The 115343-nt window shown below is 39.8% G+C and carries 117 protein-coding genes, 2 tRNA genes and 5 other annotated features (1 of these 124 running past the window's edge); of the genes, 14 read left to right on the top strand and 105 right to left on the bottom strand.

Annotated elements, in window-relative coordinates:
- Window positions 1–178 precede the first annotated feature (178 nt).
- The 6 genes from rpmA to JOC54_RS08945 form a co-directional block, all read right to left on the bottom strand.
- Entirely contained in the window at window positions 179–457 is a 279-nt protein-coding gene (gene rpmA, locus JOC54_RS08970; protein ID WP_204465800.1) for a 50S ribosomal protein L27, read from the bottom strand.
- Window positions 458–462: 5 nt separating this feature from the next.
- Complete coding sequence (locus tag JOC54_RS08965) at window positions 463–801, bottom strand: ribosomal-processing cysteine protease Prp (protein ID WP_035419687.1); 339 nt, start codon at window positions 799–801, stop codon at window positions 463–465.
- 4 nt (window positions 802–805) lie between these two features.
- Window positions 806–1114 (bottom strand): 50S ribosomal protein L21, encoded by a 309-nt coding sequence (rplU, locus tag JOC54_RS08960; protein WP_035419689.1) that lies wholly within the window; start codon window positions 1112–1114, stop codon window positions 806–808.
- Between the two features lie 12 nt (window positions 1115–1126).
- Window positions 1127–1198 (bottom strand) — a sequence feature (ribosomal protein L21 leader region).
- 55 nt (window positions 1199–1253) lie between these two features.
- Complete coding sequence (locus JOC54_RS08955) at window positions 1254–2741, bottom strand: Rne/Rng family ribonuclease (protein WP_204465798.1); 1488 nt, start codon at window positions 2739–2741, stop codon at window positions 1254–1256.
- A 66-nt stretch (window positions 2742–2807) separates the two neighbouring features.
- Window positions 2808–3641, bottom strand: a complete 834-nt coding sequence (locus tag JOC54_RS08950) for a M50 family metallopeptidase (RefSeq protein WP_204465796.1) — start codon at window positions 3639–3641, stop codon at window positions 2808–2810.
- Window positions 3634–4371, bottom strand: coding sequence for a M23 family metallopeptidase (locus JOC54_RS08945; RefSeq protein ID WP_054793181.1), 738 nt, complete (start codon window positions 4369–4371; stop codon window positions 3634–3636). Before JOC54_RS08945 ends, JOC54_RS08950 begins: the two co-directional genes overlap by 8 nt.
- Before the next feature lie 122 nt (window positions 4372–4493).
- On the opposite strand from JOC54_RS08945, the gene JOC54_RS08940 reads away from it, so the two are divergent.
- Window positions 4494–5411 carry an aldo/keto reductase gene (locus JOC54_RS08940; protein ID WP_204465794.1) on the top strand — a complete coding sequence of 306 codons (918 nt, stop codon included), beginning with the start codon at window positions 4494–4496 and terminating at the stop codon, window positions 5409–5411.
- Between the two features lie 52 nt (window positions 5412–5463).
- Here the strand turns inward: JOC54_RS08940 and JOC54_RS08935 are convergent, their stop codons facing one another.
- Window positions 5464–6003 (bottom strand): biotin transporter BioY, encoded by a 540-nt coding sequence (locus JOC54_RS08935; protein ID WP_204465791.1) that lies wholly within the window; start codon window positions 6001–6003, stop codon window positions 5464–5466.
- Window positions 6004–6159: 156 nt separating this feature from the next.
- Here JOC54_RS08935 and JOC54_RS08930 point away from each other — a divergent pair, with 156 nt between their 5' ends.
- Window positions 6160–6606 (top strand): cyclic pyranopterin monophosphate synthase MoaC, encoded by a 447-nt coding sequence (locus tag JOC54_RS08930; RefSeq protein ID WP_204465789.1) that lies wholly within the window; start codon window positions 6160–6162, stop codon window positions 6604–6606.
- Window positions 6607–6650: 44 nt separating this feature from the next.
- On the opposite strand, the gene JOC54_RS08925 is transcribed toward JOC54_RS08930, so the two are convergent.
- From JOC54_RS08925 to JOC54_RS08865, 13 genes are all read right to left on the bottom strand, one after another.
- Window positions 6651–7169: a type 1 glutamine amidotransferase domain-containing protein gene (locus JOC54_RS08925; protein ID WP_035441969.1), complete on the bottom strand. Its 519-nt coding sequence runs from the start codon at window positions 7167–7169 to the stop codon at window positions 6651–6653.
- 98 nt (window positions 7170–7267) lie between these two features.
- A complete protein-coding gene (minD, locus tag JOC54_RS08920) occupies window positions 7268–8062 on the bottom strand; it encodes a septum site-determining protein MinD (protein ID WP_035419696.1) in 795 nt (264 codons plus the stop codon).
- Between the two features lie 30 nt (window positions 8063–8092).
- Window positions 8093–8773 carry a septum site-determining protein MinC gene (minC, locus tag JOC54_RS08915; protein ID WP_035419698.1) on the bottom strand — a complete coding sequence of 227 codons (681 nt, stop codon included), beginning with the start codon at window positions 8771–8773 and terminating at the stop codon, window positions 8093–8095.
- A 67-nt stretch (window positions 8774–8840) separates the two neighbouring features.
- Entirely contained in the window at window positions 8841–9365 is a 525-nt protein-coding gene (mreD, locus tag JOC54_RS08910; protein ID WP_035419700.1) for a rod shape-determining protein MreD, read from the bottom strand.
- The gene (gene mreC, locus JOC54_RS08905) at window positions 9362–10252 is read right to left on the bottom strand and encodes a rod shape-determining protein MreC (protein WP_204465787.1); all 891 of its coding nucleotides are present in this window, start codon (window positions 10250–10252) and stop codon (window positions 9362–9364) included. Before mreC ends, mreD begins: the two co-directional genes overlap by 4 nt.
- A 10-nt stretch (window positions 10253–10262) precedes the next feature.
- Entirely contained in the window at window positions 10263–11294 is a 1032-nt protein-coding gene (locus JOC54_RS08900; RefSeq protein ID WP_035419705.1) for a rod shape-determining protein, read from the bottom strand.
- 252 nt (window positions 11295–11546) lie between these two features.
- Window positions 11547–12233, bottom strand: coding sequence for a RadC family protein (radC, locus tag JOC54_RS08895; protein WP_204465785.1), 687 nt, complete (start codon window positions 12231–12233; stop codon window positions 11547–11549).
- Window positions 12234–12247: 14 nt separating this feature from the next.
- A complete protein-coding gene (locus JOC54_RS08890) occupies window positions 12248–12829 on the bottom strand; it encodes a Maf family protein (protein ID WP_204465782.1) in 582 nt (193 codons plus the stop codon).
- A gap of 125 nt (window positions 12830–12954) precedes the next feature.
- Complete coding sequence (locus JOC54_RS08885) at window positions 12955–14892, bottom strand: S9 family peptidase (protein ID WP_204465780.1); 1938 nt, start codon at window positions 14890–14892, stop codon at window positions 12955–12957.
- Window positions 14893–14993: 101 nt separating this feature from the next.
- The gene (locus JOC54_RS08880; protein WP_204465778.1) at window positions 14994–16079 is read right to left on the bottom strand and encodes a hypothetical protein; all 1086 of its coding nucleotides are present in this window, start codon (window positions 16077–16079) and stop codon (window positions 14994–14996) included.
- A gap of 45 nt (window positions 16080–16124) precedes the next feature.
- Complete coding sequence (locus JOC54_RS08875; protein WP_204465776.1) at window positions 16125–16856, bottom strand: prepilin peptidase; 732 nt, start codon at window positions 16854–16856, stop codon at window positions 16125–16127.
- Between the two features lie 76 nt (window positions 16857–16932).
- On the bottom strand, window positions 16933–18201 hold the full coding sequence (locus tag JOC54_RS08870) for a bifunctional folylpolyglutamate synthase/dihydrofolate synthase (protein ID WP_239586636.1): 1269 nt from the start codon (window positions 18199–18201) through the stop codon (window positions 16933–16935).
- Between the two features lie 59 nt (window positions 18202–18260).
- Window positions 18261–20903 carry a valine--tRNA ligase gene (locus JOC54_RS08865; RefSeq protein ID WP_204465775.1) on the bottom strand — a complete coding sequence of 881 codons (2643 nt, stop codon included), beginning with the start codon at window positions 20901–20903 and terminating at the stop codon, window positions 18261–18263.
- 50 nt (window positions 20904–20953) lie between these two features.
- Window positions 20954–21174 (bottom strand) — a binding site (T-box leader).
- A gap of 156 nt (window positions 21175–21330) precedes the next feature.
- Between JOC54_RS08865 and JOC54_RS08860 the strand changes: the two genes are divergently transcribed.
- Window positions 21331–21543, top strand: coding sequence for a YszA family small membrane protein (locus tag JOC54_RS08860; protein WP_035419711.1), 213 nt, complete (start codon window positions 21331–21333; stop codon window positions 21541–21543).
- Here the strand turns inward: JOC54_RS08860 and JOC54_RS08855 are convergent.
- From JOC54_RS08855 to ilvD, 23 genes are all read right to left on the bottom strand, one after another.
- Complete coding sequence (locus JOC54_RS08855; RefSeq protein WP_204465774.1) at window positions 21540–22247, bottom strand: DUF1129 domain-containing protein; 708 nt, start codon at window positions 22245–22247, stop codon at window positions 21540–21542. The genes JOC54_RS08860 and JOC54_RS08855 overlap by 4 nt on opposite strands.
- A gap of 144 nt (window positions 22248–22391) precedes the next feature.
- Window positions 22392–23387 carry a spore coat protein YsxE gene (ysxE, locus tag JOC54_RS08850; RefSeq protein WP_204465773.1) on the bottom strand — a complete coding sequence of 332 codons (996 nt, stop codon included), beginning with the start codon at window positions 23385–23387 and terminating at the stop codon, window positions 22392–22394.
- Complete coding sequence (locus JOC54_RS08845; protein WP_204465772.1) at window positions 23384–24262, bottom strand: hypothetical protein; 879 nt, start codon at window positions 24260–24262, stop codon at window positions 23384–23386. Before JOC54_RS08845 ends, ysxE begins: the two co-directional genes overlap by 4 nt.
- A 7-nt stretch (window positions 24263–24269) precedes the next feature.
- Window positions 24270–25367: a stage VI sporulation protein D gene (gene spoVID / locus JOC54_RS08840; protein WP_204465771.1), complete on the bottom strand. Its 1098-nt coding sequence runs from the start codon at window positions 25365–25367 to the stop codon at window positions 24270–24272.
- 121 nt (window positions 25368–25488) lie between these two features.
- Window positions 25489–26772: a glutamate-1-semialdehyde 2,1-aminomutase gene (gene hemL, locus JOC54_RS08835; RefSeq protein ID WP_204465768.1), complete on the bottom strand. Its 1284-nt coding sequence runs from the start codon at window positions 26770–26772 to the stop codon at window positions 25489–25491.
- Window positions 26773–26787: 15 nt separating this feature from the next.
- Complete coding sequence (hemB, locus tag JOC54_RS08830; protein WP_204465766.1) at window positions 26788–27771, bottom strand: porphobilinogen synthase; 984 nt, start codon at window positions 27769–27771, stop codon at window positions 26788–26790.
- Window positions 27762–28541, bottom strand: a complete 780-nt coding sequence (locus JOC54_RS08825; RefSeq protein ID WP_204465764.1) for a uroporphyrinogen-III synthase — start codon at window positions 28539–28541, stop codon at window positions 27762–27764. Before JOC54_RS08825 ends, hemB begins: the two co-directional genes overlap by 10 nt.
- Window positions 28513–29445, bottom strand: a complete 933-nt coding sequence (gene hemC, locus JOC54_RS08820) for a hydroxymethylbilane synthase (RefSeq protein WP_204465762.1) — start codon at window positions 29443–29445, stop codon at window positions 28513–28515. The genes JOC54_RS08825 and hemC overlap by 29 nt, the downstream gene beginning before the upstream one ends.
- A 164-nt stretch (window positions 29446–29609) precedes the next feature.
- Window positions 29610–30977, bottom strand: coding sequence for a glutamyl-tRNA reductase (hemA, locus tag JOC54_RS08815; RefSeq protein WP_035419729.1), 1368 nt, complete (start codon window positions 30975–30977; stop codon window positions 29610–29612).
- A gap of 182 nt (window positions 30978–31159) precedes the next feature.
- Window positions 31160–31747 (bottom strand): ribosome biogenesis GTP-binding protein YihA/YsxC, encoded by a 588-nt coding sequence (yihA, locus tag JOC54_RS08810; RefSeq protein ID WP_035419731.1) that lies wholly within the window; start codon window positions 31745–31747, stop codon window positions 31160–31162.
- On the bottom strand, window positions 31744–34077 hold the full coding sequence (gene lon / locus JOC54_RS08805; RefSeq protein ID WP_204465759.1) for an endopeptidase La: 2334 nt from the start codon (window positions 34075–34077) through the stop codon (window positions 31744–31746). The genes yihA and lon overlap by 4 nt, the downstream gene beginning before the upstream one ends.
- A 218-nt stretch (window positions 34078–34295) precedes the next feature.
- Window positions 34296–35966 (bottom strand): ATP-dependent protease LonB, encoded by a 1671-nt coding sequence (lonB, locus tag JOC54_RS08800; RefSeq protein WP_035419733.1) that lies wholly within the window; start codon window positions 35964–35966, stop codon window positions 34296–34298.
- 151 nt (window positions 35967–36117) lie between these two features.
- Window positions 36118–37389: an ATP-dependent protease ATP-binding subunit ClpX gene (clpX, locus tag JOC54_RS08795; protein ID WP_204465757.1), complete on the bottom strand. Its 1272-nt coding sequence runs from the start codon at window positions 37387–37389 to the stop codon at window positions 36118–36120.
- Between the two features lie 348 nt (window positions 37390–37737).
- Window positions 37738–39039, bottom strand: coding sequence for a trigger factor (gene tig, locus JOC54_RS08790; protein ID WP_035419734.1), 1302 nt, complete (start codon window positions 39037–39039; stop codon window positions 37738–37740).
- Between the two features lie 109 nt (window positions 39040–39148).
- Complete coding sequence (locus tag JOC54_RS08785; RefSeq protein WP_204465755.1) at window positions 39149–40204, bottom strand: hypothetical protein; 1056 nt, start codon at window positions 40202–40204, stop codon at window positions 39149–39151.
- 134 nt (window positions 40205–40338) lie between these two features.
- On the bottom strand, window positions 40339–40932 hold the full coding sequence (gene leuD / locus JOC54_RS08780; protein WP_204465753.1) for a 3-isopropylmalate dehydratase small subunit: 594 nt from the start codon (window positions 40930–40932) through the stop codon (window positions 40339–40341).
- The gene (gene leuC / locus JOC54_RS08775; RefSeq protein ID WP_204465750.1) at window positions 40910–42340 is read right to left on the bottom strand and encodes a 3-isopropylmalate dehydratase large subunit; all 1431 of its coding nucleotides are present in this window, start codon (window positions 42338–42340) and stop codon (window positions 40910–40912) included. The genes leuD and leuC overlap by 23 nt, the downstream gene beginning before the upstream one ends.
- A 15-nt stretch (window positions 42341–42355) precedes the next feature.
- On the bottom strand, window positions 42356–43444 hold the full coding sequence (gene leuB / locus JOC54_RS08770; RefSeq protein ID WP_204465748.1) for a 3-isopropylmalate dehydrogenase: 1089 nt from the start codon (window positions 43442–43444) through the stop codon (window positions 42356–42358).
- Window positions 43445–43455: 11 nt separating this feature from the next.
- On the bottom strand, window positions 43456–44997 hold the full coding sequence (locus JOC54_RS08765) for a 2-isopropylmalate synthase (protein WP_204465746.1): 1542 nt from the start codon (window positions 44995–44997) through the stop codon (window positions 43456–43458).
- A complete protein-coding gene (gene ilvC, locus JOC54_RS08760) occupies window positions 44984–46009 on the bottom strand; it encodes a ketol-acid reductoisomerase (RefSeq protein WP_035419742.1) in 1026 nt (341 codons plus the stop codon). Before ilvC ends, JOC54_RS08765 begins: the two co-directional genes overlap by 14 nt.
- A 23-nt stretch (window positions 46010–46032) precedes the next feature.
- Complete coding sequence (gene ilvN / locus JOC54_RS08755) at window positions 46033–46548, bottom strand: acetolactate synthase small subunit (RefSeq protein ID WP_035419744.1); 516 nt, start codon at window positions 46546–46548, stop codon at window positions 46033–46035.
- A complete protein-coding gene (gene ilvB / locus JOC54_RS08750; protein ID WP_204465744.1) occupies window positions 46545–48275 on the bottom strand; it encodes a biosynthetic-type acetolactate synthase large subunit in 1731 nt (576 codons plus the stop codon). Before ilvB ends, ilvN begins: the two co-directional genes overlap by 4 nt.
- A gap of 69 nt (window positions 48276–48344) precedes the next feature.
- Window positions 48345–48583 (bottom strand) — a binding site (T-box leader).
- A gap of 2 nt (window positions 48584–48585) precedes the next feature.
- A complete protein-coding gene (gene ilvD, locus JOC54_RS08745) occupies window positions 48586–50250 on the bottom strand; it encodes a dihydroxy-acid dehydratase (RefSeq protein WP_035419746.1) in 1665 nt (554 codons plus the stop codon).
- Window positions 50251–50535: 285 nt separating this feature from the next.
- On the opposite strand from ilvD, the gene JOC54_RS08740 reads away from it, so the two are divergent.
- The 3 genes from JOC54_RS08740 (at window position 50536) to JOC54_RS08730 (ending at window position 52251) form a co-directional block, all read left to right on the top strand.
- On the top strand, window positions 50536–50949 hold the full coding sequence (locus tag JOC54_RS08740) for a hypothetical protein (protein WP_204465743.1): 414 nt from the start codon (window positions 50536–50538) through the stop codon (window positions 50947–50949).
- Window positions 50950–51037: 88 nt separating this feature from the next.
- Window positions 51038–51592, top strand: coding sequence for a CatB-related O-acetyltransferase (locus JOC54_RS23165; protein ID WP_367617779.1), 555 nt, complete (start codon window positions 51038–51040; stop codon window positions 51590–51592).
- On the top strand, window positions 51592–52251 hold the full coding sequence (locus JOC54_RS08730; RefSeq protein WP_204465741.1) for a glycosyltransferase family protein: 660 nt from the start codon (window positions 51592–51594) through the stop codon (window positions 52249–52251). The genes JOC54_RS23165 and JOC54_RS08730 overlap by 1 nt, the downstream gene beginning before the upstream one ends.
- Before the next feature lie 39 nt (window positions 52252–52290).
- On the opposite strand, the gene JOC54_RS08725 is transcribed toward JOC54_RS08730, so the two are convergent.
- From JOC54_RS08725 to JOC54_RS08670, 12 genes are all read right to left on the bottom strand, one after another.
- Window positions 52291–52364, bottom strand: a tRNA-Arg gene (locus JOC54_RS08725).
- 6 nt (window positions 52365–52370) lie between these two features.
- A tRNA-Gly gene (locus JOC54_RS08720) sits at window positions 52371–52444 on the bottom strand.
- A gap of 279 nt (window positions 52445–52723) precedes the next feature.
- Complete coding sequence (locus JOC54_RS08715) at window positions 52724–53233, bottom strand: metallophosphoesterase family protein (RefSeq protein ID WP_054793203.1); 510 nt, start codon at window positions 53231–53233, stop codon at window positions 52724–52726.
- Window position 53234: 1 nt separating this feature from the next.
- Window positions 53235–53825 (bottom strand): XTP/dITP diphosphatase, encoded by a 591-nt coding sequence (locus JOC54_RS08710; RefSeq protein WP_035419755.1) that lies wholly within the window; start codon window positions 53823–53825, stop codon window positions 53235–53237.
- On the bottom strand, window positions 53825–54565 hold the full coding sequence (gene rph, locus JOC54_RS08705) for a ribonuclease PH (protein WP_204465740.1): 741 nt from the start codon (window positions 54563–54565) through the stop codon (window positions 53825–53827). The genes JOC54_RS08710 and rph overlap by 1 nt, the downstream gene beginning before the upstream one ends.
- A 101-nt stretch (window positions 54566–54666) precedes the next feature.
- On the bottom strand, window positions 54667–55770 hold the full coding sequence (locus JOC54_RS08700) for a GerMN domain-containing protein (protein ID WP_204465739.1): 1104 nt from the start codon (window positions 55768–55770) through the stop codon (window positions 54667–54669).
- Between the two features lie 113 nt (window positions 55771–55883).
- Window positions 55884–56852 (bottom strand): oxygen-dependent tRNA uridine(34) hydroxylase TrhO, encoded by a 969-nt coding sequence (gene trhO, locus JOC54_RS08695; protein ID WP_204465732.1) that lies wholly within the window; start codon window positions 56850–56852, stop codon window positions 55884–55886.
- 169 nt (window positions 56853–57021) lie between these two features.
- Window positions 57022–57261, bottom strand: a complete 240-nt coding sequence (gene fdxA, locus JOC54_RS08690) for a 4Fe-4S ferredoxin (RefSeq protein WP_035419759.1) — start codon at window positions 57259–57261, stop codon at window positions 57022–57024.
- A 121-nt stretch (window positions 57262–57382) separates the two neighbouring features.
- Window positions 57383–58213: a glutamate racemase gene (racE, locus tag JOC54_RS08685; protein ID WP_204465728.1), complete on the bottom strand. Its 831-nt coding sequence runs from the start codon at window positions 58211–58213 to the stop codon at window positions 57383–57385.
- Between the two features lie 54 nt (window positions 58214–58267).
- Window positions 58268–58717: a MarR family winged helix-turn-helix transcriptional regulator gene (locus tag JOC54_RS08680; RefSeq protein WP_204465864.1), complete on the bottom strand. Its 450-nt coding sequence runs from the start codon at window positions 58715–58717 to the stop codon at window positions 58268–58270.
- Between the two features lie 163 nt (window positions 58718–58880).
- On the bottom strand, window positions 58881–60602 hold the full coding sequence (ptsP, locus tag JOC54_RS08675; protein ID WP_204465725.1) for a phosphoenolpyruvate--protein phosphotransferase: 1722 nt from the start codon (window positions 60600–60602) through the stop codon (window positions 58881–58883).
- Window positions 60602–60865, bottom strand: a complete 264-nt coding sequence (locus JOC54_RS08670; protein ID WP_035419762.1) for a phosphocarrier protein HPr — start codon at window positions 60863–60865, stop codon at window positions 60602–60604. The genes ptsP and JOC54_RS08670 overlap by 1 nt, the downstream gene beginning before the upstream one ends.
- A gap of 415 nt (window positions 60866–61280) precedes the next feature.
- On the opposite strand from JOC54_RS08670, the gene JOC54_RS08665 reads away from it, so the two are divergent.
- Window positions 61281–61505 (top strand): helix-turn-helix domain-containing protein, encoded by a 225-nt coding sequence (locus JOC54_RS08665; protein WP_035398135.1) that lies wholly within the window; start codon window positions 61281–61283, stop codon window positions 61503–61505.
- A gap of 113 nt (window positions 61506–61618) precedes the next feature.
- On the opposite strand, the gene JOC54_RS08660 is transcribed toward JOC54_RS08665, so the two are convergent.
- Genes JOC54_RS08660 through JOC54_RS08645 form a run of 4 tightly spaced genes read right to left on the bottom strand, consistent with a single transcriptional unit; the run spans window position 61619 to window position 65282 of the window.
- Window positions 61619–62068, bottom strand: coding sequence for an acyl-CoA thioesterase (locus JOC54_RS08660; protein WP_204465721.1), 450 nt, complete (start codon window positions 62066–62068; stop codon window positions 61619–61621).
- Window positions 62069–62124: 56 nt separating this feature from the next.
- Window positions 62125–62877: a succinate dehydrogenase iron-sulfur subunit gene (gene sdhB, locus JOC54_RS08655; protein WP_035419767.1), complete on the bottom strand. Its 753-nt coding sequence runs from the start codon at window positions 62875–62877 to the stop codon at window positions 62125–62127.
- The gene (gene sdhA / locus JOC54_RS08650; protein WP_204465719.1) at window positions 62878–64641 is read right to left on the bottom strand and encodes a succinate dehydrogenase flavoprotein subunit; all 1764 of its coding nucleotides are present in this window, start codon (window positions 64639–64641) and stop codon (window positions 62878–62880) included.
- 32 nt (window positions 64642–64673) lie between these two features.
- Entirely contained in the window at window positions 64674–65282 is a 609-nt protein-coding gene (locus JOC54_RS08645) for a succinate dehydrogenase cytochrome b558 subunit (RefSeq protein ID WP_035419769.1), read from the bottom strand.
- Window positions 65283–65626: 344 nt separating this feature from the next.
- Here JOC54_RS08645 and JOC54_RS08640 point away from each other — a divergent pair, with 344 nt between their 5' ends.
- Entirely contained in the window at window positions 65627–66046 is a 420-nt protein-coding gene (locus JOC54_RS08640) for a YslB family protein (protein ID WP_035419770.1), read from the top strand.
- Between the two features lie 33 nt (window positions 66047–66079).
- On the opposite strand, the gene uvrC is transcribed toward JOC54_RS08640, so the two are convergent.
- The 15 genes from uvrC to JOC54_RS08565 form a co-directional block, all read right to left on the bottom strand.
- Complete coding sequence (gene uvrC / locus JOC54_RS08635) at window positions 66080–67852, bottom strand: excinuclease ABC subunit UvrC (RefSeq protein WP_204465717.1); 1773 nt, start codon at window positions 67850–67852, stop codon at window positions 66080–66082.
- A 56-nt stretch (window positions 67853–67908) separates the two neighbouring features.
- Window positions 67909–68223: a thioredoxin gene (trxA, locus tag JOC54_RS08630; RefSeq protein ID WP_035419772.1), complete on the bottom strand. Its 315-nt coding sequence runs from the start codon at window positions 68221–68223 to the stop codon at window positions 67909–67911.
- A gap of 163 nt (window positions 68224–68386) precedes the next feature.
- A complete protein-coding gene (locus JOC54_RS08625) occupies window positions 68387–69364 on the bottom strand; it encodes an electron transfer flavoprotein subunit alpha/FixB family protein (RefSeq protein ID WP_204465714.1) in 978 nt (325 codons plus the stop codon).
- Window positions 69365–69377: 13 nt separating this feature from the next.
- Window positions 69378–70148, bottom strand: coding sequence for an electron transfer flavoprotein subunit beta/FixA family protein (locus JOC54_RS08620; RefSeq protein WP_204465712.1), 771 nt, complete (start codon window positions 70146–70148; stop codon window positions 69378–69380).
- Window positions 70149–70167: 19 nt separating this feature from the next.
- Entirely contained in the window at window positions 70168–70938 is a 771-nt protein-coding gene (locus JOC54_RS08615) for an enoyl-CoA hydratase (protein WP_204465710.1), read from the bottom strand.
- Window positions 70939–70944: 6 nt separating this feature from the next.
- Complete coding sequence (gene fadR, locus JOC54_RS08610; RefSeq protein ID WP_204465709.1) at window positions 70945–71547, bottom strand: fatty acid metabolism transcriptional regulator FadR; 603 nt, start codon at window positions 71545–71547, stop codon at window positions 70945–70947.
- Between the two features lie 135 nt (window positions 71548–71682).
- On the bottom strand, window positions 71683–73383 hold the full coding sequence (locus JOC54_RS08605; RefSeq protein ID WP_204465708.1) for a long-chain-fatty-acid--CoA ligase: 1701 nt from the start codon (window positions 73381–73383) through the stop codon (window positions 71683–71685).
- A 257-nt stretch (window positions 73384–73640) separates the two neighbouring features.
- Window positions 73641–74051 carry a DUF350 domain-containing protein gene (locus JOC54_RS08600; RefSeq protein ID WP_035419785.1) on the bottom strand — a complete coding sequence of 137 codons (411 nt, stop codon included), beginning with the start codon at window positions 74049–74051 and terminating at the stop codon, window positions 73641–73643.
- A 14-nt stretch (window positions 74052–74065) separates the two neighbouring features.
- Entirely contained in the window at window positions 74066–76426 is a 2361-nt protein-coding gene (locus JOC54_RS08595) for an endonuclease MutS2 (protein ID WP_204465707.1), read from the bottom strand.
- A gap of 13 nt (window positions 76427–76439) precedes the next feature.
- Window positions 76440–78152, bottom strand: coding sequence for a DNA polymerase/3'-5' exonuclease PolX (gene polX, locus JOC54_RS08590; protein WP_204465706.1), 1713 nt, complete (start codon window positions 78150–78152; stop codon window positions 76440–76442).
- 98 nt (window positions 78153–78250) lie between these two features.
- Entirely contained in the window at window positions 78251–78790 is a 540-nt protein-coding gene (locus JOC54_RS08585) for a CvpA family protein (protein WP_054793211.1), read from the bottom strand.
- 1 nt (window position 78791) lies between these two features.
- A complete protein-coding gene (gene zapA, locus JOC54_RS08580) occupies window positions 78792–79028 on the bottom strand; it encodes a cell division protein ZapA (protein ID WP_035440302.1) in 237 nt (78 codons plus the stop codon).
- A 128-nt stretch (window positions 79029–79156) separates the two neighbouring features.
- On the bottom strand, window positions 79157–81583 hold the full coding sequence (gene pheT / locus JOC54_RS08575) for a phenylalanine--tRNA ligase subunit beta (RefSeq protein WP_204465704.1): 2427 nt from the start codon (window positions 81581–81583) through the stop codon (window positions 79157–79159).
- Window positions 81584–81597: 14 nt separating this feature from the next.
- The gene (pheS, locus tag JOC54_RS08570) at window positions 81598–82632 is read right to left on the bottom strand and encodes a phenylalanine--tRNA ligase subunit alpha (protein WP_204465702.1); all 1035 of its coding nucleotides are present in this window, start codon (window positions 82630–82632) and stop codon (window positions 81598–81600) included.
- A 324-nt stretch (window positions 82633–82956) separates the two neighbouring features.
- Complete coding sequence (locus tag JOC54_RS08565; protein WP_204465700.1) at window positions 82957–83697, bottom strand: TrmH family RNA methyltransferase; 741 nt, start codon at window positions 83695–83697, stop codon at window positions 82957–82959.
- Between the two features lie 120 nt (window positions 83698–83817).
- Here JOC54_RS08565 and sspI point away from each other — a divergent pair, with 120 nt between their 5' ends.
- Entirely contained in the window at window positions 83818–84024 is a 207-nt protein-coding gene (gene sspI / locus JOC54_RS08560) for a small acid-soluble spore protein SspI (protein ID WP_035419794.1), read from the top strand.
- Between the two features lie 36 nt (window positions 84025–84060).
- Here sspI and JOC54_RS08555 read toward each other — a convergent pair whose 3' ends face one another.
- Complete coding sequence (locus tag JOC54_RS08555) at window positions 84061–84801, bottom strand: Imm26 family immunity protein (RefSeq protein ID WP_204465698.1); 741 nt, start codon at window positions 84799–84801, stop codon at window positions 84061–84063.
- 88 nt (window positions 84802–84889) lie between these two features.
- Here JOC54_RS08555 and JOC54_RS08550 point away from each other — a divergent pair, with 88 nt between their 5' ends.
- The gene (locus JOC54_RS08550) at window positions 84890–85075 is read left to right on the top strand and encodes a hypothetical protein (protein ID WP_204465696.1); all 186 of its coding nucleotides are present in this window, start codon (window positions 84890–84892) and stop codon (window positions 85073–85075) included.
- Between the two features lie 78 nt (window positions 85076–85153).
- Here the strand turns inward: JOC54_RS08550 and JOC54_RS08545 are convergent, their stop codons facing one another.
- Both JOC54_RS08545 and JOC54_RS08540 read right to left on the bottom strand, forming a co-directional pair.
- Window positions 85154–85435, bottom strand: a complete 282-nt coding sequence (locus JOC54_RS08545; protein ID WP_204465694.1) for a hypothetical protein — start codon at window positions 85433–85435, stop codon at window positions 85154–85156.
- Between the two features lie 20 nt (window positions 85436–85455).
- Window positions 85456–86523, bottom strand: coding sequence for a M42 family metallopeptidase (locus tag JOC54_RS08540; protein WP_496197760.1), 1068 nt, complete (start codon window positions 86521–86523; stop codon window positions 85456–85458).
- A gap of 169 nt (window positions 86524–86692) precedes the next feature.
- Here JOC54_RS08540 and JOC54_RS08535 point away from each other — a divergent pair, with 169 nt between their 5' ends.
- Entirely contained in the window at window positions 86693–87073 is a 381-nt protein-coding gene (locus JOC54_RS08535) for a hypothetical protein (protein WP_035419798.1), read from the top strand.
- A gap of 62 nt (window positions 87074–87135) precedes the next feature.
- On the opposite strand, the gene JOC54_RS08530 is transcribed toward JOC54_RS08535, so the two are convergent.
- The 12 genes from JOC54_RS08530 to JOC54_RS08475 all read right to left on the bottom strand — a co-directional run bounded on the left by JOC54_RS08530 (window position 87136) and on the right by JOC54_RS08475 (window position 96118).
- Window positions 87136–88662, bottom strand: coding sequence for a solute symporter family protein (locus tag JOC54_RS08530; RefSeq protein ID WP_204465692.1), 1527 nt, complete (start codon window positions 88660–88662; stop codon window positions 87136–87138).
- Window positions 88659–88997: a DUF485 domain-containing protein gene (locus JOC54_RS08525; protein WP_035419800.1), complete on the bottom strand. Its 339-nt coding sequence runs from the start codon at window positions 88995–88997 to the stop codon at window positions 88659–88661. The genes JOC54_RS08530 and JOC54_RS08525 overlap by 4 nt, the downstream gene beginning before the upstream one ends.
- A 203-nt stretch (window positions 88998–89200) precedes the next feature.
- Window positions 89201–89773 (bottom strand): TVP38/TMEM64 family protein, encoded by a 573-nt coding sequence (locus JOC54_RS08520; RefSeq protein WP_035440290.1) that lies wholly within the window; start codon window positions 89771–89773, stop codon window positions 89201–89203.
- Between the two features lie 29 nt (window positions 89774–89802).
- Complete coding sequence (locus tag JOC54_RS08515; protein ID WP_204465690.1) at window positions 89803–90060, bottom strand: DUF1294 domain-containing protein; 258 nt, start codon at window positions 90058–90060, stop codon at window positions 89803–89805.
- 65 nt (window positions 90061–90125) lie between these two features.
- Window positions 90126–90485: a 50S ribosomal protein L20 gene (rplT, locus tag JOC54_RS08510; RefSeq protein ID WP_035419805.1), complete on the bottom strand. Its 360-nt coding sequence runs from the start codon at window positions 90483–90485 to the stop codon at window positions 90126–90128.
- A 32-nt stretch (window positions 90486–90517) separates the two neighbouring features.
- Window positions 90518–90721 carry a 50S ribosomal protein L35 gene (rpmI, locus tag JOC54_RS08505; RefSeq protein WP_035419806.1) on the bottom strand — a complete coding sequence of 68 codons (204 nt, stop codon included), beginning with the start codon at window positions 90719–90721 and terminating at the stop codon, window positions 90518–90520.
- A gap of 31 nt (window positions 90722–90752) precedes the next feature.
- Entirely contained in the window at window positions 90753–91256 is a 504-nt protein-coding gene (gene infC / locus JOC54_RS08500) for a translation initiation factor IF-3 (RefSeq protein WP_035419808.1), read from the bottom strand.
- A gap of 65 nt (window positions 91257–91321) precedes the next feature.
- Window positions 91322–91443 (bottom strand) — a sequence feature (ribosomal protein L20 leader region).
- A gap of 57 nt (window positions 91444–91500) precedes the next feature.
- Window positions 91501–92694 (bottom strand): ABC transporter permease, encoded by a 1194-nt coding sequence (locus JOC54_RS08495; RefSeq protein ID WP_204465688.1) that lies wholly within the window; start codon window positions 92692–92694, stop codon window positions 91501–91503.
- A 24-nt stretch (window positions 92695–92718) separates the two neighbouring features.
- Window positions 92719–93393: an ABC transporter ATP-binding protein gene (locus JOC54_RS08490; RefSeq protein WP_204465686.1), complete on the bottom strand. Its 675-nt coding sequence runs from the start codon at window positions 93391–93393 to the stop codon at window positions 92719–92721.
- Window positions 93390–94724 carry an efflux RND transporter periplasmic adaptor subunit gene (locus tag JOC54_RS08485; RefSeq protein WP_204465684.1) on the bottom strand — a complete coding sequence of 445 codons (1335 nt, stop codon included), beginning with the start codon at window positions 94722–94724 and terminating at the stop codon, window positions 93390–93392. Before JOC54_RS08485 ends, JOC54_RS08490 begins: the two co-directional genes overlap by 4 nt.
- Window positions 94721–95455, bottom strand: a complete 735-nt coding sequence (locus JOC54_RS08480; protein ID WP_204465682.1) for a YIP1 family protein — start codon at window positions 95453–95455, stop codon at window positions 94721–94723. Before JOC54_RS08480 ends, JOC54_RS08485 begins: the two co-directional genes overlap by 4 nt.
- Window positions 95456–95749: 294 nt before the next feature.
- Window positions 95750–96118, bottom strand: a complete 369-nt coding sequence (locus JOC54_RS08475; protein ID WP_204465860.1) for an OsmC family protein — start codon at window positions 96116–96118, stop codon at window positions 95750–95752.
- A gap of 132 nt (window positions 96119–96250) precedes the next feature.
- Here JOC54_RS08475 and JOC54_RS08470 point away from each other — a divergent pair, with 132 nt between their 5' ends.
- Both JOC54_RS08470 and JOC54_RS08465 read left to right on the top strand, forming a co-directional pair.
- A complete protein-coding gene (locus JOC54_RS08470; protein ID WP_204465681.1) occupies window positions 96251–96775 on the top strand; it encodes a GrpB family protein in 525 nt (174 codons plus the stop codon).
- A 5-nt stretch (window positions 96776–96780) separates the two neighbouring features.
- Window positions 96781–97098: a hypothetical protein gene (locus JOC54_RS08465; protein WP_204465680.1), complete on the top strand. Its 318-nt coding sequence runs from the start codon at window positions 96781–96783 to the stop codon at window positions 97096–97098.
- A gap of 3 nt (window positions 97099–97101) precedes the next feature.
- Here JOC54_RS08465 and thrS read toward each other — a convergent pair whose 3' ends face one another.
- The 16 genes from thrS to JOC54_RS08385 all read right to left on the bottom strand — a co-directional run bounded on the left by thrS (window position 97102) and on the right by JOC54_RS08385 (window position 114764).
- A complete protein-coding gene (gene thrS / locus JOC54_RS08460) occupies window positions 97102–99033 on the bottom strand; it encodes a threonine--tRNA ligase (RefSeq protein WP_204465679.1) in 1932 nt (643 codons plus the stop codon).
- A 47-nt stretch (window positions 99034–99080) separates the two neighbouring features.
- Window positions 99081–99288, bottom strand: a binding site (T-box leader).
- A gap of 42 nt (window positions 99289–99330) precedes the next feature.
- Window positions 99331–100185: a putative sporulation protein YtxC gene (gene ytxC, locus JOC54_RS08455; RefSeq protein ID WP_054794906.1), complete on the bottom strand. Its 855-nt coding sequence runs from the start codon at window positions 100183–100185 to the stop codon at window positions 99331–99333.
- Between the two features lie 140 nt (window positions 100186–100325).
- Window positions 100326–101438: a cyclic dehypoxanthinyl futalosine synthase gene (gene mqnC / locus JOC54_RS08450; RefSeq protein ID WP_035421572.1), complete on the bottom strand. Its 1113-nt coding sequence runs from the start codon at window positions 101436–101438 to the stop codon at window positions 100326–100328.
- A 149-nt stretch (window positions 101439–101587) separates the two neighbouring features.
- Window positions 101588–102514: a primosomal protein DnaI gene (dnaI, locus tag JOC54_RS08445; RefSeq protein WP_035421570.1), complete on the bottom strand. Its 927-nt coding sequence runs from the start codon at window positions 102512–102514 to the stop codon at window positions 101588–101590.
- Entirely contained in the window at window positions 102514–103923 is a 1410-nt protein-coding gene (locus JOC54_RS08440; protein ID WP_204465678.1) for a replication initiation and membrane attachment family protein, read from the bottom strand. The genes dnaI and JOC54_RS08440 overlap by 1 nt, the downstream gene beginning before the upstream one ends.
- A gap of 55 nt (window positions 103924–103978) precedes the next feature.
- Entirely contained in the window at window positions 103979–104434 is a 456-nt protein-coding gene (gene nrdR / locus JOC54_RS08435) for a transcriptional regulator NrdR (protein ID WP_035421560.1), read from the bottom strand.
- Between the two features lie 84 nt (window positions 104435–104518).
- Entirely contained in the window at window positions 104519–104920 is a 402-nt protein-coding gene (locus JOC54_RS08430) for a hypothetical protein (RefSeq protein ID WP_035421558.1), read from the bottom strand.
- Between the two features lie 109 nt (window positions 104921–105029).
- Complete coding sequence (gene speD, locus JOC54_RS08425; RefSeq protein ID WP_035421557.1) at window positions 105030–105422, bottom strand: adenosylmethionine decarboxylase; 393 nt, start codon at window positions 105420–105422, stop codon at window positions 105030–105032.
- Window positions 105423–105610: 188 nt separating this feature from the next.
- Window positions 105611–106642, bottom strand: coding sequence for a glyceraldehyde-3-phosphate dehydrogenase (locus JOC54_RS08420; protein ID WP_204465677.1), 1032 nt, complete (start codon window positions 106640–106642; stop codon window positions 105611–105613).
- A gap of 121 nt (window positions 106643–106763) precedes the next feature.
- The gene (gene coaE, locus JOC54_RS08415; RefSeq protein WP_204465676.1) at window positions 106764–107354 is read right to left on the bottom strand and encodes a dephospho-CoA kinase; all 591 of its coding nucleotides are present in this window, start codon (window positions 107352–107354) and stop codon (window positions 106764–106766) included.
- Window positions 107355–107374: 20 nt separating this feature from the next.
- The gene (ytaF, locus tag JOC54_RS08410; RefSeq protein WP_204465674.1) at window positions 107375–107998 is read right to left on the bottom strand and encodes a sporulation membrane protein YtaF; all 624 of its coding nucleotides are present in this window, start codon (window positions 107996–107998) and stop codon (window positions 107375–107377) included.
- 61 nt (window positions 107999–108059) lie between these two features.
- Window positions 108060–108884 carry a DNA-formamidopyrimidine glycosylase gene (mutM, locus tag JOC54_RS08405; protein ID WP_204465673.1) on the bottom strand — a complete coding sequence of 275 codons (825 nt, stop codon included), beginning with the start codon at window positions 108882–108884 and terminating at the stop codon, window positions 108060–108062.
- 15 nt (window positions 108885–108899) lie between these two features.
- Window positions 108900–111575 (bottom strand): DNA polymerase I, encoded by a 2676-nt coding sequence (gene polA / locus JOC54_RS08400; protein ID WP_204465672.1) that lies wholly within the window; start codon window positions 111573–111575, stop codon window positions 108900–108902.
- A gap of 192 nt (window positions 111576–111767) precedes the next feature.
- Window positions 111768–113531, bottom strand: a complete 1764-nt coding sequence (gene pnpS / locus JOC54_RS08395; RefSeq protein WP_204465670.1) for a two-component system histidine kinase PnpS — start codon at window positions 113529–113531, stop codon at window positions 111768–111770.
- Window positions 113524–114243 (bottom strand): response regulator transcription factor, encoded by a 720-nt coding sequence (locus JOC54_RS08390; RefSeq protein ID WP_035421545.1) that lies wholly within the window; start codon window positions 114241–114243, stop codon window positions 113524–113526. The genes pnpS and JOC54_RS08390 overlap by 8 nt, the downstream gene beginning before the upstream one ends.
- Before the next feature lie 71 nt (window positions 114244–114314).
- Window positions 114315–114764: an Lrp/AsnC family transcriptional regulator gene (locus tag JOC54_RS08385; RefSeq protein ID WP_054794902.1), complete on the bottom strand. Its 450-nt coding sequence runs from the start codon at window positions 114762–114764 to the stop codon at window positions 114315–114317.
- A 152-nt stretch (window positions 114765–114916) separates the two neighbouring features.
- Between JOC54_RS08385 and JOC54_RS08380 the strand changes: the two genes are divergently transcribed.
- A protein-coding gene (locus JOC54_RS08380; RefSeq protein ID WP_204465669.1) for a YitT family protein crosses the window boundary here: on the top strand, window positions 114917–115343 show its 5' portion. It continues 188 nt past the right edge of the window; 427 of the gene's 615 nt are visible here — the first part of the coding sequence; the start codon lies at window positions 114917–114919; its stop codon lies off the right edge, out of view.

Below are 115343 nucleotides of genomic sequence, written 5' to 3'. Positions count from 1 at the left end.
CATGTATACGTCTAGTTTACTTCATCTTCCAATCTTTTAAAAGTCTATTTCGACAAAAATAGTGTTAAGTAGTACCACAATTCCAAAAGCTGCTAGTCAACCTAGTGCTTTATGATCATTTTTCAGACAGCTTTTTTCGACAAAAAAAAGAACCTTTGCTTAGGCAAAGGTTCTTTTTTTATGCTGGATACACGCTCACTTGTTTGCGATCGCGTCCGACACGCTCATACTTTACAACTCCGTCAACTTTGGCGAATAATGTATCATCGCCACCTTTTCCAACGTTGTTCCCAGGATATACACGAGTGCCGCGTTGACGCACAAGGATTGATCCACCAGTTACAGTTTGACCGTCAGAACGTTTAGCACCAAGACGTTTTGAACGTGAGTCACGTCCGTTCTTTGTGCTACCTACCCCTTTTTTCGATGCGAAAAATTGAAGGTCCATTCTCAACATGAAAGTCACCTCCTGTCTATTTCTACAGTGATAAATGAAGGATATGTCTCCATCATTGCTTCTAAGGATAATTTTAGCCCTTGCAACAACAACTGAACATCTTCAAAAATACGAGTAGTTAACCCGCTCGGGACAGCACACTTAAGGTAACCGCCCTCTCCAGCTGAATCCACGACAATGTCGACATCACAAAGTGCATGAATCGCATTTACTGCTCCAATCGAAACAGCAGATGCCCCAGCACATACAATGTCTTGACCGTGAGGACCAGCTTCCGCATGTCCACTCATTACAAATGCAACGATATCTTCATGCTGATTTTGCTGTATACGAACATGTATCATCGGATTAACCGTTGATTTTTCCGATTACAACTTTAGTGTAAGGTTGGCGATGACCTTGCTTACGACGGTAGTTTTTCTTCGCTTTCATTTTGTAGACGATAATTTTCTTATTACGGCCATGTTTTTCAACAGTTCCTGTAACAGAGGCACCTTCTACAAATGGAACTCCAACTTTCGCTGAATCTCCACCTACGAATAAAACTTTGTCAAAGCTAACTTCAGCTCCAGCCTCTGCGTCTAATTTTTCAACGTAGATTTCTTGACCTTCTACTACTTTGATTTGTTTTCCACCAGTTTCAATAATTGCGTACATCTCTGCACCTCCTCATAACATCAGACTCGCCATTATAGGCAGGGATTATCCTTTAAAACCTAATCTGCGCGGTTGTAAGTTCATTGGGTGCGACCAATTCACTAACACTCCACATCTTAGCATAAGCAAGAGAGAGCTGTCAATCTTGTTCTGACGCACGTTTAGTATAAATGATTGCCTCTTCATTAGACCCGGCATAAACGATTTGATAGGGTTGATGACTGCATAGTCTCTGCTTCAAATCCAGTTGAAGATAAAGCGTTGTTCCTGTCCATGCTTCTAGTCGTTCTTTTTGTACATTATCTGCGTCAAACATCAAATGATTGAGCTCAGGCGTTACCTTCACAACCACTGACTGATCTCTATAGGTTAGAAGCAATCGCTCTAATTCAAACGCATGGGCATGTATTGACAGGGCTCCTCCACTGCCTTTACAGACGCTGCATTCCGTTGACAGACTTTGCTTTATAGAGTGTCTTGTTTTTTTTCTAGTCATCTCAAGCAGACCTAACTGTGTAAATCCTTTAATGCTCGTCTTAATTCGATCTTTCGTTAATTCCTTTTCCATAAGGGACAGAATTCGGTTCCTAGCAGTATCATCCGCCATATCAATAAAATCAATAATGATAATTCCGCTATAATTGCGCAAGCGAATCTGTTTACAAATGTCGACTACAGCTTGTTTATTAACGGTAAATGCGGTTTCAGCTTGATTATGTTTCCCCGTATATTTACCTGAATTCACATCGATCACCGTCATCGCTTCGGCCTCATCAAAGACAAGAAACGAGCCGTTTTTTAGCCAATAGCGTCTTTTCTGTGCTTTCTCCAACTGATTATTAATCTCTTCAAATGAAGAGCCCTGATGAGGATAGAGACGAATGCGATCAATCCACTTCCCCCCCACTAACCGTCTAAGCAATTGAAAATCATTGTAATCATCAACGACCCATTCTTGAAGCGGCTCCATTAAATAGCTTTTAATCAATGTCTCCATTAGTGAGGAAGCTTGGTAGAGTAAAAATGGGGGTTTCGATTGCTCTTCTTGCTTGGTATGGAACCAAAGGGAACGTAAAAATGCTAATTCCTCGCTAATAGCCGCAGTATCTTGTTCAGCTGCTTGCGTACGTACAATGACACCTTCTTGACCTTGTAAAAAAGGCTCAATTGCTTTTGCTAGCTCCGTTCTTTTTTCGTCACTTGCGATTCTCCTTGAAATAGCAACATAATTTCCTTCAGGCATATAAACCAAATGACTTCCTGGAATCGAAACAACCCCAGAAAGTCGAGGTCCTTTGTCGCCAACGCCTTCTTTCGTTACTTGAACGGTTAACTCCATTCCTTTTGAAAGGTAAGATGTAATGCTTTTCTTTTCTTTTGTTTCATCACGATCTAAATGATAAGAAAGCAATTCATCTCGATGAATAAATCCATTTTTATCCATACCAATATTAATAAATGCAGCTTGCATTCCAGGTAACACTTTATCCACTTTCCCTTTAAATACACTTCCAACTAGCTTAGGGATATGGTCACTTTCAATAAACCATTCAACGGCATCACCATTCTCCATGACGACTGCTTCGCGTTTAAGTGGGCTTTTTGTCATTCGAATTGTTTGTTTCATTACACTTCACCTTCACTTCTGTTCATATTGTACTTGAAGTAAAGGTGAGACACAATTAAGACCTCGCTAAATCAACGTCTTCACAGGAACATAAATACCTTTAGTAAAATAGACTGATAAAAGTTTTTTTTCATCTACTTCAACGACATTCTCTTGATCACGAATGAAGATACGGTGAATAGTATGTCGTTTAAATTTTGCGACTACATCGTTCAGCTGTTGGTGGGCTTCAACCGAGATCGTGACCGTTTTCTTTGAAGTAACATCTTCTTTTTTTGTCATTAAAAATCGGATAAACCGGTAATTGCGCTGTTTAAATTCAAGAAACTGGGCGACGCATAAAAAGAGAAATATAATGACTAAATTTAAGTGAAGTGGAAAGAAGCTTATAAAGCACAAACTTAACAGCAGACATGTACATGACAGATAAAGTGACCATGCACTTGCTCGTTTAAATGATGTAATTTGAAATAAGAACAGCTGTACAAGTCTTCCTCCATCTAATGGATAAATTGGCAACAAGTTAAAGAGCAGAATAGCGAGGTTATGACCGATAAAAAGCTGGTGATCAGCGATCGACCAAAAAGACGTTTCCACAAGCATAAATGATAGCCCCAATAGCCAAAAATGCTGGAGAGGACCAAATAAGACGATGAGCAATTCTTCCTTGAGCGGACGAATTCCTCCAGGTTCAACCTCTGCTGCACCACCAAATGGCATAAGTTCAATTTTTATGACTTTCCAACCGAAGAAATGGGCCATCCACGCATGACCCATTTCATGGATAAAGACAATCGTTAAGATCATTAGTACTTCCTTAAAGCGACCCGTTAAGACACCTAACCCGATAATAAGCCAGAAGAGAGGGTGAATACGAATCTTCGTTACGATCTTAATCAAAATCGATCACTTTGCTTGGATCAATATATTCGCCTTCTTGTTTGATTGCAAAATAAAACAAAGCTGATTGCTCATCGTCTGGTTGAGAGACCGTTCCAATAACTGAACCACTTGTTAAAATGTCATAGGGACGAACAGCTATATCATCGAGCATGCCATAGACGGACGTTGAGCCATCTGGATGCTGCAGTTCAATTGTCTTGCCAAGCTCTGATTCACCATCGGCATTGACTTCAATGACATGCCCACCCTTTACAGCTTTCACTTCCTCACCACTACCTGTTTCCAATAAGATTCCCTGACCATGTTCTGAGAAGCTTTCACGAATCACGCCTGATGCAGGTACAGCATAATCAAGCATGTTTTCACTTTCATTTACTTGTTCCCTTTGATCTGGTAAAAGTTGCAATGGGGATCCAAATGTTTGTTCAAAAAAAGCAGAGACAGCAGCGAATTGAAAATGATCTTCAAAAGAACTTTCAACGAATGCTTGCACAGGTTCCAATTGCGCTTGTGATGATTGTGACGCTATCCCAATTGCGAAAAACAAACAACCTGCTATTACAATTTGTAATAAGAATCGGTTCAGCCCGTTCGGCTTTTTCCTGCTCGTGACCTGATCACTATATTTGTCCTCAGTATCACTAGCTTTAGCATACTTTACGGGTACAGACTTTTGTTGTTGTCGTCGTGCTGCAATTTGTTTTTCGATTCGTTTCCGGGCATCCATTGTATTAACCCCTTTCGCTAATAAAACCGTTCTAGGCTTAATTAATCGTATGACTTGTCCTTGACATGTATTCAGATTAATCCTAAATTAAAATGGGAATAGGTAGGAAGAGGAGTGATTCAATGAATAAGCGAAGATTAGGCAAGTCCGACTTATACGTGAGTGAACTAGGCTTAGGAGCCATGTCATTAGGAACAGACAAAGCAAAAGCGACTGAGATTATCGAAGCAGCCTTGTCACTCGGCGTTAATTATGTTGATACTGCCGACTTATATGATTATGGCGAAAACGAGGAAATTATTGGCGCTGCCATAAAAGGAAAAAGAGATCAGTTGGTCATTGCTTCTAAAGCAGGAAATCGCTTTACGAAAGGCAAAGAAGGATGGGAATGGGACCCTTCAAAAAAACATATAAAACAAGCATTAAAGGACAGTCTTAAGCGTTTGCAACTGGACTATATTGATCTCTATCAGCTTCACGGTGGAACGATTGATGATCCTATCGATGAGACGATTGAAGCGTTTGATGAGCTCAAGCAAGATGGACTAATTCGGGAATACGGCATTTCTTCCATTAGGCCAAATGTAATTAAGGCATTTGCAGAGCGTTCAAATATTGTATCGGTTATGATGCAGTACAGCATTCTTGATCGCCGCCCAGAAGAATATTTCCCTTTCTTAAAAGAACAGAACATCAGCGTTGTTGCGCGAGGTCCCGTTGCTAAAGGTATTCTAAGTGACAAACCAATAAGCGCTACAAAAGCAGATAAAGAGGGTTACCTTAGCTATTCCGCAAAAGAGCTGAAGCAAATTCGTGACCTCTTTATGCAAAATTACGGCAGTGACCACACGAATGTGGAGCTTGCTCTTCAATATTGTTTAGCTCATCAACCCGTTGCAGCTGTTGTAACAGGAGCGAGCTCAATCGATCAGCTCAAACAAAACATTCAAGCCGTTGAAAAAGGGACATTATCTGATCAAGAAGTTGAAAATATCGCTCGAATCTCAAAACAAGAAACGTACGAGCAACACAGGTTTTAAAATGTGAAAGCGCCACGGTTCTATTTAACCACGGCGCTTTTCCTTTTTATCTTTATGTAATTGAACCGTTTAATGCTCGTACAACTCGTATTCCTACTAATGCCGCGATTATTGCTTTAATCAGATCTCCAGGGATAAAAAATACGTTTAACATCATTGCATCTTGGAATGAAAAAGCAGTTGTTAATGCCATGTATGTAGCACCACACACATACAAAAGTACGATTCCGATTAAACAGTTCATCGTCATTAACTTCCAACTTACAAGGTTTTTCTTTTTTGAAACATACAGCCCAATAAAAAAAGCAACCAGAACCCAGCCGAATATAAACCCACCTGAAGGACCAAGCAGTACTCCAACACCCCCTCTTCCTCCAGAAAACACAGGTAATGAACACGCTCCTAGTAGGATTAATAACATCATAGACAATGCACCTCGCCGAGCACCTAAAATCGTTCCAGCTAACATCGGTGCGATGGACTGCAGTGTAATTGGGATCGGCGATATCGGAATGGGGATAGGAGGGATTGCTCCCATAACAGCTGTTAAAGCGGTCATCATAGCAATGAGGCTCAAATCTTTTAATTTCATACCAATTGTTCCTCTCTTTTTTTACACTATAAAAGAGATTCGCTTAATATGTCAACCATAATTTTAATCGGGTTTACAATATGATATACAGACTTGACTTTCATAATTTGAGTCGCTTATGATAAAAGAGATATGTTTGTAGGAGAGAGGGATAGCATGAGGCGAAAACAAGAGCATCTAGGGCTAGGCATGAGTGATATATCTGGTGTAAACGCAGTATGGCAGCACGCCATTGCCAAATCTAGCGTACAGATTACAACCGAACTCTATGAAAGCCTGCAAACTGGACCGTTACGTGAACAGAGTGTTTTTGAAAATGCTCGCTTTGCAGCGACCATGGCAGCAAAAAACACGTCATCTATTTTGCCATACAGCTATCCAAAAGAATTAACCTGCGTCCTTATTACATTTGACTGGAAGATCAGTGCGAGCGTTTGGGAATTACTTATACAAGTGGAAGTAAAAGCGAAACATGCAACACCCGTTGACACGGAAGCAATGACGTCGGCTTCTATTGCAGCATTATCCATTTATGACTCATGTAATAAATTATCTAAATCAATTGTATTAGGTCCAACTTATTTATCAAGAAAAGGTACATAGAAAAAGCGGATCGCTCTACTGAGGGCGATCCGCTTTTTTATCTATTAGCCTTCTAAAACACGGAGCGATTCCCGATTAAACGCGGGCAAATCATCTGGTGTTCGACTCGTAACAAGATTATTTTGGCAAACTATGACTTCTTCATCTTTGAAATTTGCTCCCGCATTAATTAAATCAGGCACGATTGGCTTTACTCCAGTAACCGTTCGACCTTTTAAAACATCAGCATTAATTAGTAACTGTGGACCGTGGCATATTGCCATAATTGGCTTCCCTTGATCAGCAAATACTTTGGTAAAATCAACGAAGCGATCATCTCCTCTTAGCTGATCTGGTGAGAAACCACCTGGAAGAAGCAAGGCATCAAAATCATCGGGAGCAACCTCATCAATCCCTTTATCAATAGTCACAGTTGAATCTCCTTGTTTTCCCTTAACGATATTTCCAGCTTCTTTTTCAATTGTAATCAATGTATGACCAGCAGCTTCTAATTTTTCTTTCGGGTCTGTGTATTCAATGTCCTCAAACAAATCGGTAATTAAAACAGCAATTTTCTTAGCCATGTTTACTCAATCATCCCTTCAAAATAGACTCTACTGTTATTAGTTCCCGCTAATAGTTTGCCTAAACATAAAAAAAGAGACTTGAAAAATCAAGTCTCTTAACGAACGCCGAATAGCTTTTTTATCTTTGAAAAAACAGAAGTTGGCTCTTCAATTGCCATTAATGGAATGGTTTCTCCAAGAATTCGTCTCGCTATGTTTCGATAGGCAATAGACGCTTTACTTGTACTATGTAAAGCAATTGGTTCACCTTTATTTGAATGCTTAATTACTTGGTCATCATCTAAGACCATTCCAATTAAATCAATAGCAAGTATTGAAGTAATCTCATCTACATCAAGCATTTCTCCATTTTTTACAAGATGAGTACGAATTCGATTAACTACAAGACGAGGTCGTTCAACTTCTTCTTGTTCAAGCAATCCAATAATCCTATCTGCGTCACGAACCGCCGAAACTTCGGGTGTTGTAACGACAATCGCTTTGTCGGCCCCTGCGACAGCGTTTCTAAATCCATGTTCAATTCCAGCGGGACAGTCGATAATAACAAAATCATATTCTTCTTTGAGCTCATCAACCAAACTCTTCATTTGCTCCGGCATGATATCTGTTTTATCTTTTGTTTGCGCTGCTGGCAACAAATATAGATAATCAAACCGCTTATCTTTTATAAGTGCTTGATTTAATTTGCAGCGTCCTTCTACAACGTCAACAAGATCGTATATGATCCGATTTTCTAATCCCATAACTACATCGAGATTCCGCAGGCCAATGTCTGCGTCGATTAAGCATACCTTCTTACCTTCCAGTGCAAGCGCAGTCCCAATGTTTGCTGATGTAGTTGTTTTTCCTACACCACCCTTGCCACTTGTAATAACGATTGCTTCGCCCACGCTCATTTCCCCTTTCTATCATCCATGAATCTACGAAACGGCTTCTTTTTCACGTAAGAATTCTACATCTAACAGACCTTGTACTTTTTCAATTACTATTTCGTTTTCTACCTTATTTAGGAAAGCAGCGCGCATCTGCGTTTCTTCCAGTGTTTGATCTGCAAAGTTCCGCCACGTTGAAGCAATTTGCAAATGTGTCGGGGTCATTACCGCTGCACAGATCATCGCTTGCTCATTCCCCTCAGATCCTGCATGAACCTTGCCTTTCAATGCGCCCATTACGTAAATGTTTCCTGTCGCAACAAGTAACCCACCTGGATTTACGTCTCCAATTAACAAGACATTTCCTTTAATTGTAACAACCTGACCAGAACGAATCATTCGCACCATCGTGACGGTTTGGGCTTGTTCTTCCATTGCTTTCGCTTCTTTTAATGTAACGACTGCCGATTCATATTGATCGATGCGCAAATGGCTTTCGCTCGTAATAAGTTGTTCAAGCTTTTCTCGATCTGAATCAGTAATATAGCGGTTGCCCACATTAACTTTCACATAAACGTGAGGATCATCTTTTTCACTTTTATAGTAATTCGATGATAATTTTTCTTTTAATTCATGCTCCAGTTGTTCAAATGAGCAACGATCATCTAACAGAAACGTTAACCCGTCTTTTGTGCCCTTTATTGTTACGAGTGACTTTCCTTGCGACATCTGTGTTCACCTCTACTAACTCCCATTGTAAAATTAACTTTCCACATCCAGCAAAAAAAATCCTGCTTTAGCGGTCACGAAAGCTTGCTTGTTCATTTACATGTTGAGCCAATTTCCGAAAAGGTAGTACAAGTATAATAGCAAAGGCACTATTAAATATAAGAGTTGGTACCAGTCTATTTGTAAAAAATACACTACCAGACATATCGGTAACGCCAAGAACATAAAACAATCCATATTGATAATACTCAAACAGAAAAACGCTTGATATACAAATTAAAACAGCCCACAGCACTGACTCTTTAACTACTTTTAAAGGTATTGAAAAAAGATAGCCTAAAAACGCGAAGCCGAATAAATAGATACCTAAATAATTCGTATAGACAACATCGTAAATAAGCCCAAAAGCAAGTCCATAAATTAGCGCTACTTGCTTACCAGAATAAAGTCCAATTAATACAATAACCATTAAAGAGAATCGGGGAATGATGAACTGTGTAGCATCGGTATAGTTCTGCATAATGTATGGCAAAAGAGAACCTTCAGCAACTAAGAGTAGGGAGAGAACGAGAGAGAAATAGACTCTGCTCATTCGTTCTCACCTTCTTCAGTAACATCACTATCCATTGATGGCAAGTGACGTTGAACAACAAAGACATAATCTAAAGCCGAAAAATCAGCTGTTGGTTCAATAAAGATATTTTGCGAGAGTCCATATTCATCGACTTCCACATGACTTACTTCCCCAATCAAAAGTCCAGAAGGATAGACGTCTCCTAGTCCAGAAGTCGTTACCGTTTCACCCTCATTAATCTCTAGTTCAATATCGACTTTCCGCATGATTAATAAATCATCAGATACATCGTAACCCTCAATAAAACCAATTGCCGGATCTTGTTCTTCGTCTTCTGTCATAACTTGTGCGGACACTCGATTTGTCGGGTCATTGTCACTTAATAGCTGAACGTACGAAGTGAATTTACTAGAATCACTAACTTTCCCGATTAACCCACCCTGAGAATCAATGACGGCCATGTCATTAGTAACATCATCGGTTTGTCCACGGTTTATCCCAACATACTGTTCCCAAGCATCTGGCGAACGATTAATAATCACAGCGGATAAACGAGAATAATCGCTCAGCGTCTCATCAATCTCAAGCATCCCTCTTAATCGTTCATTCTCTTCTTCGAGTAAATCTTTCTGCACGGATAACTGAGTATATTCTTCTAAACGTGTTCGTAACAATTGATTTTCTTCATATACATGGATGATTTCTTGGACGTTTTCATAAATACCACCAAAGAAATGAGCTGGCGCTGACACTAGGTTCTGAACCCAACCAACCGCATCTCTCATAATTTGCTCAGGCTCTGACAAGTTTCGCTCATCCCTCATTGTAAAGCCAATGAGTGCCATTAAGATAATAATGCTAACCAATAGGACGATGAGCTTTTTATTGGAGAAAAATGACCTCATCCTTTACTCCTTACTTCCAGTCCGATCTAGCTGAACCCGCTTTAGTACGGAACAAGTGAATATTCTCAAGCGCTTTTCCTGTTCCAATTGCCACACAGTCAAGCGGATCTTCTGCAACAATAACTGGCATATTCGTCTCTTCGCTTAACACTTTATCAAGGTTTTTAAGAAGCGCTCCTCCACCAGTTAACACAATACCACGATCCATAATGTCAGCAGCAAGCTCAGGTGGGGATTGCTCAAGTGTGTCTTTCACAGCTTCAATGATCGTCTCAACCGTGTCCGAAAGCGCATTGGATATTTCTTCAGCCGTTACAGTAATCGTCTTTGGAAGACCTGTTAATAAGTCTCTTCCGCGAATATCCATTTCAACTTTTTCTTCAAGATCAGGACTGGCATCACCGATTTCTAGTTTTAACGTTTCTGATGTACGCTCACCAATCATTAGGTTGTACGTTTTTTTCACGTACTGGATAATTGCATCATCCATTTCATCACCAGCAACTCGAATGGACTGACTTGTCACAATTCCACCTAGCGAAATAATCGCAACTTCTGTCGTTCCTCCACCAATATCAACAACCATACTACCAGTTGGTTCCCAAACCGGTAAATTCGCACCGATTGCTGCCGCAAACGGTTCTTCAAGCGTATATGCTTCTTTTGCTCCAGCTTGTTTTGTTGCGTCTTCAACAGCACGCTTTTCAACAGCTGTTATGCCAGAGGGCACACAAACCATAACAGCAGGTTTTCTGCTAAACATAGAGCTGTTCTTCATCGCTTGTTGAATAAAATACTTTAGCATCGTTGCCGTTGTATCAAAATCAGCAATAACGCCATCTTTCATTGGGCGAACAGCCACGATATTTCCTGGAGTACGACCAATCATATTTTTAGCATCGTTTCCTACCGCTTGAATGGAATTGGTATCGGTTCTTAAGGCAACAACAGAAGGCTCCCGCAAAACAATCCCTTTCCCTTTTGTATAAACAAGCGTGTTTGCTGTTCCTAAATCTATTCCAATATCTCTGCTACCAAACATATTTATGTAATCTGCAAAGCGAGTGCTTTGTGACGCACATCCTATTAGCTTTGCAAATATCCTCCCTTAGTTACACGTAGGTTCGTGTCTATTCAAATGTCAAACAATTTTAATTTAGTCATTCATTAGTAAAGCATATCAATTCATGTCGTAATATAAACTCATACCCTCTATTATATCGAATAATTGCCAAAAAAAATAGCCTTAAAGTTCCCTAGGCAAAAAAATCTCTTCACATTGTTATTCACTATTTTACATGGTTAAGAACCCTCGTTCTTTTAAACTAATAAAGCAGTTTTCACCGACGACAATATGATCGAGCAATGTAATTCCAAGGATTTTACCAGCTTCATCTAAACGCTTTGTCACACTAATGTCTTCAGTGCTTGGTGATGGATCGCCACTTGGATGGTTATGGAGACAAATTACAGCTGCGGAGGACGTACGAAGCGCTTCTTTAAAGACTTCTCGAGGATGAACAATACTGGCATTTAAGCTGCCAATAAAGACGGTTTTCTGTTTTATTACATGATTTTTTGTATTTAAGTAAAGTGCGACGAAATGTTCTTGCTGCAATCCTTTTAAATCATCGGCAACCACTTCTACAGCATCCTCGGGAGACGTAATAATCGTTTTATCTCCACGCTGCTCGCGCTGAAGGCGTCGGCCAAATTCTATTGCTGCCATTAGCTCAATTGCTTTCGCCACCCCAATACCAGGAATATGCTGCACTTCCTCTAAAGAAGCTTCGCTTAAATGCGTCAACGTTGTATATCCCGCTAACAGCTCAGAAGCTACATGTAATGCAGAATATTGTTTGGTTCCAGTTCGAAGCAACAGAGCGAGCAATTCTTGATTCGAAAGCGCTTTTGGCCCCTCGCGTAAAAAGCGTTCGCGCGGGCGCTCTCTCTGAGGCACATCTCGAATAAATAAAGTCAATGCATCAAGTCCTCTCAATTCGGTTTTATTTGCGGATAAATATGGAACGAAGCTAATTCTTTTACAGTTCTTGCAAGTGGTAGACCTGCAACTGTATAAAAATCGCCATTAATATGAGAAACAAACATCGCACCTAAACTCTGAATACCATAGCCACCAGCTTTATCGAAAGGTTCATCCGTTTGCAAATACGCATCTAATTGTTCTTCAGTAATCTCCGCCATCGTCACACGCGTTGTTTCGGAAAAAACAACTTTTTTTTCCTTGTGTACAATCGCAACCCCAGTTGAAACGAAATGTGTATTTCCAGAAAGCGCTGTTAACATTGCTCTCGCATCTTCTTTCGTTTGAGGCTTACCAAGATGAATACCGTCATAAGAAACAATTGTATCTGCACCTAATACCACATGATCAGCATAAAGATCTGCGGCATAGGTTGCCTTGCGCAAAGCTAGCTGGCATACTGCTTCTTCTAAAGTTTGATTGGTTTCAATCGTTTCATCAACATCGCTTGAAAAAGTAGAAAAATTGAAGTGGCATTGCTTAAGAAAATCACTGCGCCTCGGGGAACTTGAAGCTAAAAGAAGAGAATTCATTTATGTGGACACCTCTACAGTCTTTTTTTCTATTGTACAGGCTTCTTATTAGTTTACCAATATATACACGCCAAAAACAACAAAAAAATCGTTTATCCAAAAAGACAAACGATTTTTTCATTATTTTATAAATAGCGATCAAACCAATTGCTGATGGCATTTAATCGTTCAATACGTAAATTTGGTTTGCCACTTCTGGATAATTCATGGTTCGCTTCTGGAAAGCGAATAAATTCCGTTGTTTTATTTCGTTTTTTCAATTCAATATACAGTTGCTCTGCTTGCTCGATAGGGCAGCGCAAATCATTTTCGCCATGAAGAATTAATAAGGGCGTTTCCACAGCATTAACATAGCGGAGCGGTGAGTGCTTCCAAAGCGTATCTAGATCGTTTAAATCCGCTTTAATTTGCCAATCCGTAAAATAATAGCCAATGTCACTCACGCCATGAAAACTAATCCAGTTTGAAATTGAACGTTGCGTAACAGCAGCTTTAAATCGATTTGTATGACCAACTGCCCAGTTTGTCATGAACCCGCCATAACTACCACCAGTTAGCCCGATTCGATCAGGGTCGATCCATGTGTTCGTCTCAATCGCATAATCAAGCACATCCATTAAATCGTCAAAATCTCCTCCACCATAGTCTCCTCTGACTGCATCGACAAATGCTTGACCATAACCGTGACTTCCTCGAGGATTTGTATATAAGACACCGTACCCTTTCGCTGTAAGCATCTGAAATTCATGGAAATACGTGTGAGCATACATGGCGTGGGGGCCACCATGAACTTCTAAAATTAAAGGAAAGGTCGCACCATCCTTATATGTATTAGGCTTCATCAGCCATCCTTCAACCTTTGTACCATCAGCTCTTTCAAGCTTAATTTTTTCAGGTTTATTTAATTGAAACGTCTCTTCAATGCCTTTATTTAAAACCGTTACTCGCTTTAATTCTCCATTTTCTAATTGAAACAATTCACTTGGATTGACACTATCACTGTATGTAACGTATAGGTTTTTTTGATTCAATGTAAAACCATTTATATGACCTGTCGTTTCTGAATGCTGTTCTACCTTACCGTCTAAGTGAAATGACCAAACGTTAACCGCCCCTTCACTTGAAACAAGTGCGTAAATAGCATTACTCTCTTCATTAAAAATTACTTGATTTGCACCGGTATTCTGTAAAAAATCACCAATTGCTAAATCACCAATAAGGATATCGCGTCCATCGTTTAAAAGTCTCTTCTGATTTGTCTCTAAATCAAAGAGGTACAATGAAGGCAAGGTTGCGTTTTCGAATTCACGATAATGTCCTAAGAGAACAACTAACTTTCCGTTTGGCGATACGGCGGCACCACTAACTGCCATTGGCTCGTCCGTAATCTTTGTTTCTTCTTTAGATACTAAGTCAATCAAACAAACATCTGCAGTGAATGAAAAATCTCGATCCTCACTTTTATCTCTGGCGACCAAAACAGCCGTTGAATCTGCTGAGAATCCGAGCAGTTGCGTGTCAAAATCTGCTTCTGTTAGCCAAGTCTTCTTACCTGTAATCACGTCTACCGCTACAACTCGGAGAATGCTCTCGTCATGAAGCCCTCGTGCATCTGATTTGTATTTCATTTTTTCGATATGTACCGGTTTTGGAAAAGCCTTATCTACTTTGGCTTCTTCCTTATAATACGTCGTATAAGCTAGTTTCTTTCCATCTGGAGACCAAAAGAATGAGGTAATTCCGTTATTTTCATCCGTCACTTTCCTAGCCTCGGCTAACCCTTCTTTAACATAGAGCTGCATTTTTCCAGCACGGTTTGATAAAAAGGCTAGTTTATCATCAACTGGTGACCATTTTGGCATACTGTTTTTTGTTTCACCAAACGTTATTTGAACAGCCGGCTCGTTTGAATTTACTTTATTCACATGCAAATGCGCGTGGTACTCGTTTGTTTCTTTGTCTATACTCGTTACAACGCTCACAACCATTTCCCCGTCTGCAGAAAAGTTCGGGCTTGTAACGGTTTTGAATTCATATAATGAATCTGCTTGAAGTTGTTTCATTGTTTCTCCTCCTTTTTTTTAAAAGTATATCGAATTATTTCGTGTTTAGAAAGAATTAAATCTGTTAATCAGAAAAAAAAGATACTTCTCTCTCGAAGTATCTACTTTCTTATGGCATAAACGGTTTGTTCATACATAACTAAAGCTTGCAATAACGCCTGCTGTGATTCCCATAAATACGTTGCATCTTTATTCTGATTGTACTCAACAAGCTTTTGACCAGCTAGATGAAGCTCATCACTCATTGATAGTGCAAATGGCATGGCAGTATCTCCAATTTGTGAAAACGCGCGGTCTCTTGCCTCTTTTAACTGATCTAGACTAGTGGTTACCGTCTCCATCTGTTCTTGATTTAACGTCGTTGTCCCCTCATTTATTAATTGAGCTGATGTTATTTCACTTAAATGAACGAGCGTTGCATGGGCACTAGAAAACCAATTCGCAGCGGATTCTCCCTCAATACTTGTTTCCCCACCATCAACGGTATATGTTTTAACATATACCTCTTGACCTCTATCGTTAATTAATTGTCCAAGCGCTTGAGCCTTTGACTGATCATTGGCAATCCCCATGAACATATACTGTGTTTCTTCCCCAGTCGTTAGCACCGCTGGTAATCCCTGTTGTTGTGTCTCTAATACAACTTGCTCCCCTTTTTCTTTTTCGGAAAAAGCTGCCCCTTGTATCACATCCATATGAATCGTTGGAAAGGCAACCGTGTCTTGCATCGCAGCTGTTGCTGGTATTGCAGGTTCAGCTGACAATCCTTGAGTTGCATGATCTTGAATAATCATTTGATACATCACCACACCTAATCCAAGTCCAACAACAATGGCGGAGAAAACAGCAGCAACAACCGCCCAAGGCAAGGCTTGTATTCTAAATTTATTCTTACGTCCATGTGGGGGTAATTTAGGTGATAAGGAACGATTGCCATCATCCCAAAACGGTTCTCGTCCACTTTTCTTCTGACCAAATTTTTTTGTGAAATCTATTACTTTATCGGGTTTTGGAATAAATTGATCGGCACTGTTATCGTTTATTCTTTCCTCTTTACCTGCATGAAATGGTTCCTTATCCCATGTTTGAATTTCAATTTTTTCTTCTTGTTTGGGCTTGGGTGCTGGTTTAGGTTTGTTATCGGTTTTTGGAAACGTAAAGGACATCGTATGCTTGGATTCTTTCATTGACTTACACCCCTCTCTATTCTATTTTATGAGGCTTGTCTCTTTTTAGAACTGAATCGAATAAAAATAGACTAAAAGAGTGGCTAGGCTAATAAACGGCGCAAAAGGGATTTTACTTTCAACTGCTAAACGTCGCTTCTTTATAAAAATAAATGCGAACACCAGTGTAAATAGTGAGGAAAACAGTAAAATAAACAAAAGCAGCTCAATACCAAATAAAATCATCAACAAGAGGAACAGTTTTACATCCCCACCACCTAATTTATTTAACCAAGAAGAAAGGATTAAAACGATAAGCACGCTAAGAGAAATCACCAGAAAATAAGAAGTTATTTCATAAGATGGGAGATAAATAAGTCGGAGAATGAGTAATGGAATTGCCAAACCAAGCAACATACTCGAAGGGATAAGCATCCGATGGAGATCTGTAATCGAAATAAGTACAAGTAGCGAAATTAATAATAGAGCTACAAGTAGTTCAAGCTGGAAACCAATGATTGTCCAGGATAATAAGAATAACGCTCCACATAACACTTCAACAATGAAATAGTAGATCGGCAAACGGCATTTACAATACTGGCATCTTCCACATAATAGTAAGTAGGATAAAATTGGAATTAAATCAATTACCCTAAGTGTCTCGCCGCAATTTGTGCACGCCGACCGACCAAATAAGCTGTCTAGATAAGATTCACGCGTGCCCAATACCAATAAAAATGAACCGACAGTAGCACCCGTAAAGGCCATATAAACGCCAACGATTAATGAGGCATTCAAGAAAATGTCAATCCTCCTCTACTTATACGATTGTATAAATAAAATTCAACATCTTCTTATCATTACCTGCAAAAAATTAAAACATTTTTTGCAGGTAATGGCGTACGTCTGAGATAAAATACAAGGATCCCGTAATGACAAGTAAATCTTGTTCCGTCTCGATTTTGTCCGACAGGAATTTCTGCCAATTTAATACGATTGATTTTTCATTCACATCTGCTTGATTATATAATTGCTCAGCAGATGCAGCTCGGTGAAAGAGAAACGTCGTGAAATAATAGTGAACGTCGAGATTCTCCATTGCATTCACAAGCAGGGTCATATCCTTTTCAACTGTTGAGGCAATAAGTAAGTGAATCGTTTTGTCTCCAGCTAAGTCTTTCAAAGCAGCCGCTAATGCTGCATACCCTTCCTGATTATGTGCGCCATCAATTAAAACATTTTCTTGCATCGCTTCTAACCTACCTGGCCAAAGAGCCTTATGTATTCCACTCTTTTTTGAGCTCAAACTGATGTTTTTGCCCAATAAGGTCCTCAACAAATCAACTGCTTTTAAAGCCAATGAAGCGTTATGATGCTGGTGCTCACCAAGCATCTTCATCTGGTATGTGACTGAGTCATGATCATGATAGACAAAGGAATTAAGCGTACTATTTGAATAGGAAAATGTTTCCCCTAACGAGTAAAGTGGGGCTTGTTTAGAGACTGCTACATCATTGATTACTTTTCTCGCTTCAGGTTCGATTGCACCGATAATAACCGGAACCTGTTCTTTAATAATTCCCGCTTTTTCATAAGCAATTTCTTTAAGCGTGGAACCGAGGATATGCATATGATCATGTCCAATCATCGTTATGATTGATAGGATTGGCGACAGTACATTGGTTGAATCAAGACGCCCTCCTAATCCGACTTCAATTAAGCAGATATCTGGTTTAACTCGCGTCCCAAAATAAACGAACATCATTGTTGTAATTACTTCAAATTCGGTTGGCGATCCAAGCGCCGTTTGCGCTAATTCTTCAACGAGAGGGCGAACTTCAGTTGCTATTGATACGAGATCCTCTTCTGATATGGGTTCTCCATTAAAAGATATTCGTTCTTCAAATCGCTCTAGATAAGGAGACGTAAATGTTCCAATTTTTAACCCTTCTTCTTGCAGGATATGGCGGACAAAGCTTAAAGTAGAGCCCTTACCATTTGTCCCGCCAATATGAATGGCCGTTAGTTTGTTTTCTGGATGATCTAATCGCTCAAGCATCCACTCCATCCGTTTTAAACCCGGCTTTACCCCGAATGGTAAAAGGGAATGAATCCATGAAATCACTTCTTCTGCTTTTTGCAATTCACTCTACTCCTTTCTTAAAAGTAGCCCAGCGAACAATCGAACGCTGAGCTTCATTCTTATGCTTTTAATTCCGCAATTCGATCAATCACTGATTGTCTCTTTGCTTCATAGTCTTGCTTCTTGCTCTTCTCTTCTTCAACTACATTCGCTGGCGCCTTTGCAATGAAACCTTGGTTTGCTAGTTTCTTTTCGATTCGCTCTACTTCTTTTGATAATTTTTCTTTTTCTTTGTCGAGGCGTTTCACTTCAGCATCAATATCAAGTAACCCTGCTAAAGGTAGAAAAAGTTCCATACCTGTTAAAGCGTGCGACATTGCTTTCTCAGGCGTTTTTAATGACGTAGCTATTTGCAGATCACTTGGATTTGCAAACTTCTCAATGTATGATCTTCCACGATTTAAGCGTTCTGCAAATGCCTCATTCGAAGGGCGGATCATTAGTTCAATTTGCTTACTCATCGGTACATTAAGCTCTGAGCGCGTGTTGCGAATCGACTTAATGAGTGCCTTTAATGTTTCCATGTCCTCCAGCGCTTCCGGGAAATGGTGGGAAGCGTTATGTGTCGGCCACTCGGCAACCGTAATTGATTCACCTTGATGAGGAAGATGTTGCCAAATCTCCTCCGTAATAAATGGCATGAACGGGTGTAGCATACGCATCGTTTGATCAAGAACATGAGCCAACACAGAGCGTGTTGTTGCTTTCGCTTGCTCTTCTTCGCCATAGAGCGTTAATTTCGCCATTTCAATATACCAATCACACACATCATCCCAAATAAAGGAATAAAGTAAGCGCCCTGCTTCTCCAAATTCATATTTATCGATGGCGTGCGTAACGGCTTCAGCTGTTTCACCAAGCTTTGTTAGTATCCATTTGTCTGCAATCGTTTTTTCTGTTGTTAAATCAATTTGGTCAAACGTCAGCCCATCCAGATTCATTAAAGCAAAACGGGAGGCATTCCAAATCTTATTTCCGAAATTCCATGTCGATTCAACTTTTTCCCAGTAAAAACGCAAATCATTACCAGGTGTACTTCCTGTAGCTAAGAAGAATCTCAGGGAGTCGGCACCGTATTTTTTAATAACGTCTTGTGGGTCAACACCATTCCCAAGAGATTTACTCATTTTTCTTCCATCCGCATCACGAATGAGCCCGTGAATTAATACGTCTTTAAATGGTCGTTCACCTGTAAATTCTTTCCCTTGGAAGATCATGCGAGAAACCCAGAAAGGAAGAATATCATAACCTGTAACTAACACATTCGTCGGATAGTAGCGCTTAAAATCAGCCGAATCTGTATCTGGCCAACCCATCGTTGTAAATGGCCATAGAGCCGAACTAAACCAAGTATCTAGCACATCTTCATCTTGTTCCCAATTTTCTAGGTCTGAAGGTGCTTCCATTCCAACGTAGATCTCACCGGTTTCTTTATGATGCCAAGCTGGAATTCTGTGGCCCCACCATAATTGTCTAGAAATACACCAATCGCGAATGTTTTCCATCCAGCGTGAATACGTGTTTTCAAATCGTTCTGGTACAAACGTTACTTTCGTTTCTTCTGTCTCCTGCAATCCAAGCGCTTGATCTGCAAGTGGCTTCATTTTTACAAACCACTGAGTTGATAAATAAGGCTCGACAACGGCACCACTGCGCTCAGAATGACCAACAGAATGCTGATGTTCTTCAATCTTAAAGAGCACCCCTAAATCTTCAAGGTCTTTAACAATTTGCTTGCGGCAGTCAAAACGATCCATTCCTTCGTAATTAGCCGCATTCTCGTTCATCGTCCCGTCCTCGTTCATTACAAGTACGCGTGGAAGGTCATGACGATTACCAATTTCAAAATCATTCGGATCATGAGCAGGCGTTATCTTTACGGCACCTGAACCAAACTCACGATCAACATAGTCATCAGCTACAATTGGTATTTCCCGTCCAATAATAGGTAGCTTCACTTTTTTACCGATCAAATGGCTATAGCGGTCATCTTTAGGATGAACTGCAACTGCCGTATCACCAAGCATCGTTTCAGGTCTTGTTGTAGCAACTTCAATGACGCCAGATCCATCTGCGAGTGGATAATTCATGTGATAAAACGCACCGTGAACATCCTGATGGATAACCTCAATATCCGATAACGCTGTTTTCGTTTGCGGGTCCCAGTTAATGATGTATTCACCACGGTAAATAAGACCTTTTTCATAGAGTGTGACGAATACTTCATTTACAGCGTCTGATAATCCTTTATCAAGCGTAAACCGTTCACGCGAATAATCAACTGAGATACCGACTTTTGCCCATTGCTCACGAATAAATGTCGCATATTCTTCTTTCCATTCCCATGACTTATCTAAGAATCCCTGTCTTCCTAAGTCATACTTTGATACGTTGTTCTCACGCAGCCTTGCTTCAACTTTCGCTTGGGTTGCAATCCCTGCATGGTCCATACCTGGTAGCCATAGCGCGTCATACCCTTGCATACGCTTTGTTCGAATCAAAATATCTTGCAGCGTAACGTCCCAAGCATGACCTAAATGGAGTTTTCCGGTTACATTGGGTGGTGGGATTACAATGGAATAGGGCGTCTTATTCGGATCGTCGGCTGGTTTAAAATAGCCTCCTTTAACCCAGTAGTCGTACCATTTTTCCTCCGTTTGTTTCGGATCATACTTAGTGGGCATATCATGTTGATTTTCCATGGAATAACCTCCTTAAAGTTTCTTTCTAAACACAAAAAAGCCCATTCATCTCAAAGGACGAAGGGTTTGTTCGCGGTGCCACCTTTGTTCACAGCGACATTCGTGCTGTGCAACTCGAATAAAATAACGGTTTAAACCGGTTTTGCCTACTTTTTTCAGCAAAACAGCTCCCAGGCGACATTCAAGTTCTGTTATTCTAGAAGGTCTTCCAGCCATGGACCCTCCTCTCTACAGATACAGCAACTTTACTCTTCCTGATCAACGCTCCTATAAGTAATGTATGTACGTATTTTATCGCTTGTTCGCACATTCGTCAATAACAGCTTGATCATCTTTCGACTTTCTTATACGTTATCTCACTTCGAGACGTGCAACAGGGTTAAATAGCGTGCATAGACTATTAAAACAACTGACTAGGAGGTGCACGATGGGCAAACGATTTAGAGGGTATCCCCCTCCATGTCCTCCACCAGGTCCGCCAAGGCCATTTGGTCGAGTAAAAATCATCGTTATTCAATTTCTGCCGCCAATCCTTGTATTCCAATTAATAAGAACGCTCTTACTTCCAACTGCTTTTGATTTATTTTTACTCGCTTTTTTTATTGTATTCTTTATTTGTTTGTTTCTGGGGATATTTTAACGCGACTGATTATGCAGCGAGAAAAGAATAACATCGTCTCTGTTGCGGTCCATTTGTTGCTGCTCGAGTTCAATTTTCCAACGTATAACAAGCAAATAGACAAATGCCGTGCTGATAAAAAGCAAGACCGATAACGGAAACGTTAAGCGAATCGTTAATACATTATCCCATAAACGCATGCTCGCAAAAAAAAGAATAATTGCAGCCACATAACTTGTAACACTTAATGCTTTACGAAGAAATGGCCGCTTTCGTTCTCTTGTTGAATAAGCCAAATACATGCCTAATAAACTGAAACTACCTAGAAAGATCAATGGTAAAAATGAAAATGCTGTCGCTTGAACTGTTGAATCAAAAAAAGCGATAAACTGGACAATCATTTGAATGGCAAACACAATCCCGAGAATGAATAGGCCATTCCCTAACGTTCTTGCCACCCGAAGCTTAAGCGATGCTTCAGGTAAAGCAGCTAACCGTTTATCACAGTATTCATGAAGGGTTTTTTTAGTCACAGGAAGGTCAAGTTGATTTTTCTCGGCATACATCCATTCATCTAACACATTCATAATGACTTGATCAGCTTGTCGTTTTGAAATGGAACTAGAGCGTATATAATTTATTGCTTCTTGAACCAATCGTTGTTTTTCTTGACTCAATCGCTCAAGACGTTTATTTATTTCAAAATCAATTGAATTCTTCATCATAGATCGTACACGCCCTTTGTGTAATCGTTTGTATGTAGTAAATTTACCCGAAAAAGAATGATTATAAGCATTTTATACTAATTAAACGTCAGTATGGCGCAACCTGCAAGTGTAAAATCATCAAAAACAGCAAGCATCAGCTTTTTACTGATTGCTTGCTGTTTCTTCTTGAGGAGCAATCTTCGCAATTAGTCGTTGCACTTTCCTCATAGCAATAATGCGCTTTTCAAGTTTTTGTACATGCTCAAACTCTGAACCACCATTTCTGTAATCCATTACAGCATAATAGATCGGCTCCGGAAACACTAAGTAGGCACTAATTAAATATCTTTCTGTTTTTAAGAGAGGAAGATGCTGCTCATAGCGTGCAAACCAGCGAAGGACCTCATCTTCATTCCATAACGTATAAGGAAAGCTTCTTCTACAGAAGCTGGCGATGTCTCTTGCAGGTGTATCCAAGCTTGCTTGTTCAAAATTCGTTATGAACACTTCTTTCTCTGTTGTCAAAGCATGTTTTCTAGAAAGCTGCCCATGTGAAAGTACACTTCGATAAGAACCTTTTTCTAGCGTTTCTTTATACCAACTTTCTAAATACTCTGTTGCTTGATTTGCTAATTGTTCATACATCCGGTAGTGTGTTAAAAAAGTGAGTTCAAATGGAGACAAATACGTACTTAATTCTGCCTGGTCTGCAAACCTCGAAAGTTCAAGGGAATGCATTTCCCAACGAGATAGCAGCCTTTCGCATGATTCATCTAACTTCTCTTTTGAAGCTGGCTGTGTTTTTACCGTTAAGCGATGAATAATTCCCATATAATCAGACAATACTTCTTCAATTGATGTCCGACTCGAATAATGGCTCGGTTCAATCCAAGGCATTAGATAATAACTTTTCTCTCCAACAAATAATGTATATTCACCAAACTTAGTTGGGATAATGGGGACAAATTGTTTAAATTGTAGCTTTGCTAACTTACGCATCGCATGGACAAATTCGTCAGCTCTCACTCGATCCATCGCCGATTCTTTTAAAGCGAACACACCACGATCTGTCTCTACTCGGAAGAGCTTGCCTTGTTTTTCTACAGCGGTTGGCTGTAAATCATAATAATACATCAATGCTTCAACAAAACGATTCATGAGATCACCTTCTTACGATCGAGCCATGTAGCAAACGAAGCAATAAACCTTTTTGATTGGTCCCACTCATCACTAACTTCTGTTAAAAATCCAGGCACATCAACTGCTTCTTCTGTTTCAACTGCCAATAGAAATGGCTTTAATTCATCTACTACCAATGCCTCGGCAATCATCCACTTCTTCTCATCATCGGTGAGTAGTGCCTTCTCGTCGATATAATTTAGTAACTGATGCAATGAATCTTCTCCATTCTCTTTATGCCATTCTCTAAGAAAAGTCATAAGCGAGTGAAATCCAGGAACCGGTTTTTGTTGACTACCGTTAATCAGCAACATCGTAACGACTTGTTTTCCATCGGTATGAAAGTAATCCATAACCGGTAATTGCTGCTCTGCTTCCTTTATAATTTTCTCTGCTCGTTTCATTCTTTTATCAGCCTCAGCAATAAATCCACTCAGTTGTTTTTTCTCTTCTACTGTTACTTGGGGAAACAGACTCGTAAGTTTGCTAAACTCTCTTATCTCCATCTCTTTTTTTTGTTTTTGTTTTCTCCCTAGTGAGATGGTCTTTCCAATATAGACGCCCCAATGTTTTTCAAGACCACGCTGTTGCGACTCTTGTTGAATAACATCATGCACGGTTGTAAATGAACCTTCTAACTCAACAAAGGGCTTTCCAGCTTTTGTACGAATCATTCGATCCATAATGATATAAGGCGTGACATTGCATTCGTCACGCCACTGAATATGCCATTCAAGTAAAGCCTTATCATTCCAATTGCTTATCCGTTTTAAACCAACATCCGTTTGAATAAAGCCTTCTTCATTAAAATCAGCAGATTTCCAGCCAAATTGTTTTTTTAAGGAATCAATCATGCCGCACCTACTTTGCCGATACTGGAATGTATAGAATTTGTCCTTCTTCTACTTTTTCACTATCTAAATTGTTGTATCGAGTCAGCTGACTTGTTGAAAGTTCATAACGCTCTGCAATCGATTGGAGCGTATCTGAATCTTGAATAATGCACATCTTCCATTTCGAAAATTGTTCTTCTTCATTTCGTAGCATATTTGTTAAGTACGAGGCATTCTCAGCTAGTTTACTCTGTTTTGCTACTGGCTCGATCTCTTCTTCTTCCTCCTCCAATTCTCGAACCATCTCTTTGTGGTTGTTAGACATTGCTGCCAGAGAAGAATAACTGGATTTACTTTCGCTTGACTCTACTAGATCATCGTTGGAATCCTTTTTCTGGTTAAACCTTACTTCTTGTTCTTTAGGTTTTTCAGTTACTGCTTCAACCTCAACTTGTTTCCAATTATTTTGAATAACATCATGCGTATATGTCTCAACAATATCTTGTTCAACCGGTAATGTTGTATCTTCTGCTACAGGCTCTTCTTCCCTGTATTGGACCGGTTCCTCCAAGACAGGCTCTTGCTCGTCTTGATAAGCTTCAAAATGAAAAGCCGTTTCGGTAGGCTCTTCTTCTTGCTCATCTACTATTTCTTCTTCAGGTTGGCTCGTAGACTCTTCTGTTTTCATACCGCTAATTGAAACATCTGCTGTAAGCTGAATACAGCTCTTCTCAGGTAAGTCGTAATCGAAGCTCGCTACTTGTACATAAATATCATCTACATGCTGAATACGTGCCATTGGAATGGTAATATCAATTGGGAATAAATGCTCGATTTCACCAACTCCTGTATCCGCATCAGCCGTAATTTCACCTGATTGTCTAAAATCACTTAATTCACTAAACGAAGAAGCTTCCGTCTCCGCTTCTTCAACTTCGCCTTGATCCATCTTATACTCACCAACAAAACGAAGACCGCCCTTAATCGTGACATGCTCGCCCACTTGTTTTACATAGATTTCTGGAGTAAGCGACATCCCAATTATTTCATCAATTTGTTGACCTTTATTGAGCCAGACTGAATCTTCTATGGAGAATGTTAAAGTAGATGACTGTTCCTGCGTCATAATTTTTCCTCCCTTTATAAACCTTTATCCGTTGTACACTATAACGTCTATGTCTGAGGCGACCTAAATATGCGCGGAAATGAAAAAAGACATGTTGCTGAAGCAACATGTCTGACAGATATTATAAGGTTGAGAAAACGCGATCCGCTGCCTGAATTGTTTTTTCAATATCAGCGTCTGTATGTGCAGTGGAAAGAAACATCCCTTCGAACTGTGAAGGCGCTATCGAGATTCCTTCCGCTAACATTCCTCTAAAGTAACGTGCAAATAAATCAAGATCTGCCGTTTTAGCTTTTTCAAAATCGGTGACTCGTTCATCAGTAAAGAATAAGCCAATCATCGATCCTGCTCGGTTTACATGATGGGGAATCCCGTGTTTTTTTGCGGCCTGTTTCAAGCCTGCTTCTAACCGCTCCCCTTGCTGTTGAAATGTTTGATAATGAGATTCCGTTAATTGCGAAAGCGTATAGTAACCAGCTGTCATTGCAAGTGGGTTCCCCGACAATGTACCCGCTTGATAGATTGGTCCACTTGGAGCGATTTGTTCCATAATTTCTCTCTTCCCACCAAATGCGCCTACAGGTAGTCCTCCACCAATTACTTTTCCAAGACAGGTTAAATCAGGCTTCACATCAAATTCTCCCTGTGCACAATGATAACCAACGCGAAAACCAGTCATCACTTCATCAAAGATAAGCAGCGTTCCATTTTGCTCCGTCCATTCACGTAATGTCTCTAAGAAACCTGGCTCTGGTGGTACAACACCCATATTCCCAGCGACTGGTTCAATAATGACTGCAGCTAAATCATCACCGTACGTATCAAACACGTAACGAACACTGTCGAGGTCGTTGTAATTAACCGTCAATGTATTTTTAGCAACTGATTCTGGAACTCCTGGACTGTCTGGCAAACCAAGTGTCGCAACACCAGAGCCTGCCTTAATTAACAACGAATCTCCATGTCCGTGATAGCACCCAACAAACTTAAGAATTTTATTGCGTCCCGTATAGCCACGAGCTAAACGTAGTGCGCTCATAGTTGCTTCCGTTCCAGAATTAACCATCCGAACAACTTCAATTGACGGCACACGATCAATTACTAATTCAGCTAATCGTGTTTCATACTCATGCGGAGCTCCAAAACTCGTGCCGAGTTCTGTCGCAAGCTTAAGCTGTTCAACAACGGTATCGTCAGCATGGCCGAGAATAAGCGGCCCCCAAGATAACACATAGTCAATGTATGTATTTCCATCTAAGTCAGTAATTTGCGCGCCTTTGCCTTGTTTCATATAAACAGGGTTCATACCAACTGATTTAAAAGCTCGAACAGGGCTGTTAACTCCTCCTGGCATTAATGGTTTAGCTTGCTCAAATGCTTTAATAGATTTTTCGTAATTTGCCATTCTTCTCCGTCCTTTCTATTTCGTTTCTTTAGTGATCCATCTGACCGCGTCTTTTGCAAAATAAGTTAAAATTAAATCTGCACCTGCTCGCTTCATGCTCGTTAATTTTTCTAAAACAACTGCTTCTTCATTTATCCAGCCATTTTGCGCAGCCGCTTTGACCATTGCATATTCACCGCTAACATTATAGGCAACGACCGGAATCGTTGTCTGATTGCTGACGTCTCTCACTATATCTAAATAAGAAAGAGCAGGTTTGACAATTAGGAAATCTGCTCCTTCCTCAATGTCAGACTGAGCTTCTCTCAAGGCTTCTCTACGATTAGCAGGATCCATCTGATACGTTTTTCTGTCACCAAAAGCTGGCGCACTGTTGGCTGCATCACGAAATGGACCATAGAAAGCAGATGCGTACTTAACCGCATACGACATAATCGGAATATGAGTATATCCAGCTTGATTTAACCCTTGACGAATAGCCGCAACAAAGCCATCCATCATATTTGAAGGCGCAATAATATCGGCACCAGCCTCAGCTTGAGAAACAGCTGTCTGAGCAAGCAACTCTAAACTCTCATCATTTAGTACATCGCCTTCATGAATTAATCCACAATGACCGTGGTCAGTAAACTCACAAAGACAAGTATCAGCGATAACCATCATATCTGGAAATGCTTGCTTAATTTGTCTTGTTGCACGTTGAATAATTCCTTGCGAAGCGTAAGCCTCTGACCCAGTTTCATCTTTATGATGAGGCAATCCAAAAAGAATAATAGCTGGAATACCTAAAGACTCCACCTCTTCAACTTCCTCATTTAATCGATCCAAGGATAATTGAAACACTCCTGGCATGGAAGAAACTTCCGTTTTCTTGTCTTGTTCTTCTGTAATAAAAATGGGGTAGATAAAGTCGCTCGGTTGAAGCTGTGTTTCTCTCACCATATTTCTTAGCGTAGCATGCTTTCGTAGACGACGGTGACGTTTAAACTCTAGTTCCATCTGGCATTCTCCTCTTTTACAATCGCGTGAATTAATCCTTCAGCTGAATACTCATTTGCCGTAATAAGGGGGGCAAATCCATGGCGAACTGCTGCGTTTGCCGTAATAGGACCAATACAGGCTATACAGCTGTACTGTAATGGGACAGATTCCCTGATACGTGCAAGATGAGTTACGGTTGAGGCACTTGTCAATGTGACATAATCAAACAAATGCAGCTGCAGCTTCCTAGCTTCACGAACAGCATCTTCAGGCATTAGCGTGTCGTAAACAATAAGTTCGCGAACATTTGCACCTGTTTTTTGTAATTCCATCGCAAGTGTCTGATTAACCAATTGCCCTTTTATAATTAAAATGTTTGCACCTATTTTAATATGTTTTCCAAGTTCACTAGCCAGAGCATTGGCATGAAATGTTTTTGGAACGACTGGTTTTTTAGTTGTGAACTGACTCAAACACAGAGCTGTTTTTCGTCCAACAACAGCAATTGCTGGCTTTCTTAACTCTTGCTTAAAAAACGAGAAAAAAGCTTTTACACCGTTCGCACTTGTGAATACAATCCAGTCAAATTGCTCAATACCCGTTATTACCTCATTCATCTCTTGATCTATTTTTCGTGATTTCATTTCAATTAAAGGTAAAAAAAACGGGGTTGCACCAGCTTCTGTTAGTAAAGAAGCGATCGTGCTTGACTGCTGTTTTGCCCGCGTAATTAAGATCTTTTTTCCTCTAAGAGCAACGTTACTCACTTTGTGATTCACGAACATCATTTAAAATGTCCTCTGCACCTTGTGATGATAGCAATTGCGCCATTTTTACACCAAGCTGTTCTGGGTTTTCACCAACAAGCGTTTCCTTTAACAACGTTTTTCCATCAGGTGTACCGACTAGACCTGTTAATTTAACCGAGCCATTTTCAAGAATGGTGCCATAACCACCAATCGGAACTTGACAACCACCGTTCATTTTCTTTAGGAATGACCTTTCTGCTTTAACCGCTAATCCCGTAGCTTGATGATCCAGTTTTTGTAACAATTGAACGACTTCATTATCAGCTTGACGACACTCTAACCCTAATGCACCTTGTCCGATTGCTGGGATACAATCATCGGCTTGTAAGTACTCGGTCACGACCTCTTCGCTATAGCCTAATCGGTTTAACCCAGCTGCAGCCAACACAATTGCCGAAAAATCTTCTTCTTTTAGCTTTCTTAATCTCGTTTCAACATTGCCTCGAATCCATTTTACCTTTAAGCGTGGGTACTTATTAAGGATTTGAGCCGATCGACGTAAGCTGCTTGTCCCAACAATGGCTCCATCAGGTAAATCAGCTAAAGGGACATGATCGATGCTGATAATCGCATCACGAGGGTCCTCCCTGTCTGTAATCGCCGCCAACGTAAATTCAGGTTGTATTTCTGATGGGACATCCTTCATCGAATGAACCGCAACATCTATTTCATTGGTGCGCAAAGCCTCTTCAATTTCTTTAACAAAGAGACCTTTTCCACCAACCTTTGAAAGGGTTACATCTAAAATGCGATCCCCTTTTGTGACGATTTCCTTGATTTCAAAATCGTAAGGGACACCTAATTGTTTTAATTGGTTAATAACCCAATTAGTTTGGGTTAGAGCCAAATTGCTTCTACGTGTACCAATAATTATTTTTCTCATCTTATTCCTCCAAAACCCAGTTTCCTGTGAATATCTCTCATCAAGTACCGTATCTAAACTTCTTAAAATCTCTTATGTAACGAAAGGCAGTCTCGTCATTTTATAAAATCAACCAGAAGGAATAAACCTTCTGGCTTTAATTGTACAGATTCTATAGTAGATGCTTATGAGCGTAGTGCAATGGTTTCCAAGTAATCAGGTTGAACGTGATGTTGCCAAACTTTTTCAAGCTCGTTAAGTCTTTCTTTTTTCGTTTCCACTTCAAGTTGATAACTTAGAGCAAAAATCTCAGTAAACAAGTCCAAAGAATGCTTCGCATCAGGTTCAGCTGCTAGTTCTTTTACTTTCGTTAACGGATCACGTAACAGTTGATTGACAATACTTTTCGTATGTTTTCTTAATACTTTAAGCTCTCTCTCCGTTAAATGAGGGAGCTTTCGTTCAATACTAACCATTGTTTCACCTTGAATTTGCAACGCTTTTTCTCTAAGAGCTGTAATAATGGGTACAACACCAAGCGTGTTCAGCCACGTCTTATAATCAATTAACTCACTTTCAATCATAAGTTCAATTTTTTCGGCTTCCTTTTCGCGCTCTTGTTTGTTTGCCTCTACAATATTTTGTAAGTTGTCTATGTCATATAGGTGAACATGCTCATGAGACTCAATTGCTGGATCAATATCACGAGGAACAGCAATATCAATCATGAAGAGCGGGCGATTGTCTCGTTTTTCCAGCGCTTTTTGCGTATTTTCTTTCGTCAAGACAAAACCTCTTGCTCCTGTAGAACTTATCAGGACATCTGCTTTTTGCAACTCAGCCTCCAACGAATCAAATGAGGCCGCTGTGCCATTAAATCGATCTGCTAGCCCTTGGGCTTTGTCAACGTTTCGATTCATTACGCTGATTGAAGCCGCTCCATTTGAACGTAAGTGCGTTGCCGTTAGCTCACTCATTTTACCCGCTCCAACAATTAACACATGTTTCCCTTCAAAACTACCGAATATTTTCTTACCTAATTCAATTCCCGCATAACTGACAGAAACCGCCTGTGAAGAGATTGAAGTCGAACTATGAGCACGCTTACCAAGCGTGATAGCCTGTTTAAATAATTGATTAAAGATCGTTCCTGTCACTTGATGATCTTGAGCTAAACGAAAAGCTTGTTTTGCTTGACCAAGAATTTGCGTCTCACCAATGACCATTGAATCAAGACCACATGCAACCCTTAATAAGTGCTCTACCGCGTGGTCGTCTTCCCTAATTGTTAAATATGGAGATAACTCTTGCTTGTCGATTGAGAACCAATTTGCTAAAAAAGTTTTAGTAAAATGGCGTCCGGTATGCAATTGGTCTGCTACAACATACAATTCAGTCCTGTTGCATGTTGATAAAATGACACATTCCATAATGCTCTTAGCAGAACGCAACTGAACAAGAGCAGCTGGTAAATGCTCTTCATCAAACGCGAGTTTTTCGCGTATTTCCACCGGGGCCGATTTATAATTTACTCCTACTACAATCGTATGCATGTTAAAATGCCCCCTAAACACAATCCGTTACGAATCTTTCTCTTATCTACTTTATCCATTTCTCATTATATCATGCCTAAATTATAACATGTCTAAATAAGCACTCAAAATAATTTTGTGAACAAACATAGACATTCCTTTACTTTATAAAAAAGCAGTGGAATGCTCCACTGCTTTTTTGTTTAAACCTTTAACTGCTTAGTAATCGTTTTCCAAGCTTCTTCCTTCCCATGACCGGTTTCCGAAGAAAATGTTAAAATTGGATCAAGAGGATCTTTGTCTAATGCTTTGGAAATTTGCGCCAAACTTTTTTGCCATTTTCCTTTAGGAATCTTATCTGCTTTGGTTGCAACTAAGATCACTGGAATTTCGAAATGCTTCATCCAATTATACATTAGCTTATCATCTTCTGAAGGATTATGACGAATATCAACGAGCTGAAGGACTGCCTTTAACTGCTCACGTTCAGCCAAGTATTCTTCAATCATTCGTCCCCAAGCCGCACGTTCAGACTTCGAAACTTTTGCATATCCGTATCCCGGTACATCAACAAAATAGAGCTTTTCATTGATTTCATAGAAATTAAGAGTTTGTGTTTTACCTGGTTGACCCGATGTCCGAGCCAACCCTTTTCGATTTAACATTTTGTTGATAAATGATGACTTCCCAACATTTGACCTACCAGCTAACGCTAATTCAGGTAGAAGAGTTGTTGGATATTGTTCTGGTTTAACCGCTACATGTTCTAAATCAGCTTTTACAACTTTCATTTTAATGACTCGCCTTCTTTCAAAGCGACGTTTAAGACCTCATCTAAATGTTCAACTAAAACAATCGTCAGCTCATTTCGAACACTTTCAGGAATATCGTCAATATCGCGTTCATTGTCTTTTGGAATAATAATTGTTTTAATTCCTGCACGATGAGCACTCATTGCCTTCTCTTTTAAACCACCGATTGGCAGCACACGACCTCTTAATGTAATCTCCCCGGTCATCCCGACTTCTCGATCAACTTTTCGATTGGTTAAGGCAGATATAAGCGCTGTTGCCATCGTAATTCCGGCGGATGGACCATCTTTTGGTGTAGCTCCTTCAGGAACATGAATGTGAATATCCGTTTTCTCGTTAAAACTTGGATCAATATCTAGCTGATTTGAACGAGAGCGAATAAAGCTAAATGCAGCTTGAGCAGATTCTTTCATCACATCTCCTAGCTTACCTGTTAACGTCAGTTTCCCTTTACCAGGAACGGCTGACACTTCAATTGCAAGTGTTGTCCCTCCTGCTGAAGTATAGGCAAGACCAGTCGCCGCTCCAATCTGATCCTCAACTTCTGCCATTCCATAACGAAACCGAGGTTTTCCGAGCATTTCTTCAACAGCTTTTTCTGATACTGTCACACGTTTCTTTTCTTTCATTACGATCATTTTTGCCGCTTTACGACAAATCGTTGCAAGTTGTCTTTCTAAACCTCGAACCCCTGCTTCTCGGGTATAGAAACGAATGACTTTTTTCAGAGCTGGCTCTTTTAACTGCAGCATGCTCTTAGTAAGTCCATGCTCTTTCATCTGTTTTGGCAACAAATAATTAATCGCTATTTGCGTTTTCTCCAGCTCCGTATAACCTGGAATCGAAATAATCTCCATTCGATCCAGTAAAGGAGCAGGGATTGTGCCGATGTTGTTTGCTGTTGTTACGAACATAACTTTAGATAAATCATACGCTTCTTCAAGGTAGTGATCACTAAACGTGCTATTTTGCTCTGGATCAAGCACCTCTAACAAGGCCGATGCAGGATCACCCCGAAAATCTTGAGCCATTTTATCGATCTCATCCAATAAGAAAACAGGGTTAACCGTTTCTGCGCGTTTCATCCCTTGTATTAGACGACCCGGCATTGCCCCTACATACGTTCGACGATGCCCTCTGATTTCTGCTTCATCACGAACACCACCGAGGGACATTCGCACAAATTTACGATTTAATGATCGGGCAATTGACCGCGCTAAAGATGTTTTACCGACCCCTGGAGGGCCCGCTAGACATAGAATTGGACCTTTCATAGAATTCGTCAATTGACGAACAGCTAAATATTCCAATACACGTTCTTTTACTTTATCAAGACCATAGTGATCTTCATCTAAAATAATTCCTGCTTGATTAACGTCTAATTGATCTTCTGTTTCTTCCGACCAAGGCAGCTGGATGATCCAGTCAAGGTAATTTCTTAAAATCGAGCTTTCACCTGCGTTAGCTGGCATTTTCTCATAACGCCCTAACTCTTTAATTGCTTTCTCATAAACATGTTCAGGCATTCCTGCAGCTTCTATCTTTTCTTTGAGTTCTGCAATTTCACCAGTGCGACCTTCACGATCACCCAGTTCTTTTTGAATAGCTTTCATCTGCTCACGTAAATAGTATTCTTTTTGTGTTTTTTCCATTGAACGTTTTACTCGTTGACCAATTTTCTTTTCTAACCCTAATACTTCTTGCTCATTTCCAAGCAGTTCAATGAGCTTATGAAGGCGTTCTTTTACTGGAATAAGCTCAAGCAATTCCTGCTTTTGCGCGAGTTTTAAGGTAAGATTTGTGGCAATTAGGTCAGAGAAAGGTTCAGGTAAAGTCGTTTCTTTTAAAGTTGTTAACGTTTCTTGAGAAGCTCTTTTAGATTGCTTAACAAATTGCTCATACATCGAAACAAGCGTCCGCATTAACGCCTCAGTTTCTACGTCCATTTTTTGATCTTGCTCATACAAGGAAACATCAACAACAAGTACATCTCCGTGGTCAACTAAAGCCTTAATTTCTCCACGTTGCTTTCCTTCTACTTGAATGCGTACGGTCCCATTTGCTAGTTTTGAAGTTTGAATTATCTTTGCAAACGTCCCAACTTTAAATAAATCCTCTTCTTGTGGATCGTCTTGTGTTGTTTGTTTTTGCGTTGCCAAAAATAAATAGTGATCATTGTTTTGTGCTTCTTCTAAAGCTTTAACTGATTTTTCACGTCCAACATCTAAATGCATGATTGCCCCAGGAAAAATGAGGACACCACGCAAAGGAAGGAGCGGAACTCGTCGTTCTTGATTTATATCAACCATCCGCGTAACACCTCCGCCATAATCAAATGTATATTTTTGTTTGTCTGTATGTTTATGTTTATCTCACGAACACCTAAATTAATCCTATTTGTGAGAATATGTTATTAACACATACGATAGAGCGTCATTCAATCAAATGACGCTCCACGTTTATCTCTTTTTTAAGTGATTAATCCATCTATTCATTTTATCCTATATGAACGTCTTTTGTCTAATAGTTAGATTGTGATGGTTCTTGTCGGTTGGTATGCTTGAGCAGGTATGACTTCTTTAGGCTCCTCTTCCTGAACAAGCGCTAATGATAACACTTCATCAAAGGTTGTCACGCTATGAATTGTAATGCCTTCAATCGATTTTAAAATAGCCTGTTCATTTTCCTTTGGTATGATCACATCTGTAACTCCCGCTAATTTTGCAGCTTTTGCTTTAGCAACAACACCGCCAATTGGCTTGACTTTACCATGAATACTTAATTCCCCGGTCATGGCGAACTGATTGGATACAGGAATTTGATGAATCCCTGAGTAAATCCCCGTAGCTATTGCAATACCAGCTGAAGGACCGTCTACTGGTGTCCCTCCAGGAAAATTGACGTGAATATCATAATCTCCTGTTGGTACACCCTTTCGTTTCAAAACGGAAATAACATTTTCAACAGACGAGCGAGCCATACTTTTTCTTCGGATTGATCGTACTTGGGATCCCGACTGCTCTTCTTCAGCAATTCCCGTAATGGTTAACACACCTTGACCAGCTCTTTCTTGTACAAGTACTTCAATTTCCAGCAGAGCACCGCTGCTGGGCCCTGTCACCGCAAGTCCATTTACTAAACCAATCAAAGGTTCTTCATGGATTTTTCGTTCCGGACGCGGAGATAGTTGACTCGAATGGACGACCCATTCTACATCAGCAACAGTAATTGTTGTTCGATTCTCTGACCTAGCAACTCCAACAGCAATTTGAACAATATTAACGGTTTCCCGACCGTTTGTTGCATAAGAAGCTATCTTTGCAGCAGCCTCTTCAGCTAAAACCATTGACGTTTTTTCTGCTGCTCGATTTGCAATTTCTTTAATTTCGTTCGGATCAAGCGCTCTGAAGAATACCTCTAAACAGCGCGAACGAATGGCCGGTGGCATTTCCTCTGGTTGTCTTGTAGTTGCAGCGATCAACCGAAAATCAGCCGGTAAGCCCCTTTTGAATATATCGTGAATATGCGAAGGGATTTGATCGTTTTCTGAACTATAGTAAGCACTTTCCAGAAAAACTTTTCGATCTTCTAAAACTTTTAATAATTTATTTTGTTGAATTGTGTGCAGTTCTCCAATTTCATCAATGAAAAGAACACCACCATGGGCCTTTGTAACTGCCCCGGGCTTTGGTTGCGGTACACCAGCTTGCCCCATAGCGCCCGCCCCTTGATAAATCGGATCATGTACAGAGCCAATTAATGGATCAGCTATCCCTCTTTCATCAAACCGTGATGTTGCTCCATCTAGTTCAACAAAAACAGCTGTCGATTGAAAAGGCGAATTTCCTCCTCTTTTTGCTTCATCTAAAACCAATCTAGCAGCTGCCGTTTTCCCTACACCTGGTGGTCCATAAATGATGACATGTTGTGGATTCGGTCCACAAATAGCCATCCGCAATGTTTTTAGTCCATCCTCTTGCCCAACCACATCTGCAAGCTGCTTTGGTCTAACTTTTTCTGCTAGCGGCTCAGACAATCGTACCGCTCTCAATTTACGCATTTTTTCTAATTCAATTTTTGATTCTTTATCAATATATGTTTTTTGACTGCGTTGATTCTTTAAGAGGTTCCAGAAATAAACCCCTATAATGACTCCAAAAAAGAGCTGAATAAATAATGCAATGGTTGTAAACCCCATTTTATGACCTCCTGATGTATGATGCTGTTAGTATTTCCTTCAGCTTACTCATTAGTCTTAATCTTAGAAGCTCATTATTTCCAATTCTGAACAGCTTGCTACACAGCAAAAAAACCCCCTTTTAGCCTAAGCTAAAAGGGGGTCAATCCATTTACGCACTTTCTTTTGGTTTATCAAGAGAAAGTTCAGTTCCATCAGCAGATTTAATAATCGGTGCAGCATTTTCAGTAATACAGCCTTCATGGATGATACATTTAACGGCGTCTTCGCGTGATGGCAAGTCAAACATTACATCTAACATAATGCCCTCAATAATGGAACGAAGACCTCTTGCTCCTGTTTTTCGCTCAATCGCTTTTTTAGCAATTTCTTTTAACGCTTCATCTGTAAACTCTAACTCAACTTCATCAAGCTCAAGCAATTTTTGATATTGCTTAACAAGAGCATTTTTTGGCTTTGTTAAAATTTCAACTAGCGCGTCCGTATCGAGTGGCGTCAAACTTGAGATGATTGGTAATCGACCAATAAACTCAGGAATTAAGCCAAAGCGAAGCAAGTCTTCAGGCAACACTTTTGATAAATATTCGCCAGGCTTTAACTCATCTTGACTTCCTTCGTTTGAACCAAATCCGATGACTTTTTTACCTAAACGACTTTTAATGATTTGTTCAATTCCATCAAATGCGCCACCGCAAATAAAGAGAACATTTGTTGTATCAATTTGGATGAATTCTTGATGAGGATGCTTTCTACCACCTTGTGGCGGCACACTCGCTGTAGTCCCTTCAAGGATTTTCAGCAAAGCTTGCTGAACACCCTCACCCGATACATCGCGAGTGATTGATGGATTTTCCGACTTTCGAGCAACCTTGTCGATCTCATCGATATAAATAATTCCTTTTTCTGCTTTCTCGACATCATAATCAGCTGCTTGAATGAGTTTAAGCAAAATGTTTTCAACATCTTCCCCTACATAACCAGCCTCAGTTAAAGATGTCGCGTCGGCTATTGCGAAAGGTACGTTTAGAATACGTGCTAACGTTTGTGCAAGTAACGTTTTACCACTACCAGTCGGACCAATCATTGTAATGTTACTTTTAGAAAGCTCTACATCTTCAGAGCGAGCCATTGAGTTAATTCGCTTGTAATGATTGTAAACCGCGACAGCTAATGATTTCTTTGCATCACGTTGGCCAATCACATAGTCATCAAGAATTCCACAGATTTCACTTGGCTTAGGAATTTCTTCAAGCTCAACTTCCTCGTCTGTTCCTAGCTCTTCTTCAACAATCTCGGTACAGAGTTCGATACACTCATCACATATATACACGCCAGGGCCAGCTACTAATTTTCTAACTTGGTCCTGGGTTTTCCCACAGAAAGAACATTTTAATTGTCCTTTTTCCTCATTAAATTTAAACATGACCTCACCCCTTACAGGATATTCTCTTTTTTTAGCTCAAGTAGATACCAACTTGTGATAATAACTAACGTCAAATCATTTTAGCATAGACCGAATCAACACTCTAGAAATTTGCACCATTATGTATGAACTCTTATTGCCGTAAAAGAAAGCTTATAAACGTTTCTTTATATTATTGTACTTATGCCTCTTGTACAATTCAAGTAATTGCGCTGAAATCCTCCTTTTTCATTACAGTACCATTTTGTTCAGAAACAGAAGCGATCATACTTACCTTATGAAGATCTTACAAAAACATGCCTGTTAATAAAAAGAAAAAGTACGGGTTTAAACCCGTACCAATTCTACTTATTCAGCAACTGCCTCTTTACTATTTTCAACTAGAACATCGATTGCTTTACGCATTTTCAAGTCGCCTCTTACGTTCTCTAGGCCACCTTGAGCTGAAAGCAACGCTTTGATTTCATCAGCTGAACGTTGATACATATCAGCCATTTTTTGTACTTCTTCATCGATTTCCTCGTCTGAAACTTGAACATCTTCCTTCTCAGAAATCGCTTCTAGCGTAAGATTCACACGAACGCGCTTGCTTGCATCTTCTTTAAACTGTTCACGCATGTCATCTTCTGTCTGCCCAGAGAATTGGAAGTACATCTCCAAGTTCATTCCTTGAGACTGAAGACGCTGACCAAACTCCTGTAACATGCGATCTGTTTCAGTCGTAACCATTGCGTCAGGTACATTGATTTCAGCTTGATCTGCCGCTTTTTCTAGTAATGCATCGCGAACAGCATTTTCTGAGTCCATTTTACTCTGTTCTTCGAGCGTCTTACGTAGCTCAGCTTTTAGTTCGTCCATTGACTCCACTTGATCATTTGCATCTTTTGCAAACTCATCATCAAGTTCAGGAAGTTCTTTGCGCTTAATATCATGGATTTTCACTTTAAAAGTAGCAGGTTGTCCAGCAAGATCTTCTGCATGATATTCTTCTGGGAACGTAATTTCTACATCTTTTTCTTCACCTGATTTTAAACCAACTAACTGCTCTTCAAAACCTGGAATGAATGAGTTTGAACCGATCTCAAGTGAATAGTTTTCAGCCGTTCCACCTTCAAACGCTTCACCGTTAGCGTAACCAGCGAAATCAATAACAGCTGTATCCCCATCTTGAATTTCGCCTTCTTCAACTACAACGAGTTCAGCATGACGTTCTTGAAGTTTTTTAACTTCTTCTTCAACATCTTCATCTGTTACTTCTGTAGAAGGTACCTCAACTTCAAGGCCTTTATAGTCTCCCAATTTCACTTCTGGTTTGACTGTAACGGTTGCTTTAAAAATAAGAACTTCATTTTTTCCAATTGTTTCTACGTCAATTTCTGGACGATCGACCGGAAAAATACCAGATTCTTCAACCGCTTGTGCATATGCATCTGGTAATAAGATATCAATAGCATCTTGATAAAGAGACTCAACACCAAACTGTTTTTCAAATAAACCTCTTGGCATTTTCCCTTTACGGAATCCAGGTACATTCACTTTCTGAACAACTTTTTTGAAAGCTTTATCTAAAGCATCATTGACTTTATCAGCTTCAACTTCAATCGTTAAGACGCCTGTATTTTCTTCTGTTTTTTCCCATTTTGCAGACATAATTATTCCCTCCAACTAATCAATTCTAGACTACTTTATCACGTTTTTGACAACCATTCCATTATAACATAAAGGTTGTATCTTTCAATCGAAACAAATTTCTTATCTTTTATGTATGAAACCACTGATTATTTTCCTGTGACTCAAGTAAAATATCTTGCTCTAACGCTTCAATCTCATCCGAGGCAGCAAGCACTTCAAATCGTTCACAGCCGTAGCAGCTAACCATATTGGCTTCATCAGAATCTAAACCTAGCTGTTCCGCTGCAACAAGGTGAAACGCACATGCCCATGCTTTTGCGTTCATTGAATCGGGTAAAAAGGGGTATGTCATTAAAAGATATGTATGGTGCAGTTGCTTGGCCATTTGCAATAGCGTTGGATCATCTTGTTCTAACTGATTTTCCAATGCTTGTCTAATTTCTCGGTCTAATTGTCGCTCACCTGGCTCTTCAAGAGATGTTGGGACAAGCGTCAATGTGTCGTCTCCACGATTAAACGTTAGCTGTTCCTCATCATGCCATTCTTTTAATAAACGCAATCCAAACGTTCGCATTAAGGGATTAACGTATTCATCTTGAACTAGGTTACGAACTTCTTTTAATAAACCATGCACGTTTAATTCTTTTACCGTCTGTAAAGCTTTCCACTTTGCCGGCTCATTTGTCGCCTGCAGACCTGCTCTCAGCTCAAGAATTGTCTCTTGTTTATGATCTTGATCAAGCAAGTTTTGATTATACGCTTTTGAATCACTCATTTGTCTACTAAAATGAAGCAACTCATAAAATGTTTCTGCATCTTTTGAGGGTAATCGATTTTCACTTAAAACGGTTTCCAATAAATAAACGACTTCTTCATACCTTGAAAGCTGAACGAGCAACGATACATGAACTTGTAATATTTCATAATAATCGCCAATACCTTCATTTAATAATGCCTTTGTCAGATCAACCGCTTCACCTTGCCGATTTAATTCAATTAAACTTAATACATTTCCAAACCGAGCTTGAGGATGGTTTGGTTCATAGGAAACAGCATCTTTAAAAAGGTGCAAGGCTTTTTCAGCATTTTTCTCCTTTAGCTCCGTCATTCCTTCTTCAACTAAACGTTTTACAAGCCCAGGGAATAGAATGACTTTATTATTTTGATTGATGTTATCCGACATATCTATCGCCTGCTTTCTCTATTCCCTAAATGTATCATTGCTTACCAAGACTATTCAACTTGTTTCATTTGTTCTATTCGCTATTCCTTCCCTAATCCCTTTTAACTCAAACCTAATAAAAACTCCCTAGCAAACTAGAGAGTCTTTCCTTGTTGCATTTCTTCATAATCACGAATTTGCTCTTCATACTTTAATGTTAAACTTATTTCATCCCAACCATTCACAAGCATATCTCTCCAATAGGAGTCAATATGGAATGACGTTTCCATTCCTTTACAAGATATTTTCTGATTAAGTAAATCTACTGTCACATCTCTTGTTCCTTCATTAACTAAGCGCATCCATTCATTTGTCTCATCAGCAGAAATGACAATTGGCAACAAGCCATTTTTCACGCAGTTGTTATAAAAAATATCTGCAAAACTTGGCGCAATGATAACTTTAATACCATAATCATATAGCGCCCAAGGGGCGTGTTCTCTGGAAGAACCACAGCCAAAATTTGTATGACTAAATAAAATGCTTGCTCCCTCAGCCTCAGGTTGATTCAACTCAAACGTTGGATTCTCTTCACCATTAGTTAAAAATCGCCAATCGTAAAAAAGGAATTGCCCAAACCCTGTTCGCTCAACTCTTTTTAAAAACTGTTTTGGAATGATTTGGTCTGTATCTACATTAACTCGGTCAAGTACAACAGCTTTTCCCCTATGAACGCGAATTGGTTGCATAATTACCCGCTCCTTTCAACTGACGAACATCAACAAATCGACCTGCAATTGCTGCGGCAGCTGCCATCGCCGGACTTACCAGATGTGTTCGCGAACCTTTTCCTTGCCGACCTTCAAAATTGCGGTTTGATGTAGATGCGCATCTTTCTCCTTCTGGGACAATGTCCGGATTCATGCTTAGACACATGCTACAACCAGAGCTGCGCCACTCAAATCCTGCCTCAATAAAAAGCCGATCTAACCCCTCGTCCTCAGCTTTTTTCTTAATTCGTTCGGATCCCGGCACAACAAGTGCTCTCACACCTGCCTTTACTTTTTTCCCTTGAATCACTTCAGCAGCAGCTTTTAAATCACTAAAACGTGCGTTTGTACATGAACCGATAAATACATGTTGAATGGGAATGGCGTCGAGTTTTGTACCTGGTACAAGCTCCATATACTCAAGCGCTTGGGTAATTGCCCGTCGTTCAGATTCTGACTTTGCTTCAGCTGGATCCGGTACTTCTTTAGATATAGGAAGGCCCTGCCCAGGATTTGTTCCCCATGTAACCATCGGCTCAATATCAGAGGCATCTATCTCGATCGATTTGTCATATGAGGCTCCCGCGTCTGTCGCTAATGTTTTCCACGCTTTTACTTTTTCAGTAAATACTTTCCCTTTTGGTGCTTTGCTTCTGCCTTGTAAATAATCAAAGGTGACTTGATCAGGGCTAATAATGCCTGCCTTAGCCCCCGCTTCAATGGACATATTGCAAATCGTCATTCGTTCTTCCATCGTCATCCCGCGAATCGCTTCACCAGTAAATTCAATGATCGAGCCGGTTCCAACATCTACACCAAACTTTGAGATAATCGCAAGAATGACGTCCTTTGCGGTAATCCCTAAGCCTAGCTGCCCTGTTACTTTCACTTCTAGCGTTTTTGGCTTACTTTGCCATAGGGTCTGCGTTGCAAATACATGTTCAACTTCACTTGTACCAATTCCAAATGCAATTGCACCAAAGGCACCATGAGTCGATGTATGACTGTCTCCACAGACAATAATATGCCCTGGCTGTGTTAATCCTAGCTCTGGACCGATAATATGAACAATCCCATTTTCTGGATGTTCCAAATCCACAATTTCAATTCCAAATTCATGACAATTACTTGCTAATGTGTCCATTTGCGTCTGTGCAATTTGGTCCTGTACTTGAAATCGATGCTTTGTAGGAACGTTGTGATCCATTGTTGCAAATGTTTTATCTGGCCTGCGGACGGTTCGATTTGCTAACCTTAACCCTTCAAAAGCCTGTGGGGATGTAACTTCGTGTATCATATGCAAATCAACATAAAGTAAATTAGGTTTTGCATTCTCTTCCACAATGACGTGATTTGCCCAGATTTTTTCAATGATCGTTTGCTTCATGACGACCATCCTTTCCTATGATAAGTACGCTTTTTTTTGAATAGATTGAATGACTGCGTCAGTCATCTCGATTGTTGTAATACCCTTCTTTGAATCAGAAGCTAAATCATTTGTGCGGTAGCCATTTATTAACGCCGTTTCTATCGCTGTTTCGATTGTCCGCGCCTCCTCAATCAAGCCAAAACTATGTTCAAGCAACATCGCTGCAGAAGCAATTGCTGCAAGAGGATTAGCCGTGTTTGTTCCAGCAATATCAGGCGCTGAACCGTGGACTGGTTCATATAATCCTAATCCACGATCATTTAAGCTGGCGGAAGGAAGTAATCCGATTGAACCAGAAATCATCGAGGCCTCATCACTTAAAATATCGCCAAACAAATTCTCCGTCACAACAACATCGAACTGTTTCGGCTCACGAATTAACTGCATGGCCGCATTATCAACGAGCATATGATCTAAAAGAACGTCAGGGTACTCTTTTCCAACTTCTATCGCTGTCTCACGCCATAAGCGACTCGATTCTAGAACGTTTGCTTTATCGACAGACAGAACCCGACCTTGTCGTTTTCTTGCTGCCTCAAACGCCGTATGAACGATACGCTTTATCTCTGATTTTTTGTAGACCAATGTATCAACAACACCATCTTCACCATCAACGGTTCTTCTTTCACTCGGCTGACCAAAGTACAGGCCACCCGTCAATTCTCTGACAATCAGTAAATCCACACCCTCAAGTACTTCAGGCTTAAGTGCAGATTCATTTATTAATGGCTTCATGACTCGAACAGGTCGTAAATTAGCAAACAAATTTAACTCCTTTCGAATCCCAAGTAAACCTTTCTCTGGCCTAATAGAGGAATCAATTGAATCCCATTTAGGTCCACCTACCGCACCTAATAAAATAGCGTCGCTCGTTAAACACGCTTCAATTGTTTCTGGAGGAAGCGGTTGACCAGTGGCATCAATTGCCGCACCTCCAATTAAAGCTTCTTTAAAACAGAATTGATGTTCGTAAGCTTGAGCAACACTTTCTAAAACACGCCTCGCTTCTCTAATAATTTCTGGTCCAATTCCATCACCTGGTAAAAGAACAATTTGTTTCATTACTTAACCTCCTAGCCTACTTTCGTTTTTTCGCCAGCTTGATGTTTTCTTCGTGCAATCATTCGATTAACTGCGTGGATATATGCTTTTGCCGATGCTTCTAGCACATCATGAGCAACTCCTCTACCTAACTGTTCAATGCCCTCATGCTGTAATTTTACGTGAACCTCTGCCAGTGCATCTTCTCCACCGTTAATGGATTGGATTTTGTAATCCGTTAATGCATAATGCTGACCTGTCATTTTAGCCAGTGTATTATAAATGGCTTCTACGCTCCCAGAACCAGTCCCCGCTTCGATTAGTTCTTCACCTTCCTGCAAGCTTAAGGTAATCGTTGCTGTTGGCATTTGATTGGTACCGTAACTAACTTGAAGAGCATCAACTTCATAAGTGGTTTTAGACCGGTCATCTGTTGCATCAGTCATCAAGGCATAGAGGTCATCTTCAGTCACTTCTTTTTTCTTGTCAGCTAGATCTTTAAATGCTGTGAAAATATGCTGTAACACCTCTTCAGATCCGTTAAATCCAAGTTCACTAAGCTTCTCTTTAAAGGCATGTCTTCCAGAATGTTTTCCTAAAGGAGCTGAGGATGTCGCACCTACCAATTCTGGAGTAATAATTTCATAGGTTTCTTTGTGTTTTAACATCCCGTCTTGATGAATACCAGATTCATGCGCAAATGCGTTTGCTCCAACAACAGCTTTGTTTCCCGGAACGTTCATCGAGCTTAATCTGCTGACAAGTGCACTCGTTCGCTTTAGTTCTTTTAAATGTATACCGGAACTCGCCTGATAGTAATCAGAACGAATATGCAATGCAACAGCGATTTCTTCCAATGACGCATTTCCCGCTCTCTCGCCAATCCCATTTACTGTGCATTCTACTTGTGTTGCTCCAGCTTGAATTGCAGCTAAGGAGTTTGCTACGCCCATGCCTAAATCGTCGTGATTATGAGTTGAGAGGATGGCTTTGTCTATCTGAGATACATTGTGGCCAATATAGTCAAATAATTTAGAAATTTCACTTGGCATCGTGTACCCCACTGTATCAGGTAGGTTTATAACGGTCGCACCCGCATCAATGACAGCATCAATGACTTTAACAAGAAAGGGCCAGTCAGACCTGCTTGCATCTTCGGCTGAAAATTGTACGTGCGGAAACTTTTGCGCTGCTAACTTTACGCTGTGAACCGCTTGTTCAATTACTTGATCAGGTGTAAGTTTCAATTTATATTTCATATGAATAGGTGACGTAGCAATAAAGACATGTATTCTTGGCTCTGCACTTTGCTTTAACGCTTCCCAAGCTGATTGAATATCGCTCTCTTTTGCTCGTGCCAATCCAGTAATTGACGAGTCTTTAATTGAATTTGCAATTGTTTTTACTGACTGAAAATCCCCTGGGGAGGAGGCCGGGAAACCGGCCTCGATTACATCTACCTTTAGACGCTCTAGCTGCAAAGCAATTTCAAGTTTTTCCTGACTGTTTAAATTAACACCAGGTGTTTGTTCTCCATCACGCAATGTCGTATCAAAGATCTTAACTTTTCGCACTTGTAACGACTCCTTTCTGTTTAGCGGCTTTAACAAATGGCATCATTTCTCTTAATTCACGTCCTACCTTCTCCAATGGATGATTTTTCTCCGCTTCGTTAATAGCATTAAATTCAGGACGATTTAACTGATTTTCAAGTATCCATCCCTTAGCAAACGTTCCTTTTTGAATATCCGTCAAAATGGCTCTCATTTCAGCTTTTGTTTGATCCGTTACAATTCTCGAACCTGCTTGAAAGTCGCCCCACTGAGCCGTATCAGAGATCGAGTAACGCATATACTCAAGACCACCTTCATACATCAAATCAACGATAAGCTTCAGTTCATGTAAACACTCGAAGTATGCAACTTCTGGTTGATACCCGGCATCTACAAGCGTTTCAAATCCAGCTTTTACAAGAGCTGATGTACCTCCACACAAGACCGCTTGTTCTCCGAATAAATCTGTTTCTGTTTCCTCTTTAAACGTTGTCTCAAGGACGCCTGCTCGAGCTGCACCAATTTCTTTCGCATAGGCAAGCGCATAATCTTTGGCCTCACCTGTCGCATCTTGATAAACAGCAATCAATGCTGGCACTCCTGCTCCCTCTGTATACGTACGGCGCACAAGATGACCCGGCCCTTTTGGAGCTACTAAAAATACATCAACATGACTTGGTGGAACGATCTGATTAAAATGAATATTAAAACCGTGGGCAAAAACAAGTGATTTCCCCGCTGATAATTCAGGTTCAATGGCTTCTTTGTATACTTTTGGCTGATGCTCATCAGGTAACAGAATCATAATTATTTCTGCCTTTGCTGCTGCATCTTGGACCGTTTCTACTTGAAACCCATCTTCCTTCGCCTTTTCCCAAGAAGACCCAGCTCGTAAACCTACAACAACGTCTACTCCAGATTCCCGTAGATTCTGCGCGTGTGCATGTCCTTGAGAACCATAGCCAATGATTGCTACCGTCTTCCCTTTTAAAACATTCTCATTTACATCTCCGTTATAATAAACTTTAGCCATATTCATTCTCTCCTTTTTTATGTTTAATAGATTAATGTTAACCTTGAATGTTCTGTTGCTTTTTCACTGCGGTTAATTGCGGTTACTCCTGTACGAGCCACTTCCTGAATGCCGTAGGGTCGAACCAGCTCAATAAAAGCTTCAACTTTGTCTGTATGTCCAGTCACTTGAAGGGTCATTGAGTCCTTCCCGATATCAATTGCTTGCGCTCTAAACGTCTCTGCTAAAGATGCAATTTCCCCACGCTGTTCAGCCTGAGCACTTATCCGAACAAGTACCAGCTCTCTTGCCACCGTTGCTTCTTCTGTAATATCCTTTATTTTCAGTACTTCTATTTGTTTATGAAGCTGTTTAATCACCTGCTCAACATTTTGCATTGAATCGACAATAACGACAAAGGTCATTCGCGATATTGTTGGGTTTTCCGTTACACCAACCGTTATGCTATCAATATTGTACTGTCTTCGTGCGAATAACCCTGTTATTCGATTTAAAACGCCCGAACGATTATGCACTAAAACCGTTATAGTCCGTTTCAACTAGGTTCCACTCCTTCCATACAGTGATGACCTTGACCTGGGCAAATCATTGGATAAACATTTTCTTCTTTTGCAACGCATACTTCAAGTAAAACCGGTCCCTGATGATTAAGAGTCTCCCCTATCGCTTCATCTAGCTTAGAAATTTGTTCTACCTTTATAGCTTTAATTTCATAGGCTTCCGCTAACTTACTAAAATCAGGCTGTAGTGGAAACAGAGAGTGAGAATAGCGCTCTCCATGAAAGAGTTGCTGCCATTGTCGAACCATGCCCAATGACGCATTGTTGACAATGACAATTTTTACTGGTAGCTGTAGCTCTTGCAAGATTGACATTTCTTGCATCGTCATTTGAAACCCTGCGTCTCCAGTAATTGCCAAAACAGGTAAATCCGGATTAGCTAATTGTGCGCCAATTGCTGCTGGAAATCCAAAACCCATTGTTCCTAAACCACCTGAAGTCACCCATCGATCTGGCTTATTAAAAGCAAAGAATTGAGCTGCCCACATCTGATGTTGACCGACATCTGTTGTAACAATAGCTTCTCCACCAGTATGTTCATATAACTTTTTAATTAGCTCTTGTGGCTTGATGACCTCTTCTTCACGTCTAAACCATAGCGGAAAATCTTTTTTCCACTTTTGCGTTTGCTCTCGCCATTCATCATGTAACTTTGTAGCCTGCCCTCCTTTTAAAAGTAACGTTAATGCTGCTTTTGCATCGCCGACTACCGGAATGTCAACAGCGATGTTTTTACCAATTTCAGCGGGGTCGATATCAATATGAACAATTGTTGCATCTGGCGCAAAATGTTCTAACACTCCGGTTAATCGATCATCAAAACGAGAACCGATATTAATCAATAAATCCGTTTCATGCAGCGCCATGTTTGCAGCGTATGTTCCGTGCATCCCCGCCATCCCTAAATGAAACTGGTTATTTCCCGGGCAAGAACCTAAACCTAATAAAGTGTTTACGACTGGCAGCTTCACTTGTTCAATAAATTGAGTCAGCTCTTCACTCGCATTAGCATGTAAAACACCTGCACCAGCGAGAACAACTGGCTTTTTTGCTTCTGAAAGTTTTTCCAGAACCTTTCGAATTTGTTGTTTATTCGGTTTTAATGTCGGTTGATAACCCGGCAAATGCAGTGGCTCATCATATCGAAAAACCGTCTTTTGCTGTGAGACATCTTTAGGTAAATCAATCAAGACTGGCCCTTTACGTCCACTTGTTGCAATATGGAAGGCTTCCTTAACTGTTTGCGCAATATCATCTACGGATCGAATTTGAAAATTGTGCTTTGTGATTGGCATGGTAATCCCAAGAATGTCCGCCTCTTGAAAAGCATCGGTACCAATCACTTTTGTGCCAACTTGACCTGTAATAATAACCATTGGCAGAGAGTCCATCATTGCATCGGCAATTCCAGTTACCACATTCGTTGCCCCTGGCCCTGACGTCACAATACAGACACCAGGTTTCCTCGTTACTCTGGCATAACCCTCAGCAGCGTGAATTGCGCCTTGTTCATGCCTTGCTAAAATGTGATTAATTCCTAGCTTATAAATTTCATCGTAAGTCGGTAAAATTGCACCTCCCGGATAGCCAAAAATAACATCAACTTCCTCCTTTGCTAGTGCCTTTAACAACACTTCTGAACCAGTAAATAAAGTTTGCTCTTGCTGAACGAGTGTTTTCTCCGGTTTTTCTGTTGAGTGAATCATCCTGTTAATAACTCCCTCCATTTATTTTCCAACGAAAAAAGACTTTCCTATCCCCATGCTTCTCCAAAAGCAAGGGGCGAGAAAGTCTTCACGCGGTACCACCCTTTTCACTAACAAAACACGTTAGCCTCTAAGCGAACTATTGCTCGCTAGTTTTGATAACGGATGCGGTTAACATCCGGTGCTCCTACTATTTTTCAGAGCCACACTCCAAGGTGAGTTTCGTTGAATACTTATTACCGTTTTGCAGCGAACAACGGCTCTCTGAAAATAAGTATTAAACTACTTTTCCTTTTCAACGCTTTTTCTATTAAATTTTCATAACACCACCTGTGTTAGCAGAAGTAACGAGTTTTGAGTAACGCGCAAGATAGCCTTTCTTCACTTTAGGTTCCGGTTCTTGCCAACCTTCACTCCGTTTTGCAAACTCCTCTTCACTAACAAGCCACTCAATTGAACGATCTGTTAGATTGATAGAAATTAAATCCCCGTTTTGAACAAATGCGATTGGTCCACCTTCAGCTGCTTCAGGCGATACATGCCCAATTGAAATGCCTCTTGATGCACCTGAGAAACGCCCATCTGTAAGCAAAGCGACTTTTGTTCCTAAGCCTCTTCCTTGAATAGCAGAAGTCGGCGCTAACATCTCTGGCATTCCCGGCCCGCCTTTTGGTCCTTCATAGCGAATGACAACAACTTGACCGGCTTGCACTGTACCTTTATTGATCTCTTCTTGAGCTTCTTCTTGGGAGTTAAACACAATCGCTTCTCCAGTAAATTGCGTAATCGAAGGGTCAACTGCACCAACCTTAATGACTGCTCCATCTGGAGCTAGATTTCCATATAAGATCGACAAGCCACCTACTGGACTATAAGCGGTTTCTCGAGTCCTGATCACATCATCATTTAAAATCTCCGCATGAGCCACATTTTCATAAAGCGACTTTCCGGTAATCGTAATCCGATCCCCTTTAACGGCACCCATTTCAATAAGTTCCTTCATAATGGCAGCAACGCCACCAGCTTTATGAACATCATCCATCGAATAATCTGATGCCGGGCTTATCTTGCATAAATAAGGAACTCTCTCAGCTACTTCATTAATTCGCCTTAAATCATATTCAACTTCAGCTTCGTTCGCAATTGCCAATGTATGAAGAACCGTATTTGTTGAACCGCCCATCGCCATATCCAAAGCAAAAGCGTCATCAATTGTTTCTTCCGTTACTATGTCACGCGGTCGAATATCATTTTCAATTAAGTGCATTAAATGCTTTGCCGCATCCTTTATCAATTCATGTCTACCAGTTGAAGTGGCTACCAACGTTCCATTTCCAGGAAGCGCAAGTCCTAACATTTCCATCAACGAGTTCATTGAATTTGCTGTAAACATTCCTGAGCAAGAACCACATGTAGGACAAGCCTGTTGTTCTATTTCCAACAATTCTTCTCGTGTGAGCTTTCCTGACGTAAATGCGCCTACTCCTTCAAAGACCGATACAAGCGATAAGCTTTGACCATCCTTTGTTCTACCGGCTTCCATCGGACCACCTGAAACAAATACAGATGGGACATTCGTTCTGACCGATGCCATCAGCATGCCAGGCGTAATTTTATCACAATTGGGGATGTAAAAAACACCATCAAACCAATGGGCATTAATAACTGTTTCCGCAGCATCGCAGATAATCTCCCTGCTCGGCAAAGAGTATCGCATCCCAATGTGACCCATGGCTATCCCATCGTCAACACCTATCGTATTAAACTCAAACGGGATACCGCCTGCTTCAATGATCGCTTGTTTAGCCACTTCTGCAAATTTATTTAGATGCATGTGACCTGGAATAATATCAATATACGAGTTACAAACCCCAATAAACGGTTTATCCATATCTTCTTCTTTAACGCCTGCTGCTCTTAAAAGGCTACGATGAGGTGCTCGATCAATGCCTTTTTTTATCATATTGCTTCTCATCGAATCGCTCCCCGTACTAACATTTCAAATGATCCCTTTACTACACAAAAGGATTAAAGGTTATTCCACTCCAGAAATACAACTGTTTTTGTTTAATTATTATTGCAACTTACTATACGCCTGTTCAAGAAGTTGGTCAACACCTTTTTAGATAATAAATTTTGTCGTATTTTCCTGTATCCGCTTTCATCTTTAAACTAGCAACCTTTTGCTTTTTAAAAGTTTTTTTAGAATTCAGCTATATTATTTGAAAAATCGGGGATAGTAAGATCAGGTGGTGTTCACATGCAAAAGAAAAAGCTCAATTGGAAATCTCAACTTCATCCTCTCAAATTTTTTTCCCGCTTCTTTCATTCTCCGAAGCGTGCATCTCTCGTTGTTGTAACCAATCATTGGGAACTATGTAAACAGGAAAACGAGCGTCTGTTGTGCCGATATTTGAGAGAAAGAGGATTATACGCCTCACCTGATTATGTTATTGATCATGTCTCAATCGATGTCGCTTTAGTCCCTTATCGAATTGCTTTAATGCGGAAACAAGAACCTGCAAACGAGCGAAAAATAGCACGATTTCTACAACGAAAAGGCTGGACCGTTTATTTTTATTCTGACAATCACATTCGCCAAGAAATGGATCAGTTATTTTATGCGATAGAAATGAGTATTCATCCGTTTAAAAACGCCTCGTTAACGAACTAACAAGGCGTTTTTAGTGATGTATTCCGTTTTCATAATCTGTTACCCTGCTGCATATCTTTTAACGACGTTAGAAGAAGGAGGGCACTTTGTGCTTTTTTTAAACCAACACACTAACCTTCAATCTTATGATATAGGTGATTACTCTTACGGCTCCCCAATTGACATACTTGATTTAGTAGACGACGTCACCTTAAAAATTGGGAAGTACTGCTCTATTGCAGCAGGAGTTCGCATTTTACTCGGAGCTGACCACAGAACCGATTGGGTAACAACGTATCCATTTAACATTCTCTATTCTGATATAGTAAAAAACACTGGTCATCCAGCAAGTAAAGGCAATATTATCATTGGCAATGATGTATGGATTGCAAGTGGAGCTGTCTTATTATCAGGAGTGACCATAGGAGATGGTGCCGTTATTGGAGCAAACGCGGTAGTCACTAAAGATGTCGAACCTTACTCCATTGTAGCGGGTAACCCTGCTACGTTTATTAAAAAACGATTTAGCGATCAAGTAATCGCTTCGCTACTGACAATAAAATGGTGGTGCTGGTCAGATGATGAGGTGCGCCAAGCAGTACCTCACTTGCTTTCTAACGACATACTTGGTTTTATCCAGTATGCCGAAAGAAGAGGTGGATAATGGAGACAATCAGCTTTATTTCATGCGTTTCAGACGAAGGATTATACAAGCAGTGCTTAGCCCATATTCATCAGTTGATTGTACCGCAAGAAACGAGGATTGAAACGATCCCTATTCGTGGTGCAAAATCAATGACAGAAGGCTATAATCAAGGCAAGAAAAAAAGCAATGGTCGCTTTAAAGTCTATCTGCATCAGGATGCATTTATTATTAACCCCACTTTTTTATTTGATCTACTTTATTTATTTGAGACTAATCCCCGGCTCGGGCTATTTGGTGTCATTGGCTCCATTAAGCTTCCGTCGCATGGCATGTGGTGGAATACGCCTATAACAAATAAAGTTGGCAAAATCATCGAAGCAAGAGAAACCTTTAGCCAAACAAGCTGCACAGAAGCTACCTATATGTATGAGAAAGCAGAAGCTGTTGACGGTCTGCTCCTAGCAACACAATACGACATCGATTGGCTTGAACGTTTTAATGGCTGGCATTTTTATGACGTTAGTCAATGTTTATTATTCCAACAACACGGCTATGATGTTGGTGTTGCTCATCAAGTCTGCCCTTGGGTCATTCATTATTGTAAAAAATCAACGATGGCTAACTATTATGAAGCGTTACCTGATTTTCAAGCTTGGAGAGAAGAACAGAATTGTTAACAACAAAAAAACCTTTATTTTCATAAAGGTTTTTTTCTACGTCCCAGGAGAGATTCGAACTCCCGACCGACGGCTTAGAAGGCCGTTGCTCTATCCTGCTGAGCTACTGGGACAGATTATGGAGCGGGTGATGAGAATCGAACTCACATCATCAGCTTGGAAGGCTGAGGTTTTACCACTAAACTACACCCGCATTTTGTTTTACTTGTTTCTATAACTAGTTAACGCACAAACATGTCTCTTCCTCTTCTAGCTTCTTAAGGAAGTATACTCGTCGAGACAACTCGTTGTTCTCTCAGAGATGCACCGCTCGTGGCTGAGGTTTTACCACTAAACTACACCCGCAAGGATTCACTATTTTATGTATAAGTAGCGTCACAACAACTTATTGCGACGCTTATAAATATACATCATTCCTATAGAATTGTCAACCATATTTCTTTCATTTTAATTGCTATTTGAAAACAATCTTTTACAAATGAAAGTAATTACTTAGTTCAGGTATGCGCTTACCAGCTAGTGAGAAATAGGTCACATCGACACGATTGGTTTTATGTTCAATTACGCAATAAGATCCGTCAAAATTTCCTTTAGGCAACCTAACGCTACCTGGGTTTATGCAAAGTATGCCGTCTATCATTTCAGCTTTTGCAATATGCGTATGTCCATAAACAACCGTTGAAACCCCTTTTTGTTTTGCTTTTATTACTAGTGATTTTAAGGATTGTTTCACACCTTCAAGGTGGCCATGTGTGACAAGAATCCTTTCGTTCTTCCAATTTAGCTCAATTTCATTTGGAAAAGAAGTGAGGTAGTCACAGTTTCCTGCTACTACTTGTACACCTTCTAACTCAGGAGCATCTTGGTCTAATTCCGAGTCCCCAGCATGCACAATTGTATCAACAGATTGACGATGGCGCTCGATGATTGGCTTTAATTCCTCTTTCCATCCGTGACTGTCGCTCAATACTAAAATAGTCATTTCAGCCTCCAAGTAAATAGTTTTTCACCTGTCTTATTGCATCTGCACGATGGCTTATTTTGTTTTTTAACTCAGATGTTAGCTCAGCCATTGTTTGCCCATATGCTGGTACAAGAAAGATTGGATCATAACCAAACCCATTTGTGCCTCTCGCTTCAGTTGCAATAATTCCTTCTACTTGTCCTTCAAAAAAAAGCGTCTCTTTACCTGGTTCGGCAATGGCCATCATACAAGTGAATCGCGCAATCCTATTTTCCTCAGGGACCTCGGCTAATTTTGAAAGTACCTTAGCCATATTATCCGCATCGCTTTTATGCGTGCCTGCATAGCGTGCCGAAAAAACGCCTGGTTCTCCATTTAAAGCATCAATCGATAGGCCTGAATCATCTGCTAACACGTTTTGATTTAAATAAGCTGCTAGCGTTTCCGCTTTTTTCGCAGCGTTTGCTTTAAATGTATCGCCATCTTCGATAATCTCCGGTACTTCAGGATAATCAAGTAATGATTTTACCTCATACATACCCGCAAACAATGTTTTAAATTCCTTTATTTTTCCTTTATTAGAGGTTGCAATAACCAATTCCTTCCTCATTAGCCGTAGCTCCTTTCAATCCAGCCATTCGCTTCACCGAGATGAGCTTTTTGATAGTGGATTAGCTCTCTAATCCCATTTTCCGCTAGATCAAGTAAATCATTCATTTCCGTACGAGAAAATACTGCTTCTTCTCCACTTCCTTGAATTTCAACATAACGCCCGTTTCCTGTTTGAACAACATTCATGTCTACATCAACGTCTGAGTCTTCTTTATAATCTAGATCACATATGGGACCACCATCAGGATGAAGCCCAACAGATACAGCTGCAAGATAATCAGTGATTGGCCATTCTACATAACTCTTCTCTTTTGTTAATGCCAAAACCATAGCTGTGTAAGCACCAGTAATTGCTGCTGCCCTTGTTCCTCCATCTGCTTGAATCACATCACAATCAATCCAGATCGTTCGTTCACCAAGCTTTTCTAGATCAATAACAGCTCGAAGCGCACGACCAATTAAACGTTGTATCTCCATTGTACGTCCAGTGACTTTCCCTTTTGTTGCCTCACGAATCGTACGCTGTTCCGTCGCTCTCGGTAACATTGAGTACTCTGCTGTGAGCCAACCTTTTTTTTGTCCTCTTAAAAAAGGCGGAACTTTATTTTCTATTGAAGCAGTACAAATAACTTTTGTTTCACCTACCGTTATTAACACCGAACCTTCCGCATGCTTTGTAAAATGCGGGACAATCTCAATATGCCTTAATTCGTGTTTTGCTCTTCCATCTTTCCTCATAACACTCTCCTCCTCTTCAGACCGAGAAGCCTAAAAATAATCGACATTAAGTATACCATAATAAAAAGAGGACCTGCAGTACGCAAGTCCTCTCCCCATTCTTATAGTGGTTGAGCATTTATAATTGCTGGGCGGACAACGGTTTCAATTACGTTTCCATTCTCCGAATAAATAGTGTCTTCTCCATTGACTTGAATGGAGACTTCTTCCACACCTTCTTGTTCTGTTAATGTTAATGCAATGGTATCTAAAATACTTTGCGCAATAACCGCGTTTTCTCCAGCAATCGTTTGAATGGCTTCGTTAAAATTCAATACAACTTTCCCGTCATCAAGCGTCGGTTCTTCTAATAACTCCATTTCTGTCGTCATTTGTGTTAGTAGATTCGACATTGGAAAATTAGGACCTTCAGTCAATTCTTCAATAGCGGTCGCTAATTCACTCTCGACATTCTCTACTCGTCTTGTTACTGGAACATAGTAGGCTTGATTCTCATGTGAACTTAAAAAATAGAGTGTAACATCTTGACTATTCGTCATATCAATAACATCGCCAGAGTCTAAATTAATTCCATCAGCTCGTGTTAAATTCCCGACAATCGACGTTTCACTCATTGGCATTTCCTCTAATTCAATTCCATTTATCTGAATCTTGACTTCATCAACCTCTTCAAATTGGGTTAACGTCCATGTAATGGACTCAAAAATTTGTTTCTCATCATCCGGATTATAATCATTGAATTCACCAGAGAAATTGGCAATTGCAATTTTGTCTTCTTTTAAATGGTTCACATCTACAGTGGTTCCTGCAGGTATGACACCGCGAAAACCGTTCGGTAAAACATCTTGTAACGGGCCATCAACAACAAGGTATTCAAGTGACTGCTTCATTAGACTTTCTGTTTTAGGTAAAGTGACTGTTTGCGGCACAACCATCCCATTTGCATCAATTAAATACAATTCACGCATATTCTGCGATTCTGTTCCTGTATCTGGCGTTGCCTCATTTTCGCTACTTTCCTCATCCTCATCTTGATTCAATTCTTCATTTGCTTCATCACCTTCATTTTCCTCTAGATCATTGCTTGAATAAGTAATTGGTGGATTGTCTAGCGTAACTGCTGGTTCTTCTGGTCCTTGCGAACAACCTACAGTTAGTGTTAGTACAACGATAAAAGGCACGCTAATTCCGACTAGTTTACGCATTGCTTTCCCTCCCAGAATGGTTGTACTTCTATGTATACGAGCATATTCTTGAATTAGACCAGCTTGTTCATAAAATAAAAAAAACACCTTATTAATAAGGTGTTTTCATCAATTTATGAACGCACTGGGAGGTTTTCTCCAATTACTTCAAGTCTTTCCTGATGCTGTTCTGGAGATAACTGTTGTTCCTTTATATAAAGGTTACGTGGGTGTACTCGACACTCTGGTGTACAGCCACGAACATATTTATGCTCATTTTCTTCAGATGCAAGAATTTGCTTGTTACATTCTGGGTTTGCGCAATTTACATAGCGTTCACATGGCGTTCCATCAAAGTAATCTTTCCCGACAATCGATGGATTAACGTGATTAATAGGTACAGTTAATCGTTCGTCAAAAACATAACATTGTCCATCCCAGAGGTCCCCTTGTACCTCTTGGTCTTTTCCATAAGAGACGATTCCTCCATGGAGCTGTGATACGTCTTCAAACCCTTCTTGCTTTAACCAGCCAGAAAACTTCTCGCAGCGAATTCCTCCGGTACAGTACGTTAATATTTTCTTGTTTTCAAATTGCTCTTTATTGTCTCTAATCCATTCAGGTAAATCACGAAACGTTTTTATATCTGGACGAACAGCTCCTCTAAAGTGACCGACATCGTATTCATAATCATTACGCGCATCAATTACAACCGTATCTTCCTGTTGCATCGCTTCTTTCCACTCAACTGGAGAAAGGTATTTACCTGTTAGTTGACGAGGATCAATGTCTTCTTCGTTTAAACGTAATGTAACAAGCTCAGCTCGAGGACGTACATGCATTTTTTTAAAAACATGTCCAGATTCCACGTCTTCTTTAAAAACAATCCCTTCAAATAAAGGATCGCTTTCCATTGCTAATTTATATTGATCTGTATCCTTTTTCAGGCCTGAAACTGTGCCGTTAATCCCTTCATTCGCAACAAGTATTCTTCCCTTAAGATCATTTTGCTTACAAAAAGCTAAATGGTCTTGAGCGAATTGCTCTGGATCCTCAATTGTTGTGTAATGGTAATACAATAGTACGCGAAAGTCGTTTTCCATGTGCTCACCTATCTCCTTATATTTGCAAGATACAATGTGTAGGTGTCTTACCTATTCAATGACATCTGTGCTTCATTTCGTTCCACTACACTATTATACAAAAACACATTTAAAAGTCTAGCTTTCCAAAAGAAAAAGAGTCCAATTCATCAATTGGACTCTTTTTTTCTTACTCGATTCCGAAGAAGTCTTCCGCTTTTTTGAGAAATTTTTGATCCTCTGGCGCCATTTCATATTCTTCCACGATTGCATCTACTGGACAAACGCCTTGACAAGCGCCACAGTCAATACAAATATCTGGATTAATATAGTACTGATCTTCTCCTTCTTCAATACAATCAACTGGGCATACATCAACACATTCGCCCGCTTTTTCTCCGATACACGGACTTAAAATAACAAAAGCCATTTCCTTGACACTCCTTTTTATTTAAGACTACCGGAAAACCAATAGTCACGATATCTTAAGTATACATCTAGCATACACGGCTTACTCAAAAACATAAAGCATTTCACTCAAAAAAATTGATTTACCATTTTAGACCTACCCGATTCGCCAATCCTCTTTTGAGAGAAATCGTATCCACATTCTGCGCATTGATCGTTAGCCACCGTTCCGCAAACTCCCGAAAAGGCTCCGCCTCCCCAGTTGTATAAAAACGATGAATAGGTGGGCACGCTGCTGTACGGTTTAAGTTATGGTAATGCAGTAAACTACTTACTTCTCGTGCGGTTTCTTCACCTGAAGAAATGACATGAACATGATTTGGCATTGCTTTTTCAATCACAGGTTTTAACAATGGGTAATGTGTACATCCTAATATCAGTGTGTCAAATAAGGAATCAGCTAGAGGTTCCAATGAAGTAGCAACAATTTGTTCTGCCTCTTGCCCATTCAGAATTCCTTGTTCAACTAAAGGCACGAATAAAGGACAAGCTAAACTTTCAACTTGAACATCTTCACTAATTGCAGTTAATGCAGAAGTATACGCATGACTCGATATGGTGCCTGTAGTCCCTATAACCGCGATGTGCTGATTTTTCGTTGTTTGCATTGCTCTCACTGCCCCTGGCTGAATGACCCCGATTACGGGGATTTCCAAAGCGATCCGAGCTTCTTCAAGCACGACAGCCGTTGCCGTATTACAGGCAATGACAATCATTTTAACTTGTTTATTTAACAGTTCATAAATCATTTCCCATGTAAATTGTCTAACCTCTTCTGTTGATCTTGGACCATATGGGCACCGGGCTGAGTCACCGATGTACACGATTTTCTCTTTAGGTAGCTGGCGCATAATTTCTTTTGCTACCGTCAGTCCTCCAAAACCAGAATCGATTACTCCAATCGGTCTATCCATTCATTTCTACTCTCCTTTAGAACAATAAAGCTTTCTCTGTTCTAAGTCACCAACTTACGAGCGAACGCTTTCTCGCTTTGACTTCATTGTTTTTAGAAGAAGGCTCAAATTCTCTTCAAGCACATCTACTTGTTCGCAAGAGAAGTCTTCAAGCATTTCTGCTAAATAAGTTTGGCGCTTTTTTATTACTTCACGAATAATGGTTTGACCTTTATCTTTCAAATGAATTCGAACAACTCTTCGGTCTTGTTCATCTTTAACTCGATTAACCAACTCATTCTTTTCCATTCGGTCAATTAAATCTGTCGTTGTACTGCAAGCAAGATGCATTCGGTCAGAAAGTTCCCCTATGGTCATATCACCATATTCATTTAACCATTGCAGTGCGACAAATTGAGGGGGCGTAATTGGAAAGTGAGCAAGTATCTCTCTTCCTTTCTGCCTCACCAAATCCGCCACTTTTCGCAATGATTTTTCAATATCTTCGAACTGGCGATGTTCCATGTCATAAGGTTTTTCCAATCTAATGCACCTCCATTTTTTATGCAATTCCCTTTTATTGTACCTAAGAAAGTTACTTGATATCAACCGTCAGTTTTATCAATAAAGCAACAAAAACAGAGAGTGGCTTAAATCGCCACTCTCTGTTCAACATTCATACAAGGATTTAACCTATCGAATAATGCTTAGTCACTAATTGCTCAACTGCTTCTGAAGTATCTTCCATTAATGCTTGTTGAGCAAAATCAGCTAATTCTTCTCTTGAAAGATGAGTAAGCTGACTTCTTGCTGGAAGAATGGAGGTTGCACTCATACTAAATTCGTCTAGACCTAAACCAAGTAAGAGCGGGATCGCAATCTCGTCTCCTGCCATTTCTCCACACATACCCGTCCATTTCCCTTCTGCGTGTGCAGCTTTAATGACCATGTCAATTAAGCGTAAAACAGCAGGGTGATATGGTTGATACAAGTACGAGACACGCTCATTCATGCGGTCAGCAGCCATTGTATATTGAATTAAATCATTTGTTCCAATACTAAAGAAGTCAACTTCTTTTGCAAACTGAGGAGCAGCTACAGCCGTAGAAGGAATCTCGACCATTATACCTACTTCCATTTCTTCAGCAACTTTTACCCCTTCAGCTAGAAGCTTGTCTTTCTCTTCGCTTAACAATTGTTTCGCACTGCGAAGTTCTTCAAGCGTCGCAATCATCGGGAACATAATTTTCAGGTTACCATAAGCACTAGCCCGAAGGAGTGCTCTTAATTGAACACGAAATAAATCTTGTTGCTCAAGGCATAAACGAATAGCCCTGAAGCCTAAGAACGGATTAAGTTCTTCCGGGAGGTCAAGGTATGGTAATTCCTTATCGCCACCGATATCAAGCGTACGAATAACAACAGGTTTGTTTTCCATCCGCTCAACAACTTCTTTATACGCTTCGAATTGCTCTTCTTCACTTGGAAGCTCATTTCGTCCCATATATAAAAACTCAGTCCGATATAGACCAATTCCTTCTGCTCCATTAGCAATCACACCGTCTAGATCTTTTGGTGTACCAATGTTAGCAGCTAATTCTACATGAGCACCATCTTTCGTTAATGTTTTTTCATTAACCAATTTAGCCCACTCTTCTTTTTGTTTTGCATACATGGCTTGTTTTTCTTCGTATGTTTTTAATTCATCGTCTGTTGGATCAACAACAACCTGACCATCAATACCATCAACAATAACGATGACGCCATTCTTGACTTGTTTTGTTGCTTCTTTTGTTCCAACTACAGCTGGAATTTCTAATGAACGCGACATAATCGCAGAATGGGAAGTTCTCCCACCAATGTCTGTCGCAAATCCTTTAATAACCGCTGGATTCAGCTGCGCTGTATCAGAAGGCGTTAGGTCATGGGCAATAATGACGGTCGGTTCAGTAATGGCAGCAAGTGAAACCACTTCTATCCCCATTAAATGACCTAGAACACGTCGAGACACGTCTCTAATATCTGCAGCACGTTCTTTCATGTATTCATTATCCATGTTTTCAAACATACTAATAAACATATTAGCGACTTCATTTAATGCGAACTCAGCAGTAACAGATTCTTCAGCCACTTTTGACTTCACCGCATCAACCAATTCTGGATCACTAAGAACGAGCAAGTGTGCTGAGAAAATCTCTGCTTTGTCTTCACCTAGTTCAGAAAACGCCTTTTCTTTAATAGCGGTTAGCTCATCACGGGAAATAGCCAATGCTTCGTCTAAACGTTTCTTTTCAGCTTCAGCATTGTTTGCTTCTTTTTGTTTAATTGTAAAGTCAGGTTCTTCGTGTACAAAGGCTTTGGCAATTGCTACACCTGACGATGCAGCAATTCCGGTTAACAAATAACTCATTATTCGCCTAAACCTTCTTTAATCACTTCTTCAATCGCAGCCAATGCATCATCAGCATCTGTACCTTCTGCTTTAATTGTTACTTCAGCACCTTGCCCGACACCAAGAGACATAACGCCCATGATTGACTTTAAGTTTACTGACTTCCCTTTGTATTCAAGCGTAATATCAGAAGAGAATTGACCTGCTTTATTTACTAATTGTGTTGCTGGACGAGCGTGAATTCCTGTTTCTGCAGTAATGTTAAACGTTTTTTGAGCCATTCTAATTCCTCTTTTCTATAGTTTAATGAACCGTATGAATGTACGTCTTGTTTGTTATAAGTACTTGTCTTTAATGTACCCAACAATAAGCCAGACCTAACAACTTATTTGTATAACGCTTAAAAAAAGACTGAGTTTGCTAGCTCCGCATTAAAACATCGTCATTATAGCACGCCTTTTTAGGGCTTTCAACAGAAAAGACTATTCAAACACCTCTCAAACGACTTTTTGTGACAATTTTCTTCTCTGTCCCAATAATAGAACGAGACCTATTTCTTGAAGAATGTTTGATTAAAGGGCTTCCATTTTAAAAATGGAGGCTCACACCTTTCGTAAAAAACACATATACTGTTTTGACTAAAGCCTTTCCGGTTTTCACAACCAACTCTTAGCCCGGCATGAAGGAGTGAACATATTGAAAGGAGCAGACTTCGGACCTAAACCCTTGCTTACCAAAAGGGAACGCGAAGTATTCGAACTACTTGTCCAAGACCAGACGACAAAAGAAATAGCAAATCACTTATTTATTAGTGAAAAGACCGTTCGTAATCATATATCGAACACAATGCAAAAGCTGGGAGTAAAGGGGCGCTCTCAAGCCGTTATTGAACTTATTAGACTTGGAGAGATTCAAATTTAACAGCCTGCTTAGTGACTCTTTTTCTATGTTACTTCTAAGGCAAACAATAAGGCATGGCACACACTAGTGAGCCATGCCTTATCTTTTACTGTTACAGATATGCTAATCAATTATTAGTTAGCTGACAATTTTGTTTTTACCGCTTCACTAAATGGTGTCGCTTTTCCAGAAACCGCATCAATTTGAACAATTGTACCTCTACCCGTTAGACAGACCTCTTCTTCTTTTTTTACAATGTAGTGAACATCCATTGAAGAAGTTCCTAAATAGTCTACTTTAACACCAATTTTCAATTGGTCGCCATACTTGATTTGAGCATGATAGTTACATTGTAAATCGGCAGTAACAATTAATCTTTTCTCGTCAGATTTCAGCCATTCTTTCATAATTCCTTTTTGTTCAAGAAAATCAATACGTGCTTGTTCAAAATAGACAAATGCAACTGTGTTATTCACATGACCAAAAGCATCGGTTTCAGAAAAGCGGACCTTAATATCTGTATAATAAGTAAATTCCTTTTCCCATGATTCATAATTCTCTATGTAACTTGGTGGACGCTTCAATACGTTTGCTCCTTTGTTTAAAAAAAGAGATCGTCTCAGTGACGACCTCCATTTTTTTAATAACTTCCAAAAAAGTTTTTAAATGATTGTAATGCTGTTGCTCGGTTCAATGATGCAATAGATGTGGTTAATGGAATTCCTTTCGGGCATGACTGAACGCAGTTTTGTGAATTCCCGCAGTTCAATAAACCTCCATCATCCATCAACGCTTCAAGTCGCTCTTCTTTGTTCATTTCTCCTGTCGGATGAGCATTGAATAAACGTACTTGAGAAAGTGCCGCTGGCCCAATAAACTCAGAATTAGAATTTACATTTGGACAAGATTCTAAGCAAACTCCACAGGTCATACACTTCGACAACTCGTATGCCCATTGGCGACGTTTTTCTGGCATTCTTGGTCCTGGTCCTAAATCGTATGTGCCATCAATCGGAATCCAAGCTTTCACTTTTTTCAATGAATCAAACATTCTGCTTCGGTCAACCATCAGGTCACGAACAACAGGAAATGTCTTCATTGGCTCTAAACGAATTGGTTGAGCTAACTTATCAATTAATGCCGTACAGGATTGTTGCGGTTTCCCATTAATAACCATTGAACAAGCTCCACAAACTTCCTCTAAGCAGTTCATATCCCAAGCAATTGGCGTTGTTTTTTCACCTTTAGAATTAACCGGATTTCTACGTATTTCCATCAAACAAGAGATGACATTTAAATTCTGGCGATAAGGAACTTTAAACTCTTCCTCATACGAACCACCATCTGGACCATCTTGTCTTGTCACGATGATTGTTATCGTTTGTTCGCTCATTTATTTTTCAGCTCCTTGCTTTTTCTGAGAATAGTCACGTTTACGTGGCTTGATCAATGAAGTATCAACTTCCTCATATTCAAAGTCAGGTGCTCCAGTTGTCGGATTGTACCAGGCTTTCGTTGTCTTCAAGAAATCTTCATCATTACGCTCTGGGAAATCAGGCTTGTAATGAGCGCCACGGCTCTCATTTCGATTGTATGCGCCGAGTGTAATGACACGAGCCAGATTTAACATTCCCTCCAGTTGACGAGTGAAGGAAGCACCTTGATTGGACCATCGTGCCGTGTCGTTAATGTTAATGTTCTTGAAGCGTTCCGTTAACTCTTGAATTTTCTCATCAGTCTTTAATAGCTTATCATTGTACCGAACAACCGTTACATTATCTGTCATCCACTCACCTAATTCTTTATGAAGAACATAGGCATTTTCTGTACCATCCATCCGTAAAATTGAATCAAATTTATCCTGTTCTTTCTTCACTTCTGCCTCAAACAATGAGGTTGAAAGATCTTCTGCAGACTTATTTAATCCATTCATATATTCAACTGCTTTAGGTCCCGCAACCATACCGCCATATATGGCAGATAGTAACGAATTGGCTCCCAGTCGATTTGCTCCGTGCTGTGAGTAATCACATTCTCCAGCCGCGAACAGGCCAGGTATATTTGTCATTTGATCATAATCAATCCACATGCCCCCCATTGAATAATGGACTGCAGGGAATATTTTCATTGGTACTTTACGTGGATCGTCGCCCATGAATTTCTCATAGATCTCAATAATTCCACCTAATTTAATATCAAGTTCTTTTGAATCTTTATGAGATAGGTCTAGGTATACCATGTTCTCGCCATTGATTCCAAGGCCTTCATCTACACAAACATGGAAGATTTCACGCGTCGCAATGTCACGCGGAACGAGGTTCCCATATGCAGGATATTTTTCCTCAAGGAAATACCAAGGTTTACCGTCTTTATACGTCCAAACTCGTCCACCTTCACCACGTGCTGATTCACTCATCAATCGAAGTTTATCGTCACCAGGGATCGCAGTTGGATGAATTTGAATAAATTCCCCGTTGGCATACGCTACACCTTGCTCGTAAAGCTTCGCTGCGGCATAACCCGTGTTAATCATTGAATTTGTCGATTTCCCAAAGATAATGCCTGGTCCACCAGTAGCGATAATAACTGCATCAGCAGCGAAACTTCTGATTTCAGCTGAATTAAGTTCTTGAGCCGTCAACCCTCTACAAACACCATCATCAATGATAGCCGACAAGAATTCCCAACCCTCGTACTTCGTAACAAGTCCTTGAACTTCATAACGACGCACTTGCTCATCTAACGCATATAGCAACTGCTGGCCAGTCGTTGCTCCTGCAAAAGCTGTTCGATGATGTTGCGTTCCTCCAAAACGACGGAAGTCAAGCAAACCTTCTGGTGTTCTGTTAAACATAACACCCATTCGATCCATTAAGTGAATGATCGACGGAGCTGCTTCTGTCATTGCTTTTACTGGCGGTTGATTGGCGAGGAAGTCCCCTCCGTATACACTGTCATCAAAATGTTCATAAGGTGAATCTCCTTCACCCTTAGTATTTACAGCTCCGTTAATACCGCCTTGAGCACAAACAGAGTGAGAACGTTTTACCGGAACGATTGAAAACAGATCGACCGGCACACCTTTTTCCGCTGCTTTAATTGTAGCCATTAGGCCAGCTAGACCGCCGCCTACTACGGCAATTCTACCTTTACTCATCAAGTCCACTCCCTACAAGTTCGCAAGTCTTTTTACACAAATGCTAAAGCTGCTACAACCCCTACATATGTAAGAGCAGCAAAAACACCTAATGATACAAATGTCATGATCTTCTGTGAGCGAGGCGTAACTGTGATCCCCCACGAAACAGCGAATGACCAAAGTCCATTAGCAAAATGGAATGTTGCAGACACAATTCCTAAGATATAAAATGCAAACATCCAGTTATTTTGTAGGATATCTGCCATCATTTGATAGTTTACTTCTTGTCCCATCATTGCAGCGATACGTGTATCCCACACGTGCCAAGCAATAAATATGACTAAGAAAACACCGGTAATGCGTTGGAAAAGAAACATCCAGTTTCTAAAGTAACCGTATTTTGCGGTGTTGTTTTTTCCTTTAAAAGCAATAAAAATCCCATATACTGCGTGATACATAATAGGAATAAAGATAATGAAAATTTCCAGTGCATAGCGAAAAGGCAAGCTCTCCATAAAGTGAGCAGCTTGGTTAAACGCCTCAGGTCCTCTTGTTGCAAAATGGTTAATAATAAAATGCTGAATTAAGAAGATACCTATTGGAATGACTCCTAATAATGAATGCAGTCTACGGTTAAAATATTCTAGATTACTAGGCATACACGTTCCCTCCACGATAGTTTGCTATTTAGACCCCTTTTGTGTTTCTCTAACTATATCTCTCTCTTATAGCAGAACCTCCCGGTCATTTATATCCTTTTTCAAAAATCATTTAAACTGTGAAATCTGTTTGACACTTATCATTTTACTCCTAGGCTTTTTTCGAGTCAAGAAAACGGATTCATTCCTTGTTGATTTTAATCAGTTTTGAATCTTCCATCGATTACGTCATCCGGCCCGCTTTTGGGTAATTAGTAGAGATTAAGCAGAAGTTGGCTGACAAACGAGACGAACAACGGTAGTATAGAGACAGGCTATTTCTTTCACATGATGAGGTGTTTTTTATGAATAACGATGATGCACTACAGTTTGGATATGACTTAATTCGTAACGATGTTTTACAAGATGTATTAGGTAGTGAGCATGATCACTTGCTCTATTGGGTCGGTAAAAGCATTGCTAGAAAACAACAAGTACAAAACGAAGAAGAGGTTATTGATTTCTTTTCAAGAGCTAACTGGGGGCAGTTGACGAAAGTAAAAGAAAAACAAAGCGAAAAGCACTTCGAATTAATTGGAGATTGGATGGGCAAAAGGGATAAACGAGTCTATCAGCTCGAAGCGGGATTTTTGGCAGAAACATATGAATTACTTACAAGTGTCTCAACTGCTGTAACCTATCTTCAAAAAAAGAACAGCATTTTGTTTACGATTCATTTTGATCGCAAAGATACCTTGACGATCAATCCAACCGCTATTATTTAAACTTTATATAGGTACATAAAAACTGCAACAGTTTTAATGCTGTTGCAGTTTTTCTAAAATCGATTTGGCGATAGTTGCTGGAACGTGCTTGCTCAATTCCTCGAGAGGCACCTCTTTTAATTTTTTCACTGAACCAAATGCCTTTAATAACGCTCTTTTTCTTTTTTCACCTACACCTGGAATATCATCCAATGCCGATTGAAAAAAGTTTTTTGATCGAGTTTGTCTGTGAAACGTAATGGCAAATCGATGGACTTCATCCTGTATTCGTTGTAGTAAATAAAATTCGTGGCTATCTCTTTTTAGCGGAATGACCGTTGGTGGCGCACCCATCAACAGTTGAGACGTTCGGTGCTTATCGTCTTTTGCAAGCCCACAAACAGGGATCGTTAGTCCCAATTCGTCTTCAATAATTTCTTTAGCTACCGCAATTTGCCCCGCACCTCCATCAATTACAATTAAGTCCGGTAAAGCGGCTTCTTCTTTTAATAAGCGTAAATAGCGCCTTCTTACGACTTCTCGCATTGATCCATAGTCATCGGGTCCTGTGACTGTTTTGATTTTGTACTTGCGATAGTCTTTCCGGAACGGTTTTCCGTCAATAAACACCACCATTGCGGAAACGGGATCTACACCTTGTATATTGGAGTTATCAAACGCTTCAATTCGGTACGGTGTTTGAATGCCCATGGCTTCACCTAGGCGCTCTACCGCTTTAATCGTCCGGTCTTCATCCCGCTCAATTAAAGAGAATTTCTCTTTTAAGGCGATTGCTGCATTCTCTTCCGCTAAATCAAGCAATGATTTCTTTTGCCCACGCTTTGGTTGAAGGACTTTAACTTCTAGTAACTCAGTCAGTATTGATGCATCCACTTGTTCCGAAACAAATATTTCCTTAGGCTTTATATGATTTTTTTCTAAATAAAACTGCGCAATAAATGTAAGAAGTTCTTCTGTGGGCTCTTGATAAATAGGAAAGATTGATACATCTCGTTCAATTAATCGCCCTTGGCGCATAAAAAAGACCTGTACACACATCCAACCTTTGTCATAAGTAAAACCAAATACATCTCGATCTGTTTGATCCGAAAAAGACATCTTTTGCTTTTCCATGACTTGTTCCATTTGAGTTATGGTATCACGCAACTCTTTTGCACGCTCAAAATCCAATTTTTCCGCAGCTTCATGCATCTTTATTTGCAGCTGATCTTTAATGTCACTATGTCCATTTTTTAAGAACCTTGTAATTTCTTGCACCATTTCTTGGTTTTGTTGCTCATTCACGTCATAAACACATGGCGCTAAGCACTGACCTATATGGTAATACAGACAGACCTGCTCAGGCATTTTACGGCATTTTCTTAAGGGATAAAGTCGATCGAGTAGTTTTTTTGTTTCTGAAGCGGCACCTGCATTTGGATAAGGTCCAAAATATTTCCCACCGTCTTTTTTTACCTGCCTAGTAATGACCAGACGTGGATGCTTTTCATTTGTAATCTTAATGTAAGGAAACGATTTATCATCCTTCAGCAGGACATTGTATTTAGGATCATGTTTTTTTATTAACGTTAATTCCAAAATCAGCGCTTCTATGTTGCTTGATGTAACGATATATTCAAAGTCTTGAATTTCAGAGACAAGGCGCTGCGTTTTGCTATCGTGGCTCCCAGTAAAATACGAGCGCACACGGTTCTTTAGCACCTTCGCTTTGCCAACATATATAATTATGCCCTGCTTGTCTTTCATCAAGTAACAGCCAGGCTTATCGGGAAGAAGCGCTAGTTTATTTTGAATAGCCAAAATCATACTCATTCTCCTTGCTTTAAAAAATCCGCCTTTCAAGTGAAAGACGGATTTTTGTATTACATTTGTTTATTTAACAATTCTGCTAATGCTTCTTTAGGTTGGAAACCAACTGCTTTATCAACCACTTCTCCATCTTTTAACACAAGAAGAGTTGGAATGCTCATTACGCCAAACTTACCAGCTGTTTCTTGATTTTCATCAACATCAACCTTCACAATTTTAGCTGAGTCTCCAAGGTCACCGTCTAATTCTTCAAGTACGGGAGCGATCATTTTACAAGGTCCACACCAAGGTGCCCAAAAGTCGACGAGAACGACACCTTCTTTAGTTTCTTCTGTAAAGTTTTGATCAGTAGCGTTAATTATCGCCATGCGTTAAAACCCCTTTCTCTTACTATATTCTCTATAGTATACCACTTCATTTATAAGCAGGAAACTAAATTGCCTATCATCGTTTAGCGTTCCCACTGTTGGTTCATCATAAACGAAAACCGGGCAAATAGAAAGCCACTTGCTCACACAAGTGGCTTTCTTCTTAGTTGGTTACAAGTACGTTCCTTAACTCTTCAGTCAATAATGGAACTACTTCAAATAAATCCCCTACAATCCCATAATCAGCAACTTCAAAAATTGGTGCTTCAGGATCTTTATTAATTGCCACAATCACCTTGGAGTTAGACATTCCTGCCAAGTGTTGAATTGCACCGGAGAGACCAATTGCAAAATAAAGATCTGGTGTAACCACTTTTCCTGTTTGACCAATCTGTAAAGAATAGTCACAGTATTCTGCGTCACACGCTCCACGTGACGCACCAACAGCGCCACCTAATAAATCGGCCAACTCTTGTAAAGGTTTAAAGCCATCTTCACTTTTGACACCACGTCCACCAGCAACAATGACATTCGCTTCAGATAAATCAACACCGCCAGTTGCTTTCTTTACTACATCTCTAACAATTGTTCTTAAATCCTTCACGTCCACAGAAAGAGACTCAGCTTCTCCAGAAGCACTTTCATCTTTTTCTTGAGCAACAATGTTATTAGGACGAATGGTTACAATAATAGGGCCATCTGAGGCTGCTGAACGTTTCTCAAATGCTTTACCAGAATAAATAGGTCTAGTAAACGTTAACTCGTCTTCTGACTCAATTGCCACAACGTCAGAGAAGAGTGCAGCATCAAGTTTAACAGCTAATCTCGGGGCAATATCTTTTCCAATTGATGTATGTCCTAATACGACAGCTTCAGGACTTTCTTTGTCAAACACCTGCAGAAAAGCCTGTTTATAACCATCAGTTGTGTAATGCTTTAACGATTCATTTTCAACAGCAATGACTCTGTCTGCCCCATATGCGTAAAGCTGACTAGCCATGTCAGAGACGACATCTCCTGCAAGAACAGCAACAACTTCACCACCAGATGCGATTTCTTTAGCTGCGGCAATTGCTTCAAAAGAAACATTTCGTAACTCACCATTCCGTGCTTCTGCCAATACGATCGTTTTTTTGCTCATCTATTCGTCCTCCTTAAATCACTTTCGCTTCAGATTTCAACAACGATACAAGCTCTTTTACTTGTTCATTCGCTTCGCCTTCAAGCTTTTTCCCTGCTTGCTTTTCAGGTGGCAAATAGACTTCGACAACCGTTGTTTTTGACTCTACATCCTCTTCATCCACATCAAGATCATCTAAATCTAATACCTCTAGTGGTTTCTTTTTCGCTTTCATAATTCCAGGTAGTGATGGGTATCGAGGATCGTTAAGACCTTGTTGTGCCGTTACTAACAGTGGCAGCGTAGCTTCAACTGTTTCTTCGTCACCTTCAACATCTCTTACAATTGTTGCTTTCCCATCTGCTACCGTGATGTTTGTAATCGTTGTGACTTGGGTTATATCAAGAAGCTCTGCTAACCTCGGTCCTACTTGACCAGAGCCTCCATCAACAGCAACGTTTCCCGCCAAGATAATATCAGCCTCTTTGTCTTTTAAATAAGCATGTAACAAAGATGCTGTAGTGTATGGATCGCTTTCTTCCACATCTTCTTTGTCGATTAAGACAGCCTTATCGGCTCCCATTGCAAGAGCTGTCCGGAGTTGTTTTTCCGCTTCTTCTTCCCCAACTGTAACGACAGTCACTTCTCCTCCATGCTCATCTCGCAATACAAGTGCTTCCTCAACAGCGTATTCATCATAAGGGTTAATGATAAATTCTGCTCCTTCTTCCTGAACTTTTCCATTGGAAATGGTGATCTTTTCTTCCGTATCAAACGTTCTTTTTAAAATGACATAGATATTCACTATAAAAGCCTCCTCGAATTTACTTACCTGTGAAGACAGGTTTTCTTTTGTCTATAAAAGCTTGAACACCTTCTTTTCGGTCTTCACGCTTAAACACTTCTCCAAAAAACTCTAATTCTTTTTGAAAACCCTCATCTGTCTCAAGATCACTTAAGGCAACGAGTTCAAGTGCTCGTTGAACAGTAAGCGGGCTTTTTAAAGCGATTACATTTGCAAGTTTCGTAGCTTCCTGTAACAAGAGTTCTTCTGTTGTTACATGATTTACTAGGCCAAGTGATTGCGCTTCTTCTGCCGACAACGGCTTGCTCGTTAAGATTAATTCAAGCGCTTTAGCCTTGCCAACCAACCTCGGTAAGCGCTGCGTCCCTCCAAACCCAGGAATTAAACCTAAGTTTAATTCTGGTAAACCAAGTTTTGACCCTTCAGCAGCGATTCGGATATGACATGCAAGCGCTAGCTCAAGCCCTCCCCCTAAAGCAGCTCCATGTATAGCTGCAATGACGGGCTTAGGTGAATTCTCGATCTTAGCAAATGTATCTTGTCCTTTCTTACCAAGCTTCGCAAATTCCGCATCATCTTTAACATCTGTAAATTCTTTTATATCTGCTCCCGCAGCAAAGAACCTCCCCTCCCCGTGCAGAACAACAGCACGAATCGATTCGTCTTTGTATACGGTTTCAAAATGTTGATCAAGCTGATCCATGACGGATCGAGCAAGTGCATTTGCAGGCGGTCTAGTAAGGGTAACAAATGCTACGCCACTTTCGACCTTAAATTGAACTTCTGCCATTTTGTATTACTCAGCTCCTCTCGTTTTGCTTGATAATCCATAGAGAAGCATCTCTTGAACCTTGTTTGTCTGACCTTTCAAAGAAAATTTCCCTTCAGACATCACCCAGTTTGAGACGACTTCATCTAACGTTCCAAAAATCATTTGTCTTGCTAGTAGGGAATCTAGCTGTGAATAAAAAGCCCCACTCATTTTTCCTTCCGTAACTAATTCGTCGATAAGCGACAAATATCCTTTTAATACTTGATTAATCCTCAAACGAAGTTCCGTTTTTGATTGTCGAAGTTCGAGTTGTGTCACAACTGCTAAGTTAAAATCTTTTTCAAGCTGAGTGAAATGTGATTCAGTCAGGATTCTTAGCTTCTCTTCTATTGTTAATTGTTGCTTAATTTTCTCATTGCTTTTTTCAACGAAAGCACCCATTTTTTCTTGAAAGAGCGAAATCAAAATATCTTCTTTGTTTTTAAAATACAAATAGATCGTTCCATCAGCCACACCAGCTTCTTTGGCAATCTTTGAAACCTGCGCTTGATGAAACCCATGTTTCGCAATAACAATAACAGCTGCATCAATGATTTGGTCATACTTCTGACCTCTTTTTTTACTCAAACCGATCGCTCCTTACAAAAGACATGAATGAATGTTCATTCATATAATTGGAGTATAGTACGAAAAAGAATGATTGTCAATTAGCACGCCCTTATAACGAAAGGTTTCCCTGCAAGTGCAAAGAAACCTTCCTACTTATGCTTGCTTCTTTTCAACTGCCTCACTCTGGGCTCTTTCTTCATCGAGCAGAACTCGTTTTAATATTTTGCCTGTCAGCGTAGCAGGTAGCTCCTTTCTAAATTCAAAGATTCGAGGCAGTTTATATGCAGCCATTCTCTTTCTGCAATACGTTTCAAGCTCTTCTTTTGTGACAGAAGAATCTGGTTTTAGCACGACAAATGCTTTAACGGTCTCTCCTCTATACTCATCTGGAATTCCTACTACCGCTGCTTGAATGATATCATCATGTTCGTACAGTACCTCTTCAATTTCTCGAGGGTAGATATTATAACCACTCGCAATAATCATTTCTTTCTTGCGATCAACAATAAAAACATAGCCTTCGTCATCCATTCGCCCCATATCACCGCTCTTAAACCAATCGCCATGAAATGTCTGGTTTGTATCTTCTGGTCGATTCCAATAACCAGACATCACTTGAGGGCCTTTAATAAAAACTTCTCCAATCTCACCAATTTCCGCTTCTCCATCTTTTTCAGCAGAATAGATCATCATTTCCGTATCAGGCCATGGGATACCTACACTACCGGTTTTGCGTTTATCCCAAATCGGATTTGCACAAGCTACTGGTGACGTCTCTGTCAATCCATATCCTTCAACTATTCGTCCATTTGTTAATTTTTCGAACTTCTGCTGTACTTCTAAAGGTAGAGCAGATGCACCGCTAATACACGCTTTTATAGAGGTTAAATCATAGTCACCGATATCCGAGCGGTTACATAACGCAACATACATTGTTGGAGCGCCAGGAAACAGCGTAATCTTTTGTTTCTCGATCGTTTTTAACACATCAACAGGATTAAATCGTGGTAACAGAACCATTGTTTGACTCTTCATCACTGCCACATTCATCACTGTAGTCATACCATAAACATGGAAAAAAGGCATTACACCAAGAACACGCTCACATGCTTCTTCAGCCTTGTACAGCCACGAATCACATTGCTTAGAATTTACAACTAAGTTTCGATGCGTTAACATAACCCCTTTCGCTAAACCTGTTGTTCCTCCCGTGTACTGTAAAAGGGCTAGTTCATCTGCCTTCACTTCCACGTTTATTTCAACTGGTTTTCCTTCTTTGATTAATTTCGTAAAGCGGAGAATTCGTTCGGAATACTCTACTTTCACTTTAGGTATACCTTGTTTCTTTTGAACCAATGGGAAAAGCAAGCCTTTAGGAAAAGGAAGGTAATCAGCAATGCCAGTCACAATAATTAATTCAAGGGGCGTTTGGTCCATAACCTTCTGGACTCTAGGCAGTACAGAATCTAAGCATAAAATTAACTTAGCTTGTGAATCAATCAATTGATGCTGCAACTCACGCTCAACATATAGTGGATTTGTTTGGACAACGATGCCCCCTGCCATTAATACACCGTAGTAACTAATGATGGACTGCGGGGTATTAGGTAACATAATTGCTACGCGATCCCCTTTTTTCAAACCAAGCTTTACTAGTTGATTAGCGAATCGTAAGGATTGATCATACAACTGCTCATACGTCATTGACTTCCCTAGAAAATGAACGGCTTCATGCTCTGGATACTTCTTGGCAGACTCTTTGAAAAAATGTTGTAATGGCACGTTATCGTATTCAAGTGAGGGCTTCACTTCTTTCGGGTAGTGCTCTGTCCATCTTTTTTCAATGCTCTCCATTGTTCTCCTCCTCGTCATTAAGGCTCCTCTCGCAAATTGGTTCTCCTCATCTTCTATTGTATTGTAATCGCTTTCAATTTCCAAATGTTTTTTTCTTTTTTTTACAAACAATTTGACTATCTGCTTTAAAGAAAAAAACCTTGTGCCAAGGCACAAGGTTTTGATCACGCGAATAGAACCAAAAAAACGATTCCTGCTAAAGCAAACAGACCACAACATACATATAAAATCTTGATTAATAATTCCATAAACCACCTCTACGATTTAATACCGGCTGATATAACAAAAGAAAGACCAACAGATAACAAAAGGGATAACAGTCCTACTGCTCGGTTGTCATTAGCAATTTCTTTGTCGACTTTGAATCCCGGCATTAAAAATTCAAAAATAAAATAACTAAACAACAGTAAAGTAAAGCCTACCGCTCCCCATAGAAGCATCGTTAAAAGCGAATCAGATTGCTGGATTGAAGAAGCAAAGATATTCGCTACTCCAAACATCTTGCCACCTGTTGCCATCGCAACAGCGACATTTCCTCGCTTAATTTCTTCCCAGTTATTGTAACTTGTCACCGTTTCGAAGATTGTAAGAAAAACAATGAGCATTAATATGGTGACGCTGTAATTGGCAATTGTTTGTATCCACTCATTCGCCAAAAGAGATTCCATCACATAATTCCTTTCTATTTGAGCTCGACCACGGTATTGCCAAGTCCACCTTCATTTGATCCTCCATCACGAGCAGATTTTATCCTCGGATGGTTCGCTACGTATTGTTTGACCCCTTTTCTTAAAGCGCCAGTGCCTTTACCATGGATGAGTGAAACGTGGTGATATCCAGCTAACAGCGCATCATCAATATATTTCTCTATTTTTCTCATCGCATCTTCATAACGCTCTCCACGTAAATCGAGTTCGGGTTTCACATGGGCTTGATTCCCCCAAATTGTTGTAATCGATTTCGTTGGTTCAGGCGCTTTTTCCACAACCTGCATATCATTCACATTAACTGTCATTTTCATAATTCCTAATTGGACTTGGAATTCGGACTCATTAATTTGTTTAATAACAGAACCTTTTTGGTTAAAACTAATGACCTTCACTTCATCACCAGGTTTAGGTGTCTGCTTCGCTTTTTCTGCAACTCGCTTAACCTGACGTTGCTTTTTATTTAGTAATTTCGGGGCAGCTTCTTCTAAGTGTTTTTTTGCATCAATTAATTTATGCTCTTTCACAGATAAGCCTTGTTTTTGCATATCCCTTAATTCAGATATAATGACATCGGCTTCTTCTTTTGCATCAGCAATTGCTTTGGCAGCTTTACGTTCAGCTTCTTCCATTAATCCGTCTTTAAGTTGGTCAAATTCTTTCACTTTGGCTTCTAATTCGCTTTTTAATACAGCCGCTTCTTTTCGAATTGTTTCCGCTTTACTCCTTTCTTTTTCAGCAGATTTCTGGCTATCTTCGAGCGACGCAATCATTTTCTCGACTTGTGTTGCTTCGCTGTCTATTTGTAATTTAGCTTGTTCAATGACATCCTCTGATAAGCCTAACCTTCTCGATATAGCGAACGCATTACTACGACCAGGTACCCCAACTAATAAACGATAGGTTGGACGCAATGTTTCAACATCAAATTCAACACTCGCATTAAGTGCGCCTTCTCGATTGTATGCATAGCCTTTTAATTCACTGTAGTGAGTGGTTGCTGCTGCAAGCGCTCCCCGCTTATAGACATAATCGAGTATTGATATAGCTAGCGCCGCTCCTTCTGTTGGATCAGTACCAGCTCCTAATTCATCAAATAGAACTAAACTGTTTGCATTCATTTCTTTTAAAATGGAGACAATGTTTTTCATATGAGAAGAGAACGTGCTCAGACTCTGTTCAATCGACTGTTCATCGCCAATGTCAGCAAAGATGTGTTCAAAAACCGCAAGTTCCGTCTCGTCATCAGCTGGTATATGAAGACCGGATTGTGCCATTAACGTTAGCAAGCCAATTGTTTTTAGGGTTACTGTTTTCCCACCTGTATTTGGACCTGTTATAACGAGAGAACGAATTTGTCCACCGATTGAGATATCGCTAGGAACAACTTCATCTACAGGCAATAACGGATGCCGCGCCTGTTTTAAATCTAAATAACCATTTTCATTTAGTTTAGGTTTGATTGCCTTTATTGATCTAGCGTAATAGGCTTTTGCACAGATAAAATCAACTGATGCCAGAGTCTCAACATTTTGGAGCAACGCCTCTGCTTCTTCACCTACTTGATTTGATAGATCAGTTAAAATCCGTTCAATTTCTCGTTTTTCTTTAACCTTCGCTTCTGTGAGTTGGTTGTTTAGCGTAACAATCGAAGCCGGTTCAATAAATAAAGTTGCTCCCGAGGAAGATTGATCGTGAATAATCCCACCAAAGTTGCCCCGGTATTCTTGCTTTACTGGTATGACGTAACGATCACCACGAATCGTAACAATGGCATCAGACAGCATTTTTCTTGTTCCAGAAGAGCGTGTCATTTGTTCAAGCTTTGATTTAACATTTGATTCAAAAGATCGGATCTGCTGACGAACCGTTCTTAACGTCGTGCTTGCGTGATCCAATACATAGCCGTTGTCATCAATACATTGCTTAATTGCTTTTTCAAGTGGAGACAATGGTTCAATGGACGAAGCTAACTCGTATAAATAAGGAACATCAATATGTCCGTCTTCAATTAAATCTTCAAAGAAGTGCTTCACTCGTTTTGCGCCATACAGAGTCGATGCAATCTCCATTAGTTCAGTTGCGGACAAAGCTCCACCTATAGCGGTCCGCTTAATGTGAGGCCGTACATCACTTATTCCTCCCAGAGGAATTTGACCTTTTAGACGAACAACAGTAACGGCTTCTGCTGTTTCATCTTGCATTTTCTGCACGTCTTGCAAGTGTACTGATGGAATTAGTTCATTTATTTTCTGCCTTCCGAGAGAAGAAGCAACATGTTCAAGTAGCTGTTTTTTCATCTTGCTGTATTCTAATACGCGTTGTACATGCTCCATTACAACCCCTCCTTCAATCTATCTTTAACCATTTTTTTAACTTGCTTAAGGTCCATGTATTAATCACATCATTTTGTGATAGCATTGCTTTTCTTGCTTGTCCATATCCATAATCGACGTAAGTTAATGATTCTTTTCTATGTGCATCTGAATTAATTGCTAGCAGTACGCCTTTCTTAGCAGCAAGCTTTAACCATTTTACTTCAAGATCAAGCCGACTTGGACTCGAATTTAATTCAAGCGCTGTATTAGTCATACTTGCCCATTCAATCAATTGTTCGACATCAACATTGTATCCTTCTCTCTTCCCAATCAAGCGCCCAGTTGGGTGGGCAACTAGGTTAACGTTCGGATTATCCATCGCTGCTTTTAGGCGTTTCATAATCGTTGCTTGATCTTGAGAAAAGGATGAATGAATCGAAGCAATAACAAAATCAATCGTTTCAAGAACGTCATCTGGATAGTCGAGCTCACCGTTTGGCAATATATCCATTTCAATTCCGGTTAAAATTCGGAAATCTGTGTTCTGTTGATTTAACTCGCGGATGCGTTCATGCTGCTCTTTCAATCGTTCAATAGAAAGCCCATTAGCCACTCTTAAATATTGGGAATGGTCGGTTATTGCTATATGCGTGTAGTTTCTTGCTTTAGCAGCATCAACCATTTCTTCGATTGAGTTCGCTCCATCACTCCACGTTGTATGCATATGCAAATCTGATTTCGCATCAGTTGCCCATAAACTCTCATCTTGTGTTAAGTACCTGTCAATTTCAGAGCCATCTTCTCTTGCTTCAGGAGGAATATAAGGAAGATTAAAATGTTGATAAAACGCTTCTTCTGAGTTGAATGTACAAATTGAACCATCTTCAATTTTTTCAACTCCATATTCATTAATCTTCTCTCCTTGTTGCTTTGCTATTTGTCTCATTCTAACATTGTGGTCTTTTGAACCCGTAAAATGATGAAGGGCAGTTGCAAATTCCTGTGGTTCAACGATTCGAAAATCGACTGAAATCACATGTTGTTCAAGACTGAGCTCAATTGATACCTTCGTATCTCCCTTGGCGATAATGGATTGAATGCCACTCAAATTCAGTAACTGCTCTTTTACCGCTGCTGCATCATTTGTAGAGATGATATAATCCAAATCTTTAACCGTTTCTCGAAGCCTACGTAAGCTACCCGCTCTTGAAAACTCAGTTATACAGTTAGATTGTTTCAGCTCTTCTTCCAATTGCTCAGCAAACGGAAGCACAGAAGCAATTGGTAACCGACTCGGTTTCGTTTTCCAAGCGTCTAAAGCCTCAATAATTTTTTCTTCAGATTTCTGACCAAAACCTGACATCGCTCTAATCTTCTCAGAACGAGCAGCTTCCAACAGTCCATCTGCGTCTATAATTCCTAATTCTCGGTACAAACGTCCAATTTTCTTGCCACCAAGGCCCGGTAGCGTTAACAATTGAATCAAGTTCGCTGGGATTTCTGCTTTTAACTCCTCCAATAATGGAGCGTAACCTAATTCTTTAAACTCGCGAATAACGACTGCCGTTCCCTGACCGATGCCTGTTAATTTTTTGGGGTCTTCAATTTGATCAAGTGTTCTCTCATCTTGTTCAAGTGCTAATGCTGCTTTTCGATATGCAGCTATTTTAAATGGATTTTCACCTTTAATTTCTAAATAGACGGCAATTTCTTCTAATCCTTGAATGACTTGTTTTTTATCCATCTTTGTCTCTCCTTTAACTCAATCTCTATCATACAGAGTCCAGTGGCGGAAAATCAAATGGAACAGCAGAAAAGCAGCTCGCTATGCGCGAGCTGCCATTAAAAAGATGGGCTTACCCATAATTCGTTCAGCCAATTGGATAAATACGGTGTATGATTAATCATAAATTCAGCAACGACGGAAGATTGCAGCAACGCCTGTACGTCACCGATCGGAATAACGGTTGCAACAAATAAAAGGACAAACAGCAATAAATAAATTTCGACAAACCCCAAAATTCCTCCGAGCAGTTTATTAATTGCGTTTAAAAACGGTAGATGAGAAACAAAATCCAACATCGACCCAATAATATGCAGAATTATCTTTGCACCGAAGAACAACAGCGCAAACGCAATTGCAGAATAATAGACACTCTCCGCATTAAAAGAATCTATAATCATTCCGATTGTTTCATTACTTGAGAAATCAGGATACGGGATATATAAACGAATTGTACTGGCTAAAGGCTCATAATACCTCCAAGCAACAAATATGGCGACAAAGAATCCAACTAAATGAATAAGTTGTAAAACAAAGCCTCTTCGTCTACCAATAAAAAAACCAAAAACCAGTAATAGCAAGATGACTAAACTGACCATTTTATTCTCCTTCACGTTCTCGTTTCATTTTTAAATATTCATCCGCCAGATTTAAAGCTGTTAAAACGGATAATTTAGTTGTATCTAGATATGGATTCTTTTTTTTCAATTCATCCATCTTTTGATTAATATACTTAGCCACTTCTTTTACATGGCTCGGTTCTTCTTCGCTCACAACTTTATAAACCTGTCCTTGAATTCGGACTGTTGTTCTTGATTTGTTATTGTCTTTTTCCACGAGAGAACCCCCAAACCGTTGTGCCGTAGTTAAAACTATGTTTCATCATACCACGTAAAAGTTAATTATGAAACTGTTAAAAAGCGATTACCCCAAAGGGTAACCGCTCCAGTAAAAGAGGTAGAGTACTATGAGCGCAACACTGCGTTAAGCTGCTCCGTTAAAGCCACCAAAACCTTAGTATGAGCGTGCTGCACATCTTCATCTGTCAACGTGCGCTCTGCGTGGCGATACGTTAATGAGAAAGCAACCGATTTCTTTCCTGCTTCCATATGCTCTCCCTCATAAACATCAAATAAGCTGACTGCTGTTAATAATTCTCCACCAGTTGAAACAATTAACTGCTCCAGCGTCGCGACAGAAATATCGTGATCAACAACAAGGGCGATGTCACGAACAATGGCAGGATATCGTGGGACACCTTGATAAAGCTTGTTGTCTTTATTTAGACGTAAAATAGCTTCAATCTGCAAATCAAAAACATATGATTCATTTAACCCAAGCTTTTTTTGTAAACTAGGATGAACTTGACCAATGTAACCCATTGGTTCTTCATCAATAAGGATACGGGCTGAGCGTCCTGGATGAAGACCATCTTGCTCTGTCGCTTCGTATCGAACACGTTTCGACAAACCTAATGCGGCAAAGACCTCTTCAAGAATCCCTTTTAATAAAAAGAAGTCAGCTTGTTTTTTCTCGCCTTGCCACTTATGTTCCAGGTACGTTCCGCTAACGAAAGCAGCAACCCGCTCTTGTTCATGTGGAAGTTCTGTCAAGCTTGTCTCTTCCGTTAGAAAGACAGAGCCCAATTCATAAATAAACAAGTCCTGGTTCTTGTGATTTATATTGTAAGCAGCAATATCATATAAATGAGGAAGTAAACTTGTACGCATCACACTTCTCTCTTCACTCATTGGCTTATCAATCGCAATTGGATGTAGGTCTTTCTGAGCAAACAGAGCAGCTTTTGACTTACTTGTAAGAGAATAAGAAATGACTTCTGATAGACCAGAACTTCTTAAGGAATTCTCTACATTTACTCTCGCCGACTGATAATCCGTGCGCTTCCCTTGTGTTGCTGTTCCAACAGGCAGTGTAGATGGCAAATGATCGTAGCCATAGATTCGTGCCACTTCTTCATACAAATCTTCTTTAATAAGGATATCCTGTCTGCGCGACGGAATTGTCACAACTAGATCCGCTTCTACTTTCTCACATGGAAACTGGAGGCGACCAATAATTCCTGCTACTTCAGAAATACTCAATTCTGTTCCAAGTCGATGATTCATTTCATTTAAATTTAAAGAAATGACGACTTGCTTCGTTGCTCGGTGGTCTTCTTCAGCCACACCTTGCAATACAACACCGCCCGCCAATTCCTGAATTAAGTAAGCTGCTCTTCTAGCTGCTTCATTTACTCGCCATACATTTATCCCTTTTTCAAAACGTGCACTAGAATCACTTCTTAAGCTGCTTTGTTTTGCTGAGAGTCTAACTAAGGTTGGCTGGAATGCTGCCGCTTCAAGCACCACCATTGTTGTATCATTTGTCACTTCTGAATCCAGTCCGCCCATTACACCTGCAAGGGCAACTGGTACCTTACCGTTTGTCACAACCAGCTGTTCAGAGCTTAATTCACGCTGCTCCCCATCTAACGTTGTAAATGCTTCTTTCTCTTTAGCACGACGCACATGAATTTGTTTAGAACCGAGCGCATGATAGTCAAAAGCGTGCAGTGGCTGTCCGTATTCTAGAAGCACATAGTTTGTCACGTCAACCACATTGCTAATTGGGCGAATACCGGCAGCTGTTAACCGATTTTGTAGCCAAACCGGAGACGGTTCTACCTTGATATCCTTAATGACAATCGCTTGGTAATAAGGCGTGTCCTCTCCGTCTTCCACAGAAACAGACAAATGACTCTCAGCGGTTTCCTTAATCTCTCTAACTTTTACCTTGGGCATTTTTACCGGTCGATCATAAAGAGCAGCCAGTTCATAAGCAACTCCAAGCATATGCATACAATCAGATCGATTCGCGGTTAAGTCCAGTTCAAGCACTTCATCATCTAAAGCAAATAGCGCTAAAACGTCATCCCCTGGTTTTACTGTTTCAGTTTGCGGGAAAACATAAATTCCTTCTGCGTATTGCTTCGGCACAAGTTTGTTTTCAATCCCAAGCTCCTGTAAAGAACAAATCATTCCTTGAGAAACCTGCCCACGCAATTTTGCCTTCTTTATTTTCATTCCACCTGGTAAACGGGCGCCCACTTTTGCAACAGCAACAAACTGTCCGCTATCAACATTAGGTGCTCCACAAACGATCTGAACAGGTTCTTCATCGCCAATATCGACTTGACACACATTAAGTTTATCCGCATCTGGATGTTGCTGCTTATCCATTACATAGCCAACGACAACATTCGTGGCTCCTTGGTTACGCTTATGGACAAAATCTATTTCAATTCCACTTCTAGTCATTTTTTCCGCTATTTCGATTGGCTGAATATCAGCTAAATCAATATAGTCTTGAAGCCATTTATAAGAAACCAACATCGGTTTACCCTCCCTTAAAGCGTTTTAAATTGGTTTAAAAAGCGTAGATCATTTGTGTAAAATTGACGGATGTCATCAATATCATATTTAAGCATTGCCAGTCGTTCAACACCCATACCAAATGCAAACCCACTGTACTCTTTTGGATCAAATCCGCTCATCTCAAGCACGCGGGGATGAACCATTCCTGCCCCTAACACTTCAATCCAACCAGATTGTTTACAGACACGGCACCCATTACCAGAACAAATACCACAGGAAACATCAATTTCAACGGATGGCTCTGTAAAAGGGAAGAAGCTTGGCCGCAACCGAATGTTACGTTCTTTACCAAAGAATTGTTTAGCGAATGATTCTAATACGCCTTTTAAGTCACTCATTCGCACATCTTTATCAACATATAGACCTTCTGTCTGCATGAACTGATGCGAGTGCGTTGCATCGTCATCATCTCTTCTAAACACTTTACCAGGTACAATGACTTTTACTGGACCTTTTCCTTGATGTTTTTCCATTGTCCGGGCCTGTACTGGTGAAGTCTGAGTTCTAAGCAATAATTCCTCTGTGATATAAAATGAATCCTGCATATCTCTAGCTGGATGATCTTTTGGTAAATTTAAAGCCTCAAAGTTGTAATAATCGGTTTCAATCTCCGGACCTTCCGCAATTGAAAATCCAAGCCCTAAAAAGATCTCCTCAATTTCACCAACGACCGCGCTTAACGGATGTGTTGTCCCGATTGGAACAGGTCTCCCAGGCAACGTTACGTCGATCGTTTCCATACCCAGCTGGTCTTCAAGTGCTTTTTGTTCAAGCAATACACTTTTTTGGTTAATCGCGTCCTTAATTTCATCCCTGACGACATTTGCCAAGGCACCAATGACCGGTCTTTCTTCAGCAGAAAGCTTTCCCATTCCTCTAAGTACTTCTGTAATGGGTCCTTTTTTTCCTAAATAGGCTACTCGAATGTCTTGTAACTCTTTTTCACTTTGAACATTTTTTACTCTGTTCAAAGCCTCTTCTTTTAACAGATCTAATTGTTCACGCATGCCTTGCCCTCCTTTTAGCTTAGAAAAACAAAAAAAGCCTTCAAATCCCCCTCATAGGAAAGGGACGAAAGCTCGTGGTACCACCCTTAGTTCACAAACGTCACGTACGACGTATTGACTTCGTTCAATATAACGGCTGCTCACCGGGTGCATTTGTTAAAATGCCAGCTCAAGAGTGAATTCTGCTTTCCCTGCCTTAGAAGTGTTTTCAGTCAAGACACTTCCTCCCTTAAAGGTGGTTTAAAGCATACTAGTCTCTATCTTCGCTTTTCATTCGTATTTAATTGCTTCCAATTATAATCAAAATGTTGACTAACTGCAAGTTCACTTTTTTAACGCATACAACAAAATGCCAGTCGCTACAGCTACATTTAAAGACTCTGCTTTGACATTCTGAGGAATGTAAAGATTTCTTGTTGTTCGTTCTAACCATTTCTCTTGAACACCGACACCCTCATTGCCAACGACTAGCGCAAAAGCCTGACTGGTTTTCACTTCAGTATACGGCACAGCATGTTTTAATGCTGTACCGTATACTGGCTTCTTTATTTCAGCAAAAAAATCAAACCAATCATTTAAATCTCCGCGAAAAATCGGAATATGAAACAAGCCACCTTGAGTAGAACGAACAACTTTATCGTTGTATAAATCTGCTGTACCCTCACCTAGAACTATTCCTGAGGCATTCGCTGCAAGTGCTGTTCGAATAATCGTTCCGACATTACCAGGATCTTGTACGCCATCTAACAAAACGAAAATTCCGTCTGCGTTTCTTCTCTCTGGCACGGGGTGTTGTTTACAAATAGCAATAACCTCTTGAGGAGTTTCAGTCATTGCCAATTCTTTGATGACAGCATTCGTTACACTAATCGTTTCCCCTGAAAAAGTAAAGTCCATTTCCTCCGTATATAAAATAGCCTCGATTTCCCAGGATGCATTTAATGCTTCTTCGACGAGGTGTTTTCCTTCAATTAAAAAAGCGTTTGCTTGAGTACGACCTTTTTTTGTATGGAGTTTTTTCCATTTTTTTATCCGTTCATTTTTAATTGATTCAATTTTATTCAAGCTAAAAGCTCCTTTACCTACACATTCCTTACCATTCAAGAATAGCTTGATTTTCACTTATAATCCACATAAAAATAGACATACTAGTATTGATTCATTCATTTTTTAGGAGGTTATGGCATGGGATTTAATTTACGCGGTGCAATCATGTCCAATATTCAGGGATCTAGTCAAGATGAAGTGGAAGCAACCATTCTTGACGCCATAAAAAGTGGTGAAGAAAAGATGCTCCCTGGACTGGGTGTTCTTTTCGAAGTCTATTGGCAAAATGCAAATGAATCTGAGAAAGACCAACTCTGCTCCGATATAAGCAAAGGACTGAGTTAACTGATAAAAAAGCGAGCACTATTATGCTCGCTTTTTCTAATACATATTACGAACGAGCTGAGTCGTTGTTTGCCCTTCATAAATACCCATTAACCATTTTTCAATAATGGACCAATCTAGTTTCCCCGCCGGATTTACACATCTTCTACCTTCTCTAACGCTAACTTTCCGCATGTCTTCAAGCGGGACGTAAGCATCACCTTCCGACAAATAATACTGTCCCTCTTCATAAAATACGAATGATGTATGATCAATAACACGTTCATCTAATAGAGGCTTCTGCTGATCAACCACTTGCCACCCGCCTTCAATAAAACCTGTTCTCGTCACGCATACCAAGAAAGCCGGTTCCGATTGAAAAAACGTTTTCCGAATGGTTTTCTTCTCAAGTTGTTCTTTTGTAAACAAATCATAAAACTGCATATAAAGTGAAGCTTGTCTATCACGCCCCGCATGGCCTCTAATAACCATTGCATACGTATAGCGATTAAGGAGTGGAACATATATTTCAACTACTGCGCCTGGCTTAATATCGTTAAAAGCATCTAAAGGCATTGTTTCAATGGAAACGTTCGACGCAACACGATCACGAAGTTCACGAAAATACATATCACCGTCAAGATCTAAGGCAACCTTTAACACATTACAAAGATCAGCAATTGTTGGCTTTCTCCCTAAATCTTTTTCATAGCTTTCTGCGAAATATTCTAGGAATTGAACGGAAACATCAAGGGCCTCTTCATTTAAGAAGTCTTCTTGTTCTCTCTCATTACTCATTTAATCGTTCCCCTTTCAACCTGCTTGTATACTATTTTTAACCATGCATTCATATCTTAAAAACATAACGGTTGTTAGGAGCATGAAAATGAATCTATTATTTCGCTGGGCCTTTTCTTTCATAGCCATTCTCATTCTATTTTACGGTTTGTACTTCGTATTTACTCATCCCATTGAACAATATGGGTTTCGTGGCTTTCGGTTCTTTTTATTCATATTCATTTTTTGTATCTTTCTGTACGGCATTGATTTAATCCGTAACCAACTTACTTAAAAATTTGCTATTCTTAATCATACGCCTCAGCTCACTTATTTATGCAAAACAGTAATTTGTTAGAAGAAGCAACTGATCTTATAACCAAACAAGATTAAGCATCACAACTAAGCCCAGAGTGCTTACACCGATTAGAATCCATGGTGCAAGCTTCCACTTTCCTGTTTCCGCCTTTGCAATTGAAGTCAAGCTAAATCCGACACTTGCAAATAAAACGAGTAAGGCAATTGACCCTAATGCGTTCGTAATCCAAGATGCAAGCGTTGCTGCATACCCCGTTACTAACAATACAGTAAACACGGTTAGCATCACAGCAGCTATTAGCGTCAATACAAATGACCATTTTCCATAGTGAATCATGTCGTTCTCCTTATCTTGCATTACCGATACGTTAATTCTTTAACCTTATCTGCATCCAAACGCTTAATGATTTCAACTAAAAGTTTTACTGTGTTTTCATAATCATCACGGTGTAAGATACCAGCATTTGTATGGATGTATCGTGTAGCAATCGTAATGGACAGCGCAGGCACACCATCTGCGGTTAAATGAATTGCACCAGAATCTGTCCCTCCACCGGCAATTGAATCATATTGATAAGGTATTCCAGCTTCATCAGCTGTTTTTACAACAAAATCACGTAAATCTTTATGACCAATCATGGATGCATCATATAGAATAATTTGTGGTCCAGCACCTAATGTTCCTTCACCTTTAGTACCTGGTGTGTCTGCACCAATTCCAACATCTACACCAAATCCTATATCTGGCTTAATGGCATGCGCACTTGTTTTTGCACCACGCAAGCCCACTTCTTCTTGCACAGTCCCAACACCATACACTATGTTTGGATGTTGCTCATTTTTGAGTTGTCGCAATACATCAATCGCAATGGCACAACCAATGCGATTATCCCAGGCTTTTGCCATTAGCAATTTTTCATTTTTCATTACGGTAAATTCACAAACAGGAACAATTGCATCCCCAGGCTTCACGCCAAACTCCATCGCTTCTTCCTTAGACGATGCGCCTATATCGATAAACATATCTTTAATATCAACAGGTTTTTTTCGTTGTTCAGGTGTTAAGACATGCGGCGGTTTAGAACCAATTACTCCAGAAAGATTTCCCTCGCTTGTCATTACTGTAACTCGCTGAGCAAGCATCACTTGTCCCCACCAGCCACCGATAGTCTGGAAACGAAGGAACCCTTTATCATCAATGGTTGTAACCATAAAGCCAATCTCATCAAGGTGGCCCGCAATCATAATTTTCGGTCCATCCTCAGCACCTGTTTTTTTCGCAATTAAACTGCCAAGATTATCCGTTTCAACAGAGTCAGCATAAGGTGTTATGTATGAGCGCATGACGTCTCTTGCTTCTTTCTCAAATCCAGATATCCCATTGGCATCTGTTAACGCTTTTAACATCTTGAGTTGCTCATCCAATGTGTGTCACTCCTTCAACTTTATTATTCCCTAGTATATCGAAAATCAGACTATGCAACAAACGTTTAGTAGACAAATACATCGGGAACTTTTATAAATAAGATATGAAACCTTTTTTTCCTATGTAACGTATATAAACAAACTATCATTTAAGAGAGGAGTCCTTTAGATGCTTGTACTAATGTTTCGTTTACTCATAGTTGCGACTTTCATTGTTATTGTGTATAGCATTATTCGGTATACCGTGCATCCGGAAAGGAAACTTGCTAAAGCACATGAAAACAAACAATTTTATTTATTAGATGACGAAAAAAATGTTCGGAAAAATTTCCAACTTACGTATAAAGGAACACTCTTTGAGGGTGAAAAGTATTTAGCATCGACGTCGAAATCCTTTGCTGTTGTGCGAATTTACATGAAAGCCAATAAAGATGACCTTCAAGGATTGCGCCATGAAGATTTTAGATTTATTGAAGAAGAAATTCGTCTACACTACCCAGAAGCGACGGTGGAGTGGAATACACCGATTAAAGAATTTCTTAAGAATTAAGAACACTGATTTTAAAAAAGAGAAGCACGGTCAAACCTAATTGACTGTGCTTCTACTTATGTTTAATTTACATTTTTCAAACCAGTATTCGCAATAACTTTTACTTCCGCATACTTCTTCTCATTGCGTTCTTTTGAAAGCATTGTCCCAACAATACCACCTAGAAACCCGATCGGAACGGATATAATTGCCGGATTCGTTAAATCAATCAATGGCTCACCAGTAATAAAAGCTGTCCCATCTGGTTTAATCACATTCGGACTGACTGCAACAAGAATAAGTGCTGAAAAGAGCCCTGAAAGCATTGCACTAATCGCTCCTGCCGTATTAAATCGCTTCCAATAGATTGTATATACAATCACTGGTAAATTTGCACTAGCAGCGACACAAAAAGCAAGCGCAACTAGAAACGCCACATTCATATTTTGTGCAAACAATGCTAGTACAATTGACAGCGCAGCTACCGTAACAGATGCAATTCGTGCAGCAACAACTTCTTGTTTCCCGGTCGCTTTCCCTTTTTTAATAATTTGTCCATACACATCATGAGCAAACGCAGAAGCACCTGATAAGACTAACCCTGCCACCACTGCTAGAATGGTCGCAAAAGCCACTGCGGCCACAAATGACATAAATAAATCGCCGCCTAAGCGTTCTGCAAGAAGCGGTGCTGCCATATTCCCTGCCGGGTTAGCTGCCATTATGTCTTCTGATCCAACAAAAGCTGCCGCTCCAAAACCTAAGAAAATCGTTAAGAGATAGAAGATACCAACGATCCACGTAGCGGTAACAACTGAACTTCTTGCAGTTTTTGCATCACGTACAGTGAAGAAACGCATCAGAATGTGAGGAAGACCCGCTGTTCCGAGTACCAGCGCTAGCATCAATGAGATCGAGTCGATTGGCGCTCTACCCTGTCCACCAGGATTTAAGAAACCTGGCCCTTCATTCGCACTTACCGTAGAAAACATTTCAAGAATATTAAAGTTAAACTGGAATAAGACCATAACGGAAATAACAACTGTGGCAATCATTAATAGTGCAGCCTTAATAATTTGCACCCAGCTTGTCGCCGTCATTCCACCAAACAGGACATATGTAGTCATCATAACCCCAACTAATAAGACGGCCCATGTATAAGGGATATCAAACAATAACTGAATCAGTGCGCCTGCTCCTACTAATTGGGCAATCATGTAAAAAATAACGATTGTGATTGTGCTTCCCGCTGCCACTCCTCGAACTTTTCGTGCATCGAAACGAGAGTGAATCATATCTGCTAGTGTATATTTCCCTAAATTACGAAGTGGTTCTGCTACGATAAACATAACGACCAAATAAGCAACAAGGTAACCAATGCTATAAAAAAATCCATCAAATCCAAATAAAGCAATTGCTCCAGCTATACCTAAAAACGAGGCAGCTGATAAATAATCCCCAGCAATCGCGAGTCCGTTTTGCCAACCCGTTAAGCCACCGCCTGCCGTATAAAATTCACTCGCTGTTTTCGTTCTTTTTGCAGCAAAGTAAGTAACAACGAGCGTTAACGCAACAATACTAACAAACATTGAGATAACAGCAACATTCATATACCGGTACCTTCTTTCTTGATGTCTTGATTCTCATCAATAACTTCATCAACCAATTTATCAAAGCGATTTGCTTTCTTTACATACATGATGCACAACGTCCATGTCATAATGAATTGGGCAATAGCTAAAACCCAAGCCCAGGTAATCTCGCCAATGACCTTCCCTTCTAAAACGGTCGTATAAACAGCCAATACTGGTAAAGAAAAATAAAAGACCATAAAGAAAATAATAGAAGGAATTAAAAACGCTTTCTTTTCTTTCATCAATCGTTTAAAAGATGGACTTTTCTCAATTTTTTCATGTGGTGTCTCGCTCACTATCCGCTTGCTCATAATAACCTCCTCGATTCGTCTACAGTGAGATTAATAACTTTTATTGTTTTTTGAGTTTTCCTCCTTTTTAGAAAGAATTAATCCAATTCTATGAAAACGCTCTCAATTTGTCAATCTTTATTTATCTATGTGCTTATATTTGCTTTAAACGGAAAGAAAAAAGGTGATTTCAAAAGTTGAAATCACCCTAGGCACTATGGAATTTATAAATACTTTTCTTGTGGTTCATTCGCTTGTTCTTGCTCGTTTTTTGTTCGAACTAAAAATGCAAGAATTGCTAAAAACCCAACTAACAGCAAAACACCTGGTAATGGCAATTGATGAATTAATCCCCCGAAAGCCGTGTAAACAACAGCAGGTGAAGCGTTAATAATAGCGGATTTCTTGACATAATGATGGAAATCCCGTGTTTCTTCTATCACATAAAAAGAAATGACATGAAAATGCATAAATGGCATAACACGTAAAACAAGTAACTGCCATGTATTCATCCGCTCTCGATTGGCAAAAACCTTTTCTTTCAACCGTGCTAATTTTTGATGGAGTTTGGGCATAAGTCCTATAATCCAATAAAAGCTTACGCTCACACCCATTAATCCAATGTAGGAATAAATCGCACCATAAATAGGTCCAAATACGTATCCTCCAGCAACAGTTACCAATAAAACAGGTAGAAAAAGAAGTGGTCTTAACACGTGCAGAAGCACAAATAAGACAGGCGCGTACCATCCAGCAGCTTCAATAACTTCTAAAGCACGGTTAAAAAGCTCATCCATTTATATGGCCTCCTTTATCCTATACTATGCTAGAGCAGTCGGTAGATGAACAACCCTATTACAGTTTGTACAATTATTAAAACAGGTAAACCAATTACAAACAATTGTTTTCTTGTTTTATGACGGAAGAGGTACATGCCAGTATATAGCCCTAAACTCCCACCAATAAACCCAAGCCCCCATAATTTTTTTTCTGGGATACGGCGCGCTTGTTTTTTTGCGTGCGCTTTATCTATGGCCATCGCTATTAAACCTACACTATTGACGAGAATAAAGTAGATCCACATTATTCTTCCCCCGTTTTTTTACAAACAAAAAGCACAGTCAAACGACTGTACTTTTTTTCTTGTCATTAGTTATTTAAACTAGATTTTGCTTGTTCTGCTAATTGAGCAAATGCTTTCTCATCATTAACAGCAAGATCAGCAAGCATTTTACGGTTTACATTAATTTCAGCAAGCTTTAATCCGTGCATTAAACGGCTGTATGACAAACCATTCATACGCGCAGCTGCGTTAATACGTGTAATCCAAAGCTTACGGAAATCACGTTTCTTTTGACGACGATCACGGTATGCATATTGTAAAGACTTCATTACTTGTCCTTGCGCTGATTTAAACAGCGTATGCTTGGAACCGTAATACCCTTTAGCTAGTTTTAAAACCTTTTTACGACGACGACGAGCGACATAACCGCCTTTTACTCTTGGCATCGCAAATCCCTCCTTCTATCTGTCCGAACAGTTTATTTTTTCTTGTATGTGAGCATTTGGTGAATGCGTTTGAAGTCTCCAGAATGTACAATCGCAGCTTTACGAAGCTTACGTTTTTGTTTCTGAGACTTGTTGCGGAACATGTGGCTTGTGTAAGCATGTGCACGCTTTAGCTTGCCAGTTCCTGTTTTCTTGAAACGCTTCGCAGCGCCACGATGAGTTTTCATTTTAGGCATAATGACGTCCTCCTTTAACTAATTCCTGCACTTATTTCTCGGCTTTAGGTGCCATAACGAGAAACATGCTGCGACCTTCCATTTTAGGGCGGGCCTCAATAGTTGCAATATCCTCGCACTCTTTCGCGAGACGTTCAAGTACATCACGCCCAATTTGGGAATGTGTGATTGCACGACCACGAAAGCGAATTGATGCTTTAACCTTATCGCCTTTTTCAAGAAATTTACGAGCATTACGCAATTTCGTATTAAAATCATTATCTTCAATCGTTGGACTTAAACGTACTTCCTTAATTGTAATGACTTTTTGATTTTTGCGTGCTTCCTTTTCTTTCTTCTGCTGCTCATAGCGGTACTTACCGTAATCCATAATACGGCAGACAGGCGGTTTTGCATTTGGTGCCACGCAAACAAGGTCAAGATTTACTTTTTGTGCCATTTCCAGTGCTTCATGCTTTGACTTCACGCCAATTTGATCGCCGTTAGCGCCGACCAGACGTACTTCACGAGCTCGAATCCCTTCATTGACCAACATGTCCTTGCTAATAATGAGCCACCTCCAGTGGATTTTGTGATGCAACTAAAGCAATATCAAACGTCTAAACGCAAAAAATGTGGGCGCATAGCACACCCACATTTAATCAGTAAGTTTAAAAACTGACGATTTCTAACCTGGCAACAAGAGTCGTTCAGGTGAGAAGCGGGTGCTTCTTCTTGCTTTATATGACTAACACAAAGAGTATCTTATCATTAAGTAAAACCTTTGTCAATGATTGTTCTTATTCATAGCGCAATGAATCAACTGGATCAAGCTTCGCTGCTTTATTTGCAGGTAACAACCCAAAAACAATCCCAACAGCTAGAGAGAACAACGCTGCAATCAATATAACGGTAAGCGATAAATTAACTTCAAGCTCAAAACCGTTTCCGATTAAATAAACCATTAGTGCACCTAAAAGAATTCCAATTAGACCACCAAGAACGGTTAAAACAATTGATTCTATTAAAAATTGAAACAGGATCTGGCCTCTTGTAGCACCCATTGATTTACGTATCCCTATTTCTCGTGTTCTTTCTGTAACAGATACTAACATTATATTCATTACACCAATCCCGCCAACGAGTAATGAAATTCCCGCAATGCCTCCAATAATAAGCGTCAGCATTTGCGTAATTGATGTGTCCGCTTCAATAAATTGACTTGCATCATGGCTCTGGTAAGCATCGATTGTCTCATGATTCTCATTCAATGTAAATATGGCCTCACTAACAGCCATCTCCACATCTTGAACCGTCTCAGATTGAATGCTAACTGCCGAAAATCCTTCTCTAAAAAAAATTTGCTTCCATGTTTCATGAGGCATTAAAAGTTGCTCAAAATCATAGCTCAGTATACTTTCAGATGGGGCTAAGACACCAACAATGTCAATTGGATAAGCACCGACTTTAATCGTTTGACCGACAGCCGATTCGTAAGGAAATAAGCTTTCTGCTAACTGACTTGACAGTACGGCCTTACGCGTTCCGGCAATAAAATCAATTGGCTTTAGCAACTCTCCTTCAGCAGCCATATGCCCGTATAAATCTAAGTAGTGTATGTTTATACCATACACTTCTGTTTCATACTGTTCGTCTCCCGCCATGATTGACCGATAATCATATGCAGATGCTTCCACTGCCTGAACGTTTGGTAACTGTTGAATGGCCTCTATGTCCCGCTCGGTAAACTGAGCGCCATACCAAACGCTTGGGTTTTCTTCATAATCTAGTTCAGATGGTTCAAAATAAATTTGGCGGATGTTCTCGACCCCGATAATTTGGGCTTTTAACTTCTGTTCTGCGCCTTGACCAATTGCCACAACAATTATTACGGCCGCAACACCAATAATAATTCCTAACGTTGTTAACAAAGCCCGTGTTTTTTGCGAAGCGATTGAACTGAACGCCATTTTTATGTTTTCAATGATATTCATGCTTATTATCCTTTCCGAACAGCATCAGGAAGCTGTCTCCTCCTGAATTTTCCCATCACGAACATACACTGTACGGTCTGTTTTTGCGGCAATTTCATGCTCATGAGTAATGATTGCAATTGTCGCACCATCCACATTTAGTTCTCGCAGTAATTCCATAATGGATTCACTTGTTTTTGAATCAAGTGCTCCCGTTGGCTCATCCGCTAATACAATCGAAGGTGTATTTACAATCGCTCTAGCGATGGCAACACGCTGTTTTTGACCTCCTGATAATGAAGAGGGTTTATAATGCAACCGATCAACTAAACCTACTCGTTTTAAAGCGGAATATGCTCGCTCCTGTCTTTCCCTTTTATTCATTCCCGCATAGATCAATGGTAGCTCAACGTTTTTCCAAGCCGATAATCGCGGAAGCAAATGAAATTGTTGAAACACAAATCCAATTTTTTCATTACGTATTTTCGCCAGTTGACGATCAGATTGTGATCCTATTGACACCCCATCAAGTAAAAACTGCCCCGTTGTTGGTTTATCTAAGCAACCGATAATGTTCATTAACGTTGATTTACCTGAACCAGACGGCCCCATAATAGACATTAGACTGCCCTTATCTATCGTTAAATCAATTGGCGCGAGGACTTGAGACCATGAGGCACCAATTTGAAACGATTTCGTAACTTGTTGTAATTCAATCATAGTTCGTCTCCGTCGGTATCTTCTAATTCTCCGTCTTCAACCCCATCTTCATATCCATCCTCTTCAAACTCGCCCTCAAATTCTTCCCCGAATCCTTCTTCATAGTCCTCTTCATAATACTCCTCTTCGAATTCTCCACCATAGTCAAATGGCGTTACTTCCATCCCTTCTTCAATCATATCTGAGTAATCTAAAATGACTTGGTCTTCTTCCGTTAAACCACTTACGATCTCGACTGAGTATTCGGTAGTGAAGCCAAACTCCACATCTCTGCGTACAGCGATTCCCTCTTCATACACAAGGACATATGTGGACATCTCATCGTATTTAATCGCTTCCATGGCAATCGCTAATCCTTCTTGTTGATTTGTCATTATCTCTGCATAGACTTGGTAACCTGGTCTTAAACGCTCTGTCTCACCTTCTGTGATCAAGATTGTTACAGGGTACTGTGATCCTGAAGAGTCTCCATACCAATCATCGCTTTCTGAAGGGAAATAAGATACGTCAATGACTTCTCCGACCCAATACTCATCGTCAATAGTATCCGACTGAATAGTTACTGGATGGCCAAGCTCTACTTCAAGAGATTGCTTTTCAGAAATGTTTCCAGTAATCGTAAACTGAGTCGTATCCGCAATTTCCATTAACGGCAGTGCATTTCCATATGGGTCCGTTCCTTCCCCTTGTTTGCTCAGCGTTAATACTTTTCCATCAATTGTGCTTTTAATCGTTAGCTGCTCTTTCTTCTCTTTCGCACCTTCGAGTTCATTTTGTAGCCTTGATAGAGCGTAATTTTCTTCTTTCTTTGAGTCTGCTAATTCCAATAGTTCGTTGTCTAGTTCTTTAACCGTCGTTAATGGCTCTACTTCTATTTTTTCACCCGTCAATTCATCTGTAATAAAAGTAGGTCTCACATCGGGCCCACTTTTACGTCTCGACACCTCATTTTCACTTGTTGTTAACCTAGAGATTGCCGCCTGACTACGGTCTATTTGTAATTGAATGTCTTGAATCTCATAGTCAATATCTACTGTGGAATATTGGATCAGAGGTGTACCTACCTCAACTTCAGAACCTAATTCAACTAATACCGTATAGTCACCAGCTTCTGCTATTTCAGAAATGACTTGTTTATTCACTAATTCAAGTGATCCCGGAACCATTACAACGGAACTTAAATCCTCATACATAGGATTGATAATATCAACCATATTTCCTTCAAGTTCGCTAGATGATCCCTGATGGCCATTTGTTATTCCGTAAACAGTAAACGTCGTAACTGAAGCTAAAACCACAGCTGCAATGATTGATTTTTTTACTATACTCATCTAACCACACCCTCTACTAGTTGAATCACAAACACAACAGCAAACATACCTGTTCCAATTGCAAATGCCGGAAAACGATTAAAATCAGCAACCTTTATCAGACCTACAACGACAAGAATAATAAAAGCGAGCGTTGAAATTTCTAAACTTGATAAGAGAGGATAAAACAGGTTTTCTTGAGGGACAAATACAGAAGGAGCCGTATAGATATACCCATAGGTTCCATTGATTGCATTGATGGTCATTAAATATAAAAACCCAATCGCTACGGGTAGCATTGTAAATACTGTAAGTGAGTAAAGTTTGCCATACGTAACTTTATTAGACTGCATTCGAGCAAATGCGAGGAATAAAAGAGCAATTAATGGAGGTGCTGCAGCGAAAATAGCTAAGACACTTCCCCAAACAAGGGCGCCACTTAAAAATTGGTCAAGGTTGAAACTTCCCAAAGGTAAAGGCTCTTCGTAGTAAAATTCATCCATATACATGCCATCTTCTATGTACATGTCTGTTCCAGCTTGAGGAATGAGACCTCCTTGTCCAACTAAAACGGGTATTAATAACCCAATTAAGGCAATACCAAGTATGAGAAACATCGGCCCTAATGCAACAGGTTCTCTTCTTAAGCGTTCGAATTGTTTAACTGGGCTAAACAGAAATAAGAAAATATTTGGTTTTTTCGAAAAACTGAATTCCTCCTGGTAATTCTGCACTTCCTTTAGTTGTTCCATTTGACGCGCTCCTCTTTAATAGTTGTTTTTCTCTTTATTATACTTGTTCATTTTCAAAAAACTAGTGATTTTAGAAAAACTTTAGAATCTTTTTTCCTTTTTATCCCACACTTTCTCGACAATAGTGATCATCAATCATAAGAATTGAAATCAAATAGTCCATTCACTAAACGAGTAACTGCTCCAAAGTGAAACATCGCTACTTAACTAATTTCTAAAGCGATCGCTTCAAACAAGAAAAAAAGCTGTGCCCTGAGGTCTACTTGATAACCTTAGGGCACAGCTTTAACATTTTTAATTTAAAATAACTTTTTCCGTTATTAGTATGCTTTTATTGACAGACTGAACGATCGGACAATTTTTTGTCGCGAGCTCCAGTGCTTTTTCCAGTTTTTCAATCGCTACTGAAGCACCTTTCACATAAAACGTTAAATGCACTTCAGTTACTTCGTTTACGTTTGCTTCATTACGAACTACTTCAGCTTCAATATCAATCGTCGTATAATCAATTCGTTTTTTTACAAGGATCTTGCGATAAACCCCACCGCTGCAAACGGCTATCGATGAAACAAGTAATTGATAAGGTCTAAAACCAGCTGTTTCATCTCCACTAATATCTAATTCTCCATATGGTAAATCAATCGAGTAACCTTTTTCTTTCATTTTATACGTTAACACATTTATTCCTCCATGCTTTTAACTTCCTACTACTAGTATAACGTACATTAACCAATTATTATAGACTGTTTTTTCAATTTATTCTTTCATATACTCATTAAAGAGGATGGTGATTCAATGGTAGGTTTATCAAACAATGAGGTTCGCCTTATAAAACCAAGTTCTGATTGGCTCGAGCAGTACAACATGGAGAAAATCACATTACTTAATACGCTCCACCCTTTTAACGTACAAATTGAGCATATCGGCTCAACTGCTTTAGGAACGATTGAATCAAAACCGCTAATTGATATTCTTATTGGTTTCAACCGGCTTGAAGACATCGAACAACTTCCTTGGCCAGAGCTCCGACAAAAAGACTATTATCTATTAAAAGTTGCTATTAAAAGTAAAAAAGTAATGGCTAAGTTTTCAAACATTGAGACACAAACAAAGAGCGTTGTTGTCCATATGGTCGAAAAGAATTCTGATTGGTGGCATGAACATCTTTTCTTTCGTGACTACTTGCGCTCCACACCTTCAGCACTTTGTGAATACGAGGCATTAAAGATAAGACTAGCCTCTCAATTTCCAGATGATCAAGCTTCCTATACCGATGGTAAACAAGCGTTTGTAAACCACATTTTAAAGAAGAGGAAGTGATTCACATGCGACAATGGCGTGTACAAACCAAACAAGTGACGCATTATTCATCAGATTTTACTGCCTCCGCCTTAGCATTAACCCAATCTGCCGCTCAAATACAAGTTGTCCATCTGCATTTAGGTAAGAAAATAGGTTTGCATCAAACAAGTATTGCTCAACGTCTTTATTGCATATCTGGAAAAGTAAGGCTCACGACAGACACGATTCATTCACTATTAAACGAAGGCGAGATCGTCGAATGGGAAAAAGGGGAATGGCATGAAACAGAGGCCATTCTCCCTTCTATATTAATGATTGTGGAAACAGAACGATTCGCTTAAGCGTTATTTCTTTGCTTCTACACTTACTTGTTCAATAAATTGTTGCAGGGGCCGAGACTCAGAATTATTTTCGCCGTACTTACGGATGTTTACTGCTCCTGCCTCTACTTCTTTGTCTCCTAGAACAAGCATGTAAGGGATTTTCTGCATTTGTAACTCTCTAATTTTATAACCAAGTTTTTCGTCTCGATCATCAATTTCAACTCGAACACCTTCACGCTGCAGCTGTTCTTTTACACGGTTGGCATACTCGAGATGTGCTTCATTTGAAACTGGAATAACCTGCACTTGTACGGGTGAGAGCCACGTTGGTAGGGCTCCTTTATATTCTTCAAGTAAGAACGCTACAAATCGTTCCATTGTAGAAACAACTCCGCGATGCACCACGACTGGTCGATGTTGCTTCCCATCTTCTCCTACATAGGTCAGGTCAAATCGCTCCGGAAGTAGAAAATCGAGCTGAACCGTTGACAATGTCTCTTCTTTGCCTAGAGCTGTTTTGACTTGAACATCTAGTTTCGGGCCGTAAAATGCCGCTTCACCAATGGCTTCATAATAATCAGCACCTAGCGTATCCATCGCGTCTTTTAGCATTGCTTGCGCTTTTTCCCACATCGCATCGTCATCAAAATACTTTTCTTTGTCTTCTGGATCACGATAAGAAAGACGGAAAGAATAGTTTTCTAAGCCAAAATCTTTATACACCTCTTGAACAAGATGAACAACTCGAACAAATTCATCTTTTATCTGGTCGGGGCGGCAAAAGATATGAGCATCGTTTAGCGTCATCCCTCTTACACGTTGCAGACCTGATACAGCTCCTGACATTTCATAGCGGTGCATCATGCCAAGTTCCGCAATTCTTAATGGGAGCTGACGGTAGCTTCTCATATCTTGTTTGTATACCATCATATGGTGCGGACAGTTCATCGGTCTTAGCACAAGCGTTTCGTTATCCATCTCCATTGGCGGAAACATATCGTCTTGATAATGCTCCCAGTGACCAGATGTTTTATAAAGTTCAGAAGAACCTAAGATTGGTGTATACACATGTTGATAACCTAATCGTTCTTCTTTATCAACGATATACCGTTCAATAATGCGTCTAATCGTCGCACCTTTTGGAAGCCACATCGGCAAGCCTTGTCCAACTTTTTGCGAAAGGGCAAAGATACCTAGCTCTTTCCCTAATTTGCGGTGGTCTCTTTCTTTTGCCTCTTCCAATAAACGCAAATATTCTTTTACATCTTCTTTCTTAAAGAACGCCGTACCGTAAATACGTTGAAGCATCTTATTCTTAGAATCACCTCGCCAGTATGCACCGGCTGTTGATAACAATTTAAATTCTTTTATTTTATTTGTTGAAGGAACATGCACACCGCGACATAAATCGAAAAAATCACCTTGTCTATAAATTGTTACCGTTTCATCAGCAGGAATTGCTTCAATAAGTTCCAATTTATAAGGATCTTCAATTGCCTTGAATTGAGTAATCGCTTCATCGCGACTAACTTCTTCGCGCACAATCTCAAGATTTTCAGAAATAATTTTCTTCATTTCTTTTTCTATTTTTGGTAGATCTTCAGCTGTGATCGACTCTTCTGAATCAATATCATAATAAAAACCATCTTCAATAACAGGTCCAACACCCAGCTTTGCATTAGGAAATAACCGCCGCACTGCTTGTGCCATTAAGTGCGCTGTACTATGGCGCATTACTTCTAATCCATCTTCCGTGTCAGGCATAACGATTTCCAGACTGCCACTCTTAGGTAATGCTGTTTTAAGGTCATACAAAACACCATTTACTTTTCCGGCTAAGGCTTTCTTCTTTAGTCCCGGGCTGATCGATGCTGCAATGTCTTCCGTTGAAGTTCCTTGAGGGAATGTCTTAACCGCTCCATCAGGAAACGTAAAAGTAAGTAATTGATCCATACCAAACTCTCCTTTTGTAAATAAAATAAAAAACACTCATCCCTTAAGCAAGGGACGAGTGTGGTTTCGTGGTTCCACCCTAATTCAAATTAACTCTACTTACAGATAACGGTTGCGGGCCGGCTTTGGATACTTCAGTTCCCCAAAGCAGTTCAAAGGGGGTCTCGTTTCATCTACATTTAGGAGCTCTCAGCCATCGACTCCATTCTCTTTAAAACGTTACGATGAACGCACTGTCCTTCTCAACACTTTTACATTGCCATTATACAAAAACGAACAGTAGATATGCAAGTCAAATTATTCATTTTTACTTTGCTGCAAAGGAAAAATGCGCATTCTTTCTTGAAAAATAGCTTGAATCGCTAAAATAACGTTATGATCCGGTTCGTTGCTAAAAACATGCACCTCATTCGGTAACATATTGACCAATGGACTAACGATAAGTTCCGACATATCCTGCTGCGTTTGAAAGTGGGGTTCCAACTTTAAATAGTAGTCTAGTTCATCAGGAGTCATTTTACGAAAATGATCATCGTAAAACGTAAACAAATCATCATGTACGATGTGAACGAGGTGTCTTTGAACAGGTGTAAATTGAACATAATACCTCACAGTTTCAATCATTGTTTGGTAATCCTGTTCCATTAGATACTCATCTAGGGCCATCTCCATACAATCAATTAGCAACTCACCATACTCTTTTAACCGAAATGTTAGAAAGGGCTCATAGTAAAACGTAACGTTTGGATCAAGATGACGCGCAAAAACGTCATATAAAAACGCGCGCCTTTCTTTAAACACTTCTGTTACAGCAGTTGTCTGTCGATCTCCCTTTAAAATCGCTTGTGCAATAGAGACAACATGTGCAGCTTCTTCATCATCTGATAAATAAAACAACTCTTCCGCTAGCTTCATCAGCCACTTATCTTCCTTCGTTTCAATTACATAATTTGCAAAAAGTGAAGCAAGAAATGGGTGGAACGACTCATAGAAATCAACATCTTTGTTTTCGTATTTTACCGTTATGCATTGATTGTTGCTATTTTCAACTAATCCACCTAAACCAAGCGGGTTAAATGTATTCATGTAGGCTGTTAATTTTTCAAAGAAATGTGCACATGTTTTCCGCTCCTCAAAATGAATGGCAATCACTCGTGACTCCCCCTAACATATCAAACACCTCATCAAAACCTCTATGGAAGCCAGACAGGCTTACTTTCAATTTATGTTGCAATTAAAAAAACATGCCTTTCAAAAAAAATAAGCCTAGCTCAGTGAGCTAGGCTTATGATTTAATTTTGCATAACAAAATCTTTTTCTACAATTGTATCGCCTTCAAACGTGCGCAATACATCGTACTTGGTATTGCGCTGTGCTGGTATTTTTCCAGCTTCTCTAATTAATTTGAGCGTTAAATTGGAGTTTACTTTATGTGTTGTATTTGCTGCGGATACAACATTTTCTTCCATCATTGTGCTACCAAAATCATTACAGCCATAGTGAAGTGACTGCTTACCAACTTCAGGACCCATTGTTACCCATGATGATTGGAAATTAGCAATATTATCCAAGAAAATACGCGATATGGCTACATTTTTCAAATAATCTTCTGGCGTTAATTTCTTAAGACGCTTTAGCCCAGTATTTTCTGGCTGCAATAACCAAGATATAAATGCCGTAAAGCACTGTGTTTCATCCTGGGCATCACGTACACGTTGAAGATGCTCAGCTCTTTCTTCAAATGATTCTCCAAATCCAATAACCATCGTCGCCGAGCCAAACATTCCAACTTTTTTCGCTGCCTTCATCGCGTCAATCCATTGATCCGCAGTAACTTTTAAGCGGCTGACTCTCATCCGCGTTGCCTCAGTTAAGATTTCAGCACCACCACCAGGCATACTGTCTAGTCCAGCTTCGTGTAGCTCTCTTAAAACATCTTCAATCGACATATCCATCACTTCAGCAATTTTCCAAATTTCAGCTGGCGAAAATGAATGCATCCAAATAGACGGAAAGCGTTGTTTAATTGACTTCAATAAGTCTGTGTAATAATCAAGTTTTAAATGTGGGTTTGTTCCTCCTTGCATGAGGATTTCCGTTCCCCCCACATCTTCCGTCTCTTTAATCTTTTGAAAAATAACGTCATCTTCAAGCACGTAACCATCTTTATGATTCGGTGGTCGATAAAAAGCACAAAACGAACAATACGTATCACAGAAATTTGTGTAGTTCACGTTACGTCCAATGACAAAAGTAGTTATTGGCTCTGGGTGCCACTTTTTCATAATTGTATCAGCAGCTTTCCCTAGCTTTTCTAGGTCATCACTTTCATAAAGTTTTACTGCGTCTGACATGGAAATGCGCTCACCATTAACGGCTCGTTCTAATATGGCATCAACGCTCATTTATTTTACCTCCAAGCACGGAATAATCTAGTAATCTCTTTTATCGTATCATAGTTAAATTTAAACTTCCAATATTGAATGAAGACAACAAATAACTCGACCTTTGAAATATATCCAAAAGCCGAGTCGCATATTCTACAACATCCTATTTATCCCCGTCTATTTTCTCCGCCGACCTCAACAAACGTCGTATAGTGTTTAATTCGCTCCATTATCCGTTTGGCCTTTAGTTGCTCCGTTCCACCTTTATCTGAATAAGCTAATTGCAATTCTAACTCTTCATAGTCATAGTTCGATGTAAATAAAGTTGGCAGCTTTTCAGACATTCGATACTGTAAGATCGGTCCGAGAATTTCATCTCGGGTCCATGCTGTTGTCGTTTCAGCCCCTATATCATCAAGCATTAAAACAGGCGCTTTACGAACCGTTTCAAGCTTTTCTTGAAAACTACCGTCTCCAATCGATTGTTTCATTTCCCTAAAAAAGTCAGGTGTATAAATCATGTAGCTTTGTATGCTCAAATCTTTAAGTTCGTTGGCTATTGCTCCTAATAAGTAGGATTTACCGACACCAAACTTTCCATATAAATACAGACCAAGACCATCTTCTCCCGGATTGGCTGCAACTGCAAAACGAACTGCCGATGAAATGGCTTTCGCACGATCATCATTTTGATCCATCACATCAAACGTCGCTTCCAGAATATCTTTAGGTATATACAACGACTGAATTAGCTGCTGCTGTTCTAAGCGTTCGTCAGCATCAAGCTTTAAAGGACAGCGAGTATAGGAAACATCTAAGCTGCCACGTTCTGCGTAAAGAACAGGTCGATACCCTTGCATCATATTTGGACAATTCTCTAACCCTGGACAAGCTTCACAGTTCTCTCGCTCTTTTTTAAACTCGTACATTTTGCTTAGTCCACGGTCAATCATGCTCGTGGTCACTTCCGTGTGCTCACTTAAAAACGTTTGAATCGGTTTAGACTGTAATAAGCGGTCTTTTTGTTCTTGAATTCGTTTTTGCAAACGATCATCGCTATCAAAAGAACCTAGCGCATTTTTTATAGAATCCATTACTCTCCTCCTTTCTTAGCTCTACGACGGTTTCGTTCCTCCATTAAACTCGCTATTTCCTGTTGAGCTGCTAAAACATCATTTTCTTTTACTCGATCTTTCTTTTTTTGTTCGGAAGGGGTTTGTCCATTCTGCTCTTGAACAAGCCATTTCGGTAATTTGTCTTGCCTTGTATTACGTTTACCTGTTTGTTTCGTTTTCACTTCAGCTTGCTTCTGCTTTTCTTCTTTTATCAGTTGCATCGCTGCAGGGACAGTTTTTATTTTTTTACGTTTCCAGTGAGCGGCTATTTTTAACATAAGTGCTCTGGAAATTTTCATATCGTTTCGAAATAAGATCGAATCAATCATAACATTTACTACACCAGGATTGAGTAAATAGTCTAAAATAAGTTCTTCAATAATTTTTAAATCAGAAGGAGCTACTACTGCTCCTTCCTGTCTCATTTCAAGTAATGAAGCTGGAGATGTTTCCTCATAGAAAGCAACGACACGCTCTTCTTCTGTTTGAGGCTCACCTTTGACCGTTCTTTCTCTTACAGGCTGCGTTTGATAGCCAAGGGCTGGTGCTTGCGTACTCGTTTCTAACTTGTACCAAGCTTGTACCGTCTCACGTAATTTGTGAGCCGTTAAAGAATGATCAAAAGTCGCCCTCTCTACTAAGTTTGCCATTGGAAGAGGTTCGATTTGATAGACAAACGCTAATTTCTTAATTAATTCTTTCATTTCATCCGTTAAAAGGTCGTTTGGGACGATAAAACTAGATAGCGACTGCATCATTAACTCAATGTCAAAGCCCTTTATCTTTAAACCAGTCTTTTCTTTCCCAATCAGTTCGTATTCATCAGAACCGTTAAACACTGTATCCCCATGTCCCATCAGTTTCGGTTGCATTTCAGAATGGGTTAACGAAGTAAATACATCTGAAAAAGACTGCGTTAGCTCCTCAAAATCTGAATAATCCATTCGTTGAACGAGAAAACGGTCTTTTACAATGCGATAGCCTTGTTTTCCTAACCGATTATAAAGGAAGACACTTAACACATCATCTTGAAAAAAAACATTCGGCTTCATTGGGGGCTGCAACTCATAAACAAATAAACGGTCTTGCTCTGTTTTCTTTTGATACGTTTTTAATAAATCAATCGCCTCGAGTTTTTTTCTTGCCTCTAAAAGTTCAGCGATATCTTGACCAGTCATCAAGCTTAAGTGCTGATGTGTATGTGTTTCCCCGTGGTAATCACCATAAGGAAGCTGCATGACAAGACTTTTATACAATGCGATCGCATGAACCCCAATTAATGGTTGATACAATAATGTCAGTACTTGAAAATCTAAATCAGTAATTAAATCAGCCAAACGGACAGAAAATGAATCAACCGGCAATAGTTCTTTCCAATGCCACGACATGGTAGGACCCTCCTTTCGTTAAAAAAGAGCTTAAGCGCCTAGCGCTTTAGCTCCACTAATTTTTGTTCATAAGGTCCGTTAACTCTTTAATGAAAACATTAATATCTTTAAACTGTCTGTATACAGAGGCAAATCGTACATACGCCACGTCGTCAACGTGAGCTAACCGCTCCATGACAAGCTCTCCTACTTCTTGGCTACGTACTTCCTTTTCACCGTCATTACGTAACGTTCTCTCAACTTGAAAAACAATCTCTTCAAGTGTTTCAATCGCTACGGGCCTTTTCTCACATGCACGAACAAGACCACGCAACATTTTTTCTTTACTAAACTCTTCACGCATCCCATCTTTTTTAACAATTAAAAGAGGTGTTTCTTCAACTGTTTCAAAGGTTGTAAAGCGCTGCATGCATTCTTCGCATTCTCTTCTGCGTTTGATTGAACGACTCTCGTCACTTGGTCTTGAGTCTAATACTCTTGTTCCGTTGTGGTGACATTTGGGACATCGCATTTCATCATCTCCATTTGTGACCATGCACACATTTGTATTCACTATCATAGTAAAAAAACATTTTTAGCGCAAGTAAAGGATTCATTAAAGCAACTGACTTCCTAGTGCAGAACCTACATAAGGCAATTGTCCATCTAGCTGCTTGTATAAAGAAATCGTTAGCTTGCGACTATGTCCGAAATCACTTGGAAGCGCTGTTTCTGTTGCACATGAAAAATCTATGGCTGTTCTGTATGGTTTAACCGTTATAACAGAGACAACGAGTAATATTTTTTTGCCGGATTTGGATTGAGCGACAATTTCACCACGATCCTCTTCGCTTCGTTTAATGACAAATCCTTCTTTTGTTACCAACTCTTCCACAGCTCGCATTGCTTTATCTTTTGTTGTTTTATAGTAATGAGTTTGTAATTCTTTATTTGGATGTTCTTCCCCTGTTTCCGTTCTTGTACTGAAAACCCGATTAAATGTGTCACGAATCCCCACGCTCTTTTCAACTCCCTATCAACGCTTTTCCAATATCATATCATATCTTCGGCCCTGCTACAGCGTTGTTTACAAACAAAAAAGCGCCTAATAGGCGCTTTTTATTTATTTAACGAGCTCCGTGGCTCATCTCTACTCGTTTGTCGACTTTAATAGGACCCATCCCTCTAGGTAACTCAAGCACTTCACTCGTTTGTGCATTCAGTTCTTGCGCGATGAAGTTCGCCGCAACATTTGGGTCTATAATCGGTCCGCACGTATAAACATCAATACTTGCGTAACCATGCTCAGGGAAACTGTGAATAGTCAAATGTGATTCAGAAATAATAACTACTCCACTTACACCTTGAGGAGCAAACTTATGAAAGGCTACCTCTCTTACTTCAGCTCCTGCTTTTAATGCAGCATTAACAAACACTTGTTCAATAAATTCCATGTTATTCAATTTCTCTGTGTCACAACCCCATAGTTCGGAAATAACGTGACGACCCATTGTATCCATATATAATCCCCCTTTTTCGTAATTCGCCATGCAAAGAACCGCATGTAGGATTGCCTTCGTACAGGGGGGAAAGTTAGTCCAAAGAGGTCCTAACCCATGCTGCAAGAAAAACGAATCCCGTTTTTAAACGAACTCACGGGATTCAGTATACTTGTTTTATATAATGAATGCAACTGGTTTCTTACAATTTAAGAAGCGGAATGAATTTCTTTTTTCGCCGTCATTCTTTCTGCAACATAATTCATTAAATCAACTACTCGACAAGAATAGCCCCACTCATTGTCATACCAAGCGAGTACTTTGATTTGTCTATTATTTAAAACGGCCGTTGATTGACCATCAATAACAGCCGATTGTTCTTCTCCATTAAAATCAATTGATACTAACGGTTCACTCGTATAGCCTAAAATTCCTTTTAATGTATGGTTAGCTGCGTTGACAAATGCACGATTTACTTCTTCAACGCTAACATCTGTTTTAACTTGAACAACTAGATCAACTAACGAAACATTTGGTGTAGGTACCCGTAACGCCATTCCTGTTAATTTCCCTTCAAGTTGAGGTAAAACTTTGGATATCGCAGTTGCCGCTCCTGTTGATGTCGGAATAATTGATTGACCACATGCTCTTGCTCTTCGCAAATCTTTATGAGGATTATCTATATTCTTCTGATCGTTCGTATAGGAATGAACCGTTGTCATCATTCCACTCTCAATGCCAAACGTTTCATCCAACACTTTCACAACAGGCGCCAGACAGTTTGTTGTGCATGATGCATTTGATAATATAGCATCATCTTCTTTGTAATCGCTTTCGTTTACACCCATAACAATTGTTGCATCTTCACCTTTTGCAGGTGCTGTAATAATCAATTTTTTAGCACCAGCTTCAATGTGGTAGCTTGCCGTTTCTCTTGTTTTAAATTTCCCTGTTGCTTCTATAACGATATCGACCCCTAGTGAGTTCCATGGTAAGTTTCTAGGATCACGCTCCGCGAGTAGAATAATCTCTTTTCCATTGACGTATAAATTCCCATCTTTCGCATAAACATCTGCCATAAAAGGACCGTGTACAGAATCATATTTTATTAAATGCGCTAATGTTTCTGCTGGATAAGACGCATTTATCGCAGTAATATCGGCTTTTCCTTCTAGGAACGCTTTTCTAAACACCATTCTTCCAATTCTTCCAAATCCATTAATAGCCATCTTCGCTTTCATTGATTTCATCCCCTTGGCCTGAAATATGACATCATTTTTATTGTTATTCTATGAAATAGTATAACATAAATACACTATTTCGAGTGAATTAATTTTTTTTGTACAAAAAAAACCGCTTCCTTTAGGAAACGGTATAACGTATTGCCTCATCAACTTGCCGATATGTTTCTTCTTTAGACTCGCGATTATCAATTACAATAGTTGCAAATGCTTTTTTTTGTTCAAGTGATTGTTGTGCGCTGATCCGTTGTAAGGCTTCTTCCTCGCTTGATTGATCCCTTGTAATAAGCCGATTCAATTGTGTTGGTTGGTCAACATAAACAACCCACGTTTGATCGACCAAATACTCTAATTTATTTTCAATAAGCAGGGGGATATCAAGAAAAATCACCTTATGCCCATTTTGTTCATATTCATCAGCTTCACGCTTCATCTCAGAACGAACAAAGGGATGAACAATTTTATTCAGCTGTTCTCGTTTGGTCTGATCGCTAAAAATAACAGATCCTAGCTTTTTCCGATCTAACTGACCGCTTTCATCAATCATTCCCTGACCAAAAACGGCTTTTATTTGGTCGAGAGCTGGACTTGCTGGCTCTACAACGCGTTTAGCGATTATATCGGCATCCACAACTGGATACCCCTTGTCTTTCAAATAGCTAGATACAAGTGATTTACCACTTGCAATTCCCCCTGTTAATCCAATCCGCATAATTCACACCTCAACTCATGTTACAACTTCACTATTCCTATAACAATTAAAAGAAGACCTGGAATAAATGCCATACGCTTTATCCACATCACATGCGCAAGCCGATTGCCACCGATCATCCCAAGGGATACAAACAGAGCACTTAACAAACTGACAGATAGTGCTAAACCGAGTGGAGAAAAGCCCATTAAAGCAGCCGCAATTCCCGCTCCAAATGCATCGAGGGATAAAGCTAAGCCAAGCAACAGAGCTTCTTTTCCTTTTACAGTTCCTGATGAATCGATATCAGCCGTCTCCGGGTCACGTAAAATATGGATAACAAACCCAAACATACGAATGGTATAATCGATGTCTTTCCGAGCTGGCTTTTCAATCGTTTCTTTTTTTGGACGATACGTTTCGATTAATGCCCAACCGCCAATTCCAATTAAAACTACGGCTCCAATTGCTTCTGCCACTTCTGGAGATAACCAAGTTGCAATAGTTGTTCCTACACTCATTGCCACAATTATCGATACTCCAGAGCAAAGAGCAATGAATAAGAGGGATCCTAGTGGAATTTTTATTTTCCGCATACCATACGTCAATCCCACGCCAAAGCTATCCAGACTCAAAGCTACTGCAAGTAATAATAATGCTGACATGATATCCACTCCTGCCTAATTCAATAGATGGAATTAGTATATGGAGTGGACGTCTTCAACGTTAATGTTGGCAATTTGAACAGAAATGAGTACCGCGGCCTCCAAGAACTTTTTTCTCAATTGGATTTCCACAAACTGTACACGGTTCTCCTTTTTTTCCGTACACATTTAATCGTTGCTGAAACATCCCCATTTCACCTTGGCCGTTTACATATGATTTAATTGAGCTTCCTCCAGCATCTACCGCCTCTTGTAACGTTGATTTAATCTCTACAAATAGCAATGCCATTTCCTCGGATGTTAAAGAGGAAGCAGTGCGTTCAGGAAGGATTCTTGCACGAAACAACGCTTCATCCACATAAATGTTTCCAAGACCTACGACTGTTTTTTGATCAAGTAAGGCGGTTTTTATCGCTCGATTCGATTCGATGTATGCTTTTTCTAATACTTCGACTGTAAATTCCTCTGAGAAAGGTTCGACCCCTAACTGAGCAAGGGGCATGACAAGCTCTTCCTGCCCTTTCTCAAACACATGCATTGTGCCAAATTTACGAACATCTGCATAACGCAATTCAGTTTTGTCCGTAAAATAAAATGTTATATGAGTGTGTTTAGCTACTTCATCGTTCTGATTAAATAAACCGTAGCGACCTTCCATTCGCAAATGAGACACTAAAACGACATCTGTTAAAACAAACAAGAGAAATTTTCCACGACGTTTAATTTCCAAAATCGTCTGACCAACGAGCTGCTCACTAAATTGTTTCACATCGTCTGGTTCTTTAACCATATTAGGCCAGCCAACTTTAACATCTTTAATTGTTTTGTTCACAACCAACTGCATTAATGTCCGTCGAACTGTCTCTACTTCAGGTAATTCTGGCATGCTCTTTCCCCTTTTTTATTTTGCGTCATACCATGAAGCACCACTCGATACATCTACTTTTAGTGGTACATCGAGCGGTAATGCTTGCTCCATAACTTGTGTAACTAGCTTCATTAATTCATCTTTATCTTTTTCATCGACTTCAAAGATCAATTCATCGTGCACTTGTAAAAGCATGGTTGCCGTTAAAGTTGTTTTTTCAAGCTCTGCACTCATATCAACCATTGCCCGCTTAATAATATCAGCTGCCGTTCCTTGAATTGGTGTATTCATTGCCGTCCGCTCAGCAAAGCTACGCATATTAAAATTACGGCTTGTTAACTCTGGCAAATAGCGTCGTCTTGCAAGCAATGTTTGAACATAGCCTTTTTCTTTTGCTTCTTCCACAACCGTTTCCATGTATGCTTTCACTTTTGGATAACTTGCTAAATAGCGGTCAATGAACTCTTTTGCTTCTTTTCGGGTGATATTTAAATTTTGTGATAAGCCATAATCGCTAATGCCATAGACAATCCCAAAGTTTACCGCTTTTGCACTACGCCTCATTGAATCTGTAACTTCCGCTTCTGTTACATGAAAGACATCCATTGCCGTTTTTGTATGAATATCCATGTCTTTGAGAAAAGCTTCTTTCATTCCCTCATCCCCTGAAATATGAGCCAGCACACGAAGTTCAATTTGTGAATAATCAGCAGAGACGATGACGCTATTTTCTTTTGACGGCACAAACGCCTTTCTAATTTTTCTTCCTTCTTCTAGACGGATTGGAATGTTTTGCAGGTTGGGATCCGTTGATGAGAGGCGACCCGTTTGAGTAAGAGCTTGATTAAACCGAGTGTGCACTTTCCCTGTTTCTTTGTCAGCCACTTTTAGTAAACCTTCTATATACGTTGAGTAAAGCTTTCCGAGCTGGCGGTAAAGTAAGATTGACTCAATGATTGTATGAGAGCCGGACAGTTTCTCTAGCACATCAGCGCTTGTTGAATAGCCTGTTTTTGTTTTCTTAACAGGGGGCAATCCTAATTTCTCAAACAAAATTACGCCAAGCTGTTTAGGGGAATTAATATTGAATGATTCTCCCGCTTCTTCATGTATTTTTTCTTCCAATGCTGAAAGTCGTTCTGATAAATCTTCTCCCATGTCCTTAAGTTGCGTCCGATCGACTTTTATTCCTTCTTTCTCCATCTTTCCAAGTACAATTGAGAGAGGCATTTCTAATTCAGTTAACAGCTCAAGCTGCTCATTTTCTTTTAATTCCTTTTCAAGGATTTGCTTCAGCTCAAACATCACGTTTGCTTTTCTTGAAAGATGCTCTGCTACTTTTCCCTGTTCAGGTAACGCTTTTTTAGCACCTTTTCCATACACTTGTTCATCTTCTTGAACACCGCCGCTTCCTTTTCGCGAAGCTATATCACTAATTTCATGAGAAGACAATGATGGATCAAGCAAGTAGGAAGCCATCTGTAGATCAAAACTTACACCGTTTAACTCAATACCTTGCCATGCCAATGCTACAACAGCTTGTTTTGCATCAAAAAGCCACTTTTCCTGTTCATCCGATTTCATAAATGTTCGAAACACTTCTGATTGGATTGCTTTTTCTGTCGGAATAAAAATGACTCCGTTTTTATTTGCAATAGAAATACCTACTATGTCTGCGTGATGATAATGCTCGTCCAGCACTTCAACAACAACTGCTGAAGGACTTGCAAAATAATCAGCAGTCGGTTCAGTAACAATCCTGTAATCCAATTCTTTCATTTCAACCGCATCTACGTGATCATCACTTGAAAAACGGTTTAATAGCGAATTAAACGAGAGCTCTTTAAAAAGCTCAATTACATTTGCATCTTCATATCCGTTATATAACAAACTACTTAACGAATGCTCTAAAGGCGCATCTGTCACAATGGTAGCTAGTTTCTTACTTAAAATCGCTTGTTCTTTGTGTTCTTCAAGACGCTCTTTTAATTTCTTTCCTGAAACTTGATCAATTGAGTCAAGGACGGTTTCAACATCATGGAACTCACTAAGTAACTTGAGTGCCGTTTTTTCACCAACGCCAGGAACGCCCGGAATGTTGTCCGATGTGTCTCCCATCAATCCTTTTAAATCAATGATTTGCGCTGGTTTTAATCCGTATCGCTCATCTATTTTTGCTTCATTATACCGATCAACTTCAGTAATTCCTTTTCGCGTTAATACGACTTCTATTTGATCGTCAACAAGTTGAAGCAAATCTTTATCTCCTGTTATAACGACAACCTGATACCCCTCTTTAGCAGCAGCTTTTGCTTGCGTTCCAATAATATCATCAGCTTCATATTCTTTAGCTTCGTAACGTTTAATTGAAAACGCATCTAGCACTTGATGAATGAGCGGAATCTGACCTGAAAGTTCAGAAGGTGTTTTTTGTCTGGTACCTTTATAAGCAGCATACGTTTGGTGACGAAAGGTTGATTTCCCCGCATCAAACGCAACTAATAAGTGCGAGGGCTTCTCGTCCTCTAACACTTTTAATAACATCGTTGTAAAACCATAAACAGCATTTGTAAATTGACCTTTGTCATTACTGAGTAAAGGCAACGCAAAAAAAGCACGGTACGCAATGCTGTTCCCGTCAATTAAAACTAACTTTTTCAACCAACATCTACCCCTTTCAAAACGATTTGTGTAACGACATTGTATCATATCAGAAGAAGAAAGCGAAAATGAAAGGGAACGAATGTACGTAAAAAGAGGTAGAAGCTATGAGCTTCTACCTTTCAAGAGAAAGTACTCGACAGAGGGAAGCGTCGATTTACTTCCTTACTGACCGTTCTCTTATAGTTTAATGGTGTTTCGTAAAGCTAGAATAAACAGTCTGTAAAGAAAATGTTAAGCTTAAGACTGCTTTTTAGGGAAACGAAGAGTAAACGTTGTGCCCTCTCCTTCAGCGCTTACTACTTGTAGCTTAGCATGATGCGCTTCTGCAAGATGTTTTACAATCGCTAGACCAAGGCCAGTCCCCCCTGAGTTGCGACTGCGGGCTCGGTCTACCCGGTAGAATCGTTCAAAGATCCTTAGCTTGTCTGTCGAATTGATTCCAATGCCAGTATCTACAACATGGAGTTCTACTTCGTTTTGTTTTTCAATCAACGATATAGTGACCTGTCCATTAGCTGGCGTATACGCAACTGCATTTGTAACTAGATTAATAACGATTTGCTTCAGGCGCTGTGAATCTCCTTGAATGATTGAGCTACCTTCTTCATAAACGTTAATGCTCATCTCTTTATCTTTCGCTTTTGAAGCAAGTAAGGCTACTGCTTCATTCGCTATTTCTTTTAGCGAAACTTGTTCTAAATGCAGCTGGAATTGTGCGTGTTCAATTTTTGACAAATCAAGCAAATCCGCAATAAGCATCTGAAGCCGATCGCTTTCTTTCCATATAATTTCAGTGAACTGTTTTGATGTAACTGGATCTGAAAGAGCCCCATCAATTAAAGTTTCCGCAAAGCCCTTTATCGACGTAACCGGAGTCTTTAACTCATGCGAAACATTCGCAACAAAATCCTTCCGTACTTGTTCGAGTTTCTTTTGCTCTGTAATATCATGCAGAACAATTGTAATTCCGCGAAGCCTTCCAGATTTAGCGATAACAGGAGCACCATATACATCGTATACTTTTGTATAGTAGTCTTGTACCCATTCAATTTGGCTTCGTTGCTTTTTTTCTGTCATATATATTGTTTGCATAAACTGCACAAGTTGCGCACTTGGAATGACATCATAATACGGCTTGCCTACTAACTGATCATTTGAGCTACTAAAAATCTGTTCAGCCGTTTGATTAATCAGTTCAACATCACCACGGACATTCATAAAGATAAGCGCACTTCCCATATGCTCAATTAATGAAGCCATTTGCTCTTGCTGTGTTTGGTGTCGTCTCGATAGCTGCTGCAAATTATAGGCTAACACATTTATTGATCGCCCTAACTGGCCTAGTTCTTTATGCTGATCTTCATATGTTCGTGTTTGATAATCCCCTTCGGCTAGGCGAATTGCCGCTTTTGTTGCATCATCAATTGGTCGAATAATTTGTTTTGAAATTCGCGTAACTAACAATAGAATAATAAAAAATGCCAGAAAAAAACTTGCTGTTACAACGATCCAAACCGTTCGATTCATTTGATTTAATGATTCGACAGATAACCCGACTCTTGCATAACCAAATAATTCTTCATCCTGTTCAATTGGAATCGCAAAATATAGTAAATCTTGCCCGATTGTATCACTGTAACGCAGCTGTAAATTGCCATCAACTCTCGCTCTTTCAATCTCAGGACGATTAAGATGATTCTCCATCTCTTCAGGATTGGCCCAAGAATCACCGATGACTGTACCGTCTGCACGAAGGATCGTTAATCTTGCCTCAAACAATTGACCAACTTCTAAAGCTACTCGCTGCGCCTCTTCTTCATTTGGGAAACCGTCCTCTAAAACAGCCCAAGCCGCTAAAGCCGTTTCATTTTTTATTCGTTCTGACACAAAGTTTAAATACCGCTCATTGGACCAAGCCCCTAACGTTAAACCAAGTGCCAGCAGGACAATTGTCACAACTAGCATGATACTTAAGATAAAGCGGTTGCGCAGCTTACTCATTATCAACTGGTTCTTCTAACTTGTAACCGAGTCCTCTTATCGTTTTAATGTACACTGGTTTTTTTGGATTCGGTTCAATTTTTTCCCTTAGATGACTAATGTGCACATCAACAATTCGAGTATCTCCGACAAATTCATAATTCCAGACTGCGTTTAATAACTGATCTCTCGTTAACACTCTTCCTTTGTTTTCAGTTAAAAATACGAGGAGCTCAAACTCTTTAGGCGTTAACGTTAACAGTTTTTGCTTAACGTAAACTTCGTAATTATCTGGGTAAATGGTTAAATCTTTAATCACCCTGCCTTTTCCTTTTACTTCACTCACTTGTTTGTTTGCTTGCGACTGTTCCACTCTTCTTAGAATAGCTCGCACTCTTGCTGCTACTTCTCTTGGGGAAAAAGGTTTAGTCATATAATCATCGGCTCCAAGTTCAAGCCCGAGCACTTTATCAAACTCATCATCTTTTGCCGTTAGCATGAGGATTGGAACAAAGACCTGCTCCTGTCGCAAATTGCGGCATACATCCATTCCATCCATTCCTGGCAACATCAAGTCCAAGATTATTAAATCAAACGGAACTTCTTTTGCACGTTCAAAACCGGACTGGCCATCCATTTTTGTTTCCACTTCAAACCCAGCTTGTTCGAGATTGTATTTGAGTAAAGTGGAAATGGATGGTTCATCATCTACAACTAAAATACGTTTGCTCATAAGTGCTTTAGACACTCCTTATTCTTTGGTTTGAACGGTTTTCTCTATCTATCAATAGTATAGCAAATTTTTTAACTATAATCCTCATAATCAGGTAAGATGATGCGATGGGGAACTGGAGAATTTAATACAGTTGATGTGTTAATCGTTCCAAAAGGAATTAAACGATCAATTAATTTACGCATACTGTTTACATCTGAAACAGCCGCCTTAATAAAATAACTGACTTCTCCAGTCACACGATGGCACTCAATAATTTCTTTCTCTTGTTTCACCATCGCTTCAAAATCCTGCAAGGAAACTTTAACACCACTCACCTGAATCAAGAGCAAGATATCTTTTCCAATATGTTTTAAGGAGACCCGTGTTGTAAACCCTTCAATAATCCCTTTTTCCTGTAGCCTTAATAAGCGCTCTGACATACTTGGTCTACTAAGTGATAACTCCTTAGAAAGTTCGCTAATTGTCATTCGTGCATTTTTTTGGAGCAATTCGAGTATGTCACAATCCATTTTATCCATAATTAACGACTCACCTTTTCAAATTGAATCTAAATCATTCTAAATCCCTGCATTTATTAAATCATAAATCAGAAGATCCTACTAGTTGTTATGCAAATGTGATGATATCTTTTATATGATTTTAGGAACAATTTAAAAAAGGTGATTACACAATGACTTTCAAAAAAATAATAGCTATTTTCTGCGGTTGCTTACTAGTAGCTGGAGGTGTATTGTTATTACGCCACGCAGGGCTTGTAACTGGTGGAACAGCTGGTCTAACACTTTCTTTGGCTTACTTATTTAATGCACCGTTTTCGCTTTTGTTTTTCCTAGTAAACATCCCGTTTTACATTTTTTCGTTAATGCGAATGGGCATAACATTTACGGTTGTGACAGCCTTATCCGTTACAACCTTATCGCTCCTAACAGCGGTTGACAGCTATTTACCCGCTTTTACCATCCCCATGTTTGCAGGCGCTGTATTTGGGGGCTTACTGATCGGACTTGGCTTAACGATTCTATTTAAAAATCAAGCTTCTCTCGGTGGAGCAAATATTTTAGCGCTTTTTTTACAGAAAAAAACAGGTCTCGATCCAG

Origin of the sequence: Shouchella xiaoxiensis, assembly GCF_016907895.1 — a bacterium.
In the GTDB taxonomy this organism is placed as follows: domain Bacteria; phylum Bacillota; class Bacilli; order Bacillales; family Bacillaceae_D; genus Shouchella; species Shouchella xiaoxiensis.
This window is presented reverse-complemented; position numbering and strand designations above follow the sequence as displayed.

Excerpts from the sequence above, each read along its gene's own strand:
- JOC54_RS08470 (WP_204465681.1), top strand. The coding sequence starts at position 96,251 with ATGGTAGGTTTATCAAACAATGAGGTTCGCCTTATAAAACCAAGTTCT.
- JOC54_RS08825 (WP_204465764.1), bottom strand. The coding sequence starts at position 28,541 with ATGATGTTCGTGAATCACAAAGTGAGTAACGTTGCTCTTAGAGGAAAA.
- hemC (WP_204465762.1), bottom strand. The coding sequence starts at position 29,445 with ATGAGAAAAATAATTATTGGTACACGTAGAAGCAATTTGGCTCTAACC.
- racE (WP_204465728.1), bottom strand. The coding sequence starts at position 58,213 with ATGGATAGACCGATTGGAGTAATCGATTCTGGTTTTGGAGGACTGACG.
- ilvD (WP_035419746.1), bottom strand. The coding sequence starts at position 50,250 with ATGAGAAGCAATATGATAAAAAAAGGCATTGATCGAGCACCTCATCGT.
- JOC54_RS08865 (WP_204465775.1), bottom strand. The coding sequence starts at position 20,903 with ATGGAAAATCAACATGATATGCCCACTAAGTATGATCCGAAACAAACG.
- JOC54_RS08600 (WP_035419785.1), bottom strand. The coding sequence starts at position 74,051 with ATGGAATCTCTTTTGGCGAATGAGTGGATACAAACAATTGCCAATTAC.
- JOC54_RS08845 (WP_204465772.1), bottom strand. The coding sequence starts at position 24,262 with ATGATTGATTCCTTAAAAAAACAATTTGGCTGGAAATCTGCTGATTTT.
- ytaF (WP_204465674.1), bottom strand. The coding sequence starts at position 107,998 with ATGTCAGCATTATTATTACTTGCAGTAGCTTTGAGTCTGGATAGCTTT.
- JOC54_RS08495 (WP_204465688.1), bottom strand. The coding sequence starts at position 92,694 with ATGAATATCATTGAAAACATAAAAATGGCGTTCAGTTCAATCGCTTCG.
- JOC54_RS08945 (WP_054793181.1), bottom strand. The coding sequence starts at position 4,371 with ATGGATGCCCGGAAACGAATCGAAAAACAAATTGCAGCACGACGACAA.
- JOC54_RS08885 (WP_204465780.1), bottom strand. The coding sequence starts at position 14,892 with ATGAAACAACTTCAAGCAGATTCATTATATGAATTCAAAACCGTTACA.
- yihA (WP_035419731.1), bottom strand. The coding sequence starts at position 31,747 with ATGAAAGTTGTAAAAGCTGATTTAGAACATGTAGCGGTTAAACCAGAA.
- mreC (WP_204465787.1), bottom strand. The coding sequence starts at position 10,252 with ATGAGGTCATTTTTCTCCAATAAAAAGCTCATCGTCCTATTGGTTAGC.
- infC (WP_035419808.1), bottom strand. The coding sequence starts at position 91,256 with ATGTTGGTCAATGAAGGGATTCGAGCTCGTGAAGTACGTCTGGTCGGC.
- pnpS (WP_204465670.1), bottom strand. The coding sequence starts at position 113,531 with ATGAGTAAGCTGCGCAACCGCTTTATCTTAAGTATCATGCTAGTTGTG.
- lon (WP_204465759.1), bottom strand. The coding sequence starts at position 34,077 with ATGGTTGATATAAATCAAGAACGACGAGTTCCGCTCCTTCCTTTGCGT.
- JOC54_RS08385 (WP_054794902.1), bottom strand. The coding sequence starts at position 114,764 with ATGGATAAAATGGATTGTGACATACTCGAATTGCTCCAAAAAAATGCA.
- polA (WP_204465672.1), bottom strand. The coding sequence starts at position 111,575 with ATGATACAATGTCGTTACACAAATCGTTTTGAAAGGGGTAGATGTTGG.
- speD (WP_035421557.1), bottom strand. The coding sequence starts at position 105,422 with ATGGATACAATGGGTCGTCACGTTATTTCCGAACTATGGGGTTGTGAC.
- JOC54_RS08640 (WP_035419770.1), top strand. The coding sequence starts at position 65,627 with ATGAATAACGATGATGCACTACAGTTTGGATATGACTTAATTCGTAAC.
- hemA (WP_035419729.1), bottom strand. The coding sequence starts at position 30,977 with ATGCATACGATTGTAGTAGGAGTAAATTATAAATCGGCCCCGGTGGAA.
- ysxE (WP_204465773.1), bottom strand. The coding sequence starts at position 23,387 with ATGAATCGTTTTGTTGAAGCATTGATGTATTATTATGATTTACAGCCA.
- pheS (WP_204465702.1), bottom strand. The coding sequence starts at position 82,632 with ATGCGTGAACAATTAGATCTGTTAAAAGAAGAGGCTTTGAACAGAGTA.
- JOC54_RS08955 (WP_204465798.1), bottom strand. The coding sequence starts at position 2,741 with ATGAAACAAACAATTCGAATGACAAAAAGCCCACTTAAACGCGAAGCA.
- hemB (WP_204465766.1), bottom strand. The coding sequence starts at position 27,771 with ATGGAACTAGAGTTTAAACGTCACCGTCGTCTACGAAAGCATGCTACG.
- JOC54_RS08535 (WP_035419798.1), top strand. The coding sequence starts at position 86,693 with ATGCTTGTACTAATGTTTCGTTTACTCATAGTTGCGACTTTCATTGTT.
- ilvB (WP_204465744.1), bottom strand. The coding sequence starts at position 48,275 with ATGATTCACTCAACAGAAAAACCGGAGAAAACACTCGTTCAGCAAGAG.
- JOC54_RS08715 (WP_054793203.1), bottom strand. The coding sequence starts at position 53,233 with ATGACTATTTTAGTATTGAGCGACAGTCACGGATGGAAAGAGGAATTA.
- trxA (WP_035419772.1), bottom strand. The coding sequence starts at position 68,223 with ATGGCGATAATTAACGCTACTGATCAAAACTTTACAGAAGAAACTAAA.
- ilvC (WP_035419742.1), bottom strand. The coding sequence starts at position 46,009 with ATGGCTAAAGTTTATTATAACGGAGATGTAAATGAGAATGTTTTAAAA.
- mqnC (WP_035421572.1), bottom strand. The coding sequence starts at position 101,438 with ATGAGCGTTGATGCCATATTAGAACGAGCCGTTAATGGTGAGCGCATT.
- JOC54_RS08670 (WP_035419762.1), bottom strand. The coding sequence starts at position 60,865 with ATGGCTCAAAAAACGTTTAACATTACTGCAGAAACAGGAATTCACGCT.
- JOC54_RS08550 (WP_204465696.1), top strand. The coding sequence starts at position 84,890 with ATGAATCTATTATTTCGCTGGGCCTTTTCTTTCATAGCCATTCTCATT.
- JOC54_RS08700 (WP_204465739.1), bottom strand. The coding sequence starts at position 55,770 with ATGCGTAAACTAGTCGGAATTAGCGTGCCTTTTATCGTTGTACTAACA.
- mutM (WP_204465673.1), bottom strand. The coding sequence starts at position 108,884 with ATGCCAGAATTACCTGAAGTAGAGACAGTTCGACGGACATTAATGCAG.
- fdxA (WP_035419759.1), bottom strand. The coding sequence starts at position 57,261 with ATGGCTTTTGTTATTTTAAGTCCGTGTATCGGAGAAAAAGCGGGCGAA.
- sspI (WP_035419794.1), top strand. The coding sequence starts at position 83,818 with ATGGGATTTAATTTACGCGGTGCAATCATGTCCAATATTCAGGGATCT.
- JOC54_RS08420 (WP_204465677.1), bottom strand. The coding sequence starts at position 106,642 with ATGAAAGCGAAGATGGCTATTAATGGATTTGGAAGAATTGGAAGAATG.
- JOC54_RS08860 (WP_035419711.1), top strand. The coding sequence starts at position 21,331 with ATGGGCAAACGATTTAGAGGGTATCCCCCTCCATGTCCTCCACCAGGT.
- JOC54_RS08855 (WP_204465774.1), bottom strand. The coding sequence starts at position 22,247 with ATGATGAAGAATTCAATTGATTTTGAAATAAATAAACGTCTTGAGCGA.
- JOC54_RS08555 (WP_204465698.1), bottom strand. The coding sequence starts at position 84,801 with ATGAGTAATGAGAGAGAACAAGAAGACTTCTTAAATGAAGAGGCCCTT.
- JOC54_RS08645 (WP_035419769.1), bottom strand. The coding sequence starts at position 65,282 with ATGCCTAGTAATCTAGAATATTTTAACCGTAGACTGCATTCATTATTA.
- coaE (WP_204465676.1), bottom strand. The coding sequence starts at position 107,354 with ATGCGGATTGGATTAACAGGGGGAATTGCAAGTGGTAAATCACTTGTA.
- spoVID (WP_204465771.1), bottom strand. The coding sequence starts at position 25,367 with ATGACGCAGGAACAGTCATCTACTTTAACATTCTCCATAGAAGATTCA.
- JOC54_RS08900 (WP_035419705.1), bottom strand. The coding sequence starts at position 11,294 with ATGTTTGGTAGCAGAGATATTGGAATAGATTTAGGAACAGCAAACACG.
- uvrC (WP_204465717.1), bottom strand. The coding sequence starts at position 67,852 with ATGATTTTGGCTATTCAAAATAAACTAGCGCTTCTTCCCGATAAGCCT.
- sdhB (WP_035419767.1), bottom strand. The coding sequence starts at position 62,877 with ATGAGCGAACAAACGATAACAATCATCGTGACAAGACAAGATGGTCCA.
- JOC54_RS08785 (WP_204465755.1), bottom strand. The coding sequence starts at position 40,204 with ATGTCGGATAACATCAATCAAAATAATAAAGTCATTCTATTCCCTGGG.
- rplT (WP_035419805.1), bottom strand. The coding sequence starts at position 90,485 with ATGCCAAGAGTAAAAGGCGGTTATGTCGCTCGTCGTCGTCGTAAAAAG.
- clpX (WP_204465757.1), bottom strand. The coding sequence starts at position 37,389 with ATGTTTAAATTTAATGAGGAAAAAGGACAATTAAAATGTTCTTTCTGT.
- polX (WP_204465706.1), bottom strand. The coding sequence starts at position 78,152 with ATGGATAAAAAACAAGTCATTCAAGGATTAGAAGAAATTGCCGTCTAT.
- trhO (WP_204465732.1), bottom strand. The coding sequence starts at position 56,852 with ATGGAAAACGACTTTCGCGTACTATTGTATTACCATTACACAACAATT.
- JOC54_RS08935 (WP_204465791.1), bottom strand. The coding sequence starts at position 6,003 with ATGAAATTAAAAGATTTGAGCCTCATTGCTATGATGACCGCTTTAACA.
- rpmA (WP_204465800.1), bottom strand. The coding sequence starts at position 457 with ATGTTGAGAATGGACCTTCAATTTTTCGCATCGAAAAAAGGGGTAGGT.
- JOC54_RS08925 (WP_035441969.1), bottom strand. The coding sequence starts at position 7,169 with ATGGCTAAGAAAATTGCTGTTTTAATTACCGATTTGTTTGAGGACATT.
- hemL (WP_204465768.1), bottom strand. The coding sequence starts at position 26,772 with ATGGCAAATTACGAAAAATCTATTAAAGCATTTGAGCAAGCTAAACCA.
- JOC54_RS08710 (WP_035419755.1), bottom strand. The coding sequence starts at position 53,825 with ATGAGGAAGGAATTGGTTATTGCAACCTCTAATAAAGGAAAAATAAAG.
- JOC54_RS08890 (WP_204465782.1), bottom strand. The coding sequence starts at position 12,829 with ATGAATTCTCTTCTTTTAGCTTCAAGTTCCCCGAGGCGCAGTGATTTT.
- lonB (WP_035419733.1), bottom strand. The coding sequence starts at position 35,966 with ATGGGGTTTACAACCATTGCATTATTTATTCAGCTCTTTTTTGGAGTC.
- JOC54_RS08880 (WP_204465778.1), bottom strand. The coding sequence starts at position 16,079 with ATGAAAGAATCCAAGCATACGATGTCCTTTACGTTTCCAAAAACCGAT.
- minC (WP_035419698.1), bottom strand. The coding sequence starts at position 8,773 with ATGTCGCAAGGAAAGTCACTCGTAACAATAAAGGGCACAAAAGACGGG.
- JOC54_RS08930 (WP_204465789.1), top strand. The coding sequence starts at position 6,160 with ATGAGGCGAAAACAAGAGCATCTAGGGCTAGGCATGAGTGATATATCT.
- leuC (WP_204465750.1), bottom strand. The coding sequence starts at position 42,340 with ATGAAGCAAACGATCATTGAAAAAATCTGGGCAAATCACGTCATTGTG.
- JOC54_RS08545 (WP_204465694.1), bottom strand. The coding sequence starts at position 85,435 with ATGATTCACTATGGAAAATGGTCATTTGTATTGACGCTAATAGCTGCT.
- rpmI (WP_035419806.1), bottom strand. The coding sequence starts at position 90,721 with ATGCCTAAAATGAAAACTCATCGTGGCGCTGCGAAGCGTTTCAAGAAA.
- JOC54_RS08965 (WP_035419687.1), bottom strand. The coding sequence starts at position 801 with ATGATACATGTTCGTATACAGCAAAATCAGCATGAAGATATCGTTGCA.
- JOC54_RS08475 (WP_204465860.1), bottom strand. The coding sequence starts at position 96,118 with ATGAAAGAAAAAGGTTACTCGATTGATTTACCATATGGAGAATTAGAT.
- mreD (WP_035419700.1), bottom strand. The coding sequence starts at position 9,365 with ATGAGCAGAGTCTATTTCTCTCTCGTTCTCTCCCTACTCTTAGTTGCT.
- JOC54_RS08465 (WP_204465680.1), top strand. The coding sequence starts at position 96,781 with ATGCGACAATGGCGTGTACAAACCAAACAAGTGACGCATTATTCATCA.
- JOC54_RS08680 (WP_204465864.1), bottom strand. The coding sequence starts at position 58,717 with ATGGAACATCGCCAGTTCGAAGATATTGAAAAATCATTGCGAAAAGTG.
- JOC54_RS08625 (WP_204465714.1), bottom strand. The coding sequence starts at position 69,364 with ATGAGCAAAAAAACGATCGTATTGGCAGAAGCACGGAATGGTGAGTTA.
- JOC54_RS08515 (WP_204465690.1), bottom strand. The coding sequence starts at position 90,060 with ATGTGGATCTACTTTATTCTCGTCAATAGTGTAGGTTTAATAGCGATG.
- JOC54_RS08480 (WP_204465682.1), bottom strand. The coding sequence starts at position 95,455 with ATGGAACAACTAAAGGAAGTGCAGAATTACCAGGAGGAATTCAGTTTT.
- JOC54_RS08525 (WP_035419800.1), bottom strand. The coding sequence starts at position 88,997 with ATGAGCAAGCGGATAGTGAGCGAGACACCACATGAAAAAATTGAGAAA.
- thrS (WP_204465679.1), bottom strand. The coding sequence starts at position 99,033 with ATGGATCAATTACTTACTTTTACGTTTCCTGATGGAGCGGTTAAGACA.
- leuB (WP_204465748.1), bottom strand. The coding sequence starts at position 43,444 with ATGAAACAAATTGTTCTTTTACCAGGTGATGGAATTGGACCAGAAATT.
- dnaI (WP_035421570.1), bottom strand. The coding sequence starts at position 102,514 with ATGGATTCTATAAAAAATGCGCTAGGTTCTTTTGATAGCGATGATCGT.
- JOC54_RS08585 (WP_054793211.1), bottom strand. The coding sequence starts at position 78,790 with ATGGTCAGTTTAGTCATCTTGCTATTACTGGTTTTTGGTTTTTTTATT.
- JOC54_RS08605 (WP_204465708.1), bottom strand. The coding sequence starts at position 73,383 with ATGGAGAGCATTGAAAAAAGATGGACAGAGCACTACCCGAAAGAAGTG.
- rph (WP_204465740.1), bottom strand. The coding sequence starts at position 54,565 with ATGAGGAAAGATGGAAGAGCAAAACACGAATTAAGGCATATTGAGATT.
- JOC54_RS08490 (WP_204465686.1), bottom strand. The coding sequence starts at position 93,393 with ATGATTGAATTACAACAAGTTACGAAATCGTTTCAAATTGGTGCCTCA.
- JOC54_RS08440 (WP_204465678.1), bottom strand. The coding sequence starts at position 103,923 with ATGTCGTGGCATTGGAAAGAACTATTGCCGGTTGATTCATTTTCTGTC.
- JOC54_RS08520 (WP_035440290.1), bottom strand. The coding sequence starts at position 89,773 with ATGGATGAGCTTTTTAACCGTGCTTTAGAAGTTATTGAAGCTGCTGGA.
- JOC54_RS08530 (WP_204465692.1), bottom strand. The coding sequence starts at position 88,662 with ATGAATGTTGCTGTTATCTCAATGTTTGTTAGTATTGTTGCGTTAACG.
- JOC54_RS08740 (WP_204465743.1), top strand. The coding sequence starts at position 50,536 with ATGCAAAAGAAAAAGCTCAATTGGAAATCTCAACTTCATCCTCTCAAA.
- ptsP (WP_204465725.1), bottom strand. The coding sequence starts at position 60,602 with ATGAGTTATTTGTTAACCGGAATTGCTGCATCGTCAGGTGTAGCAATT.
- sdhA (WP_204465719.1), bottom strand. The coding sequence starts at position 64,641 with ATGAGTAAAGGTAGAATTGCCGTAGTAGGCGGCGGTCTAGCTGGCCTA.
- JOC54_RS08730 (WP_204465741.1), top strand. The coding sequence starts at position 51,592 with ATGGAGACAATCAGCTTTATTTCATGCGTTTCAGACGAAGGATTATAC.
- JOC54_RS08615 (WP_204465710.1), bottom strand. The coding sequence starts at position 70,938 with ATGGCAGAAGTTCAATTTAAGGTCGAAAGTGGCGTAGCATTTGTTACC.
- JOC54_RS08940 (WP_204465794.1), top strand. The coding sequence starts at position 4,494 with ATGAATAAGCGAAGATTAGGCAAGTCCGACTTATACGTGAGTGAACTA.
- rplU (WP_035419689.1), bottom strand. The coding sequence starts at position 1,114 with ATGTACGCAATTATTGAAACTGGTGGAAAACAAATCAAAGTAGTAGAA.
- pheT (WP_204465704.1), bottom strand. The coding sequence starts at position 81,583 with ATGTTGGTTTCTTATAAATGGCTTCAAGACTATATTGATTTAGCTGAT.
- JOC54_RS08595 (WP_204465707.1), bottom strand. The coding sequence starts at position 76,426 with ATGGAGCATGTACAACGCGTATTAGAATACAGCAAGATGAAAAAACAG.
- JOC54_RS08390 (WP_035421545.1), bottom strand. The coding sequence starts at position 114,243 with ATGAGCAAACGTATTTTAGTTGTAGATGATGAACCATCCATTTCCACT.
- nrdR (WP_035421560.1), bottom strand. The coding sequence starts at position 104,434 with ATGCGATGTCCCAAATGTCACCACAACGGAACAAGAGTATTAGACTCA.
- tig (WP_035419734.1), bottom strand. The coding sequence starts at position 39,039 with ATGTCTGCAAAATGGGAAAAAACAGAAGAAAATACAGGCGTCTTAACG.
- JOC54_RS08485 (WP_204465684.1), bottom strand. The coding sequence starts at position 94,724 with ATGAGTATAGTAAAAAAATCAATCATTGCAGCTGTGGTTTTAGCTTCA.
- leuD (WP_204465753.1), bottom strand. The coding sequence starts at position 40,932 with ATGCAACCAATTCGCGTTCATAGGGGAAAAGCTGTTGTACTTGACCGA.